The organism is Arthrobacter paludis, from assembly GCF_056782315.1.
The window spans coordinates 113,132-224,517 of the sequence record NZ_JBXAEW010000004.1; the positions used below are offsets into that span (position 1 = coordinate 113,132).

The window sequence follows — 111,386 nt, forward strand, 5'->3', positions numbered from 1 at the left end:
GGGCGCGGGCGTTGTGGCGCTCCCACTGCGGGATGCGCCGCTCGTCCGGCAGGCCGTCGGTGCTGAACCGGGTGAAGCCCACCGGGAGCGTGCCGCTGCGGTGTGACATGGGTCTCCAGTGTACCGGCGGGCGGCTCACCCGACGTTGATGACCATCAGGTCCCGGCCGACGACGGACGGCCCGGCGAAGTGGTCCCTGATATGCGCGAACTTCCGGTCCGGGTAGGCGGAGGGCACCATGTGGTGCAGGACGAGGCGTCCGACCTCCGCGTCGGTGGCGACCTGTCCGCACTGCTCGACCGTCGTGTGGGCGGCCAGCAGGTGGCGGTAGAGGCCCTCCTGCGCCGCGTTTCGGGGCTCGGGGAGGAAGTCGTCGACCCACTCCTGGGCGATGACCTCGTGCAGCAGCACGTCGGCGCGGGCGGCGAGCCGGACCAGGTTCCGCGACGGACCGGTGTCCCCGGACACGACGACCGAGCCGTACTCGGACTCGAACCGGAACCCGAAGGCCGGGAAGACAGGCGCGTGCTGCACCAGCGTCGCCGTGACCCGCACGCGGTCGTCCTCGTACACCGGGACCGGGTCCATGGCCGGTTCCGGGGTCCCGTTCGGGTCGGCCGTCAGGTGCGCAGGCAGCGGGATGTCGTGGGCCGCGACGGCGGACATGGGCGTGGGCTTCCGGTTGTCCCGCGCCCGGTCGTTGAAGTCCGTCGCGAAGGCCTGGACGAGGCGATCCCACATCTCCCTCGTGCCCGGGGTCGGGGACTCCGGCGCGACCACCTCCGGCGCGGGGGCCGTGCCGAACAGGGGCGGCAGGGCGCCGCGCGGGCCCGGCCCGTAGAGGTGGATCGGCAGCTCCGCCGCGGGGACCCCGTTGAACATGCCGAGACTGAACAGGTTGGACAGGTCGGAGACGTGGTCGGAGTGGAGATGGGTCAGGAACACGGCGCGCAGTGCGTCCAGGGGGCCACGGGCGATGTCGGTCCAGTTCCCCAGCCGGGCGCGCCGAAGCTGCGGGCCGACCCCCTCGCCGGCGTCGACCAGGTAGTAGCGGTCGCCGACGGAGACCGCCGTCGCGATCCCGTGGCGCTCGGCCCCGGGCTGCCAGGCGGGACCGCCCCCGGTGCCCAGGAGCACGACCTGCATATGGCCCGGGACTTCGGGGTTGAGTACGCGCGGCCCGCCCGTGTCCCGGGCGGCATGCGACGGGGACGCGCCTCCGAAGAGGCCGGCGGCGCCGACGCCCGCCGCGGCGGCCGCGCCGCCGAGCAGCGTGCGCCGCGGCAGCGCCGCCGTCGTCCGCTCACGCATCCCCGGCTCCGCGCCGTGGCCCGAGGCCGAAGGCCATGAGGTCCTCGCCGACGACGAGGGTGCCGGAGTAGCCGACCTGGGCCTTCTCCCACTTTTCGACCGGCGTGTTCCCGGGCACCAGATGGGTGAGGACGAGCGTGTCGACGCCGGCCTTTTGGGCTTGGGGGCCGACTTCCTCGATGGCGGTGTGGGCGGCGAGCATGTGCTGCATGAGGTTCGGGTCGGGCTTGGGGGAGTCGGGGCCGAGGAGGCCGTCGACCCAGTCCATGTCGATGCATTCGTGCAGGAGAATGTCTGCGCCCTGGGCGATGGTGACGAGGTTGTCGCAGACCCCGGTGTCGCCGGAGACGACGATGTCGCCGTCTGGGGTCTCGAAGCGGAACGCGAAGGCGGGGAAGATGGGGCGGTGGTCCACGAGGATCGCGGTGACGCGGATGTTCTCGTCCCGGTAGACCTCGAAGGGCTCCATGGCCGGGGTGGGGTCCCCGTTGGGGTCGTCCCCGGTGCCCGCGGGCAGTTCGATGTCGTGGAACTCGAAGATCTCGCGCAGGTCCTGCTTGGCGTTGTCGCGCATGCGGTCGTTGATGTCCAGCGCGTAGGCCTGCAGGAGGCGCTGGGTGGACTCGACGAGGCCGGGGGTGGGGGATTCGGGGTTGAAGACCTCGGGCAGGTGGTCGCGGTTCTCCTCGGCGAAGATCGGGGGCAGGGTGCCGCGGTCTCCGGGGCCGATGACCTGGATGGGTTGGCGGAGCCCGTCGGAGCCGTTGTGCCAGGCGAGCAGGAGCAGGTTGGGGTAGTCGACCATGTGGTCGGAGTGGTGGTGGGTGATGAAGACGCCGCGCAGGTTGTCCAGGCCCTTTTGGAACCCGGCGGGCCCGAGGCCGGACTTGCGGAACTGGGGTCCCCAGCCCTCCCCGCAGTCGATGAGGTAGTGGGCGTCGCCGACGGAGACGACGGTGGAGATGCCGTTGCGGTCGGAGCCGTCCCACCAGGGTGGGCCGCCGGCGGTGCCGAGCAGGGTGACGCGGGTGCGGTACTGGGCGGCCTGGGCGGCCGTCATCGGGTGGTGTGCCACGTGGGTTTCCTTCTGCTGGGGGCCTAGGCGATGGAGGCGTGGGACTGGGCGGACTGGATGAGCTCGAAGACCTCGGCGCGCAGGCGCGCGTACTCGGGCAGCAGCTTGGTGTCGCGCTGGTGGCGCGGGCGCGGGAGGCCGACGGCGATGTTGCGGTTGACCGTGGTGGGCGCGCCGGAGAGCACGATGACGCGGTCCCCGAGGTAGACGGCCTCGTCGATGTCGTGGGTGACGAAGACGACCGTGGTGTCGAAGTCGCGGCGCACGCGCAGGACCAGGTCCTCGAGCTCGATGCGGGTCTGGGCGTCGACGGCGGCGAAGGGCTCGTCCATGAGCAGCACGTCGGGCTGGTAGGCCAGGCCGCGGGCGATCGCGGCGCGCTGCTGCATGCCCCCGGACATCTGCCAGGGGTAGAGGTCGCCCTTGCCGGCCAGGCCGACGGCGGCGAGCACGGAGGCGATGCGGGCGGGGCGTTCGGCCTTGGGCAGCTTGTTCTTCAGCGGCAGTTCGATGTTGGCGGCCACGCTCATCCACGGGAGCAGGGACCGGGAGTAGTCCTGGAAGACGACGGCGAGCTTGGCCGGGGGCTCGGTGACGGTCTCGCCCTCGAAGACGGTGCGCCCGTCCGTGGGGTCCAGGAGGCCGGCCATGCACTTGAGCAGCGTGGTCTTGCCGGACCCGGAGGGCCCGACGATGCACACGAACTCGCCCTTGCGGATGGACAGGTCCACGCCGTCGAGGATCCGGGCGGGCCCGTAGCTCTTGCGCAGCTGTTCGAGCTCGAGCAGGACCTCGCCGAACCCGGCGTCCGCGCCGGCGGCCCCGGTGGCGGTTCCGCCGGCCGCGGCCGGGGTTGAGGCGGTGGTGGGGTGGGTGGTCATGTCAGGCGCCCTTTCCGGAGACGGACCGCATCCCGGAGTGCCAGCGCAGGACGCGGGACTCGATGCGGAGGAAGACGAGGTTGGCGAGGTAGCCCAGGATGCCCAGCAGCAGGGTGCCGGCCCAGGTGGCCGCGACCGCGAAGGTCTGCTGGGAGTTCAGGAGGTAGTAGCCGATCCCGTTGACGGAGGCGACCATCTCCGAGACGACGATGAGGATGATGGAGATCTGCAGGGTGGTGCGCAGACCGGCGAAGATCTGGGGTCCGGCGTTGGGCAGGATGACGTAGCGCACCCGCTGGGGCAGGGTCAGCCGGTACGAGCGGGAGACCTCGCGGACCTGCCCGTCCAGGGAGCGGACCCCGTCGATGGTGTTCAGCAGGGTCGGCCAGACGGCGCCGAAGGCGATGATGGCGATGTTCATGCCCGCGCCGATGCCGAAGACGAGGATGCCCACCGGCAGCAGCACGGGCGGTGGCAGCGAGCGCAGGAACTGCACGATCGGCTCGACGGCCGCGGCCAGCGTGGCGGAGAGTCCGATCAGCAGGCCGAAGACGACGCCGGCGACGGCGGCAATGAGGAACCCGGCCAGGAACTTGCCCAGGCTCGGCAGCAGGTGCCCGGTCAGTCCGGCCCCCAGCCAGTCGCGGAACAGGGTGTCCAGGATCGTGGACAGGGACGGGAAGTACAGGGACTCGCTGCCGGCCGAGGCGAACCACCACAGGGCCAGGAGCGCGGCGGGCAGCCAGGCCCGCAGGGCGAAGAGCCGCAGGGCCCTGCCGCGGGGGCGGGTGCCGGTGCCGGTGGTCGTCGCGGTGCTCATCGGGTCTCCTCACGGACGGACGGGTGCCAGAACAGCAGGGGCTTCTCGGCGGCGCGGAAGGCGGCGTTCAACGCCAGCCCGAGCAGGCCCGCGGTGAGGATCAGCGCGTACATCTCCGCCAGCGCCCCGGCGGACTGGGCGACCACGATGTCCTGGCCGAGGCCGGCCGCGCCGCCGATCATCTCCGTGACGACGGCGATGATGATCGCGATCGCGGCCGAGATCCGCAGCCCCGTCAGCGCAAACGGCAGGATCGAGGGGGCCACGAGCCGCGACGTGGTCAGCCACCAGCCGAGCCGGTAGCTGCGGGCCATGTCCGTGGCCACCCCGTTGACCTCCCTGACCCCGTACACGAGCTGGGTCAGCAGCGGCCAGATGGCCCCGAGGACGATCAGGAACAGCTTCATCCCCGGAGAGGGGCCCCACAGCAGCAGGCCCAGCGGGATCAGCGCCACCGGCGGGATCGGCTTGAGGAACTCCACGAGGAACCAGGTCGACTCCGCGAACGGGCGCACGAGTCCGATCAGCAGGGCCAGCGGAACCGCGGTGCCCACGATGAGCAGCAGGCCCAGCAAGGCGACCGAGAGCGTGTCCCACAGGGCGGCCCAGAAACCCGGCTGCCCCAGCTGCGCGGCGAACTCGGCCAGGACCGCGGAGGCGGGCGGGATCGCCGCGGCAGGCAGCGCCCCAGTGCGGGAGAGGACCTCCCAGGCGGCGAAAACCAGGACGACGGCCCCGGCGCCAAGGACGAAGCGGCCCCTGGGCGTCGCCGCCGGGCGCGGCCGCCGGGGGGAAGCCGGCACCTGCCGGGCGGGAACCGGCGCGGGCGGCGCGGTTGTGGTGGTGGTGGTCATGGCCAGACGGCTCCTTCGACGTCGACGGGGCCGGGCAGGAAGCCCAGGCGCCGCATGAGTCCTGCGGTGTGCTCCATGGCGGGGACGTTGAGTTCGTCCGAATACATGGGCACCCTGATCTTGGCGAAGGTCTCCGGCGGGAGCTTCCCGTACTTCTCCAGGACGTGGCCGACCTTCTCAGGATGCTCCGCCGCGACCAGACTGGCGCGGTTGACGGCCCGGGTGAACTTCGCGACGGTTTCGGGGTTCTTCTCGGCGAACGGGCCGGCCGTAAAGATCACCGTGAACGTCCCGTTCGGCTTGAGGGTCGCCGAGTAGGGGTGGGCCAGCACGCGGGCGCCGTTCCCGACGGCCTTGGCCTGGAAGGGCTCGACCACGGAGGCCGCGTCCACCGCCCCGCGCTCGAGCGCCGAGACCATGTCGGGGAACGGCATGGCCACGAACGTCACCTTGGAGGGATCGCCCCCGTCCTTCTCGATCGCCGCAGCCGCAACGACGTGCACGATCGACGTCAGGGCGTTGACGGCCACGGTCCTCCCCTCGAGGTCCCGGGGCCGTTCGATGCCGCTGTCCTCCGCGGCGACGAGGGCGGAGGGATCCGAGGCCGCGTCGGGGGCAATGGAGGTCCCGTTGGCGACCGCCTTGAGCGGCAGTCCCTTCTGGGCCGCGGCCAGGAACGGCGGCACGGCCGCGGTGCCGAACTGCAGCTGGCCGTTGATCACCGACGGGGCGATGGCCGCGGCGTTCTGCATGACCTGCGTTTCGACGTTGAGCCCCTCGTCCGCGAAGAACCCCTCCTCCTGCGCGATGTAGAGGGGCGCGAAGTCCGCGACGGGGATGACCCCCACCTTGATGGGGTCGCCGGCTTCAAGGACGCGGGCGCTGCCCATGCCGACGCCGCAGCCGGCGAGCAGGAGGGCCGCGCCGCACAGACTGAGGGCGCTGAGGAGGCGGCGCCGGAATCGACCGGGGCCGCCCGGTGTGGGCGAGGGGGCACGGCTCATGGGTCCTCCCAGGGAAACGGGGGCGTTGTGGTGGGTGTCACATTGAGCTTCGCCCCCGAGGGTCCATATGACAAATATCGTTTTTCCGAGAACCCCATATATGTTCTGACTATGAACCTGCGCCGGCTCGAATATTTCCTGGTCGTGGTGGAGGAGGGGTCGATCTCGCTGGCGGCCCGCCGGCTCCACATGACGCAGCCTCCGTTGAGCCAGGCGATCCAGGCCCTCGAACGGGAGGTGGGGGCGGAACTCCTGCGGCGCCTGCCCCGCGGGGTGGAGCCCACCCCGGCGGGCCTCCTCCTCGCGGACCGGGGTCGGGACCTCCTCCGCTGGTCCGGCCGGGTCGAGGACCTCGTCCGCCGCGTCGGCCAGGGGGTTGAAGGGCGGCTCCAGATCGCCTGCGTCCCGTCCTTCTCCTGGTCCCACCTTCCGCCGCTGCTCAAGCGGTTCGCCGCTGCGGCGCCGGGGGTGGAGGTGCTCCTTTCGGACCCGATGCCCGCCCGGGTGCTCGGGCTCGTGGCCGACGGCGGCGCCGACGTTGGCTTCATCGCGCCGGCCGACACCCGTGCCGTCGCCGCGGCCTACCCCGGTCTCGCCGTCGAGGCCCTGACCGACATGCCGCTCGGCATCGCCATCCCCGGCGACGAGGAGCACTCGGGAGGGCCGGTGGAGCCGGCCGCCTACGCCGACGCCCAGTGGGTCATCCCCGAGGCCGTGCAGGGCTTTCCGGGCATGTACGAACTCGCGGACGAGCTGTGGCGGCGGGAGGGCTTCCGTCCCCGGCGGGTGCAGTACGTCTCGACGCTGCAGACGGCCCTGCCACTGATCTCGGCCGGCCTCGGCGTAGGGATCCTGCCCTTCGCGCTGCGGCGGCTCGTCGCCCCGCACGTGCGCGTCGCGGAGGCCGTCGGCGGGCTCGCGCCGCTCCGCCCCGCCGTGATCCACTCCGCCGAGGTGCGCCCCTCCCCGGCGCTCGAGCGGTTCCTCGCCGTCGTGCGGGCCGCGTTCCCCGCGGCCGGGCCGCCCGGCGGGGGAGCGCCGGACGCGCCATGATGGTGGGCATGGACATCCTCTCCAGCCGCGTGCTGCTGCGCCCCGTGAACCTCGCCGAGACCCAGGCGTTCTACCGCGACACCCTCGGCCTCGGCGTCGCCCGCGAATTCGGCTCCGGCGACCACGCCGGGATCGCGTTCTTCCTCGGCAACGGCCTGCTCGAGGTCTCCGGCGCCCGCGAGGCCGGCACGCCGTCGACGCTCGTGCTGTGGCTGCAGGTGCGCGACGTCGACGCGGAGCTCCGGCGCCTCGCCGAACGCGGCGTCGAGCCGCTGCGCGGCGCCCGGACCGAACCGTGGGGCCTCATCGAGGCGTGGATCGAGGACCCGGACGGGACGCGGATCGTGCTCGTCCAGGTCCCGGAGGACCACCCGATCCGCCGCGACCAGCGCGGGCTGTAGCGCCGGCGTCTTCTACGCTTGCTGCGTGACGGTCCTCGACGCCCTCCTCGCCTTCGCCCTCGTCGCCGGGCTGCTGACCCTGGTGCCCGGGCTCGACACCGCCCTGGTCCTGCGCTCCTCGCTCACGCGCACGCGCCCCTACGCGTGGGCGACGGCCCTCGGCGTCGCCACCGGCGCGATGATCTGGGGGATCGCCGCGGCCGTCGGCATCTCGGCCCTGCTTGCCGCTTCGGCGACCGCCTACCGGGTGCTGACCGTCGCGGGTGCCGCCTACATGCTGTGGCTCGGGGCGTCCATGGTCTGGAAGGCCGTCCGAGGGGGCGCCGGCGCCGCGGAGTCCCGGGCGGCGGCGCCGCCGTCGTCGTCCCCGTGGCGCGGCTGGCTGGTGGGCGCCGGCACCAACCTGCTCAACCCGAAGGTGGGCGTCTTCTACGTCGCGACGATCCCGCAGTTCCTGCCCGACGGCGCCTCCCCGCTCGCGATGGGTGCCGCGCTGGCCGGCGTGCACGGGCTGCTGACGATGGCGTGGTTCGCCGCGCTGATCCTCGGCGGCGCCTACGCCCGGCGGTGGCTCGGCAACCCGCGCGCCATGTCCGTGGTCGACGGGGTGACCGGGCTGGTGCTGCTCGGGTTCGGCGGCAAGCTGCTGGCCGAGCCGCTCGGCGCGGCTCCGCGGACCGCCTGAACGACGGCGGCGCCGCGCCCGGCCCCACCGGCCGGACACGGCGCCGCGCGCTGCGGGCCCGCTACCGCGATGCGGCGTTCGGGTCATCCGGGTCGCCGATGTGCCCCGGGGCGCCGACGGCGAGCACGCGCTGGACGAACGCGCAGTACTCGTCCATGTAGTGGCGCAGGAACTGCTCCGTATCCGCGTTCTTGATCTCCCCGTTGTCGCCGAAGACCTCCGGGCTGAACTGGATGTACGCCTCGGGGGAGTTCAGCTGCGGGGCGTCCAGGAAGCTCAGCACCGAGCGCATCGAGGACTGCATCACCGCGGTGCCGATGGCGCCCGGCGTCGCCCCGATGATGCCGGTGGGCTTGCGGGCGAACGAGTTCTTGCCCCAGGGGCGGGACCCCCAGTCGATGGCGTTCTTCAGGCCGCCGGGGATCGAGCGGTTGTACTCGGGGGAGACGATGAGGAGCCCGTCCGAGCCCTCGATCGCGGCCTTGAACTCGCGGGCGACCTGGGGGAAGTCCTCGTCGTAGTCCCAGCTGTACAGGGGCAGGTCCCGGATCGGGATCTCCGTGAACTCCAGGGTCGGCGGGGCGACGCCGAGCAGCGCCTTGGCGAGCGTGCGGTTGATGGACTGGCTGGCGAGGCTCCCGACGAGGTAGCCGATCTTGTGCGTGGCCATGTCGTTCCTTCCGGGGCTGGGGGTGTGGACGCTCCCCGGTCTAACACGGGCCCCGGCGGGAAGATAGGCCTGTGGCTACCGGTGGGCGGCCACGAACGCCAGCACCGCGGCGGCCAGCGAGGCGCCGGTCTCCTCCTGGGAGCGCTCGTCGCGGGGGATCTTGAAGGAGTGGTCGCCTCCGTCGACCCACTGCAGCACCGCGTTCGGCCCGATCCGCCCGGCGACCGGCTCGAGCTCGCCGGGCAGCGCGAACGTGTCTCGGGTGCCCTGCAGGAACAGCATCGGCAGCGCCAGCCCGTAGAGGTGGGCATCGCGGGGCTTCTCCGGCTTGCCGGGGGCGTGCAGCGGGTAGCCCAGGTACACGAGGCCGGCGGCCTCCATGCCCTCGGCGACCGCCATCGACGCCATGCGCGCCCCGAAGGACTTCCCGGCCGCCCAGACCGGCTCGCCCTGCGCGCGTTCCCGGGCCGCGCCCATCGCCGCCCGCCACGTGTCGATGGCCTTCGGCGCCCGGTCCGGGAACTTCCTGCCGGCCTCCATGTAGGGGAAGTTGAAGCGCAGGGTGGCGGCGCCGCCGTCGTTCATCGCCGCCGTGAACCCCGTGAGGAACGGGTGGTCCATGCCGGCGCCGGCGCCGTGCGCCACCACCACGGTGGCCGTGGCGGCGTCGGGCCGCGCGTACGCGCCGGCGACTGCGCCGTCGGGGCTGGGGATGGTCAGGGTCTCGTGCGCGGTGGCCATGCGCACCAATCTAGCGGCGCGCGGCCTACCCGGCCGCGGTGACGACGGCGACGAGCGCGCCGACGGCGTGGCCCGCGAGCACCTGGGCGGGCGTGTGCGCGCCGAGCGCGACCCGGGACCAGCCGACGGCGGAGGCCAGGAGCAGGGCGACGGCGGGGCCTGCAGGCGGCCACGGGGCGAGCGCGGCCAGGCCGACGTACGCGGCGACGGCGGAGTGGACGGAGAGCTTGAAGGCCAGGTTGGCGACGAGGCACAGGACCAGGCCCAGGAGAATCGCCCCGAGCTGGGCGAACACCGCGGACGGGGCGCCGAACGCGAGCAGGACGCCGCCGCCTGCGGTCATCGAGGCGGCCGCCGCGAGGAACACCGGCGCCCGGTGCCGACGGACACCCACCCAGTGGTCGGTGACCCGGCCCCGGCGCTTGAGCCAGAGGATCCAGGCGAACGGCAGGCCGACGGTGAAGAGGGCGGCGACGGCGCCGTGGAGCACGGTGGCGCCCGGCGCGGTCAGCGGCAGGCAGAGCAGCAGGGCACCGACGAGCACCGTGGGCGCCAGCAGCTCGGTGACGAGCCGGGCCGCGCGCTGGCGCGGCGGCCCCGCCGCCCCGCGGAGGTCCTGGGCGGTGCCGATGGCTAGGCGGCGGCCTGCAGGTCGCCCTGGTGCAGGCGGCGGAAGGTCAGGCGCACGGTGCCGGCGGGGCCGCGGGACGTGGACACCACGTGGCCGGTGCGCAGCAGGCCCTTGCCGCCGAGGCGTTCGGAGTCGCAGACGGCGCGGCCGAGTTCGGTGAGCCCGACGCCGATCGAGGTCGCGACGCCGTGGAGGCCGTCGGGGCGGGCGCGCCACTGGTTGACGAGGGTCGCCGCGGCGGGGACGGCGGCGCTGATCGCCAGGCCGCAGGCCGCCATGACCATGTACTGGGTCAGCGAGGCCATCGAGGCGACGGCCGCGACGGCGCCGGTCGCGGCGAGCAGGCCGAGCGCGAAGATCACCAGGACCCGGGATCGCAGGCGCGCCATCGTCGGGGCGTCGCCGTAGACCAGGTGCAGGTAGGCGGCGTGGCTGATGTCGTGGATACGAACCTTGTCCATGGGGGATCCTTTCGCCGGCGAGGGACGGCGTGAACGGCGGTACGGCGGGCGTGCGGGGCGGTGTGAGGGGCCGCCGGCCCGGAGGGTTGTTCCATTAAGGATACGGGGAGGGTGTGGTCCCTGTCTCGAATGTGGATCACAGTGACGGGCGGACGGGCGCACAACAGGGCATTGACAAAAACGAATGTCATTCATTTACTTAATGGGAGACAGCTCACACCTGCTGGAGACCCGGCTCACGCTCCGGGTTCCACAGGATCCCTGGCCCCGCCCGACCCCGAGGACCCGCCATGACCTCTTCGCTCCGCCGTTCCCCCGCCCTGGACACGCCGGCACGCCCGCGGCTGAGCCGCGTGCTCGGCGTCGGGGGCCTGATGATCTTCGGCATCGCCTACATGGTCCCGCTGACCGTGTTCTCGACCCTCGGCCCGGTCGCCGAGATCACCGGCAACGGCGTCCCCGGCGCCTACGTCATCACGCTGGTCTGCATGCTCTTCACGGCCCTCAGCTACGGGAAGATGGCCCGCCGGTACCCCGTGGCGGGCAGCGCCTACACCTACAGCCAGCGCTCGTTCGGCGGCCACGCCGGCTTCCTCACCGGCTGGGCCCTGATGCTGGACTACCTGCTCCTGCCGATGATCAACTACCTGCTGCTCGGCCTGTACATGAACGAGTACGTCCCCGCGGTGCCCGCCCCGGTCTGGATCCTCGGCGCCATCGCGGTCGTCACGGTCCTGAACATCCTCGGCATCAAGTCCATCAGCAGCTTCAACGGCATCGTGGTCGTGGTCCAGGTCGTCTTCGCCGTCGTCTTCGTGGCGCTGAGCCTCGGCTCCGCCGCCGGGGCCGGCGCCCCCGACCTCGCCGAGGCGTTCACCGGCTCCAACGGCTTCGGCGCCCTGATGACCGGCGCCGCGATCCTCTGCCTCTCGTTCCTGGGCTTCGACGCCGTCACCACGCTCAGCGAGGAGGCCCGCAACCCGCGCCGCGACGTCCCCCGCGCCATCCTCGGCGTGACGTTCACCGGCGGCGCCGTCTTCATCGTCATCGCGCTCTCGGCCTACCTCGTCGCCCCGGACTGGACGGCGTTCGAGAACGTCGACACGGCCTCCGCGGAGATCATCCAGACCGCCGGCGGGACGCTCCTGTCCAACTTCTTCGTCGCCGGGTTCATTGCCGGGGCGGCCGGGTCCGCGCTCGCGTCCCAGGCCTCCGTCTCCCGGATCCTCTACACGATGGGCCGCGACGGCGTGCTGCCGCGCCGCATCTTCGGCACCCTGAACCCGCGGTTCAACTCGCCGGTGCGGGCGACGCTCTTCGTCTCCCTCGTGTCCCTGACCGCGTTGTTCGTGCCGCTGGAGCTCGTCGTCTCCATCATCTCGTTCGGGGCCCTTGCGGCGTTCACGATGGTCAACCTCGCCGTCGTGAAGACCCACGCCATCGACGAGGGCCGGCGCGGCGGGCGGGACCTGGTCGGCTACGTCCTGCTCCCGCTCGTGGGCCTGGCGCTGACGCTCTGGCTCTGGACGTCGCTGCCCGGCAACGCGCTCGCCGTCGGCTTCGCCTGGCTCGCCCTCGGCGGTGCCTACCTCGCCGTCCTCACCGGCGGCTTCCGCCGCCAGCCGCCCGCCCTCCAGGAGGAGAACCTGTGACCGACCGCCCCGACTTCGACCTGCTCGTCCTCGCCGACACCGTCCACACGCTCGACGGGGAGCGGCCACCGGCCGGCGCCGTCGGCGTCCGCGACGGCGTGGTCGCCTGGGTGGGCGGGCGCGGCGAGGCCGCCGCGTTCCGCGCCGCGGAGGTGCTCGACGCCGGCGCCGGCTGCGTGACGCCCGGGCTCGTGGACGCGCACATCCACCCGATCCTGGGCCTGGACCTGTCCCGGGGCGCCGACCTGGGTGGCGTGGACTCCCTGGACGGGCTGCGCGCGGCCCTCGCGGCGGAGGCCGCGGCGACGCCTGACGCGCGGGACGGCTGGGTCCTCGGCTGGGGCCTGGACCCGACGATGGCCGAGGGCCGGAACCTCTCCGCCGCCGACCTCGACGCGGCCGTGGCCGACCGGCCCGTGTTCGTGCGGCTCTTCGACGGGCACTCCGCCGTCGCCAACACCGCGGCCCTGCGGCTGGCCGGCGTGACCGGCCGCGAGCGCTTCGCCTCCTCCTCCCACGTCGAGACCGGCCCCGGCGGCGCGCCCACGGGCTTCCTCAAGGAGTGGGAGGCCATGGCGCTCGTGGGGTCCCGCGTCCCCGCCCCGGGGTTCGGGGAGCGGCTGGCCGCCATGCTGGAGGTGCTGTCGATGATGGCCGACGGCGGCCTCACCGGCGGGCAGGTCCTGGACTGGTCCGAGGGCATGCTGGAGCTTGCCGCGGCCGCGGAGGAGCGCGGCGAGCTGCCGATCCGGCTGCACTTCGCGCCCTGGCTCATGCCCTCCGACGGGCCCGGCCGCGTCGGGCAGGCGCTCGGGCTGCAGGGGGCCGGCGGACGGCGCTGGGACGTCGACGGCATCAAGCTCATGGTCGACGGCACCATCGACAACGGCACCGCGTGGCTGGAGCGCCCGGACGTGAACGGCGAGTCGACGGGTCCGCTGTGGACCGACGCGGACGCCTTCACGCGGATCCTGCACCGCTGCGCGGCCGCCGGGGTCCGGACGACGACGCACGCGATCGGCGACGCCGGTGTCCGGCACGTGCTGGAGGCCATCGCGACGGCGCCGGCCCCCGGGGAGGCGGGCGGGCTGCCGCGGCACCGGATCGAGCACATCGAGACGATCCCGGACGAGCTGGTCCGCCGGTTCGCGGAGCTGAACGTCGCGGCCAGCATGCAGCCCACGCACTGCACCATGTACTGCTCCGGCGACGGCAGCGACAACTGGTCCCGGCGCCTCGGGGACGAGCGGAAGGACCGGGCCTGGCGGTTCGGGAGCCTGCGCGCGGCGGGCGTCACCGTGGCCATGGGGTCCGACTGGCCGATCGCCCCGGCCGAGCCGCTGCGGATCATCGCCGACGGGCAGTTGCGGCGCGAGGCGGGCCACCCCGGGCAGCCGCCCGTCGTCGCGGCCGAGGCCGTCACCGCGCGGCAGGTCCTCGAGGGGTACACGACCCACCGGGCCCGCTCCTGGGGCGACGCCGACGGCGGGCGGATCGCCGTCGGCCAGCCCGCGGACCTGTCCGTGTTCGGCGCCGACATCCTCGCGACCGCCCCGGACGAGCTGCCCGGTGTCGAGGTCGTCGCGACCGTCGTCGGCGGGGCGGTCCGCCGGCCGGCGCGGCGGGCGGCGGCCGTGGGGACCGCCGCGGGAGGCTAACGCCTCCGGAAGAGGTCGCCGAAGGGGCGGCGGGACGCGCTGGACTACCTGAGCATGGCGGCGAGCCGGCGCCACTGGTCCTGCGACTCCCGCTCCGCCCGCCGGCGGTCCTCCTCCTGGAGGCGCCGGTGCTCAGCGATGAGCCTCTCCTTGTACTCGATGTCCCTGCCGAGGGACCGCAGCCGCGGCGCGTGGAAGCCCGCCCTGAGGACGTGCGCATGCCAACCGGCGAGCGTCACGGCGCGCCTGAGGGAGGGGCTCTGCGGGTACCTCCACAGCGCGAACGGCCACACGTAGGCGGTATGGAGAACGGAGGCCGTCGCGTAGAGCGCGACGTAGTCCGGCGCCGACGCCGCGAGCATCGCGTACGGCACGATCGGGACGGCGAGCCCCGCCAGCTGGATCACGGCGGCCGGCCGCCGGATCCATCGGGGGCGCGCCGCAGCCGCCGCAAAGCCGACCAAGGCGACGAAGTAGGCCACCATGAGGCTCCACAGGGCGTAGACCGCGAGTGCTTCCGTGGCGAGGGTGTCCAGAGGCGCCGGGAGCGCCAGGTGCAGGTACACCCGCGAGCCGAGCGCGGGCAGGACGACGTAGGCGACGCCCACGGCCGTGGCGATGAGCCTGGCCCGCCGTCCCGGCCGCGCGAGGGGGCCGGTCCACCGGGCGCGCCAGACGGCCTTGAGACGCGCGAGCTTCCGCCGGGCATTCGGCAGGTCCTGCTCCGCCAGCATGGCCCGCTCGCCCAGGCGCCAGGTCGTCGAGGCGCCGGCCGCGGTCACGGCCTGCCCCGCGGCGGCGATCGCGAGGGCCGTCCACACCGCGGACGGGGCGTCGCCGGAGCCCCAGGTCCCGAGGATCGAGCGCAGCAGGAACGCGCCGGTCAAGGCCGTCGCCACCCACCCGACCAGATTGCCGGTCAAAGCGAGGACCTCCTTGCGCCGGACCTCCTGCAGGACGGTCTCACCGGACGGGGCGGGCTCGGGCCGGTGGAAGGACACGGCGACGACCACGGTGGCCAGGACCCCGAGGATGCCGAGCAGCAGGCCCGGCTCCAGGAGCGGCGGACGCAGCAGGGCCTTCCCCAGGCGGTCCCACGGCAGGGGGCCGTCAACCGGCGGGGTGGCCACGACCGCGGGCAGGGCCGCCATGGCCACGGCGCCCAGGGCTCCGGCCAGGACGAGCCCGCGCCACGCCTCCCCGAACGACGGCGGCTCGATGCCGGGTGACCCGGAAGCGCCGCCGGGCGGGGGCACCTCCGGGCCAGGGGACGGGGGGAGGGGCAGGTGTTTCAGGTCCACGCCACGATCGTGCCAGCCCGGGGCGACACGATGGGGCAGTTATTCACACCCGGTCGGATGCGCCCCGGCGGGTCCGGATGCGGGTGCCGTGGGTGGCGAGCGCGTCGGCGGCGACCGCCAGCGACCGTTCCGCCTCCGGCCCCGCCGCGATGAGGACGACGGCGGCGTCGGCCGGGGCCGGCCAGCCCGCGTCGCGGGGCCGCACGTCCACGCGGCCACTGGCGAGCTGGACCTCGTGCCAGCGCCCGTCCAGGCCCGCGACGACGCCCTTCGCCCGCACCAGTCGGCCCGCCTGCGCGGCCAGGGCCCGGGCGAGGCTGTCCACGTCCACCGGGCCCGAGCACTCGAGGGTCGCCGAGGCGTGCGCCCCGGCGTGGCCGTGCGCGCCGGGGCGGTCGACAACGTCGGGACCGGTACCGGGGCCGGCGTCCCCGGCGGGGGCTTCCCACGCCGGGGCGACCCCGGCAGCGCGGGCGTCCGCCTCCGGCACGCCGCCGTCGTCCGCCGCCGCGAACGCGGCCGCCGCCGTCGCACCCGGGTCCGCCGCGTCCTGCACGAGCAGCCGCGCCCCCGGCGCGGCGGCCCGGCAGGCGTCCAAGGCGTCCTCGGTCTCCGCGGCCAGGGCCAGGTCGGTCTTCGTCACGAGCACCACCTCGGCCGCGGCGAACTGCCGCGCGACCGTGTCGCCGACGTACTCGTCGCGCAGCAGCCGGCGCACGGCCGTCGCGTCCGCGCAGACCAAGACCGGGCCGGGGGAGAAGCCGGGGAAGTCGCGCCACCGGGCGAGCTGGCCGGGGTCGCCGACGCCGCTGACCTCGCACAGCACGTGGTCCAGGTCCCCGCGCGCCGCCAGCGCCGCCATGGTGCGGGACGCGTCGTCGCTGATCTGGCAGCAGATGCAGCCGTTCGTCAGCTCGATCGTGTCCCCGGACGCCGACGCGATGAGGTCCGCGTCGATGTTGACGGACCCGAAGTCGTTGACGACTACGGCGGTGCGCCCCGGCAGCGCGCCCGCCAGCAGGCGGTTCACGAGCGTGGACTTGCCGGAGCCGAGGTAGCCGCCGATGATCCCCAGCCGCGCGGTCACGGTGCGGGCACCGCCGAGGGGGCCGGCACCTTGGTGGCGTGGTGGCGGCCGCCGACGACGGTCCCGAGGACGTGGATCCCGCCGACCTCCTCGGGCGCGACGGCCAGCGGGTCCTCCGCCAGGACGGCCAGGTCCGCGAACTTCCCGGCCTCGAGCGAGCCGACCTCGTGGTCCATCTTCAGCAGGTACGCCCCGCCGATGGTCACGGCCTCGAGGGCCTGCTGGACGGAGATCCGCTCGTGCTCGCCCATGACCCGCCCGGAGACGGTCAGCCGGGTGGCCGCGTGCTTCGCGGTCTGCAGCGGGCCCAGCGGCGTGACCGGGGTGTCCGAGTGCAGGGAGATCGGCACGCCGTGGCGCAGGGCCGTGGCCGCCGCGTTCATGCGGGCGGCCCGGTCCGGGCCCACGGTGACGTCGATGTGCTGGTCGCCCCAGGCCCAGATGTGGTTCGCGAACACGTTCGCGCAGGCCCCCAGGGCCGCCATCCGCCGGTACTGGGCCGCCGTGCTCAGCTGCGAGTGGGTGCAGGTGTGCCGGTGGTCCGGGCGCGGGTGCGCGGTGAGGATCGCCTCGAGCGTGTCCAGGAACAGCTGGGTGGTCTGGTCGCCGTTGCAGTGCACGTGCACCAGCAGCCCGGCCCGGTGGAACGTCTCGAACGCCTCGCGGAACTCCTCGGGGCTGACGCCCCAGATCCCGTTCGGCTGGCCGCCGTAGTAGCCGGGCTCGAGCAGGCGCGCGGTGAAGCCCTGGATGGAGCCGTCCAGCATCAGCTTGACGTTGCCGAAGCGCAGGTTCTCCGTGTTCAGCCCGCGCAGGCGCACCAGGCGCTCCGCGGCCTCGGGCAGCGAGCGGGAGACGGGTCCGACGCCGGCGCCGAAGTGGAACACGTTCAGGCGGGCGGGGAAGTCCGCGTCGACGGTCGAGCGGTAGAGGGCGACGCCGTCGTCGTCCATCAGCAGGCTCGAGCCCAGGTCCGTCAGCGTGGTGGTGCCCGTGTTGACGCCGTCCTGCGCGAACCGGCGCAGCGCCTCGGGGTTGATGTTCAGCAGCCCCGAGCCCTCGGTGAGCTCGCCGACCAGGCCCATCGCCGCGAACTCCTGCAGCTCGCCGGTGGGCTCGCCGGCGGCGTCCTTGACCACGCCCTCGACGCGCGTCGACGCGTCGATCCCGAACCGGCGCAGCACCGCGGTGTTGACCGCGCACACGTGCCCGCTGGTGTGCGAGACGTGGATGGGGCGCGTCGCGGAGACGCGGTCCAGCTCGGCCGCGGCCAGCGGCTGGCCCGGGAAGTAGATCGGGTCCAGGCCCCACGCCATCAGCGGCTCGTCCGGGTCCTCCAGCTCGGCCTCGGCCGCGCGGAGCCGGTCCAGGACCTCGTCGATGGTCCGGCAGCCGGGCCACCGCCGCCCGTCCGGGTCGGTCCGGTCCACGAGGCCCACGTACGTGTTGGCCCAGACGTTGCCGGACCCGGCGTGGCTGTGGGCCTCGACGAAGCCGGGCAGCAGGACGGCGTCGGCGTACCGGTCGTCGCGGACCGCACCCGGATAGGCCATGAGCTCGGCGACGGCGCCGACGGCCCGGATGCGGTCGCCGCGGACTGCGACGGCCTCGGCCGTGGGGCGGGCGGGGTCCATGGTCCGCACGATGCGGGCCGGGTAGACGGTGGTGGGCTCCATGGTGGTCCTTTCGGTGGTGGGCGGGGCGGCGGGGGTGCGCCTCAGTCTGGCGAGTTGCGGCAGGCCGCCGCAAGGAGGGGCCGCTCCTAGCGGTCCCGGGACTCCGAGGACAGGGCCGGGCCGTGCGAATCGGCGGCGTCCGGGGCCGCGTCGGCCTCCACCAGGAGGGCCGCGGCGGCCGAGGACACCGGGCCCTCCGCCGGAACGTCGCCGGTCAGGCGCCCGCGCCGGAAGGCGTGGTAGTACGCGGTGACGGTCTCGTCGCCGGAGTGCTTCGTCGCGAGGCTGACGGCGACGAGGAGCACGGCCGACGCCGTGAGCCCCGCCGCGATCTCGTGGATCCCGAAGGGCGTCCCCGCGAAGCGCCAGCCGAGCGAGGCCACCAGGGCGCCGATGGTGCTGGCCAGGACGCCGGCCTTCGTGGCCCGCTCCCAGAACATCGCGGCCAGGACCGGGGCCACCAGGGCGGACGCGGTGAAGGACAGGGCGATCTGGTAGATGCCGATGATGTCCTTGACCCAGAGGGCGATCACGAGGCCGAGGACGGCCATGAAGCCGACCGAGAGGCGGGAGACCCTGAGGATCTGGGCGTCCCCGGCGTTCGGGTTGACCCAGCCCTCGTAGATGTCCTTTGAGATGTTGATGGCGCCGCTGAGCAGGAACGACGTCGCGCCGGTGAGGAGGGCCGCGAGGAGGGAGACCATCAGGAGGCCGCCGATGGACCCGGGGAAGAGCTCGGTGATGAACGCGGTGTAGATGGTGTCCGGGTCCGTGCCCTCGGGGAACGCCTGGAAGGCGGCGATGCCGATGAAGATCGCCATGAGGCCGATGAGCCCGGAGACGACGAACCCGATGGTGACGGCGGAGACGCCCACCTTGGTGGACTTGGCGGCGGTGAGGCGCTGCCAGGTGGTCTGCCAGACGAGGTAGAACGGGCCGAAGATCAGGAACCAGTTCAGCAGCTCCGTGAAGCCGATGCTGCCGAAGTCCAGCAGGCGCTCGGGCGTGGCCTCGAGGACGACGCCGGGGCCGCCGACGGAGGCCACGCCGACGACGAGGGTGAGGACGACGCCGGCCAGGATCACGATGGTCTGGATCGCGTCGGTCCAGGCCACGGACGGCATGCCGCCGATCAGCGTGAACACGAGGGTGACGGCGAAGCCGAGGACGATCCCCCAGAAGAACGGCAGGTCCGTGATGGAGGAGAGGATCGAGCTCATGCCCACCAGCTGCATGCCGAACGTGGGGGTCATGTAGAGGAACCCGATGATCAGCGCCGGAACCAGGGCCGAGAGCTTGCCGAACCGCCGGGCGAACAGCTCCGGCACGGTGTACAGGCGCAGCTTCCGGATGGCGGGGCCGAGGACGAGCATGCCGACGACGGTGAACATGACGAAGCTGATCACCGTGATGAAGTAGGAGATCCCCATCTCGAAGCCCTTGCCGGCGCCGCCGATGAGGGCCGCCGAGCCGGTGACGGTGGCGATGACGGAGCCGCAGATGGGGAAGAACCCGAGCTTGAAGTCCGCCATGGCGTAGTCGTCGGCCGTCTTGACGGTCTTGGACGACTTCACGCTCACCGCGAACAGCAGGATCAGGAACCCCACGATCCACACCAGATACCAGTTCATGCGTCATGCTCCCATCGGAGTTCGCCAGGATGTGTCGTGGGTCACTCTTCCGTTCTTGCTGGACACATGACAGATCCAGTTTGGTGGCGGTTCGGGGGTGCCAGCGGGGCTCGTCCCCGCGCCCCGGGGGAGGCGCGGCCGGCCCGGCTCCCCGGGGAAGGGCGGCCGGCCCCGGCCCGCCGCCCCTCCCCGGGGAGCGCGCCCGCCTCAGACGGCGGCGAGGGCTCCGGGCTCCAGCGCGACCCGCTCGGGGTGGTGGCAGGCGGCGCGGCGCCCGCCGCCCGGCTGGCCGCCGGCGGGGGACGGGACGACGGCGGCGCCGTTGCCGGCGAACGGATCCGCGAGCTCCGGGCGCTCCGTGCGGCAGAGGTCCGTGGCGAGCCAGCAGCGGCCGGCGAACGCGCACCCGGCGTAGCGCTTGCGCGGGCTGGGCAGGTCGCCCTCGAGGACGATCCGCCGGGCCGCCCGGTCGTCGGGATCCGGCACGGCGGAGAGCAGCGCCTTCGTGTAGGGGTGCTTCGGGTCGTTGAAGACCTCCTCCGTGGGCCCCGTCTCCACGACGCGGCCCAGGTACATCACCGCGACCCGGTCCGCCAGGTGGCGCACGACCCCGAGGTTGTGGGAGATGAACAGGTACGTCAGGTCGCGCTCCCGCTGGACGCGGGAGAGCAGGTTCAGGATCTGCGCCTGGATGGACACGTCCAGCGCGGAGGTCGGCTCGTCCAGGACCATGAAGTCCGGGCGGGTCGCCAGCGCCCGCGCGATCGCGATGCGCTGGCGCTGGCCGCCGGAGAACTCGTGGGGCCGCCGGGCGAGGACTTCCTCGGTCATGCCGACGTCCAGCAGCGCGGAGCGGGCCTCCCGCAGCGCCTCCGCGCGGCCGCGCCCGGCGGCCAGCAGCGGCTCTATGATGGAGCGGGCGATCGTGTACCGGGGGTCCAGGGAGTCGTTCGGGTCCTGGAACACCATCTGCATCCGCTGGCGCTGGCGCTTCAGCTCGCGCCCGCGCACCCCGTCCATGCGCCGCCCGTCGAAGACGACGTGCCCGGACGAGGGCCGGCGCAGGAGCATGATGGCGCGGGCCAGCGTGGACTTGCCGCACCCGGACTCGCCCACGATGCCCAGCGTCTCCCCGCGGTGGACCCGCAGGTCCACCGAATCCAGGGCGCGCACGGGGTTCCCGCCGCGGGCGTCGAACTCCTGCCCGACCCCGACGCATTCGACCAGGGGCTCGCCCCGCAGATTCGCCGCCATGGCTACTCCTCTCCTTCGGTGTCGGTCCCCGTGGCCCGGAAGCACCGGGCCGTGTGGGCGCCGCCGTCGGCCGGCAGCAGGTGCTGCGGCTCGGCGCAGGCCTCGGCCGCCAGGGGGCAACGGGGCTGGAACCGGCAGCCGGGCAGCGCCCGGTCCTCCGGGCGGATGCCGCCCGTGATCGCCGGGAGATCGGCCCCGGGCGCGTGCGTGCGCCGGGGGATGGAGGCCAGCAGGCCCCGCGTGTACGGGTGGGACGGGTTGCGCAGCACCTGGTCCGGCGTCCCCTCCTCGACGATCTGGCCGGCGTACATGACGGCGACGCGGTCGCACGTGTTGGCGATGACGCCGAGGTCGTGCGAGATCAGGACGACGCCCATGCCCGTGCGGTCGCGCAGGTCCGTGAGCAGCCCCAGGATCTGGGCCTGGACCGTCACGTCGAGGGCCGTGGTCGGCTCGTCGGCCACCAGCAGGCGCGGGTTGGCCGCCATGGCGATCGCGATCATGACGCGCTGGCGCATGCCCCCGGACATCTGGTGCGGGTACTGGCGCACCCGCAGCTCGGGCTCGGGCACCTGGACCAGGGTCAGCAGCTCCAGGGCGCGGGCCGCGGCGGCCTTCTTGTCGCGCTCGCCGTGCAGGAGCAGGACCTCGGCGATCTGGTCGCCGATCCGCATCACGGGATTCAGCGCCGACATGGGCTCCTGGAAGATCATCGACACGTCGTTGCCCCGGATGCGGGCCAGCTCGCGCTCGCCGAGGCCGACCAGGTCCTGGCCGGCGACCTCGAGGCGGTGGGCCTCCGTCCGCGCCGCCTGCGGGAGCAGGCCCAGCAGGGCGAGGCCGACGCTCGACTTCCCGCACCCGGACTCGCCGATGATGCCGAGGATCTCGCCCTCCTTCACGTGGAGGGTGACGTCGGAGACGACGTCGGGTCCGGTCCCGTAGCCGATGTTCAGGCCCCAGACGTCGAGGCAGTGCGTGGCTTCGCCGGTGCCCGTGGCGGCGGCGCGGGTCGTGGTCGCGGTGGTGGTCATGGGACGAGCCATCCCTTCCTGAGGTTTTCGCGGAACGAGTAGGGATCGGGCGTATAGCCCTGCAGGCGCGGGGACCAGAGCTCCTGGCGCTGGGCCACGACGTACGGGAACAGGATCAGCACCTGCTCGGCGACCTCGCGCTCGAGGGCGATCTGGGCCTTCTTGCGCGCCTCCGGGTTGGGGGCGGAGTTGAGGGCCTCCAGCAGGCGCGCCGCCTCCTTCCCGTGCTTGCCTGTGGTGTTGGTGGGCAGGCCGGGGGTCAGGTACGGGGCGAAGTAGCCGGAGACGTCCGGCTGGGCCGTGCCCGGCACCGCGATGAGCCCGTCGAACTTGCCCTCGAGGTAGCGGTTGAGCACGTCGGCCCAGGGCAGCGGCTGCAGGACCAGGTTGATGCCCACCGCCTTGAGCTGCTCCTTCATCACCTCGTAGAGGGCGACGTCGCGGGCGAAGGTCGGGTCGGAGGCGTAGGTGAGGACGACGTCGACGCCGTCGCCGTGGCCCGCCTCCTCCAGCAGCCCGCGGGCGCCGTCGGGGTCGTAGGCGTAGTTCGGCGTGTCCCCCGTGGGCGGGATGCCCTCCGGGTCCCCGACCGGGACGGCGGTGGTGAGCTTGCCGTACCCGTAGCTGGCCAGCAGGGCGATCTTCTCCCGGTCGATGCCCTTCGAGATGGCCTGGCGGACCGCGAGGTCGGCGGTGGGCCCGGTGGTGGAATCGATGTAGATGTTCAGCGTGCGGGTCTCGGCGTTCTGGCCGATCTCGAACCCCTCGCCCTCGACCTGTTCGGCCAGCTGCGCGTCGCCGAGCCAGATGGCGTCCACGCTGCCCTGGCGGAGCGCGGCGAGGCGCGCCTGCTCGTCGGGCAGGATCCGGAAGTCGATGCCGTCCAGGTGCGGCAGCCCCGGGTCCCAGTAGTGCTTGTTGCGCCGCATCTCCAGCACGACGTTGTTTTCCCAGGTGACCAGTTTGAACGGGCCGGTGCCGAGCATGGTCCGCTCCCGCTCGGCCTGCGGGGTGGTGCTGTACCACTCCTTGTTGACGATGGAGCCGATGGCCCGGCTCGAGACGACGTTGATGAATGATCCGCCGGGCGAGGACAGCGTGGCCCTGACGGTGTCCCCGTCCACGGCGGTGACGGATTCGAGGTGGCCCATGAGCGGCTTCTGCGTCCGTCCCTCGGCGGCCATCGTCTCCAGCGAGTAGACGACGTCCTCCACCGTCAGCGGCTCCCCGTTGCTGAACCGCACGCCATCGCGGAGGTGGAACAGGTACGTCGTCGGGGTGGGCTGCTCCCAGGACTCGGCCAGCCCGGGTTCGATGTTCCCCTCCGCGTCCTTCGTCAGCAGCGGCTCGTACGTGTGGACCCAGAAGTTCTGGGCCGCGAAGCCCTGGGAGACGTAGGGGTCGAGTCCGCCGGCCAACGGCTGGATGTCGGTCCCGTACTGCAGGATCCCGCCGTCGACGGGTTCGTCCGGGATCTCCGCCGTGCTGATGGCGGTCGTGCCGCATCCGGTGACGGCCAGCAGGCCGGCGGCGGTCAGCGCGAGCGCTCGGAGCAGGTGCTTCTTCACGGGGCGTCCTTCCTTTCGGGGGACCGGCGGGCCGTTGGCGCCTGCGGACCCGCGGCCGGGGCCGGCCGGCGGCCGATGACGGCGCGCAGCGGGTTGACCGCGATGTTGAGGGCGCCGTCGCGGGGCGAGAGCAGCTTCTGCAGCCCGTCCGCGACGAGGTTCCAGGCGATGGTCATGAGGATGATGGCCGCCGCCGGGAGCAGGATCAGCATCGGTTCGCGGGCCATGAAGCGGGTGGAGTCGGCGATCATCCGTCCGGCCGAGGGGTCCGGGGGCAGCACGCCCTGGCCGAGGAAGCTGAGGATCGACTCCATCAGCACGACCATGGAGGCCGTGGCGGCGAACTGGACGAACAGCGGCGTGAGCGAGTTCGGCAGCAGGTGGGAGGCGGCGATCTTCAGCCGCCCGACCCCGGAGATCTCCGCGGAGGTGACGAAGTCCCGCTCACGGAGGCTGATGGCGGGGGCGCGCATCACGCGGGCGAACCCGGGGGCGGAGATGATCGCCAGGGACAGGATCAGCGTCAGGGTGCCGGGGCCGAAGATCACCCGGGTGACCAGGGCCAGCAGGATGGCGGGGATGGACAGCAGCACGTCCACGGACCGCATGACGATCCCGTCCAGCAGCCCCCCGAAGTAGCCTGCCAGGATGCCGGCCGCCGAACCGGCGACTGCCGCGAGCAGGGTGGAGGAGAAGGAGATCAGCAAGCCGATGTACAGCGCGTCGGCGAGGCGGGTGAGGTTGTCGCGGGCCAGGTTGTCCGTCCCGAGCAGGTGCTCCGCGGAGGGGCCCTCGAACGGCAGGTCGTTGATCTGCGTGACGGTGTAGGGGCTGAGCAGCGGCGTCAGGAGCGAGACGGCGAGCATGCCGCCCAGCAGGGCGAGGCCGACGGCAAGCGACGGGTTGGAGCGCAGGTGGCGCGCGGTGCGGCCGAACGCAGCGGGAAACGCCGTGCCGGAGGCGGCGCGGCCGGGGAAGGCGATGGCCATGGTCAGTTCACCGTCCTGATGCGGGGGTCGATGAGCGGGTAGAGGAGGTCGACCGCCAGGTTGATCCCGATGTAGAGGGCGCCGAGGACCAGCACGCAGCCCTGGATGGTCGGGTAGTCGCTGGAGTTCAGCGCCTCGATGAGCAGGCTGCCCATGCCCGGGATGGCGAAGATCGATTCGACGATGATCGTGCCGCCGATCATGGTCCCGAGTTGGATGCCGACGACGGTGCTGACGGGGACCAGGGCGTTGCGCAGGGCGTGGCGCATGACGAGCCGGCCGGTTCGCGCGCCCTTGGCCCGGGCCGTGCGGATGTAGTCCTGCGACAGGGCGTCCAGCAGCGTGTTGCGGGTGTACCGGCACAGGATGGCGCCCATGGGCAGCGCCAGCACCAGGGACGGCACGAGCATCTGCACCACGGATCGGAACGGGTCCTCCGTGAACGGCGTGTACCCGATGAGCGAGAACCTCAGGGTGTGGGAGTTCGCCAGGATGAGGATGGTGCCGATGACGAACGCCGGCACGGAGAGGAAGAAGAACGACGCCGCGCGGACGGCGGCGTCGGCCGCCTTGCCGCTGCGGACGGCGGCCCAGGCCCCCAGCGGGATGCCCAGCAGCAGGGACAGGATCGTGGCGATGACCGCCAACTCCATGCTGGCCGGCAGGCGGACCGCGATCTGCTCCGTGATGTCGAACGGGCGGGTGAGGGACATGCCGAAGTCCCCGGTCACGACGCCACCGAGCCAGACGGCGAACTGCTCGTACCAGGGGCGGGTGAGCCCGAGTTGCTCCCGGATCGCCTGCAGGGCGGCGGGGTCGGGGTTGGCCGCATCCACGTACTGTGCTGCGGGGTCTCCGGGGATCAGCCGGACCATGCTGAAGACGAGGAGCGAGAGCGCGAACAGCACGAAGAGTGCGGAGCTGATGCGCCTACTGAGATACCGGATCATCCGTTCTCCTGTTGGGTGCGTGGTGGTAGGCACGGAGGGATCGCGGACGCGGGCGTCGGGGATCACCAACCGGCGGTGGCTGGGGAACGGGCGCGTCGAATGGCGTGGCGCCGGTGGGCGGTGGAGCCGGTGTAGTGGCCCGTCCGCTGGATGCGGAGTGGTGGGCCATCCCCCGGGTATTCGTCGTCCCCCTTGTCGGTGGCTCAAGTGTTGTGGCTCACATCTGGACGGCGCAAGTGCCAGTTGGGATGTGACTCGACGGTGCCAGATGCGCGGGCGGCGGCTGCTACGGCAGGAGCTCGTCCACGATGGGCATGGATTCCTGGCGGCTCTGCTCCACGTGGGCCAGGGCCAGGGCCCCCGCCAGCTCGGCGTTCCCGGCGACGATGGCGGCGCAGAGGGCCTCGTGCTCACCGTGCAACCGGGGCTGGTTCCGCTCCGTGACGATGTGGAAGAGCCGCCGCACCCGCGCGCTGATGGGGGCCATGAGGTGCTGGAGCAGCGCGTTGCCCGAGAGGTCGAGGATCTCCACGTGGAGGCGGGCGTTGGCCTCGGCGATCCCCGGCTGCTCGCCGGCCTCGACCGCGCCGGCGGCGTCGGCCAGGGCGGCCAGGAGCCGCTCGGGGGAGGCGCCGGCGGCGCACTCGCGGGCGGCCAGGCGCGCGCCGAGGACCTCGAGGCTGGAGCGGACGTCGAAGAGCTCGGCGACGTCCTGCCGCGTCATTTCGGTGACGACGGCGCCGCGGCGCGGCAGGGTCCGGATGAAGCCCTCGCTCTCCAGGTGGGGCAGCGCCTCCCGGATCGGGATGCGGGAGACCCCGAGCTGCTCGGCGATCTCCCGCTCGCGGATCCGGGCGCCGGGCTTCAGGGACCCGTCGATGATCCGCTCGCGGATCCAGCTGTAGACCGCCCCGGCGCGGGACACGGCCGCTCCGGCCCCGGTCAGGTCCTCGATGCTCACGTCGTCACCCATCCCTCACTTGGTATACGAAAATTGGTACTGCAGCCGTCCAGACTTCGAATACGGTTGACTTTGGCATACCGAATTCACCTACGATGGGCGTGCGAGACGCACCTCACACTTCCATGATCCCCGAGGCAGGCAGACCATGACCCTTATCCTCAACGCTTCCGTCCTCGAACGGGTGGCCGACATGCCCGCCACCATCGAAGCAGTGGAGTCCGCGTTCCGCGAGGCGGGCCGCGGCGAGGCGGCGATCCCGGCACCGGGCTCCATGCAGGTCGCGGACTCGGACTCCTGCTTCGTCCTCATGGGCGGCCTGTCGGCCGGCGCGGGGCTCGCGGCGTCGAAGCTGCTCTCCGACATCCCCGGCAACGCCGAACGCGGGCTGGCCACCCAGCGCTCGTCGATCACCCTGGTCGACCGCACCACGGGCGAGGTCCTGGCGCTCCTCGATGGACGGGTTCCGACCAGGGTCCGCACCGCAGCGGCCACCGCCGTGGCGACGCGGCACCTGGCCCGGCCCGGCAGTTCGACACTCGGTCTGGTCGGCGCAGGCGCGCTCGCCGTCGCCCACACTCAGGCGATCGGCCAGGTGCTGCCGATCGACACCGTCGTCGTCTGGTCCCGCACGCCCTCGCGCGTCGAGGAGTACCGCCGCGCCGTCGAGCCCCTGGGCCTGAAGGTGCGCGCCGCGGCCGACCCGCGCGAGGCCGTCGAGGCCGCCGACGTCGTGTGCACCCTGACGCCGTCCGCGGACCCCGTCGTCTCGGGGGAGTGGCTGCTGCCTGGCCACCACCTCAACGCCGTCGGTGCGCGTCCCCGGCCGACGCACCGCGAGGTGGACGCGGCCGCGATGACCCGCTCCCGGGTCGTCGTCGACAGCATGCCGACGGCCCTCGCCAAGTCCGGCGACCTCCTGGTGGCCATGGAAGAGGGGGCCCTGGCCGCGGGGGACGTCGTGGGCGAGCTCGGCGCCGTCGTCGCGGGCACCCTGCCCGGCCGCACCGCCGAATCCGACATCACGCTCTTCAATTCCGTGGGCGTCGGCCTGCAGGACCTGGCCATCGGCCGGCTGATGTACGACGCCGCCCGCTCCCTGGGCCTCGGCGTGGAGATCGACCTGGGCGCCTGACGGACCGGTCCCCGGCCGGGGCGGCCGGCCGCGGCTCCCTTCCCGCGGCCGGCCGCCCGGTCTGGTGCTACGGCGCCGGCGTGGCCGCCAACGATTCCGCGAGCGGGTAGACCGGGGGGAACAGCTCGTCGGCCGGGCGGCGCCGCACATCGCGCTCCGGGTAGCCCCCGCGGAGCAGCCCGAACAGCCGCTGGGCCTCGGCGCGCAGGGCCCGCAGGTCCACGCTGGGCAAGGCGCCGTCGACCACGACGGGGCGGCCGGCCACGAACGTATCGGTCACCTGGCGCCCCGTGCCGTTCAGCACCAGCGTGCGCAGCGGATCCTCGAGCACCCCGTCGCGGAAGTCGTCCAGGGACAGGACCGTGAGGTCGGCCTGGGCCCCCGGGGCCAGCCTGCCCAGGTCGGTGCGCCCGAGCGCCCGCGCCCCGCCGAGCGTGGCGGCGTCGAAGTAGTCCGCGAGCGCGCCGGCGTCCGGGCGCCCCTCGACGAGGCGGGCCAGGTGCATCCCGACGTCGATCCCCCGGAACAGGTCCGGCGGGAAGGAGTCCGTCCCCAGGCACAGGTTCACGCCCGCCTCGCGGAAGCGGTCGAAGGAGGAGAGCGCCTTCCCGTAGCGGAATGACGTCAGGGGGCAGTGGATGACGCTGACCCCGTGCCGGGCCAGGGCCTCGAGCGGCCCCCCGGGGGCTGCGGCCGCGGGGTCCTTGGCGTCGATCTGCACGCCGTGGGGGATCAGGAGCCGGGAGCCGAACAGGCCGGTCCCCTCGAGGAGGTCCAGGACGCCGCGGCCGGCGGACCGGTGGAGCAGCTCGTCCTCCAGCGGGGACTGCAGGCAGTGGAGCCGCACGAGCGCGTCGCGCCCGCGGGCCAGCCGCGCGGTGGCCCGCATGAGCTCCTCCGACAACGTCTCGATGCGGCACGGCAGGAGGACGCCGGTGACCAGCGGGTCGCCGAGCGAGGCCGCGTGGTCCAGGAACCGCTCCGCGTCGCGCAGGCCGGCGCGCCCCTGCTCCTCGTCGAAGTGGACCTCGCGCGCGCCCTCCTCCGTCGTGACGTTGACGCCGGAGCGGTAGGCCGGTCCGAGGTAGCCGCGCAGTCCGATGGCGCGGCTGGTCTCGGCCATGTCCGCCAGTTCGTCGAAGTCCTCGGCCCACGCGCTGTGGATCTCGGAGGCGATCGGCATGTAGCTCGTGATGCCGTGCAGGGCCAATTGGGCCAGCCCGAACTCGCGCAGCGTCGCGCGCTCGGCCCGCGTCAGGACGTCGCGGCGGCGGTGGGCGAAGTAGTCGGCCGACCACTGGTGGCCCGGCGCCACCTCGGGCGAGGGGGACGAGTCGAGGATCAGGTGGTCGATGTCGACGAGCGCGTCCAGGTCGATCAGGCCGGGCAGGATCAGGCTGTCCCCGTAGTCGCGGACCTCGTCCACGGGACCGTCGTAGCCCCGCCCGACGAAGACGACCGTGTCCCCGGAGAAGACGACCTCACCGTCCTCGATCAGGGCGTGTCCCGTGCCGTCAAAGCCCAGGACGTGGCGGGCGGTGATCTTCGTGCGCAAAGTTCCTCCTATGGATTGGTCCTCATTCTGGTATTCCAGATGCTTTCCGGTCGCGTGGCCTTCCCCCAGGGGTCGGGTGCCGGCTTCCCGATATACCAGCCGTTTCCTTCGAATAAGTGACTTGTATCTCACCCCCACCTAAGCCTACAGTCCTTTTTGGCATACAAAACAGGGGTTTCGAGATGTGGAAACTCCCGACGTCGTCCCCACCCGACACCACCGAAAGGCCACGCGCCATGCGCAACGAAGCGAAGACCACGTCACCGGCGGCCGTCGCCCCGGCCGACTCCCCGCCCCAGTCAGGTCCGTTCAACGCCCGCCCGGCGCAGTGGATGGCGATGATCGCGGTCTCGACGGCGGTGTGCGCCGCCGCCATCCTCATCGGAACGCACAAGTTCCAGCTCGGCCCCGCGGCGATCGTGCTCATGCCCATCCTGTGGGCCGTGCTCATCGGCGGGATCCTGGGCGTGCAGAAGGTCCGCCCGATCGGCGGCCGCGGGCGCGCGGTGTCCTCCCACCTGCTCGAGGTGGGCATCGTGGTCTTCCTGGCCGGGCTCGGCACCCAGATCGGCCCCGCGCTCACGGAGTTCGCCGACATCGGGCCGGCCATCATGCTCCAGGAGGTCGGGCACGTCGTCGGCACCGTGATCCTGGCCCTGCCGGTCGCCGTCGCCCTGGGCATGGGCCGCGCCGCCATCGGGGCCACGTGGTCGATCGACCGCGAGTCATTCCTCGCCTACGCGATCCAGAAGTTCGGCGTGCAGTCCGCCGAGTACCGCGGGGTGTTCTCCGTCTGGCTGCTCGGCAGCGTCTTCGGCGCCGTGTTCATCTCGATCCTCGCCGGGCTGCTCGGCGGCCTCGACATCTTCGACCCCCGGGCGCTCGCGCTCGGGCTCGGCCTCGGCTCCGCGTCGATGATGCTCGGCGGCGTCGGCGCCCTGTCGATCCTCTACCCGGAGATGGCCGGGGAGATCATGGCCCTGGCCGCCCTGTCGAACCTGGTCACCAACATCGTCGGCTTCTACGCCGGGGTGTTCATCGCGCTGCCGATGTGCCAGAAGCTGTACCGCCTGTGGTCCCGGGTGTTCGGGCGCGACGACCTCGGCCGGCGCGTCCGCCGCGGCGAGCCCGCCGTGCGCGCGGTGGTCGCCACCGGCGTGGCGCCGGCGGGGGACGACGACGGCGGCGCCGATTCCGGACCGGACCGCGGGAAGGCGGGCGCCGGCTCGGTCGACGTCGACGGCGTCGCCCAGGACCCCCGCCTGCGGCGCACGCCCGCCGCCTGGGCGATCGCCTTCGGCGCCGCGGCGGCCAGCGGGCTCCTGCTCAACGTCGTCGGCACCGGATCGCTCGTCCCGTCCGACTTCGCCGGGATCGCGGTCCTGATGGCGCTGACGGCGGCGGCCTTCCTGCTGGCGAGGCTCGTGCCGGCCGTGCCCTCCAGCGTGTGGGTCCTGTCCCTCGCCACCATCGTCTCCGCGACGTTCCTGCCGACCGGGGCACCCGTCGCGGCCGCGACCGAGCACCTGGACATCCTGTTCGTCGGCCTGCCCAGCATCGCGCTGATCGGGATGACCCTGGGCCGGGACGTGAAGGCGCTGAAGTCGCTGAGCTGGAAGATCGTCGTCGTCGCGCTCATGACCTTCACCGCGAGCTTCGTCGCCGCGGCCGCGATCGCCGAGGCGGCATTGCGCCTCTAGCCCGTCCGACCTGTACTACAGGGAGGGTGCCGCGCGGGCGGCGCCCTCCCGCCGCCACGCCACGACCGAAGGGAACAAACCCATGCTCATCACCAACGTCCGTCCGTGGGGCGGCGACGCCGTCGACCTCGAGCTGCGGGACGGGCGCATCGCGGCCATCGGCCCCGCCTCGACCGGCCCCGCCTCGACCGGCCCCGCTGCTGCGGAGGCAGCCGCCTCCGGCGCCGACACCGTGGACGGGCGGGGCCGGATCGCGCTGCCCGCGTTCACGGACGTGCACGTGCACCTGGACTCGACCCGGATCGGCCTGCCGTTCCGCGAACACACCGGGGCGCCGGGCGTGTGGAACATGATGCTCAACGACCGGCTGAACTGGCGGGACACCCCGGTCCCGCACGCCGACGTCGTCGCCGGGACGCTGGAGCGGATGATCGCCCGCGGCACCACCCGCGTCCGCTCCTACGCCCAGATCGACGTGGACTGCGGCCTCGAGCGCTTCGCGTCGGTGATGGCCGCCAAGGAGCGCTTCGCCCACGCCGCCGACGTCGAGGTCATGGCCTTCCCGCAGGCCGGCCTGCTGCGCGAGGAGGGCACGGCCGACCTCATCGAGGAGGCGCTGCGCCAGGGCGCGACCACCGTCGGGGGCATCGACCCCTGCCAGCTGGACCGGGATCCAGTGCGCCACCTGGACATCGTCTTCGGGCTGGCCGAGAAGCACGGCGCCGCCGTCGACATCCACCTGCACGAGCCCGGACAGCTCGGCGTCTTCAGCGCGGAGCTCGTCTTCGAGCGCACCCGCGCCCTCGGGATGCAGGGGCGCGTCACGCTCTCGCACGCCTACGACCTGGCCAACGTCCACCCGGACACCACGGCCCGCGTCGTCGAGCAGATGGCGGAGCTCGACGTCGCGTGGGCCACGGTCGCCCCGGCCACCGGGGGCACGCAGTTCGACCTTGCCGGGCTCACCGCCGCCGGCGTGCGGATCGGCCTCGGCGAGGACGGGCAGCGCGACTACTGGAGCCCCTACGGCAACTGCGACATGCTCGACCGGACGTGGCAGCTCGCCTTCACGCACCGCCTGCGCCGGGACGACCTGATCGGGCACTGCGCCGCCATCGCCACCGTCGGCGGCGCGTCCGTCATGGACCCCGCCGCGACCCGGCTCACCGGCCCGGGCGACCGGCCCGGCCTCGCCGTCGGCGACCGCGCGGACCTCGTCCTCGTCGACGGGGAGACCCTCGCCTCGACGGTGATGGACCGCGGTACGGACCGCACGGTCATCCACGACGGTGCCCTCGTGGCCGACGGGCTGCGGGTCCTGGGCGCGCCGGCGCGTTCGGCGTAGGCGGCCCACGGCGGGCCGCGGCCGCCGTCGCCCCGCGCGCACGTGCAGCGGGAGGGTGCACCCCCCTGGGCACCCTCCCGCCAGTTCGTGGCGTCCGGCTACTGCCAGACCATGCGGCTCCAGGCCGTCGTCTGGATCGCGGTCTGGTTGGCGACGACGCGGTACTTGTCGAGGTTCGGCGCGTAGATCCGGAGCGAGCCGCGGCCGCCGCTGAAGTCCCTCATCTGGATGGTCTGCCAGCCGGCGCTGGTCCGCTTCTGGAACTTCACGTTCTGCGGGTTGTAGCTGCGGTAGGCGCCGTAGGCGGGGCTGTAGTACCGGGCCGCGGCGGAGAGCGTGACGTAGTTGCCGCTGCGGTTCGCGGTGAACGCCATCAGGGCCTGGGCCCGCGCGTCGAAGGTCACCGTGGTCGTGTCGCGGTACTCGTGCCACACGCCCGCGGTGTCGTAGGCGGCGACGTTGATCGGGCCGAGCCCGTAGCTGCCGACGCCCTCCGAGTCGCAGATCACGCCGCGGTCGAGGTAGTTCTCCGGGCTGTAGGCGAGCCAGTCGCTCAGGTGCCCGTAGCGGCGGAGGTCGGCGTCCAGGACGTAGTCCTCGACCTCCGGGTCGATGCTGCGCTTGACGTAGACGTTGACGATCTGGCAGCCGGGCTCGCTGAAGACCACGTCCCTGACGGTGAAGTCCGTGACGTCGATCCTTTCGGCGGCCGCGGCGGAGTGTGGAGCGAGTGACATGGCCAGCGCGGCGGCCGCGGCGCCCGCCACCGCCGGCCAGCGGGTGCGTCGTTTCATCGCATGGTCCCCCCAGTGCTGTTCCGCCCCCGTTCCTCGGCGGCGGGCGGCCCCCCGGCCGTGGGGCAAGCGTAGGCAGGGGGTGCTTGGGGAAAGGTTGGGGTACCCCGCGGATGCGGCCCCCCAGAAGGGGGCGGGGAGGGCCCCCGCACCCGAGGCGCCCGCTGCCGGCGCCGTGTCCCAGCGCCGCGAGACGACCCGCTCCGACCGCGGCGACCCGCCCCGACCGAGACGACCCGCCCCGACCGAGACGACCCGCCGCGTGCGAGAAGCCCCCGTATGCCGGGGTGCCTCGTGCGCGGCGGGTCGTCTCGACCTGGGAAGGTTGGTCGCGCCGTCCCCGCGCCGGCCTCGACCCCCGCCAACCCCGGGTCTACGGTGGAACCGGAGCCACCATGGACGATCTCACCACGCTGCTGGCCACGGCGCGGGCGGCCTACGCCCGCCGGGACTGGGGCGCGGCCCACGCCGGCCTGGAGAGGGCCCGGGACGCCTCCGGCCTGGACACCCCGGACCTGGACCGCCTCGCGGCCGCCGCCTGGTGGCTGGGGCGCGCTGGGGAATCGCTGGCGATCTCCGAGGAGGTCTTCCACCGGCTCGTCGAGACGGAGCCGGAGCACGCCGCGATGAAGGCCCTGGACCTGGCCCTGCTCTGGTACATCCGCGGCGACCCCACGATCGCGCTCGGCTGGCTCGGCCGCGCGCGGCGCCTGGTCGGGGACCACCCCGAGGGCCCCGAGACCGGGCACCTGCTCTACCTCGAGGCCATGGCGGACATGGGGAGCTACCGGCTCGAGCAGGCGGTGGCGGCGGCCGGGCGGCTCCAGGAGCTCGGCCGGCGCCTAGACGACCCGCAACTGACGGCCCTGGGCCTGGTCCTGGCCGGGCTCGCCGATGTTCGCGCCGGCAACGTGCCCGCCGGTTTCGCGTGCCTGGACGAGGCCATGCTGCCCGTGCTCGCCGGAAACCTGCGCACCGAATGGGCCGGCGACGTCTACTGCACGGTGATCCACGCCTGCCACGAGCTGGCCGACCTGCCGCGGATGCGCGCCTGGACCCGCTCGGCCGAGCAGTGGTCCGAGCGGCTGGGCGGCGAGGCCGTCTACTCCGGCATCTGCCGCGTCCACCGGCTGCAGCTCCTGTTCCACGAGGGCCAGTGGGACGCCGCCGAGGGGGCCATCGAGGAGACTGGTGCGCAACTGGTCGGGCTGAACAACTGGGTCGCGGCCGAGGCCTTCCACCTGCTGGGGGAGATCCGGCGGCTGCGGGGGGACGACGGCGGGGCCGCCCGCGCCTACGGCCGCGCCCGGGAGCTGGGGGTCGAACCACAGCCGGGCGAGGCGCTGCTCGCGTGCGGCCGCGGCGAGCCCGCCGCCGCGTGGGCGGGGCTGGACGCCGCGCTGGCGGGCCGCGACCGGCTCGCCGCGGCGCGCCTGCTGGCGCCCGCGGTAGAGGTCGCATTGGCGTTGGGGCGGGACCACGACGCCGAGCGCCTGTGCGCCAGGCTCGAGGAGACGGCCGAGGCGTTCGGCACGGCGGGATTCCGCGCGTGGGCCGCGACCGCCCGCGGTGCCGTGCTCATCTGCCGGGGCCGGTGCGCCGACGCGGTCGACGTCCTGGAGCAGGCGGCCGTGGCCTACCGGGCCCTGCACGCGCGCTACGAAACCGCGCGGACGTACGAGCAGCTCGCCCGGGCCCGGCGGGGCCTCGGACAGGTCCGCGAGGCGGAGGCCGACCGCGCGACGGCCCTGGCCATCTACCGCTCGCTCGGTGCGGAACCGGACGTCCGGCGGCTTGACGGAAGCCGCGCTCCCGGTGGCCTCACCCCGCGGGAGTCGGACGTGCTGGCGCTCATCGCCGGCGGCGCGAGCACCCGGGAGACGGCCGACGCCCTGGTCATCAGCCAGAAGACCGTCGCCAGGCACCTGGACCACATCTTCGCCAAGCTCGGCGTCTCCTCCCGCACGGCCGCCGCGGCCTGGGCCCACGAGCACGGACTCGCTGCCCGCGTCCCCGGGCCGGCCGCGCAGGCCTCCGGTCCGGCCGGACGCCCCCCGCGCCGGTGACCCCGCCTGTAGGCCGGCGCCCCGGGCCCGGGCCACCGCCCACCGGTCCGCCCGCCGGCATGGGTCGGATACCCCATGGCGGAGGGCGGAAGATGGGCGACCGTGCCGATTCGCGCCGCGCCGCGGCTCCCTAGCGTGGAAGGTGTCCCCACGGAACGGGGGACAGGCAAGGGAACGGGAGTGATGGGCCTGGACGTGGCCATGGTGGCCGGCAGCATCTCGAGCGTGATCTTCGTCGTCAGCGTCCTGCCGATGGTCCTCAAGGCCGCGCGCACCCGGGACGTCGACTCGTACAGCTTCGGGAACCTGGCGCTCGCCAACACGGGCAACCTGGTCCACTCCGTCTACATCTACAGCCTCCCCGCGGGCCCCATCTGGGGCCTGCACGCCTTCTACCTGATCACCACCGGACTGATGCTGGCCATGTACCTCCGGCACCGGGGTCCGGTCCCCCGAAAGGACCACGACCATGACAACGAACCCTCGCCCGGCGGATACCGCCCGGGCCCCGGAAGGACGGACGGCCCCGCCGGCCGGGCGGACCGGGCAACCCGGCCCCGCCGTCGTCCCCCCTCCGCCCGAGGGCTTCGAGGAGGCGGCGGGGGCATTCGCCGGCCGCTGCCTCGGCTTCCTCAACAGCGCGGCGATCGCCCTGCTGATCGGCGTCGGACACCAGACCGGGTTGTTTGAGGTCCTGTCCGGCCTGCCGCCGGCCACGAGCCGGCAGATCGCGGACGCCGCCGACCTCGACGAACGCTACGTGCGCGAATGGCTCGCCGGGCTGGCCGTCGCCCGCGTCGTCGACTACGATCCCGCGGCGCGGACGTACCGGTTGCCGCCCGAGCACGCGGCCGTGCTGACGCGCGCCGCCGGGCCGGACAACCTGGCGCCACTGCTGCAGGACATCGCCCTCATGGGGGAGGTCGAGGACAGGATCGTCGAACGCTTCCGCCACGGCGGCGGGCTGTCCTACGCCGACTACCCACGCTTCCACGCGGCCATGGCGGAGATCAGCGCCGTCACCTTCGACGCGGCACTGATCGACGCGGTCCTGCCCCTCGATCCGGAACTGCCCCGCCGGCTCGAGGCGGGGATCGACGTGTGCGACGTCGGGTGCGGTTCCGGCCACGCCATCAACCTCATGGCCCGCGCGTACCCCGCCAGCCGGTTCACGGGCTACGACTTCTCCGCGCCCGCCATCTCCGCGGCTCGCGCCGAGGCCGAGGCCTGGGGGCTGGGCAACGCCCGGTTCGAGCTCGCCGACGTCGCCCAACTGGACGCGGCGGGAGCCTACGACGCCGCCACCGCGTTCGACGCGATCCACGACCAGGCGCACCCTGCGACCGTGCTGGCCAACATCCACCGTGCCCTGCGTCCCGGCGGGTCGTTCCTCATGGTGGACATCAGGTCCTCGAGCAACCTCGAGGAGAACACGGCCCTGCCGTGGGGCAGCTTCGTCTATGCGATCTCCCTGTTCCACTGCATGAGCGTGTCCCTCGGGGCCGGCGGCGAGGGGCTCGGTACCGGCTGGGGCGTCCAGCGCGCCGCCCGGATGCTCGGCGAGGCGGGCTTCGGCGACGTGCAACTGCGCGACGTCGAGGCGGACCCGTTCAACGCGTACTTTGTGGCCAGGAAGTAGGCCGCCCGAGACGACCCGCCGCGGCCGAGATGACCCGCCCCTACCGAGATGACCCGCCGCGTGCGAGGCGACCCTGTATACCGGGGTGCCTCGTGCGCGGCGGGTCGTCTCGCGCGGGGACTGCCGCCGTCGCCGGCCTACCGCGCCAGCGGCACGCCGTCGCCGGCCTACCGCGCCAGCGGCACGCCGTCGTCGTCCACCGCCAGCCGCACGACGTCGTCGTACGCGCGCCGCTCCGTGCGCTCCAGCGCGTACTCGGAGTCCAGCACCGGGAAGACGTGGACCGGGGTCAGCGTGACCTCGGCTCCCTTCGCGGTGTTCTCCACGTCGATCTGCAGGTGCCCGTAGTGCAGGCCGCCGGAGACGAGCTGCGGCACGCCGTTCTCGTCCCCGGCCCAGGTCTCCGGCTGGTCGGCCGGGGCGGACCACTCGGAGTGGGTGTTGAAGCGCAGCGGCTCGTACTCGCCGTCGGCGTTGCGCACGAGCTTCTCGCCGCGCAGTCCGTCGGCCGCGACGCCGACGTCGTAGGAGTGGAAGCCGCGGCCGTCGCGGTCCCCGTCCACCCACGAGCGCTCGAACATCTCGTCGTGCCCGGAGAGCACCGCGGTGACCTCGTACTCCTCGAACATCGGCGAGTACGCGCGCATCGCCGTGCCCGACTGGTTGTCCGGGTGCTCGTGGTTCGGCGGCGTGCCGTGGACGCCGTTCGAGTAGGCGGAGTGGTGGAACTGGACCAGCACGATCTGGCCCCGCTCCCGCGCGTCCGCCAACTGCTCCTCGGCCCAGGCCCACTGCGCGGACGCCGGGTCCATGTTCGGCAGGTCCACGTCCCCGCGAGTCGCGCCGTCGAACAGGGACAGGAACCCCTCGACGTAGGACTCGAACGTGAACTGGCCCTGCGTGTCGGTGGAGAGGTTCCCGTCGGTGAGGTTGGTGTCGTCGCCGGAGAAGGACTCCCCGGAGAGAGTCCCCGTGGACGTGTTCTCGTCCGGCCGCCCGTTGGTCGAATCCAGCGTCAGGACGGTGACGGGGCCGTGGTCCACGCGGTAGTAGGACCCCTTGTACTCGGGGTGCTCGGGGTCGCGCGGCAGGGAAAAGTAGTCGAGGAACTTGTTCCGGGAGACCACGGCCGGGCTCCGGTCTGCCTCCGAGCCGTACCCGCCGTTCAGGGCCGCATACGTCTCCCAGTTGCCCAGGGCCGGCAGCAGCGGCACGCGCGAGGCCAGGTCGGAGTGCCCGCCGGCGACGTGCCCGAAGAACTCGTCCCACGCCGGCTGGTAGCCCGAGCCCTGGGTCAGGTCGCCGGGCATGAGCAGCAGGTCCGGGTCCGCGGCGTCGATGTGCTTGAGGTTCTCGTTGAACGCCGTCGACTGGTCCAGCGGGTAGCGCAGGGTCGGCTCGCCGTAGCGGGTGGTGGTGCCGAACTTCTCCGCGTACGCCGAGCCGGCGCCCGGGCGGGGGAGGGAGTCCGCCGTGTAGCCGTTGACGGGGGAGAGCTCCCACTCGCGGTGCTCGGTGCGGCCGCGCGGCTCGGTCTCGGCGTCCGAGAGGGCGACGATCCGCACGTGCTTCCAGTCCTCCCCAGCGGGGGCCGTGCGGAAGGCGGCGGTGTGCTCCTGCCCGCCCTGCTCCACGGTGTACGTGTACTCCTTGCCCGGCTTGAGTCCCTCGAGCGTCACGGAATGCCTGTAGTTGGAGTCCGACTTCAGCCACGACCCCTGCTCCAGCCCGGGGATCCGCTGTTCGAGCTCCGCCTGCGTGTACTCCATCAGCTCCAGGTACTCGGGCTCGCTGGCGAGGCGTGCGGTGTTGCCGGCGCCAGCGCCCTGCGGGTTGCCCAGGCCGGGGCCCTTCGCGGTGACAGTGCCGGGCTCGCCGGTCTCGCTGACCCAGTTGATGGTCATCGACGTCGACGTCGGCGCCTGCAGGTAGGGCAGGACGCGGAAGCCGGGGGCCGGCGCCTTGGCGGCGGCGGGAAGGACGACGGCGGCGCCCGCCGTGGTCACGCCGGCCGGGGAGGCGTGGGCGGCCGGGGCGGTGGCGAGCGGGATCAGGACGGCGGCGGCCAGGACGGCCGCGGTGGGCTTGTTCATGGTGTTCTCTCCGGTGCGGTGGGGCCGCGCGGAACGGGGCGCGGGCCTCCGATCCTTGCCGCGCCGGGTGGCCCGAAGGTGGCCGGACGGGGGCTGCCGGGTGAACCGCGACCGTGGTGTGCGGCACGCTGCCGTGCCCGCGCCCGAGGGGTCGGGAAAGGCCAACCGGTAGAGTGGCCTCTTGTGGCGCCGCCCGGCGCCCCCGGGAACCCCGCCCGTCGAGGCGCGCCACCGCGCGCTCCGGGCCGGTCCCCGGCGCACGAAGCGGCGCGTCGAACCAGGCCCCCATCGGCCACCTCCGCGCCGCGTGACACGAGGCCGCAAGGCCGGAAAGGCGCATGTGACTGCACGCGTTGCGATTATCGGAGCGGGCCCCAGCGGCATGGCCCAGCTCAGGGCGTTCGAGTCGGCGGCCCGCAAGGGCCAGGAGATCCCGGAGGTCGTCTGCTTCGAGAAGCAGGACGACTGGGGCGGCCAGTGGAACTACGACTGGCGCACCGGCATCGACCGGCACGGCGAGCCCGTCCACTCCAGCATGTACCGCAACCTCTGGTCCAACGGCCCCAAGGAGGCCCTCGAGTTCGCCGACTACACGTTCGACGAGCACTTCGGCCGCCCCATCTCCTCCTACCCGCCGCGCCCGGTCCTGTGGGACTACATCAACGGGCGCGCCAGCAAGTCCGACGTGAAGAAGTGGGTGCGCTTCGCGCACGCCGTGCGCTGGGTGCAGGAGGCCGACGGCGGCTTCGAGGTCACCGTCGAGGACCTGCGGGCCAAGACCACGACGACCGAGCGCTTCGACCGCGTCGTCGTCGCCACCGGGCACTTCTCCTACCCGAACGTCCCCGATTTCGCCGGCATCGAGACGTTCCCCGGGTCCCTGCGCCACGCCCACGATTTCCGCGGGGCGGAGGCGCTCGCCGGCAAGGATGTGCTGCTGGTCGGCGCGAGCTACTCCGCCGAGGACATCGGGGTGCAGGCGTTCAAGATGGGCGCCAAGTCCGTGACCATGAGCTACCGCACGGCGCCCATGGGCTTCGACTGGCCCGAGGGCATGGAGGAGCTGCCGCTGCTCGAGCGGTTCGAGGGCGAGACCGTCCACTTCTCCAACGGGGAGACGCGCCGTTTCGACGCGGTGATCCTCTGCACCGGGTACCTCCACAAGTACCCGTTCCTGCCCGCCAAGCTCGCCCTGGATTCCCCGAACAACGTCTACCCGGAGCACCTGTACCGGGGCGTCGTGTCCGAGGCGAACCCGCACCTGTACTACCTCGGCGCGCAGGACCAGTGGTTCACGTTCAACATGTTCGACGCGCAGGCCTGGTACGTGCGCGACCTGATCCTCGGCGCGGCCGAGCTGCCCGCCGCACAGGAGCGGCTCGCGCACCAGGCCGAGTGGCTGGAGCGCTTCCACGCGATCGGGGACGCGGCCGACGAGGTCCGCTTCCAGGCGGACTACATCAAGGACCTGATCGGCGCGACGGACTACCCGGAGTTCGACCTGGACCGGGTCGTCGAGGTGTTCCTGGCCTGGAAGCGGGACAAGAAGGAGAACATCCTCACGTACCGCGACGGAGTGCACGCCTCCGTCATGACCGGCACCGAGTCCGTCGTCCACCACACCCCCTGGCTGAGCGAACTCGACGACTCGCTGGAGCGCTACCTGTCCGAGCCCGAGGAGGACGAGACCTCGCGGATCGTCCGCGGCGAGGGCGCCGCGCAGGCCGCCGGGCGCTGACCCCCCGGCCGACGCGGGACCACGGGCGTCCGCTGCCTACGGGTGCCGGACCCCGTGGCCGGCCAGCACGGCCCGGTAGCCCTCCCGGTACGTGGGGTAGGCGAACCGGAAGCCCGTGGCGCGCAGGCGCTCGCCGCTGAGGCGGCGGTCGCCTCCGCGGGTCCTCGGGGACGACGGCGGCGCCACGGGCGACGCCGGACGCGGGACGCCGAGCTCGCCCGCGAGGAAGGCCAGCACGTCGGCCAGCTCCGCCGGCTCGTGGTCCGTCCCGAGGTACAGCGGCGCGGGGTCCGGCACGGCCGTGGCCAGGTGCACGATCGCGGCCGCCGCGTCGTCCCGGTGGATGCGGTTCGTGATCCGGCCCCGCTGCGGCGCCGCCGCCCCCGCGCAGGCCTGATCGATGAGCCGGGTCCGTCCCGGCCCGTAGATCCCGGACAGGCGCAGGACGACCGCGTCCGGCCGCCGCTCGTGGAGCCGCCGCTCGGCCTCGAGCAGGACGGCGCCCGTCGCCGTGGCCGGGGCCGGCGGGGTGTCCTCGTCGACCCAGCCGCCGGCCGCGTCCCCGTAGACGGCCGTCGAGGAGACGAACACGATGCGCGGGGCGCCGCCGTCGCGCTCCACCGCGTCCAGGAGGTTGGCGACGCCGTCGACGTACGTCGACCGGTACGCCTCCTCCGTCCGGGCGGGGGCCGCCGGCGCGATCACCACGGTCCCCGTCCCCGCGGGCAGGGGCGGGAGCGGGCCGGTGAGGTCGGCCCGGTCGCCGCGGAGGGGCGCGGGCAGCAGCTCGGGGCGGCGGCGCCAGCCGGTCACGGGGCGGCCGGCCAGGGCGAACCGCAGGCCGGCCTCGGTGCCGAGGTCGCCGCAACCGGCGATGAGCACGGGGGAGAGGGACATGCGTCCAGCCTAAGGGCGCGGACCCCGCCTGGTGCCAGCGCCGCGTCCGGGAGTCCGCATGACCCTACGGGCCGCGCATGACGTCGCCACCTCATGCACGGCCCGCAGCCTCATGCGCGCCGCCACCACCTGCAGCGCCGCCCCCTACAGGTCCGGCACGCACTGCCCGGACCCGACCTTCGCGAGCCCGGCCCGGTCCCCGGCGGCGAGCCCGAGCGTCTCGTTGACCCCGCCATACATCAGCTGCGTCGGGTCGTCGACGTGGCCGAGGCCGACCACGTGCGCGAGCTCGTGCACGATCACCGACCGCACCTCGTCCCGCCCGCCGGGCCACGTCAGCATCGTCGCCAACTGGTGCCGGTCCAGGACCGCCTGCCCGCCGACCAGCACCGCCGTCCCGCCCGGCGCGGTGACCGACGGGCTGCCCCCGATCCCCGCGACGTCGCCGTCGAGGTCCGGGGTCTCCCCGGGGTCCGACCACGCGATGAGCACGGGCGCCCACCGGTCGCCGTACCGGTCCGGCTGGTGCAGGTCGCGCTCCTGGTCGGGCGCCTCGTCGGTCGGGCCGCGGTACTCGAACCGCAGTCCCGTGGCCCCGGAGATGATCGCCGCGGCCTCCTCGACGAGCCCGTCGGCGCCGGCGGGCGCGCCGTCCGGCCGCACCACGTAGTCGACGGGCCGGCACGGGTCGTAGGCGACGACGTCCTGTCCCGCCGGGGCGGGGTAGAGCGAGTAGGAGGACGACGACGGCGCCGCCGGGGGCCTGCCCAGCGGTGCGGCGGACGCCCCCACCCCGGCGGACGGGGAGTCGGACCACGGCAGCGCCGCCGCGACCCGGGGCACGACCTCGCGCTCGAGGAACGGGGCGGACAGGAACAGCGCGGCCAGCACGAGGACGCCGACGACCGGGCTGAACCTGCCGGCCGGGCGCGGGGGACGGCGGCGGCGCCGGAATCCGGGCCGGCGGTTCGGGTAGTGCGAGGGCGGCCCCGCGAGGGAGCGCCAGGGGTCGGGGCCGGGGGCTGAACGCCAGCCGTCGGGTGTCCAGGGGGTCGAGGGCGTCAACAGCCAGGGGTCCGGGTCCGGATCGCGCCGCCGCGGCCTCGGAGCATCCACCATCGCGACCCCCAGATCCGATGCGTCCCGGCCCATCCAGGACCCACCGATCATAACGGGGCGGATGCCGAACGGGCCCGCCCCGTCGCCGCCCGTCCCCTGGTGAGGCTCTCCTCCGGGCGCCGTCCCATCCTCGCGCCTCCGCCGCGCATGGGGCTACGGGCTCCGCATGACGTCGCAACCTCATGCGCGGTCCGTAGGGTCATGCGCACCCCGCCCGGCAGCGCCATTCCAGGTGCCGCAGGGCCTTGCGGACGTTGCGGGCAGTGCCGCCTGCCTCCACGAATCCGGTGCGGATGCGGCGGCGTCTCGCAGTGCGGCCAGTGCGTGGTCCCAGTCGATGCGTTCCTGCTCCAGGCGGAGGTTGCCGCGCTCGGCCAGGACGCGTGCGGTCCCGAGCTCCTCGCTCGTGAGGTACTCGAGCCGCGCGGTGGAGGGGTTCGGCTCCGGGACGCAGAGGTCGGCGAACGAGTCCAGGGTGGCGGCGTCCATGAGCACCGAGCGGGCGTCGACCCCGTGCGAGCGCAACCGGTTGAGGATCGCGAAGCCGTGGCTGTCCAGGTCGCCCCAGTAGATGACGCTCGCGCCGCGGACCCAGGGCAGGGACCCGAGCCGGTCCACGGCGTAGCCGGAACCGTGGACGGCAACGGCGCCGTCGAATCCGGGCATGGCCACGACCGTCTCCAGGTTCTCGAAGACGAACACCGCGCGGGGCGCGATCGCCAGGCCGGCCAGGTCCTTCGTCGGCGCGGAGACGTCCCGCAGGCCGCCGGGGGCCAGGTCCGGGTCGAGGAACCGGACCCGGATCAGGTCGGGCGGGGTAGCCAGGCCGAGGTCGGCGTTCCCGCTGGCGGCCGCGTGGAGCCGGCGGACGAGGGTCCGGTGCGTGCCCACCCACTTCGAATCCACGCCCCGGATCGGCAGCTGGCGGATGTACATCCCGGAGTCCGGGTGCTCGGCGAGCCATTCCAGCACGCCGGCGAGGCGCCCAAAGTCGCCGTCATCCAGGGCGGCGACGGCGGATGCGGCCCGGGGGAGGGCGTCAACGAGGGCCGCGGTGTTCCCCGGGACCGCGTGGAGCAGGGCGGCGAACCGGCGGGACACCAGCTCCCAGTGGTCGTGCCGTCCGGCCGCGCGCGCCACCGCCGCCGGCGTCGCGAGCACCAGCCGCTCCGGGACGCGTTGGGTCCCGAGGTTCGCCCAGCGGCGCGTGCCCCATTCGACGGTGCCGACGTCCGCGTTGGCCCAAGAGCGGACCCAGTCGATCGCGCCGGACTGGTCGGCCAGGGCCGCCCGCTCGGTGGGCGGATGCAGGGGGATGGACACCAACAGCGCATCGGAGGTCGGGGGACCGGCAGCAGCCTCGGTGGCCGCCCAGGTCCCGGCGTGCCGCTCGTACTTCTTGCGGGCGAGGGCCCGGGCCTCGCCGGGGGTGACCGGGGCGGGACTCACCAGAGTGTCCCGGCCCCGTCATGCACGTCGGCCTCCTGTTCCCCGGGCCCGGCATGGTCATCGCGTTCCCCGTCCGGTACCGTCGCCGCGCCACCGGTCTCCGGGTCCGCGGCGGGGACGCTTCGGCGCCCGGGCGCGCCGCCGTCGTCCCCCGCCTCCGCGGCGACGGCGTCGTCGAAGTCGAGCGTCGCTACGCGCGAGTCCCGGAAGTCCTCGCAGCGGATGACGGCCGTGCCGCCGATGTAGTCGGACAGGGTCTGCAGGAGCTTCAGCGGCGTTGCCAGGACCATGTGGAAGCCGAACTCGTGGAACACGTCCATGGCCATCCGGGTGAAGCGGGCGTCGGCCTTGTCGAAGGCCTCGTCCATCATGACCGTCCCGTACTTCGGGAGCAGCTCGTCGTCGCGGGTGAGCTGGTAGCGCAGGGCGGCGGCGAGGCAGAACGTGACGAGCTTCTGCTGCTGCCCGCCGGAGAGGCCCGAGCTGGAGTCGTGGATGTTGACGACGTCGCCGCCGCGGTCCACCTCCACGGCCGTGAAGCGCACGTGCAGCCGGGTGTCCAGGCAGTGCCGCCGCCACGACGCGTCGCCGGGGTCGCTGGACGCGAGCCGGCGCATCAGGGCGCGCATGGTCTCGAACCGCCGCTCCGCCTCCGAGCGGTCCTGCGCGGTCCAGGACCCGGTCGCGATGTCCTGCAGGTCGGCCAGGAACCGGCGGCCCAGTTCCCCGCGGTTCTCCTTGACCTGGATGCGCAGGAAGCGGTCGCGGTCGAACGCCGAGCGGGCCAGGGACCGGTTCACGGGGTCGATCCGCTCCCGGACCTCGCCGGGCGCGCGCCGGATCTCGGCGGCCAGCTGCGCGACGTTCTGCTGCGACTGGCTCTCCAGCAGGTCGAAGAACCGGGCCTCGTACTGCGGCAGGCCGTCCGCGACGAGCCGCTCGAGCAGCTCGCGGTAGCCGTCCCGGTCGGCGACGTCTGCGCCCAGGTCCGCGGCCGCGGCCGGCCATTCGGCGCGGAAGTCGTGGGCGGCGGCGGCGAAGGCCCGGGCCGCGCGCTCGGCCGTCTCCGTGTGGCCGCGTTCCTCGCCGGAGAGCGCGCCGCTGACCTTCAGGGCGACGTCGGAGATGATCGAGTGCGTCATCCGCCGCCGCTGCGCCTGGGCCGTGAACAGCCGCTCGAGCCGCTCCGCCAGGGCCGGGTCCACGGGCTCGGCGGGGACGGCGCGGCGGAGCCCGGCGATGGTCTCGTCCAGGGCGTTGACCGTGGCCGCGGCCTTCGAGGCCTCGTCGCGGCGTTCCTTCTCCCGCCGCCGGGCCGCGTCGTGCCGCTCGGCGGCCTCCCGCTCCTCGGCCTGGGCCCGGCGCAGGTCCTCGCTCGCCGCGAGCAGGGCGTCGAGCCGGGACCGCTGCTCCGCGAGGGCGCCCTCCGCGGCCGCGGTGTCCACCTCCGTCCACTCGAGCCCGTCCAGATGCTCGAGCGCGTCGAGCCGGCGCCGGGCCGCCTCGCGCTGGGCGGTGAACGCGTCGACGCGGCCCTCGGCCTCCTGGGCCCGGGTGCGCGCTGTCTGCAGCAGCCCGATCAGGTGCTCGAGCTTCGCCTCCGTGCTGAAGCCCAGCACCCAGCGCGAGCGGTCGTCGACCCGGAACCGGTCGTCCTTCTCGTAGCGGGTGCGGGAGCGCTTGACCTGCCCGGGGCGCGTCACGGCCTGCTCGTGCTCTGCCAGCTCGCCCGGCGACGCGACGCAGGCGTAGTCGTAGCGGCGGGACAGCTCGAGGTGCAGCCACTCGGCCATCGGGTGCTCCGCGACGCGGACCCGGTGCACGAGGGACAGGTCCGGGTCCGTCCGCCGCGGCGCCGCGGGGCGGGCGGGCACGGCCTCGTACACGAGCCGGGTCCCCAGGTGCAGCGCGTCGGCGGCCTCCCGCACGGCCGCCACGTGCGCCTGCGGCACCAGCATGACCGTGGCCAGTGGCCGAAGGACGCGCTCGATCGCGCCGGTCCACTCCGCGAACCCGGCAGCCACCTCCAGCAGCTCGCCCGCGAACGGCAGCGCCTTCTCCGGCAGTCCGGCGGCCTCGGCCACCCGCGTGCGGGCCTCCAGGAGGCGCCGGTCCAGGTTGGAGCGGCGCGTGCGCAGCGCGGTGATGTCCTTCTCGAGGGACTCCTGCTCGCGCCGGGCGGCGGCCCGCTCGTCGTGCAGGCCCAGGAGCCGGTCCTTCGCGGCCCCGGCCCCGGCCTCCCACTCCGCGCGCTCCCGGGCGGCGGCGGAGCGCAGCTCCTCGAACTCCGCGAACGACGCCGGCGCGCCCAGCCCCGCGCCCTCGAGCCGGGACGCCAGGCGGTCCCTGCGCGCGGTGGCGTCGGCCAGCTTCCGTTCGGCGATGCCGATCCATTCCCGCTGGGTCTCCAGCGCGGTGCCCCCGCGCTCGGCAACGGCGCGCCGGGCCACATCGAGCGCCTCGTACCGGTCCCGGACGTCCTCCTCCGCGCGGGCGGCGGCGTGCTCGGCGGCGAGCAGCGCCTCGCCGGCCTCCTCGCGGGCCTCCCCGGCCAGGCGGAGCTGCCACGCGTCCTTGAACGCCGGCACGGCCGCGTGCAGGGCCGCAGCCTCCCGCGCGGCGCCGTCCGCCGCCTCATACTCCGTGGCCGGGCCGGACATCAGCTGCAGGTGGTCGCGCTGCCTGCGGGCCTCGACGACGGCGGCGTGCGCCTGCGAGAGTTCCGCGAACTGCGCGACGGCGTTGTCCGCCATCGCGAACGTCCGCGGCTCGTCGAGCATGAACGTGCGGAACAGGTCGTCCAGGCTGCCGAGCGACTTCGCGGCCTGCGTCTTGTGCAGCAGCAGGACGGCGTTCTCCCCGGAGATGCCGAGCAGGCGGCTGAACCGGGCGGCGAACCGGGAGTGCTTGTCGGTGACGTCCACGGCGTCCGGCCACGCGGCCTTGATCCGCCGCACGTCGATGCCGGCGCCCAGGTGCTCCACGAAGTCCGGCAGCGTCGCCTCCTCCTGCAGGATCAGGGAGAGCTCCTGCACGTCCGAGGGCGTGTTGGAGCCCCGGCGCAGGTGGTAGAGCTTGGCCAGGACCACGGGCCTGCCGCCGGTGCCGTCCGCGTAGCGCAGCAGCACGCCGCTGTAGGTGGCGCCGGGGCGCAGGTAGTCGCTGGCGACCTCGCCGGTCTCCTCGTCGGCGCTGCGCCGCCACGCCCCGCGGATGTAGCTGACCAGGCTCCGGTCCTCGCCGCGGGCGGAGCCGTCGTTGGCGGCCGCGTTGAAGCGCAGCTTGCCCCGCGGGGTCAGGACGGCGGCGACGGCGTCCAGCAGCGAGGACTTGCCGGAGCCGGAGGGCCCCGTGACCAGGAACCCCTGCCGGGCGACGGGCACGGACCAGTGGCCCTGGAACGTGCCCCAGTTCAGGACCTCGACCCCCTCGAGCCGCCACTGCCCGGGGTGCACCACGCTCATTCGTCCCCCTCCCCGGGCGCGTCTTGCCCGGCGCCGCCGTCGTCCGCTGGGCCGCCCTGCCCGACGCCGCCGTCGTCGTCCGCGCCCTCGGCGAGCCGCCGGTACTCGGCGCGCACCGCCGCGATCTCCTCGGGCCCGAACACCAGCCGCAGCACCGGCGAGACCTCGAACCGGCCCTCGGTGCTGGTGGGCGCGAGCAGGCCGAACTTGACCATCTTCGACCAGGAGGAGTTGATGCGCTTGGCGAACCCGGCCGGGTCCGCGTTGTCCTTGCCGCGGTAGACCTGCAGCTGGTCGGCCACCTCGTCCTGGCCGACGATGGTCCGCGTCCCGTGGGCGTCGTGGAGCAGCTGCTGGCGCAGGTGCAGCAGCAGCGCGGTGTCCAGGAACGTCAGCGGCGCCGTGCGCATGACCTTCGGCGCATCCTGGGCGGCCTCCGCGTTGCGCACGAACGCGACCTGGGACTCGTGGTCGGTGACGAGCTCGAGGAACAGGTCGGCCAGGCGGGAGCGGACCTGCTCCTCGTCGGCCAGCAGGGCGGACCACAGGTTCCCGTGCCGCGCCGCGGACAGGTACGGGCCGCGCAGCAGCTGCACCAGCGCGCGGCGGGAGGGCTCGCGGAGGGTGCCGCCGTCGCCCTCCCACAGCGGCTGCGGGGGCAGCGCCCCGGCCGCGTCCGCGGTGCGCGGGGTCTCGGTCATGAGGGGATCCTTCCGGTGAAGAGGTGGCGGTCGACGGTGCCGCGGCGGCCGTCCCACTCGACGTCCTCGCGCCCGCCGACCGGCGTGCCGTGCTCCTGGGCGAGCACGAGCAGGCCGACGACGCTGGCCACGCCCTGCGTCGCCGGGTGGCGGGCGAGGACCTCGGCGATGCTCGCGGCGCCGTGGCGGTCGACGACGTCGTTGACGTTGCCCTCCAGCTCGGCCATGTCGATGTCCGACGCGCGGGCCAGCTCGAGCAGCTGGCCGACGTCGACGGGGTCCGGGGCGTGGGAGACGACGCCGGTGTCCGCGGCGAAGTCGCCCGGGTTGTGGGGCTTCAGGGCCGCGACGGAGGACAGCGGGACGCTCGTCAGGTCCAGCGTCAGGCGCGTGCGGGCGTAGGGCTTGACGGTGTCGGAGGCGTCCAGGGCCTCGCGCAGGCCGGCGCGCAGCTCGCGGCTCATCGTCCGCTCGCGCTGCAGCTCCTGGCTCTGGACGAACCGGCGCAGGCTGCGGCTGAATGTGGTCAGGACGGTGTGGATCTCCGCGCCGCGGTCCTGCAGCGTGGGCATGAGCCGGCGCAGCGTGCGGGCCTGGGCCGGGGAGAGCGACGCGGCGAAGTCCCGGTCCATCACGGCGGCGAGGCTCTCCTCGAACTCAAGGCCCCGCTCCGGGTCCAGCAGCAGGGCGTAGAAACCGGAGAAGCTGCGGCCGGCGTCCGACTCGGCGAGCAGGTCCACGCCGCGGAAGATGTCCTCCAGCACGGATCCGCGCGAGCCCTCCTGCTCGATGAGCCGCTCCCGGAGCGTGCGGTTGATCTGCTCGAGCTCGCCGCGCACCCGGGCGAAGTCCGCGGGGACCTCCTCGACGAGGGAGAGGATGTCGCGGACGCGCTCCAGCGCCGTCTCGGCGGGGACGACGTCGATCTCGCCGCCCTCCACGCGGGCGATCCGGGCCTCGATCCGGTCCCGCTCCGCGTACAGGGCGGCCAGGCGGGACGTCGCGTCGGGGTCGGTGTCGCGGGCCAGGGCCCGGAGGCGGTCCTGGATCGTGGCCAGGCGGGACTCCGTGACCGACTGCCGCGGCTCGGCCAGCTGGGTGACGAAGCGGATGGCGGTCAGGGCGCCGGGGGAGAGCTCGAACGTCTCCTCGCGGGTGTCCTCCGCCGAGCGCCGTACGAGGATGCCCTGCGTGCGCCACTCCGCGCAGTACGCCTGGGCGGTGCGGGGCAGGTCGAACCCGTCGGCGCGCAGCTCCTCGAGGTCGACGTCCACCTTCTCGAACAGGACCGGCGCGGGCAGGCGGCGCTCCTCGCCGGCGAGGTGCCGGCCCAGGATGGCGACTGCGGCGTCAGCGTTCGTAGCGCGCAGCATCGACCAGGCCGGGTCGTGGGACTGCAGCCTGGAGGCAGTGCGTGCGGTGCGGGTGACGCTCACGGGGAGTAACGGTACCGGGACGCGCGGTCCGCGCCGCGCGGTCGTTGCGAAACCCCCTGGAATCGGAAGCGCGTGGAGCGCATCGGAGCCCTGGGGCGTCCGGGGCGAGTCCGCATGAGGTTGCGGGCCGCGCATGACGTCGCGACCTTATGCGCGGCCCGCAGCGTCATGCGCACTCACGCGCCGGGAGCGGACTGCCGCCCGGGGAAGGAGCCGGCGAGGCGGGGCACGGGAACCCCGCGTCGGGCATACTTGAATCCGACGGTTCCGCATCCGGGGGAATGAATGGACCACTACGAAGTACTCGGCGTTGCCCGTACGGCGACGATCGACCAGATCAACGCCGCCGCCAGGACCGCCCTGGTGCGCGACGACGGCGACCTGCCGCCCGGGTTGCTGCTCCACGCCTGGTGGACCCTCGGCGACCAGGAACGCCGGGCCGCGTACGACGCCACCCTGACCGTGGCGTTTCGGGGTCCCCGCCCGGCCGCATCGGACCCCGCCGCGTCGCCAGCCGCAACGGATCCCGTCACGTCGCCGCCGGCGCCATCTGACGCCATCGCACCGCCGCCCGCGTCATCGGTCCGAGCGGTGACCCCGCCGGCGGAAACGCCGCCGTGCCCGGGCGGCCGGATCCCCGGCTTCGACCCCGCCCTCCTGTCCTGGTGGGACGAGCCGTTGCCGTTCGCCGAGCGCATCGGGCACGACCGGGCCTGGCTCCGCATCGCCGCCGTCCTCGCCGTCGGGCTGGCCACGTGCGCGGCGCTGTTCGGCGTGCTCGTCTCGGCTCCGGCCGTCCTGACCGGCCAGCCGACGGCGGGGATGCCCCTGGCCGTGGGCGCCGCCGTCGTCTGCCTCGCCCTCACGCTGGCCGCCGTGCGGAACGTGCCGCGCGCCGCCCCGCGGCGGGCCGCGGAACGCCGGGTCTTCGGAGTCGGCGGCCTGGCGCTGGGCGCGTCGCGCACGCCGTTCGCCGCGGGGGCCGTCGCGAAGGGCGTCGCGGGGGAGCAGCGCACGGCCGCGGTCCTCGAGGCGCTCCTGCGCATCCCGGGAACCCGCGTGTTCCACGGGCTCAGGGCTCCGGGGCGCGGCTCGGGCGACATCGACCACGCGGTCGTCAACGGGGACCGCGTCGTCTACATCGACACGAAGTTCTACCGCCGGGGCCAGTACCGCTGGCTTCCGTCCGGGCAGCTCGCGCGCGGCCGCAGCGCCTCCCCGTACGGCTCCGTGAACATGGAGCGCGTCCTGCGCGACCCCCGCACCGGCCGGGTCGCCGCGGAGGTCGCCGGGCATGTGGTCATCCACCCGAACGCCCCGGGGGCCATCACGTTCGTGCCCGGAGCGCAGGTCTCGGCGATCGGAGTCCCGGCGACCGGCGCGCAGCAGGGCGTCGAGATGATCGGGCGTTGGCTCATCGAGGGGCGCAGGGCGGGGCTCGTGGACCGGTACCTGCTGCGGCGGCTCCTGGAGATGATGAGGTAGGCGGGCCTGTCGCGGCGGGGCCGGGCGGGGTTTAGCGTGGGCGGGAGGATCCGGACCGAAGGAGACCCGATGACCATGAAAGACCCGACGGCGAACGGCACTGGCGCCAGCGGCGCGGCGGGGGGCGGTGCGCCCGCGGACGACGTGCTGGCGGACGACGGCGGCGGCGCCGCGGTGTCCGGCCGCCCCGCGGCCGTCCCGACCGTGCAGCTCGACACCGACCGGGCACGGGTCACCGAGTGGCGGTTCGCCGCCGGCGCGGAGACGGGCTGGCACGTGCACCCGCTGGAGTACGTCGTGGTGCCGATGACCACCGGGGAGCTGCTGCTGCAGACGCGCGTCGGCGAGAGCTCCAACCGGCTGACGGCCGGCGTCTCCTACACGCGGCCCGCCGGCAGCGAGCACAACGTCGTCAACGCGTCCGGCGCGGAGTTCGTGTTCGTGGAGATCGAGCTGAAGTAGCGGCGGCCCCGGCGGCGATCCGGGCCGTCGCCCGCCGGCCCTCAGCGCGCGGCCGGCTCCTCCACGGGCTCGCCGCCGTCGCGCGCCGGCGCCAGCTCCCCGCGCCGGAACGCGTGGAAGTACGCGACCACGGTCTCCTCGCGGGCGTGGCCCGTGGCGAGGCTGACCGCGACCAAGAGGACCGCCGAGGCGAGGAGGCCCGGGGCGATCTCGTGGATCCCGAACGGCTGCCCGGCCAGGCGCCACCCGATCGTGGCCGCGAGTGCCCCGGCGGTGCTGGCCAGGACGCCGGCCTTCGTGGCCCGCTCCCAGAACATCGCGGCGAGCACGGGCGCGACCAGCGCGGCGGCCGTGAAGGACAGGGCGACCTGGTAGATGCCGATGATGTCCTTGACCCACAGGGCCACGAGCAGGCCGAGCACGGCCATGAACGCCACCGACCAGCGGGAGACCCTGAGGATCTGGGCGTCGCCGGCGTCCGGGTTGACCCAGCCCTGGTAGATGTCCTTGGAGACGTTGATGGCGCCGCTGAGCAGGAACGACGTGGCGCCGGTCAGCAGGGCGGCCAGCAGGGAGACCATGAACAGGCCGCCGACCGGCCCGGGGAAGATCTCCGCGATGAAGGACGTGTAGATGGCGTCCGGGTCGGTGCCCGCGGGGAAGCGCTGGACGGCGGCGATGCCGATCGCGATCGCCATGAGGCCGATCAGGCCGGAGACGATGAATCCGACGGTGACGGCCGAGACCCCCGTCCTTGCGGACTTGGCGGCGGTGATGCGCTGCCACGTGGTCTGCCAGACGATGTAGAACGGGCCGAAGACCAGGAACCAGTTCAGCAGCTCGGTGCCGCCGATGCTGCCGAAGTTGAGCAGGTCGGGGGGTGTGGATTCGAGGACGACGCCGGGGCCGCCCACCGACGCGACGCCCAGGATCAGCGTGAGCACCACGCCGGCCAGGATGACGACGGTCTGGGCCGTGTCCGTCCACGCGACGGAGGGCATGCCGCCGACCAGCGTGAACGCGACCGTGACGACGAAGCCCAGCAGGATCCCCCAGAACGGCGTGACGTCCGTGATGGAGGACAGGATCGAGCTCATCCCGACCAGCTGCATGCCGAACGTGGGGGTCATGTAGAGGAACCCGATGATCAACGCCGGGACCAGGGCGGAGAGCTTGCCGAAGCGGCGGGCGAAGAGCTCCGGCACGGTGTAGAGGCGCAACCGCCGGATCGTCGGGCCGAGGACCAGCATGGCCACGACCGTGAACAGCACGAAGCTGACCACCGTCACCACGTAGGACAGGCCCATCTCGAAGCCCTTGCCGGCCCCGCCGATCAGGGCGGCGGCGCCGGTCACCGTGGCGATGACGGAGCCGCAGATCGGCAGGAAGCCGAGCTTGAAGTCGGCCATCGCGTAGTCATCGGCCGTCTTGACCGTCTTCGAGGACCTCACGCTGACGGCGACGAGCGCCAGCAGGAAGCCGACGATCCACATCAGATACCAGTTCACGGGTTGAAACCACCGCTCGCGTTCGACTGCACGGAAGGTCCGAGGATACGCGCCGGACCCGGCCGCGCCGTGGAATGTGACAGAACGGTAACGGCCGCCCGCGGGGTGGGGCCCCTAGAACACCTGCCGCAGGTTGGTCCGGGCGAGGTCCAGCAGCTCGTCGCCCCGCCCGGACAGGACCGTCCGGATCGTGTACAGGGCGAAGCCCTTGGCCTGCTCGAACCTGATGGCCGGCGGGATGGTCAGCTCCTGCGGGTCGGTCACGACGTCGACCAGGACCGGGCCGTCGTGGGCGAACGCCTCGGCCAGGGCCGCGTCCACGCCGGCGGAGTCCTCGACCCGGATCCCCTTGATCCCGATGGCCTGCGCGACGGCGGCGAAGTCCGGGTTCTCCAGCGACGTCGCGAATGGCACCTGGCCGGCCGCCTTCATCTCGAGCTCCACGAAGTTCAGCGACGAGTTGTTGAAGACCACGATCTTCGCGGGCAGGTCCATCTGCACGAGCGTCATGAGGTCCCCCAGCAGCATCGCCAGGCCGCCGTCGCCGGAGAGCGCCACCGTCTGCCGGGTCCGGTCCTGGGCCAGCACCCCGATCGCCTGCGGCAGGGCGTTCGCCATGGACCCGTGGGAGAAGGATCCGAGCAGCCGCCGTCGCCCGTTCATCGCTAGGAACCGGGACGCGTAGACGACGGGGGAGCCGACGTCGGGCAGGAAGACGGCGTCGTCCGCGGCCAGGTCGCTGATCCGCTTCGCCAGGTACTGGGGGTGCACGGGCGCGCCGCGGCGTGCCGGCGTCGCCAGCCCGTCGAGCCGCTCGCGGGTCTTCGCGTAGTGCTTGCGCGCGCCCTTGAGGTGCTTGTCCCGCTTCTGTTCGAGCAGCGGCAGTAGGGCGGCGGCGGTTTCCGCGACCCCGCCCACGAGGCCGACGTCGACGGGGTGCCGCCGCCCGATCTGCTCGCCGCGGAGGTCCACCTGGATGGTGGGGGTGTCCTCCGGGTAGAACTGCGGGTACGGGAAGTCGGTGCCGAGCATGAGGACCGCCCCGGCGTCGCACATGGCCTTGTACCCGCTGGCGAAGCCGAGGAGCCCGGTCATCCCGACGTCGTAGGGGTTGTCGTGCTCGAGGTGCTCCTTGCCGCGCATGGCGTGCACGATCGGCGACTGCAGCCGCTCCGCCAGGGCCATGACCTCCGCGTGCGCGCCCGCCGTCCCCGCCCCGCCCAGGATGGTGACGCATTCGGCGGCGTTGAGCGCGTCGGCGGCCTCCCGCAACTGGTCCTCCGCGGGGACCACGGAGGACCGGGTCCTCCGGATGATGGTCCGCCGCTCGCTGCGGGCGTCCGCGGAGGCCACGTCCCCCGGGATGACGAGGACGGCGACGCCGCGGCGTTCGATCGCGGCGCGCATGGCGATCTCCAGGAGCCTCGGCATCTGCCGGGGGTCGGCCACGTACTCCGCGTAGACGGAGCACTCGCGGAACAGCTCCTGCGGGTGGGTCTCCTGGAAGTAGTTCGTCCCGATCTCCGGGGTGGGGATGTGCGCCGCGATGGCCAGCACCGGCACGCGGCTGCGCTGGGCGTCGAAGAGGCCGTTGACCAGGTGCAGGTTGCCGGGGCCGCAGCTGCCGGCGCAGACCGCCAGCTCGCCGGTCATCTCGGCCTCGGCGCCCGCGGCGAAGGCGGCCGTCTCCTCGTGGCGGACGTGGACCCACTCCATGTCCTCGTGGGTGCGGAGGGATTTCGGTGAGCGCGTTGAGCGAGTCCCCGGGCAGGCCGTAGATGCGCTGGACGCCGTTGGCGGAGAGGGTCCGGACGAGGTTTTCGGCGACGGTGACCATGGGCCCACCGTAGGTGTGGGGCCGGTGGCAGGCCAGACCCGCGGAGGCGGTCGGAACCCGGGACCGGGGCCGCGTCCGGGCGGTGGCGCCGGGGGCGGTCCCCGGGTCGCCCTACTCCTTCTTGCTGAGGTTCCCTAGGGTTGGGGGCATGCCCGAGATGCCCGAAGTGCAGGGACTCGTCGACTTCCTGCGGCTGAAGCTCCTCCCGCCCGACGCGCCGGCGGCCACGGTGGCGCAGGTCGAGGTGCTCTCGTTCTCGGTCCTGAAGACGGCGGGGGTGTCCCCGGAGGCACTGGGCCGTGGACCCGTGTCCGGCGTGCAACGGCGCGGCAAGTTCATCGTCCTGACGGCGGGTGGCGCGCACCTGGTGATGCATCTGGCCAAGGCCGGCTGGTTGCGCTGGTCCGACGCACTGAAGCCCGGGCCCCTGCGGCCGGGGAAGGGCCCCATCGCGCTGCGTGTCCGCTTCGGGGCCGGCGGCGCGGGGCAGCCGGGGTTCGACCTCACGGAGGCGGGAACCAAGAAATCGTTGGCCGTCTACCTGGTCGACGACGTGCTGGACGTGCCGGGGATCGCCCGGCTGGGACCGGACGCGTTCGACGTCGATGCCGCGGCCTTCGAGGGCATCGTGTCCTCGCACTCCGGCCAGATCAAGGGGCTGCTGCGGGACCAGTCGGCGATCGCCGGCATCGGCAACGCGTACAGCGACGAGATCCTGCACGCGGCCCGACTGTCCCCGTTCGCCATCGCGTCGAAGCTGGGCCCCGACGAGACGGAGCGCCTGTTCGCGGCCATGCGGGGCGTCCTGGAGTCGGCGGTCGCGGCCGCGTCCGGCCGCCCGGCGGCCGAGCTGAAGGACTCCAAGCGGCAGGGCATGCGCGTCCACGGCTGCACCGGCGAGGAGTGCCCGGTGTGCGGGGACACGGTCAGCGAAGTCTCCTTCGCGGACTCCTCGCTGCAGTACTGCCCCACGTGCCAAACCGGCGGGAAGCGGTTGGCGGACCGGAGGACCTCCAGGTTCCTCAAGTGAGCGGCGCGCCGGGGCCCGGCAACGTGCCGGTGGGACGCGCGGGACCAGGCGCGGGGCCTGGCCGGGAATTGGCGGGACGGCGACGGCGGGGCCTCCAGCGGGTCCCGCCGTCGAAACCGTTGCCGTGGATCAGGCGACCGCGAAGCCGTCCGTCCAGGCGATCTTCTCGCCGGCCGCGAGGGTGATCTGCAGGAAGCCCATGGCCTCGAGCTCGCGGGCCCGGGACAGGGAGCCGGCGTCGATCGCGCGCAGGCCGCCGGAGGCCACGAGGTCGGCGAACTGGGCCTTGGCATCGGCGTCGTCGCCGGCGACGAGCACCGTCGTGGTGTTGTCGCCGACCTTGCCGGAGGCCAGGGTCGCCGCGAAGTTCGTGTTGAAGGCCTTGAGGACGCGGGACTCCGGCAGGGCCGCGGCGAGCTCGGCGGCCGCGGAGCTCGCCGCGGGAACGGTGAGCGAGTCGAAGGTCTCGAAGTTCACCGGGTTGGTGATGTCGACGACGACCTTGCCGGCCAGCTGCCCGCCGCGCTGGGAGGCGATGTCCGCGAGCGCGGGGTAGGGGACGGCGAGGACGACAAGGTCGCCCGCCACGGGCTTGTCCCCGTCCCGGCTGCCTAGGAGCTCGACGTCGTGGCCGCCCCGCCCCAGCGCTGCCGCGATGGCCTGTCCCATGTTGCCGGTCCCGATGATTGTCACGTTCGCCACGGTGGTCCCCTTCGCTAATTACTTGAATATACAAGTATTACCCTACGCCCCGTGTGTTGACGCGCCAAGGGGTCGGGGCGGAATCCGTGGGGTCCGTGCGCGAGGACGCTTGCGACCCCCCCGGCGGAGTGTCGGCGCCGGGGCAAGCATCGTCCAAGGCTTTGCGCAAGACCGGGGTGTGACGGGGCTCACTGGTGACACGATGTCCGCGGACGCTGCCCCACACGGCGGCGGTTCAACCCACACCGATGAAGGGAACACCCATGAAGAGCATCCTCGTTAAGGTCGCCGCCGCCATTGCCCTCGCCGCCGCCGTCGTCGCCGGTTCCGTCGGCACCTCCATGGCGCAGGAGGACCCGAACGCCGTCGGCAACTGGCCGCACATGCGCAGCGCGACCTACTAAAGACCGCACCAGACACTGCCCACTTCCCGGCAACGGAAACGCTGGCGGCGGGGGGCGCCCGGCGGCGCGCGAGATACGCGGCGCGCCGGAGCGACCGGCCGGGAAGTGGGCAGCGGGGTGTCCGGGGTGGAGCCGGCCCGGGCCGCCGCCGCGCTACGCCTCCGTGAGCCGGAGCGTCGTGAGGCAGGTGGCCGCGTCGCCGCCGGTGGAAATCGCCTGCCGGCCCGTGAGGCCGCCGCGGGTGACCTCGATGGTCCCCTCGAGGCCGCGGGGGAGCCACAGGCCGATGAAGCCGTTGTCGAACGCGGTCAGGCGCCGGTCCACGACGGCCTCGCCCGTGCTGCCGTCGATGACGCGCACCTTCAGCTCCTCGTTGCCGAGCTCGCCCAGGCACGTGGTGAGCGAGTGGTAGTGGCAGTCGTGGGTCTGTTCCACGTACGGGGCGACGGAGAGGTAGAAGCGGTCCTCGGGCAGGGGCACGGTGACCTGCCGTTCGGCATCGGCCAGCAACAGGTGGTCGGGGCGGACGGAGGCCAGCAGGTCGGTCGGGCGCTCGGCGACCGGGACCCGGTCCAGGCGGTCCACGATCTCGCGGCCGTTCAGGCCCTTCAGGCCGTGGTCGGCGAGGAACGCGGCTGTGTCGGAGGGGGCCGCGGCGGGGGCCGTCCCGGCGGCCGTCCCCGGCGGGGCCAGACCGGGCTGGGCGGCCGGGGAGGAGCAAGCGGTCAGGGCCATGAGCAGCGCCGCGGCGGCAATCAGTTGTCGCTTCACTCAATCGATCCTAGGCTCTCGCCCGCCGGCCGCCGCCCGCCGGCCGCCGCCCGCCGCCCGCTGGCCGCCGGCCGCCGCCCGGCGCGGCCGCGCGCCTTGCACGCAGCGCCGCCCCGCCGCGCGCTCACCCGTATCGGGGGGGGCGCCCGGCGGGGTGGGCCTGCTATGGCGCCATCGACCCGTGTGCCGGGGACGGGGGCGCCGGCGCCTGGGACTGCTCGATGCCGGCCGGCTCGTGCGCCGGCGGCTCCTCGAGTTGGGCCGCGACCGAGACGACGAGTCCCCCGATGAGGAACCCGGCGACCCCTGCGGCCAGGACGTTCGTGTTCATCGCGTACTCCTGGGGTCGTGGGAATGGTGCCCGCCGTGGTCGTGGCCGGCGTGCTGGCCGTGGTCGTGCGCGCCGCCGCCGTGGTCTCCGTGTTCCGCGTGGCCGCCGTGCTCCGCGCCGCCCCCGCCGTGCCCGGCGTGGAACTGCTGCGTCAGCGCGTGGCCCTTGCCGCGGTCGATCAGGTACCGGTTCACGGGAAACGCCGCCGCGAAGGCGACGGTGAGCGCGATCATCATGCCGATCCAGAACACCGGATTCACCAGGCCGGCCTCCATGGCGCCGGGGATCAGCGCCATCACCGCGTTGTCCACGAGCTCCATGACGGCAATCGAGAGCGTGTCGGCCAGCAGCACCACGCGGGCCGCCCGGCCAAACGCCACCCCGGCCTGCAGCAGGGGCAGCAGCGAGAGCGCGTAGCCGAACAGGAACGCCAGGCCGACGGCCAGGGCGATCGTCGGGATGGTGGCCAGCCCGATCGCGGTGCCGATCATCAGGCCCAGCACCTCGCCGATGGCGCAGCCGGTGAGGCAGTGCAGCGTCGCGGCGGCGGCCAGGCTGTTGCGGGGGTTCATGGTGGGCCTCCCTTGCTTCCGGGGTGGGAATGGCACCAGTTATACCCCTATGGGGTATCCAAGGCAAGGGTTGGGCGAGGCCGCGGGTTAGCGGTGGCCGGCGGACAGGCGGAGGACGACGACGGCGGCGCCGGCGACCAGCCCCGCCGCGAGCGCGCTGATCCCCGGATAGTCGACGAGGCCCATGACCGGACCGGCCGCGGCGCTTCCGACGGCCCCCGCCAGGGACATCGTCGCGTCGGAGAAGCCCTGGGCGGGCACCCGCTGCTCCGGCGACAACGAGGAGACCAGGAGCGTGGACCCGGCGACCGTCGCGGCGGACCAGCCGAGCCCGAGCAGGACCAGGCCCGCGGTCACGGCCGGCATGCTCCCGGGCAGCAGCCCGGTCAGGGCCATGGCCGCCGCGAGCAGGCCCATGCCGAGCAGGACCGTGCGGGCCGGCCCGAACCGGTCGGTCAGCCACCCCATCACCGGGGACAGCGCGTACATGCCGGCGATGTGCAGGGAGATGGTGAAGCCGATCAGCGCGATCGTGTCCGGGCCGTCTGCTGCGGCCCCGGCATGGTGCTGCATGTGCAGGGGCGTCATCGACATCACCGCGACCATGACCGCGTGCGCGGCGACGACGGCGACCACCGCCCCGCGGGCCGTGCGGTGCGCGCGCACGATCCGCCACCCGGCCCGCCACGACCCGCCGCCGCCGGGGACCGGGCCGGTGTCCCCGTCCAGGGCCCGGCGCACCAGCAGCGGGTCCGGGCGCAGGCCCGCCGCGACGATGGTCGCGCCGACGACCATCCCGGCGGCGGAGATCAGGAACGGCCCGGCCTGCGCCGGGATCCCCAGCCAGCCGGCGAGGACCGCGCCGGGACCCACCATGTTCGGCCCCGCGACGGCCCCGACGGTGATCGCCCACACCACGAGGGACAGGTCGCGGCCGCGGCGGGAAGGCTCGGCCAGATCCGTGACGGCGAACCGGGCCTGCAGGTTCACGGCCGAGGCGAGCCCGACGAGGAAGGCCCCGGCCAGCAGGACCGCGAACAGCCCGGTCGCCACGGCGGCGACCATCAGCGCGGTGCCGGCGATGGCCGCGGCCAGCCCCGTCGCGAGGGAGACCCTGCGGCCCCGCCTCAGCGCCAGCTGGGACAGGGGGATGGCCGTGAAGGCCGTCCCCAGCGTCAGGGCCGTGTTCACGGAGCCGGCCCAGGCCTCGGACCCCGAGAGGTCCACCGCGAGGATCGAGCCGAGCGCCAGCGTGGACCCGTTGCCCAGCCCGGAGAAGACCTGCGCCACCGAGAGGGTCCGGACGGCGCGGGCCTGGACGGTCCGCGGGTTGGCCAGGGCGGCGCTCATCGGTCGGGGTCTCCTCGGGGGTCGGCGCGGCGCGCGGCGGGCGGCCGGGTGCGGCCGCCCACCCCACTGTGCTGTCATGGGTCCATGCAGTTCAACCATGACAACCTCTCCGGGCTCTGGTTGGCCGAGGAGCTGGTCAACCGCCTCGACGGCGGCGACTGGGGCCCGGCCGCGCTCGAGGCCCTGCTCGACGGCTACCTCTACCGGGGGGCCCGGCTCGGCGCCGCGGGCCCTGCGGAGCTGCGGGACTGGGCGGAGCGCCTGCGTGCGGTCTTCGACGCGCGCGACGACGGCGCCCGGTGCGAGGCCGCCAACGGCCTGCTGGAGCGCGGGGTGCGCAGGGTCTTCCTGGCCGCCCACGACGGCATGCGCCCGCACATGCACTTCTCCGACCCGGACGCCGCCGTCGTCGACCGCGTCCGCGGCCGCACCGCGGGCGGGATCGCCGTCTTCATCGCCGAGGCCGGCGGGGAGCGCCTCGGGGCCTGCGCCCGCGAGGGGTGCCCGCGCGTGTTCGCGGACACGAGCCGCGGCGGCCGGCGCGCCTACTGCTCGGCCCGCTGTGGGAACCGGGACGCGGTGCAGCGCTACCGCGAGCGGCGGCGGGAGCCCGACGGCGGCGTTCGGTAGCCACCTGAGCCGGAAGCATTGCCCTAACGGCAACGGAGGTGTCCGAAATCGAGACTGGTCCTGATCTGAGCCCGCGGACTACCGTCGATGCATGACGATTTCCACGAACCGCCGGACCCCGGTACCGGCGCATGATCTTGCCGAAAGGACCGACTGGTACCTGGACTCGGGTGGGTTCTTCGCCGAGCTCTCGGGGCTGGTGGCCCACCGGACCGAAAGTGCCGCCGGGAGCGCAGCCATTGCTTCCAAGTCATACCTCGTGAATGGGCTCACCCCGCTTCTGGAGCAGATCGGGTGCGGCGTGGAGATCCACGAGAACGAGGCCCACCCTTCCGCGCCGTTCCTCGTGGCCCGGCGCGAGGAGGGCGGGCAGCTGCCGACCGTGCTGATGTACGGGCACGCGGACGTCGTCGAGGCGCAGGCCGAGCGGTGGGGCGCCGGCCGTGACCCCTGGACCCTGACGGCCGAGGGCGACCGCTGGTACGGCCGCGGCACCGCCGACAACAAGGGCCAGCACCTCATCAACCTCGCGGCCCTGCGGATGCTCGTCCAGGAGCGCGGACGGCTCGGGTTCAATTTGACCGTGCTGATCGAGTCGGGGGAGGAGGTGGGCTCGCCCGGGCTGGCGGAGTTCGCCCGCGCCCACCGCGAGAAGCTGCGGGCCGACGTGTTCATCGGCTCGGACGGGCCGCGCCTGGAGGCAGGCGTCCCAACCCTGTTCCTCGGTGCCCGCGGCGGCGTCAACCTGACCCTGGAGGCGCGGCTGCGCGCCGGCCAGCACCACTCGGGCAACTGGGGCGGGCTGCTGCGGAACGCCGCCACCACCGTCGCCGCCGCCGTCGGCACCCTCGTCGACGGCCACGGCCGCATCGCCTGCGACGCCCTCCTCCCGCCGGAGCTGCCCGGCGCGGTGCGTTCCGCCCTGGCGGGCGTGGACCTCGCGGCCCGCGCCGGCGGCCCGGCGGTCGACGAGCACTGGGGGGCCCCGGGGCTGACCCCCGCCGAGCGCGTGTTCGGATGGAACACCGTGGAGGTCCTGGCCCTCGAGGCGGGCCAGGCGCACGCGCCCGTCAACGCCATCCCCGGCACGGCACGGGCCGTGCTCCAGCTGCGCTTCGTCGCCGGCACCGAGCTCGAGGGGCTGGAGGCACGCGTCCAGCGGCACCTCGACGAGAGCGGGTTTCCGATGGTCCGGGTCAGCGTGGGCCACCCCTTCCCCGCCAGCCGGACCGATCCCGCCGACCCGTGGGCGCGCTGGGCCGCGGCTTGCCTCCGGCGCGTCGTCGGCGACCGGCTGGCCGTCCTGCCCAACATCGGCGGGTCCCTGCCCAACCACGTCTTCACGGACATCCTCGGGATGCCCACCCTGTGGGTCCCGCACTCCTACCCCGGCTGCAACCAGCACGCCCCGGACGAGCACCTCCTCGCGTCCGTGGCCCGCGAAGGCCTGGCCATGGCGCTCGCCCTGTTCGGCGACCTCGGCGACCCCGAGAGCCGTCCGGCGACCGTGCCGCCCGCAGACCAGGCGGCACCACCAGCGCCCCGCCCCTGATTCCGCTACGCTCCAACCCGCCAGCGGCGCCGCAAGGCGTCGCGGCCCAACGATCCCGGAGACCGCCATGACCACCCCCGCCTCCACCAGCCCACCGCCCGTGCTGTCCCCGCGCCGACGCGTGCGCGCCATCGCGGCCGCCACCATCGGCAATGCCCTGGAATGGTTCGACATCGCCATCTATGCGCTGTTCGCCGTCTATATCGGGCAGAACTTCTTCCCATCCGAGGACCCCGGTGTCCAACTCATCCAGACCTTCGCCATCTTCGGCGTCTCCTACCTCATCCGTCCCCTGGGCGGCCTCGTCTTGGGCGCGTACGCGGACCGGCGTGGGCGCAAGGCCGCCCTGGTGTGGACGATCCGGCTCATGGTGATCGGCACGGCGCTGCTGGCCTTCATGCCGAACTACGACGCCATCGGCATCCTGGCCCCCATTGGCGTGATCGTGGCCCGGCTCATCCAGGGCTTCGCCGCCGGCGGCGAGTTCGGCGCGGCCACGTCATTCCTGGTGGAGCAGGACGGAGAGCAGGGCGTTCGGCGTGGATTCCTCGGCAGCTTCCAGTTCGCCAGCCAGGGCCTGGCGACGCTGCTGTCGGCGTCCTTCGCCGCCGGCCTGACCGCCTTGCTGTCCGAGGCCGACATGGTCTCCTGGGGCTGGCGCATCCCGTTCGTCTTCGGGCTGCTCGTCGGCCCGGTCGGCTACGTCATCCGCCGCTATGTCGACGAGTCCCCCGCGATGATGGAGGGCCCGGCGGACGCGAAGCCCGACGTCGCCCCGGTCCGCACGCTGTTCCGCAAGCACTGGGCCGGGATCCTCATCGCGGCCGGCGTGCTCGTGGTCTCGACCTCCCTGAACTTCATCCTCCAGTACCTGCCCACCTTCGGCATCCAGCAGCTGGGACTGGACCCGTCGCTGTCCTTCGTGGCGCTCGTGGTCACGGGCGCGATCCTCACGTTCCTGACCCCTGTCGTCGGCGCCCTGTCGGACCGGACGGGCCGGATCCGCATCATGCTCCCGGCGGCCCTCCTGATCGGCCTGTCCGTGGTACCGATGTTCGCCTGGCTGGTCGCGAGCCCCGCGTTCTGGACCCTGATGGCGGTCATGGTCATCCTCGGCACCCTGAAGGCCGTCTACTTCGCGGCCCTCCCCTCGGTGATGGCCGACGTCTTCCCGGTCCGCGCCCGGGCCACGGGCCTGGCGTTCAGCTACAACTCGGCGACGGCGTTGTTCGGCGGTTTCACCCCCACCATCGCGGCCGCGCTCATCGCGCTCACCGGCCAGCAGGTCGCCCCCGGCTACTACCTGCTCGCCGTCTCGCTGCTCAGCGTCACGGCACTGCTGGCCGCGGTCCGCGTCCAGGGCGTCCGGTGACCCCGGCCGGGCCGGCCGCCGGGGCCGGAGGGGTCCGCGAGCTCGAGGACTCGGTCCGCACGGACTTCAGCGACTCGATGTCCTACGGGCGCTACCTGGACCTGGGGCGCATCCTGGGCGCCCAACACCCGCGCAGCGACCCCGCCCACCACGACGAGCTGCTGTTCATCATCCAGCACCAGACCAGCGAGCTGTGGCTCAAGCTGGTCCTGCACGAGCTGCGGGAGGCCCGGCGCCTGCTGGACGCGGACGACCTCGGCAAGGCCCTGAAGTGCCTGGCGCGGGTCAAGGCCATCCAGCGCACGCTCACGGAGCAGTGGTCCGTGCTCGGGACCCTCACCCCCCGCGAGTACGCCGAGTTCCGCGGGTCCCTGGGCAGCTCCTCGGGCTTCCAGTCCCACCAGTACCGCGCGGTGGAGTTCATCCTCGGCAACAAGCACCGCCGCATGCTGGATGTGTTCGCCAGCGAGCCGGACGCCCGGCGCCTCCTGGCGGAGCTGCTCGGGGAGCCCACCGTGTACGACGCGTTCCTGCGCGTGCTGGCGAGGGCGGGCTACGCCATCCCGCGGGACGTCCTGGACCGCGACGTCTCCCAGCCCTGGGTCTTCCGGGAGGACCTCGTGCCCGTGTTCCGGCGGATCTACGAGTCGGACGACACCCCCTGGGGCCTCTACGAGGCTTGCGAGGACCTCGTCGATCTCGAGGACAACTTCCAGGCCTGGCGCTTCCGCCACCTCCGCACCGTGCAACGGACCATCGGGTTCAAGGCCGGGACCGGGGGCTCCTCGGGCGTGGACTTCCTCAAGCGCGCACTGGACCTGACGTTCTTCCCCGAGCTCTACGCCGTCCGCACGGAGATCGGGAGCTGACCGCCGCCCCGCCATCCCCATTGGGGGTGGCGGGGTCAGCCTACGATGGACGCTCGGAAGGGGGTGGTGGCCGTCGTCGACTTGTTGCCCACGAACCTGGAGTACTTCGCGGAGGTGGCGCGGACCGGCTCCGTCACGGAGGCCGCGTCGGGCCTCCATGTCGCACCCTCCGCGATCAGCCGGCAGATCGCCCGGCTCGAGGCGTCGCTCGGAGCCGCCCTGTTCAACCGCCACGCCCGGGGCATGACGCTCACGGAGGCGGGCGAGCGGCTGCTGGCCTACACGCGGCGCGCCGAGCTCGAGGCGAGGGCGCTCGTGGCGTCCATCGGACAGGGCGCCGGCACCCAGGAGCAGCAGATCACCGTCGCGGCCACGGAGGGCTTCGCCCACCGGCTCGTGCCCGCCACCATGGCGCGGCTGCGCCGCGCCCACCCGAGGGTCTCCTTCAGGCTGCACGTGGTCGCGGGCCACGAGGCGACGCGGATGGTGCGCGAGGGCCAGGTCGACGTCGCGGCGACCTATTCGCTGGGGCGCCAGGAGGGGGTGCGCATCGAGCACCTGTCCTCGTGGCCGCTGCATGCGGTCGTCTCCACCGGGCACGCCCTGGCGGCGCGCGAGTCGGTGACGCTGGCCGAGCTGGCCCGCCACCCGCTCGCCCTGCCCATGCGGGACACCAGCCAGCGGGAATTGCTGGACTCCGCGGCCCGCAGCGAAGGACTCACGCTGGCCGTCGCCTTCGAGTGCAGCCGCGTGGGGCCCATCTACGAGTTCGCCCGCTCCGGCGAGGGCGTCGGTTTCATCAGCGACCTCGGCGCGCACCGGCCCGACGATGGCCTGGTTCACGTCCCGGTGGACCACCACGTCTTCGGCCAGCGGAGCGCCCAGGTGCAGACCCCCGTCGGCCAATTGCAGCCGCCCGTGGTGCTCGAGTTCCTGCGCCTGCTCATTGGGGAGCTCGAGCGCCGCTGACACCGGCGCCGCCCGGCACAGGGGGGTCGCGGCGACGGGAGGCCCGCCCGTTCGTCGCCCCGAAGCCACCGCTCGGCGCATGTGACTGGCCTCACGCAGGGTTTCCGTGGAGAGTCAAACCAAGCGATCCACTTGTCACAAACCCGAGGAGGAACCCATGGAAGAGCCACGCCCCGAGTCCGGCCCGATCCGCAAGCCGCTGCGCCGTCGCACGTTCCTCGGGGCCGGTGCCGCCGCCCTCGGAGCCACGGCGCTGGGCGGCGCGGCCCTCGCCGGTCCCGCCACCGCCACCCGCGCGGCCGCCGCGACCGCCATCCCCGAGGCGGACAAGGACCCGCTGGACCTGCTGCAGCGGATGCTGTCCTTCGATACCCAGAACTACGGCCAGGGCGGGAAGACCCGCCCGCACGCCGAGATGCTCCAGGCCGTGTGGGAGAACGCCGGCGTGCCCGCGGAGATCATCGAGACGCCGCAGCCGGACAACGTCCACCTCATCGCGCGCATCCCGGGCACGGGCGCGGCGAAGCCGCTGCTGATCCTCGGGCATTCCGACGTGGTGCCGGTCGAGCGGGAGAACTGGACCGTGGACCCGTTCTCCGGGGAGGTGCGCGACGGCGAGGTCTACGGGCGCGGCGCCCTGGACATGAAGGGCGCCAACTCCGCGATGATCAGCGCGCTGCTGCGCCACGTCGGCGAGGGCACGCGCTTCGACCGGGACATCATCGTGCTCACCGACTGCGACGAGGAGGCGGGCTCCTTCGGGTCGCGCTGGCTCGCGGCGAACCATTGGGACAAGCTCGACGCCGGAGCCGTGCTCACCGAGGGCGGCTGGTTCCTGGCCCAGAACGACAAGACCACTCCGATGCTCATCACCGCCACGCGCCAGGACAAGGTCTACTTCAACCTCGACGTCACCGCGTCCGGCACGGCGACCCACTCGTCGAAGCCCATGCCGGACTCCGCCGTCGTCGCCCTCTCCCGCGCGCTCGCCGACCTCGGCTCTTGGGAGGCGCCCGTGCGCCTGACCGACGTGACCCGCGAGTACTTCGGCGCGCTGGCCGACGCGACGTCGGACGCCGGGTTCGCGAAGGCGATCCGCCTGATGCTCTCGGCCAGGAGCGACCAGGCGCGGGAGCGCGCCGCGCGGGTCATGGTCTCCCGCTCCGCCTACCCGTACCTGCACCGGGCGCTGCTGCGGACCACCCACGCGTTCGTGATCCAGGAGGCCGGGTACAAGGAGAACGTCATCCCGTCCTCGGCCACCGCGCGGATCAACTGCCGCGGCATCCCCGGAGGGCAGAAGCCGCGCGAGTTCCTCGCCCAGGTCCGCGAGCTGCTCGCCGAGCGCGACGTCGAGGTCACGCTCGCCGCCCCCGAGGGGACCAGCGAGGAGGAGGAGCTGGCGCGGCTCGACGAGACGTGGGCGACGCCGGCGGCGGACATCGACACGGACCTGTTCGCGGCGCTCTCCGGCGCGGCGGGGGAGACGTACCCGGATGCGGCGTTCTCGCCGGCGCTGTTCGAGGCCGGGACGTCCCTGGCGCCGTGGCGGGCGAGGGGGATCCCGGGGTACGGCGTCTACCCGTACGTGTTGAGCAACGAGCAGCTGATCGGCATGCACGGCAACGACGAGCGGATCTTCGTCGAGGCGCTGCGCCGGGGCACCGAGTTCATGTACCGGGTGTTCGGCCGGTTCGCGGCGTAGGGGGTCGGGCGGGGCGGGGCGCCGGATCCAGCGGCCCCGCCCCGTCGCGTAGCATCGAAACAATGACGACACCCGCCCGCAGCGTTCCCGAACGACCGACGACCGCCGCCTCGTGGGAGGACCTTCCGCCCGGCCCGCACGATATCCGCCTGGTCGTCGCCGACATGGACGGCACGCTCCTCGACGGCGCGGGCGCCGTGCCGTCGTCGTTCTGGCCGGTCCTGGACGCGATGCGCGCCCGCGGCATCGCGTTCGCCCCCGCGAGCGGCCGGCAGTACGCGACGCTCCGCCTCATGTTCCACGGCCTCGACGACGACGTGTCCTACATCGCCGAGAACGGGAACCTCGCCGTCCACGGCGGCCGGACGGTCGCCACCCGGGGTCTCGAGCTCGACACCGCGCGCGGGATCATCGACGCGGTCCGCGGCGCCGCCCGGCCGGGGCCGGACGGGCCCGGGCGGGACCTGGGCCTCGTGTACTGCGGGCTGGACAGCGCCTACGTCGAGCGGGACGACGAGGCGTTCCTTGGCGAGGCCCGCAAGTACTACGCCCGCCTCGACGTCGTCCCCGACCTGCGGGCGGTCACCGACCACGTGCTGAAGCTCGCCGTCTTCGACTTCGGCGGCTCCGAGGCCCTCGCGGCCGGGCCGCTGGCTTCGCTGGCCGACACGCACCAGGTTGTCGTGTCCGGGCAGCACTGGGTGGACGTCATGGCCCAGGGCGTCGACAAGGGCGGGGCCGTGCGGCAGCTCCAGGCGGCCATCGGCGCCACCCCGGCCCAGACCGTGGCGTTCGGGGACTACCTCAACGACCTCGAGCTGTTGGACGCCGCCGAGTGGTCGTTCGCCATGGCGAACGCGCACCCCGACATCGCGGCCCGCGCGAAGTGGCTGGCCCCGGCGAACACGGACGACGGCGTCGTCGCCGTGCTGCGCCGCATGCTCGGGATCTGACGGCCGGCCGCCGGGAGCGGAGCGCAGTACGACGCAGGCCGCCCCGACGCCGGCTGCTGCCCCCAGGCGCGGAACTTCCGCGCTCAGGCGCCCCGGGCGGCCGCCGCCTCCAGCCGGACGATGATGCCCTTGGCGGTGGGCTGGCCGCTGGTCTCGGCGACGCTGTCCAGCGGAAGCAGGACGTTGGTCTCCGGGTAGTACGCGGCCGCGCAGCCCCTCGCGGTGGGGTAGGGGACCACCTGGAAGTCCTCCGCCCGGCGCTCAACGCCGTCGCCCCACACGCTGACCAGGTCCACGCGCTGGCCCTCCGCCAGCCCGAGCCCGGCGGCGTCCTCCGGATTGACCATGACCACGCGCCGGCTGCCGTGGATGCCCCGGTAGCGGTCGTTGTCCGTGTACGGGATGGTGTTCCACTGGTCGTGGGAGCGCAGCGTCTGCAGCACCAGGTGCCCCTCGGGCGCCTCCGGCATCTGCCAGTCGTTGCACGTGAACAGCGCCTTCCCGACCGGGTTGGGGAACACCCCCTCGTTGACCGGGTTCGGCAGCTGGATGCCGCCGGGGCGGACGACCCGGCGGTTGAAGTCGTGGAACCCGGAGACGACGTTGGCGATCTTGTCGCGGATGAGCCCGTAGTCGGACTCGAACCGCTCCCAGGGGATGTCCGTGCGCCCGTCGAGGGTGCGGCGGGCGAGCCGGCACAGGATCGCCACCTCGCTCAGGAGCGTGCGCGAGGCCGGCTCGAGCCGGCCGCGGGAGGTGTGCACCTCACTCATGGAGTTCTCGACCGTGACGAACTGCTCCCCGCTGGCCTGGAAGTCGCGCTCGGTGCGCCCGAGTGTCGGCAGGATGAGCGCCGTCCTGCCACACACCGCGTGGGAGCGGTTGAGCTTGGTGGAGACCTGGACCGTGAGGCTGCAGTTCCGCAGGGCCTCCTCCGTGGCGGCGCTGTCGGGGGCGGCCCGGACGAAGTTGCCGGCCACCCCCATGAAGACCTTGACCCGGCCCTCCCGCATGGCCCGGATCGTGTTTACGGAGTCGAGCCCGTGGGCGCGCGGCGGGTCGAACCCGAACTCCTCCCGCAGGGCGTCGAGGAACGTGTCGGGCATCCGCTCCCAGATGCCCATCGTGCGGTCGCCCTGCACGTTGCTGTGCCCGCGCACCGGGCAGGCCCCGCTGCCGGTCCGGCCCAGGTTCCCGCGCAGCATCAGGAAGTTGACGAACTCCCGGACCGTGGGGACGGCGTGCCGGTGCTGGGTAATGCCCATGGCCCAGCAGACGATGATGCGCCCGCTGCGCAGGACCTCGTCCCGGACCTCCTCGAGTTCCCGGCGCTCCAGACCGGTCGCCCGGAGGATGTCCTCCCACGCGACGGTGCGGGCGTGCCGGTTGAACTCCTCGAAGCCGCTCGTGTTGGCGCGGATGAAGTCGTGGTCGAGCACGGTCCCGGGGTTGGCGTCCTCGGCCTCCAGCAGGAGCCGGTTGAGCCCCTGGAACAGGGCGAGGTCGCCGCCGCCGCGGATCTGCAGGAAGCGGTCGGCGATCTGCACCCCGCGGCCGACGATACCCCGCGGCTTCTGCGGGTTCTTGAAGCGCTGCAGCCCGGCCTCCGGCAGGGGGTTCACGGCGATGATCCGCGCCCCGTTGGACTTGGCCTCCTCCAGCGCGGAGAGCTGCCGGGGGTGGTTGGACCCGGGGTTCTGCCCGACGAGGAAGATCAGGTCGGCGTGGTGGAGGTCGGCGAGGCTCACCGTGCCCTTGCCCGTGCCCAGCGTCTCGGAGAGCGCGAAACCGCTGGACTCGTGGCACAGGTTGCTGCAGTCGGGGAGGTTGTTGGTGCCGAACGCGCGGGCGAAGAGCTGCAGGACGAACGCGGCCTCGTTGCTGACCCGCCCCGACGTGTAGAAGGCGGCCTCGTCCGGCGAGTCCAGCCCGTTCAGCTCGCCGGCCAGCAGCCCGAACGCGTCGTGCCAGCTGATCGGCTCGTAGTGGTCCGAGTCCGGCCGCTTGACCATCGGCTCGGTGAGCCGGCCCTGCTGGTTGAGCCACAGGTCGGACCGGCCGGCCAGGTCGGGGACGGCGTGCTCGCGGAAGAAGTCGGCCGTGACGCGCTTCGTCGTCGCCTCGTCGTTGATGTGCTTGGCGCCGTTCTCGCAGTACTCGTTGAGGTGCCGATGCCCGGGGGCAGGGTCCGCCCAGGCGCAACCGGGGCAGTCGATGCCGTCGACTTGGTTGATGGCCAGCAGTGTGCGCCTGGCGCGCTGCGGGGACGTCTCCGCGAGGGAGTACTGCAGGGCGTGGGTCACGCCCGGCACCCCCGCCGCCCAGTCCTTGGGGGCCGTGACGGTGAGCCGCCCGTCCGATTCCTCGTGCGGCGTCTGCTTCATGGCGCGTGCCTCGCTCTCGGTCAGCCGACGGGCCAGCGGGGGACCTGGCTTCGCGGCGGTTCGGGCTCCGTGGGCCGGACGTGCCCGTTCCGGATGACCCCGCGCCACGCCCCGCCCTCCTGTCCCAGGGTCTCGATGAAGTCCTTGAAGTGGGCGAGCTCGCTGCGGACCACGCGCTCCGCCAGCGCCGGGCGCAGCCCGAGGAGGCGCCCGACGCCCTGCGGCGCGAGGTCCAGCCGCACGTCGACGGCGGTGCGGTCAGGTGCCAGCGCGCGGAAGGACACCCGCCCCCGGTGGGTGGACGGGCCGCCCAGGGTCTGCCCCTCGATGTGGGAGTCGGGCACCTGATCGACGATCTCGACGTCGAATTCGGGCGCCAGGGGCCCGAAACCGACCGTCCACCGCGTGAGGTTCGGACGGAGCTGGACGATGCGCCTGACGGAGGTCATGAACCGCGGGAAGCTCGCGAACTGGGTCCACTGGTTGTAGGCGGTGCCGAGCGGGACGGCGACGTCGGCCGTCGCCTCGACCACCCTGTCGGCCTTCGCGGCACGCGGGGAGCCCTCCCCGGCCGCGGTGGTGTGCGCCCGTCCGATCGGTGCCATGCGCCCCAGTATCCGCGGGCCGGGAGGCAAGTCAACGTCCGCGGTTGCCGCGGGTCGGGAAGGGGCGGCCCGTTCTAGAATCCTTGGGTGGAAGAGGGGGAGTTCCGTCCCGGACGGGACGAGCGCCGGCGGCGACTGGGGTCCCGGCATGGCCGGCGCGCCGACAGGTCCGGGCTGTGGATGTCCCTTCGCGCCCGCCGGATCACCGCGATGGCCATAGCGGCGCTGCTCCTGGCCCTGGCCGTAGGCGTGCATGCGGCGTTCGTGCAGATCTATCTGGACGATGCCCGTCTGGCTGCCTCGGCCCCGCGCGTCACGGGAATCATCAGCGATGAACGGGACTACGGCCGAGCTGGGTCGGAGTACGACGTCGAGGTCGGCGGCAGGATCCTCTTCCTCGACTATGCCGAGAACACCCCCGGCGTCCCGGAGGTTGGGCGGCCCGTCGAGGTTGTCGTTGACCCCGTGGATCCGGGCCGGGCGATCGCCGTGGGGACTCCCGAGGACTGGGTGCGGATCCCCGCCCTCGAATGGATGTGGTTGGGCCTCGCGGTCGCTGCTGCGATGGCACTGGCCGTGTGGGCGGGGGCGAAGCTCCTCCCCGAGGACGTGGAGACCGCCCGCGCGCGCCTGAACCCGCCGCAGCCACGGCGCACGGCCCCGTCCCTGCCCTATCCGCCCCAACGGGAACAGCGGGTGGTGTGGCGGCGTGTGGTGGTGGCTGCCTCGGCCCTGGTCTTGGGATTGGGCGCGTTCCTGATCGTCGTCGACTCGCGCCATCTGGAAGCGGAGGACATCCGGCTCGCTGGGAGTGGCCAGCGCACCACCGCCACCGTCACCCACGTGCATGCCTTCCGGCACGACATCACGGAGTACACGGTCAGGGCCAACGGAAGGATCGCCCTGCTGGACACGGGTTGGATCCAGGAGGAACTGGAAGTCGGGGATCGGGTCCGGGTGGTTCTGGACCCGCACGACCCGGGCCGCGTGCTGGCCGCGTGGGACCCGGACCGGTGGGTGGCCGAGCCCGGTGACCGGCTCCTCGACCTGCTGGTCTTCCCCGGCCTGGCGGCGGGCACCACGATCTGGATTGCCACACACACTCTCGCCGAGGCCGACCGCAAGCGCATTGCCGCGCTTTTCGCACCCCAACGCGGCCACGGCCACGGTCGGCACTAGCTCGCCGCCAGCGGCCCGGTTCCGGCAGGTCGATTCGCTATTGAGAATCATTCTTGGTTAGGGTGGTGGCCATGCGCCTCACCGTCGTCAGTTCTCTGGACGCCCTGTGCCGCCAGCAGGCCAGCGACCAGCTCATCGCCGCCTATCCCGAGGCCGTGTTGATGCTCCACGACCTGCTGGAGGACGGCGTGCTGGTGAGCCGGACCTTTACACCCGGTGCCCCCGGGCGGCGGGACCAGACCGTGCTGGAGCACCCCTGCCCGAGCTGCGCGGTCCGGCTCGCCATCGTGCCGGCCCTGCTGGCCGCCCGGGAGGAGGGCGTGGAGCATCTGGTCCTGGCCCTGCCTCCCGCGCTGCCGGCGGCCGCCGTCGTGCAGGCCTTGGCCGGCCGCGCGCGGCGGTCCCTGGTCCTGAACGCCGTGGCGCTGGCCTGCGCCCCCGCGGCGGTGGAGGACCAAATCTGGGACCGGCACACCTTGTTCGAGTCCGGTTACCTGGCCCTGCCGCAGGACGAGCGGACCCCGGGGGAGTTCCTCATGGAGGAACTGGCGGCCACGTCCACGGTGCTGCTGGCCGAGCCCGAGCTCGTTCCGACCGACCCGCGGTCCCGGACCCGCGGGATGCAGCTGCTGCGGGAGCTGGCCCCGCACGCCAACATCACCCACCGGGCCACCGACATCGGCCTCGCCCCCGGCATCCCGGCAGGACGGGACGGACACCCCGCGACGGGCGACCCCAGGGGCGGCTCCCGTCCGGGGTCACCGTTCACCACGCTCGTGCACCGCCTGCACCGCCCGCTGCACCCGGAGCGTTTCCACCAGGCACTGCACACGCTGGCCGCAGGGTGCTGCCGGCTGCGCGGCCAGCTCTGGATGGCCCCCGCCCCCGAGTGCCGGATCCTGCTCAAGGGAGCCGGTCCCCGGGTGTGGCTGGAGAACGCCGGCCCGTGGCCGGCCCTCCAGGCGGGCCGTCCGGGCCGGAACGGCGCGGCCGCTGCCGAGACGACGCCGGGAACCGCGCACCCGGGCACGGTCATCGAGGCCACCGGGGAGGACCTCGACGCCGCCGAGATCACCCGCCTGCTCACCCGGGCCCAGCTCACCGAGGCCGAGATGCGGTCCGGGATCAAGGCCCTGGCCGACCCGTTCGGCCTGGACACCACCCATGACATCGACCATTGGAGCACCCCATGAAAGTCCGGAACTCGCTGCGCGCCCTGAAGAAGATCCCCGGGGCCCAGGTCGTCCGCCGCCGCGGACGCACCTTCGTCATCAACAAGAAGAACCCGCGGATGAAAGCCCGCCAGGGCTGACCCCAGCCCCGCTGCCACGGCGACCACCCGTCCGCGTGCCGTGCCGCTACACGCCCGTCAGCCAGAGCGTGGCCGGCAGCGTCGCCATGGACACGACGGTCTGGAGCCCGGTCAGCGACGCCATGAGCCGCACGTCCCCGCCGAGCCGCGAGGACAGGATGACGGACGACGGCGCCACGGGCAGCGAGCAGATCAGCACGACGGCGAACAGGGCGACCGGCGGCAACCCGAGCCACGTCCCCGCCCAGAACGCGGCGGCGGGCATCACCGCGAACTTGAGCACGCCCACCAGCGGCAGCGCCGCGAGGTCCCCACGCGTGACGCGCAGGGTGACGGCGGCGCCGGCGGCGAGCGTCCCGCACGCGAGGGCAGGCGCCGCCAGCATCCCCAGGGCGGCGTTGAGCGGCTCCGGCCGCCACGGGGACAGGTTCAGCAGGAGGCCGCCGATGCACCCCAGGATCAGCGGGTTGGTGGCCAGCTCCCGCCCCAGCCCGCGCCGGGGCGTGCCGGGGGAGCTGCCCCACGCGGAGTGCGCGGAGACGCTGAGCAGGTTGACCAGCGGCACCATGACGGCGCACGCCAGCGCGAACACGGCCACGCCCTGCACCTGGTGCAGGGCCTGCGCGAACACCAGCCCGATGTAGGTGTTCAGCCGGATGCTTCCCTGCATCACGGCAGCCACGGTCGGTCCGGGGAAGCGCGCGGCGCGGGCGAGGGCGACGGCGAGGCCGGCCACGAGGAGCACCGGCACCGCCAGGGCGCCGGCCAGCGGTCCGGGCGGGACGGCGGAGAGGTCCGCGTTGCCGATCGAGACGACGAACAGCGCGGGCGTGAACACGTAGTAGGTGGTGAACTCGAGCCCCACCCACGGCTGGGGCGACGTCAGCACCCTGGCGCGCAGGAACATCCCGAGCGCCAGGACGAGGGCGACGGGGACGATCACCGCGAGGACGGGCTGCACGCGACCACTCTGCTAGCCGGACGCGCCGCGGGCAAAGCGCGGAGCTCCGGGCCGTGCCGTCCGGCGCGGTGGCGGGTGCTCAGGTCCCGGGCCGCCACGCGGGGTCGCGCCCAGCGAGGCCCAGCACCCGCTCGAGCTGGCCGGCGTCCCCGCCGACGGGCACGCGCGGGCCGAACAGCCCGTTGCGCGCCTCCGGCTCGTCGGGGACCGTGGCGCAGAATCGCTCGACCAGCTCCAGGGCCGCCGGCTCCACGTCGTAGGGCTGGCCCGTGGCGACGGCCAGGTCCCAACCGTGCAGGACCACCTCGTCGAGGGCGACGAGCCCGGCCTCCTCGCCGGTCAGGGGAACGCCGCCGGCCTTGGTGGCGCCGGTCCACGCGTCGGGGTCCCTCCACGCGGCGGCGAGCTCCTCGAGCCGCGCCGGGATGTCCTCGCGCCAGGTGTCGTGGAGGACGAGCGCGCCGGGGTCGGGCGGAGTGTTGGTGGTGGGGCCGTCGACCTTGCGGGCCGCGTCGCGGAACGCGATGGCCAAACCGTGCAGGTGGGCCAGCAGCAGTCGCACGGGCATGTCCGGGCACGGCGTGGGCGCGTCGAGCAGGCCCTCGGCGGTGCCGCGGACGACGGCGGCCCTCCGGCGGGCGGACTCCGTGAGATCGGTGGCGGGCATGGGCGGCCTCCATTCGGCGGTTTACGCACAGGCTAGGGGAGACGCCGTCCGGGCGGCACCCCTGGGGCGCCCAGTTGGCGTTCAGGAGCCGCGGCTAGCGTCGCTCGAATGATTACTCCACGGCGTCATCGCGTGAAGACGAACAAGGTGCTGGCGGCCCTCGCCGTCGTCGGGTCCCTGTCCCTGGCCACCGCCTGCGGCGCGGGGGCCGGCCCGACCGCGGGGCAGCCCGCGGCGGAGCCGCCGGCCGCGGGACCGTCCGGCGCGGCCGCCCCCCAGGAGGGAGGCCAGGGGCAGGCGCAGGAAGGCCAGGGCCAGGCGGCGCCGTCGCCGGAGCTGTCCGGGGTCCCCGACGTGGTCGCCACCGTCAACGGCGAGGACATCGGCAAGGACGAGTTCACGCAGGTCTACGAGAGCCAGTTCCAGCAGATGGCCATGCAGGCGCAGATGTCCGGGCAGGAACTGGACCAGAACCAGCTGAAGAAGAGCACGGCCGAGTCGCTGGTCGGCACCGAGCTGCTGATGCAGCAGGCGGAGAAGAAGAACATCACGGCCTCCGAGGCCCAGGTCTCCAAGGCGCTGGACGAGGCGGCGAAGTCCAACCAGATGAGCGGCAAGGAGTTCCTGGCCGCCATGGAGCAGCGGGGGATGGACCGCGAGCAGGTCGACCGGCAGCTGAACCAGCAGGTCGTCCTCGAGTCGCTGCTCCAGAAGGAACTCGGGACGTTCACCGCCACCGAGAAGGAGCTCAAGCAGGCCTACGAGCAGGCGAAGGCGCAGCAGGGGCAGGCGCCGTCGCAGTCCGGCGGCGCCCCGAAGCTGCCCCCGTTCGACAAGGTGAAGCCGCAGTTGAAGGAGCAGGTGGTGCAGCAGAAGGAGGGCGAGGCCGCGCAGAAGCTCGTGGAGAAGCTCCGCGCGGACGCCGACGTGAAGATCCACCTCTGAGCGGCCGCGGGCAGCACGGGCCAGGCCGCCCGGGCCCGTGCTGCCCGGGGCCGGCGCCGGCCGCTAGGCGCCGGCCGAGGTCAGCGCCAGCCGAGCTCCGGCGCGACGTGCTTCAGGATCGCCTCGATGACGTGGGCGTTGTACTCGACGCCGAGCTGGTTCGGGACGGTCAGCAGCAGGGTGTCCGCCGCGGCGATCGCCTCGTCCGCGGCCAGCTGCTCCACCAGCTCGTCGGGGGCGCCGGCGTAGGAGCGGCCGAAGATGGCGCGGGTCTTCTCGTCGATGTTGCCGATCTGGTCGGAGCTGAAGCGGTCGCGGCCGAAGTACTGCCAGTCGCGCTCGTCGACCAGGGCGAAGATGCTGCGGCTGACGGAGACGCGCGGCTCCCGCTCGTGCCCGGCCTCCCGCCAGGCCTGCCGGTAGAGCTCGATCTGCTCGGCCTGCTGGACGTGGAAGGGCTTGCCGGTCTCGTCGTCCTTGAGCGTGGAGCTCTGCAGGTTCATGCCCAGCTTCGCCGCCCACACCGCCGTCGCGTTGGACCCCGAGCCCCACCAGATCCGCTCGCGCAGCCCCGGCGAGTGCGGCTCGACGCGCAGCAGGCCGGGCGGGTTCGGGAACATGGGGCGGGGGTTCGGCTGCGCGAAGCCCTCGCCGGTGAGCACCTCGAGCAGGCGCTCGGTGTGCCGGCGGCCCATGTCCGCGTCGGACTCGCCCTCGGCGGGGGAGAAGCCGAAGTGGCGCCACCCGTCGATGACCTGCTCGGGCGAGCCGCGGCTGACGCCCAGCTGAAGGCGTCCGCCGGAGATCAGGTCCGCCGCCCCGGCGTCCTCCGCCATGTACAGCGGGTTCTCGTAGCGCATGTCGATCACGCCGGTGCCGATCTCGATCCGGCGGGTCCTGGCCCCGATTGCGGCGAGCAGCGGGAACGGGGACGCGTACTGCTGCGCGAAGTGGTGGACCCGGAAGTAGGCGCCGTCCGCGCCCAGCTCCTCGGCGGCGACCGCGAGGTCGATCGCCTGCAGCAGCGCGTCCGAGGCGCTGCGCGTGCCGGACTGCGGGTGGTCGGTCCAGTGGCCGAAGGACAGGAATCCGATCTTCTTCACACCCGGCCCAACCCTCCGGGGCCGGTCCCTATTCCTCAGGGCCCCTATCCCTCGGGGAGGAGGCGGTTGACGGCGGCGGCGACCTGCTCCGGGTGGTCCTCCGGCGTGAAGTGGCGCCGCCCGCGCTTCAGCGGCGGGGGGCGGTGCCCAGGGCGCCGGCGAGTTCGCGCAGGTCGCCGACCTCGAGGTCGGCCCGCGTGAAGTGGCCGGGGTAGCGGGCAGCGTCCCGGCGGACCCAGGCGGTGCGCAGCCCGGCCCGGGCGGCGCCGTCGACGTCCCACGGGTGGACTGCCACGAGCAGGGCCTCCTCCGGGCGCACGCCGCACGCGCGCGTGCCGTAGTCGTAGGCGGCGCGCGCCGGCTTCCACGCGGGGGCCTGCTCGACGGACAGGACGGACTCGAACAGCCCGCGCAGCCCGGCCCGCTGCAGCAGGCCCTCGGCGGCGGAGCCGTTGCTGAGCGTCGCGAGCCGGTGCCCGTCCGCGTGCAGGGCGGCCAGGCCGTCGGGCGCGTCCGGGTGGACGCCGAGGGAGCCGAAGGCCCCCATGATGCGCTCGACGGCCGGCTCGGCCTCCGCGGCGGGGACGGCGCCCGCCAGCAGGGTCCGCAGCGAGTCGGCGGCCAGGTCCGTGAAGCGCGGGTTCGTTCCGGCGGCCGTGAGCGCGAAGCCGTCCCGGAGGATCCCGGCGAACCACAGCGGGGCCGCGTGCTCGGGCAGGCCGGCGGCCGCGAAGGCCGGACCGAGCGGGGACAGGTCGGAGAGGGTCTCGTTGACGTCGAAGACGACGACCCGGGGTGTCTGGTCCAGGGGCACGGGGGACTCCAAGCGTTGGGGCATGGCTGGTGCGTGAACGGTAGCGGGCGGCGGGCGAGGGCCACGGCGGGGGTCCGGGCCGGGCGGCGGTCCGCCCGCCGTGGCCTCAGGGGCCCTGTGGGGGCTCCCCGGCCAGGTGCCCGAGCATGGCGGCGGCGACGTCGTGCGGGGAGTCCTCGGTGGGGATGTGCTTGCCGCCGACCTCGGTCAGGCCGCTGTTCGGGATCTCGCGGACGTATCGCCGCGCGAACTCGATCCTCTGGAACTCGTCGTCGACGCCCCACACGAGCCGGGTGGGGACCGCCGCGTCCCGGAGGGCCGGCACCAGGTCGAGGGTGTAGCGGGGGTCGGCCGCCGCGGCCATGGCCATCCACGACCTGGCCTTGGCCGGGTCCCACCAGGGCGAGGCGTAGTCCTCGGTCTCGCCCTCCGTCAGCTCCCGGGCCACGGCGCGTTGCATCGACGCGGTGCGGGCGCGCCAGAGGTCCTCCGGGCTGGTTGCGGACCGGACTTCGGGGTCGCGGAACCTCTCGACGGCCGGGACCGGCCAGGAGTCGAACATGACCGAGTTGACCAGGACCATCCGCTCCACGCGGCCGCTGTGGGCGGCCACGTGCTGGGCGACGCCCCCGCCGATGTCGTGGCCGGCCAGGGCGAAGCGGTCCAGGCCCAGCGCGTCGGCGGCGGTCAGCACCGTGGCGGCGAGCGCGGGCACGGAGGCGTCCCCTACCCCCAGCTCTCCGCCGCTGCGCCCGAAGCCGGGGAAGTCGAGGGCCAGGCAGCGGAAGCGCCGGCCCAGCGCCGGCAGGACGGGCTGCCAGACGCGGCTCCAGAAGGTGCCGTGGAGCAGGACGAGGGGCGGGGCGCCGGGGCTTCCCGCGGCGAGGTAGGACAGCGGGGTGCCGCCCACCTCGACCGCGTGCCGCTGCACGGACGGGGCGGTGGGGTTCATGCTTCTCCTTGAACGGAAGGGACGCGGGGCTTGCGGTTCAGGGCCACGAGCGCTCCAACGTCGGGGACGCGGCCGGTCCCTGCACGGTAGCCGAGGGTGCGGGGGACCTCCAGAGCGCCCGGTCGGCCGGGCCCGCCGCCCCTTCGCCCGCAGGGGCCGCGCCCCTAGAGTGGGGCCGGTGGACATTCCCCGCCTGGTCGTCGAGAACATCCCGACCTGGCTGGCGCTCGTCCTCCTGGGCGTGAACACGGCGATCGGGCTCGTCGCGCTCGGGACCGTCCCCCACGGCCGGCGGCCCGCGGCCGGCTGGGCCTGGCTCGTCGTGATCGTCGCCTTCCCCGTGCTGGGGGTCCTCGCCTACCTGCTGCTCGGGCGGGCGGAGCTGCCCGCCGAGCGGACGCGGCGGCAGCGCGCCGCGCCGTCGCTCGTGGCCGACGACGGCGCGCCGGGCCGGGGCTGCAGGGCGGACGACGGCGGCGCACCCGCCGCCGGCGGCCCAGACGTGGACGGAACCCCGGACGAGGAGGGCGCCCCGGACCCGGACGGCACCCCGGAAGCGCGCGAGGGCGGCCGCGCCGGGCAGGCGCCGCGCTGGGTGGGCGACGCCGTCGACCTCAACGACTCGAACGGCGCCTTCCCGCTCGTGGGCGGGAACGGCATCGGGATCCTGGACGACTACGCCGGCTCCCTCGCGGCGATGGCCCGGGAGATCGACGCGGCGCGGGAGACGGTCCACGCGGAGTTCTACATCGCCGCCGCGGACGCGACGACCGAGCCGGTCGTCGCCGCCCTGGAGCGGGCGCACCGCCGCGGCGTCGCGGTGCGCGTGCTCGTCGACCACCTGGGGTCCCGCGGCTTCCCCGGGCACCGGCGGTTCCTGCGCCGGCTGGACGCGGAGGGCATCCCGTGGCGGCTGATGCTGCCCGTGCGCCCGTGGCGGGGCCAGTACCAGCGGCCGGACCTGCGCAACCACCGCAAGATCCTCGCCATCGACGGCCGCGTCGCCTTCGCCGGGTCGCAGAACCTCATCGACCGCAGCTACAACAAGGCCCGCAACCGGCGGCGCGGCCTGCAGTGGAAGGGGCTGATGCTGCGGATCGAGGGCCCGGCCGCCGCCCACCTGGACGCGCTGTTTTCCGCGGACTGGTGGTGCGAGGCCGGCGACCCGCCGGCCAGCGCGCCGGTCCGGCCGGCGGCGCCGCGGGCGGGCGGGGTGCCCTGCCAGCTGCTGCCCAGCGGCCCGGCCGGCGAGCAGGAGTCCAGCCTGCAGCTGTTCACGCACCTCTTCGCCAGCGCCGCGCGCCGGATCACCGTCTGCACCCCGTACTACGTCCCCGACGACTCCATGGAGACCGCCCTGCGCACCGCAGTGCGGCGCGGCGTCGAGGTGGTCATGCTGCTCGGCGAGACGTCCAGCCACCGGGTGACGCACCACGCCCAGCGCTCCTACTACGAGGAGCTGCTGCGCTCGGGCGTCAGGGTCTTCCTGTACCCGGCGCCGTGGGTGCTGCACGCGAAGTTCGTGGTGGCCGACGGCGAGGCCGCCGTCGTCGGGTCCTCCAACATGGACCTGCGCTCCTTCGCGCTGAACCACGAGCTCAACCTGCTGATCCCGGACCGCGGCGTCGCCCGGCGGCTCGAGCGGGTCGCCGACGGCTACCGGGAGGCGAGCGCCGAGCTGGGGCTGGGGGAGTGGCTGGCCCGGCCGCGCCGCGAGCGGTACCTCGACAACGCCGGCCGCCTCACCTCGGCCCTGCAATAGCCGGGCGCCGGCCCGGCCGGCGCCCCGAGACACCATGCCCGCAACGACAGGAGGACCAACATGCGACTGTTCGACCCCCGCGACCGGAAGGACACGGCGCACGAGGCGCGCGTGTACGCGACGTTCGAGGTGCTGCACACGATCGCCGATTTCCTGGCCGCCGGCCTGTTCGTCGTCGGCAGCGTCCTGTTCTTCAGCGAGTCCACGCAGACCCTGGGCACGTGGTGCTTCCTCGCCGGGTCCATCTGCTTCGCGCTCAAGCCGAGCCTGCGGCTGGCCCGGGAGGTGCGCCTGGCCGCCCTGCGCGACGTGGACCGGCTCGCCGCCAAGGCGCCCGAGGCGCCGGAGTCCCTGGCCGCCCCGGGCGGCGAGGGGCCGGAGGCCGGTCAGGTGCCGAGCACCAGGTCCACGAAGTAGACGACGGCGAAGAGCGTGTAGAACAGGCCGGCGAGGCCCAGCAGCCCTGTCTGCACCGCGCCCGGGCGCAGGTCCCGGGGGAGCTGGCGGTTGACGGCCAAGATGCCCCAGGCGATCAGCGGCGTGTGGATGGCCGCGATCGTGCCCGACGCGGACATGATCACCACCGGGTCGCGGACGGTAACGATGGCGGCCGCGGGGACCAGGCCCGTCACCGTGGCGGCGAACAGCAGCTTCAGGGCGCGCCGTTCGCCCATGCCGTCCGGCCGCTTCCCCAGCAGCCGCCACAGCCACGCCGGCTGGCGCCGCCGGCCCTGCCGGGCCGCGCCGCGGCTCAGGAGCAGCGTCAGGTCGGCAAAGGACCGGGACCATCCGTCCTGGTTGGCCAGGACGCTGCCACCGAGGGCGACGAGGATCGCAGCGAGCATCACCCAGCGCCCGAAGCTGCCCCAGACCTCGGAGAGCAGGCGCGTGAGCTGGGAGGCGACGTCGGTGCCGGAGGGGACGATCCCGGCCGGCGCCAGCAGCTCCGCGCCCAGCACCAGGAAACCGGTGATCGTTGCCCCTCCGGTCACCACCCCGAGGGCCGCCGTGATGGCCAGGTTTCGTTGCCAGGCGGCGATCCGGACGTGGGCGCCGCCGTCGTCGCCGGGCCGGTCGCCGTCGTCGCCGGCCCGGTCGCCGTCGTCGCCGTGAGGGCCGCCGTCGTCCCCGTCCGCGGGCGTGCCGCCGGCGTCGGCGAGCCCGCCACCGAAGCCGCGCCGCGCCGTCCAGTAGGAGAACCAGATGATGCCCATGGACCCGGCGAGGATCGTCCCGATCCACGGCAGGACGAAGGCCACGTCAACATTGGCCGGCACGGACGGGACGAGCCCGGCGGCGGCACCGGCGTCGGGCGTGAAGACGGTCGCGGCCGCGGTCAGCACGACCGCGACCAGGAGCAGCGCCAGCACCAGGGCCGTGCGCGAGACCGCGACATAGCCGCCCAGGATGACGACGGCGGCGGCGGCGCCGAGCACGACCAGGCCCCAGAGGACCGTGCCGCCCGGCAGTGCACTGGCGACGGCGCTGCCAACGAGCGCGGACAGCCCGCCCACGCCGGCCACAGCCGCGACGAGCTGCGGGACGAAGATCGCCCAAAGTGCCCAGTTCCGCGGCCCGGGCAGCCGCGCGAAGCCGTCGAGCAGCGTCCGGCCGGTGGCCACCGTGTACCGGCCGGCCTCGCTGATCATCGCCCACATCAGCAGGGCCACGCACCACAGGAGCCACAGGAAGGAGTACCCGTACTCGGAGGCGATGCGGGGGGTGAACAGGACGGAGCCCGAGCCGACGGCGGACATGGCCCACAGCAGGCTTGGTCCCCACCAACGCAGCCGTGCCCATCCAGTGGGTGGCGCGGGCACGCTGTCCCGGATGGTCTTCGCCAGGGTTCGGGGCTCGGTGTCGCGGGGATCGAGTGGTGGCATCGCCGCCCACCGTAGTGGCGCCGGGCGGGGCTGTGAATGGGGCACTGAGGACAAGCGCCCGCAGCCCTGCGACAAAGCCGGGCCGTGAAGCCCGGCTACACGACGACGGCCTGGGTCACCAGCACGCAACGGACGGTGGGCTAGCCGAGCGGGGCGGCCACGAAGCACCATTCCCCGGCACACCGCCCGGCCTGCCGCCCAGAAGCAGTAGGGAACGCCGTTCACCCTGTGCCGGCGCCTCGTCGTCGTGGGCGGCCGGGACCGGCCAACGACTCCCCGGCCGCGCGGTTCCGGCGTACCGTCGAAGCATGACCAGCCGCCGGCGCCTTTCGGCCCCCGCCGCCGCGTTGTTCGCGGCACTGTTGCTCTCGTCCTGCGCGGGCGGGCAGGACGGGCCGGCGCCGCCGTCGTCGTCCGCGCCGACCGCCACGGACGCGACCGCCAGCGCCACGAGCGCAACCGCCAGCGCCCCCGCCACAACCGCCCGCCCGGCCGAGCCGGCGGTCGTCGCCACCGGGCTCGACGCGCCGTGGTCGATCGCGTTCCTCGGCGACACGCCCCTGGTCAGCGAGCGCGACAGCGCCGACATCCTCGAGCTGGGGGACGACGGCGGCGCCCGCGTCGTCGGGACCGTCCCCGGCGTCGAGGGCTCCGGCGAGGGCGGACTGCTGGGGCTGGCCGTGGGCGGGGGCGGCGACCTCTACGCCTACTCCACCGGCGCGGACGGCAACCGGATCCAGCGGTTCGAGCTGCTCGGGCAGCCCGGTTCCCTGCGGCTCGGGGAGGCGGAGACGATCCTGGACGGGATCCCCGCGGCCGGCGTCCACAATGGCGGGCGCCTCGCGTTCGGGCCGGACGGGATGCTGTACGCGACGGCCGGGGACGCCGGGAACCCGGAAACCGCCCAGGACACCGCCTCGCTGGCCGGCAAGATCCTCCGCCTGGCCCCGGACGGCTCGGTGCCCGGGGACAACCCGTTCCCCGGCTCGCCCGTCTACAGCTACGGGCACCGCAACCCGCAGGGCATCGCCTGGACGGAGGACGGGACGATGTACGCCAGCGAGTTCGGGCAGAACACGTGGGACGAGCTGAACGTGATCGAGGCCGGCGCGAACTACGGCTGGCCGGAGGTCGAGGGCATCGGCGGGGGCGGGGACTTCACCGACCCCGTGCAGCAGTGGCGGCCGGCGGAGGCGAGCCCGAGCGGCATCACGGTCCTCGGGGACGCCCTGTACATCGCGAACCTGCGCGGCCAGGTCCTGCGGCGCGTGCCGCTCGCCGACCACGGGACCTCCACCGAGCTGTTCGAGGGCGAGTACGGGCGCCTGCGCGACGCCGTCGCCGCCCCCGACGGCACGCTGTGGGTGCTGACCAACAACACGGACGGGCGCGGGGACCCCGGGCCGGACGACGACCGGATCCTCAGCGTCGACGCGCGCTGACGCGGCGCGGCGCGGGGTCGTGCCCGGCGGCGGGGCGACGGCGGCGCCTGGCGTCTCAGCCGCGCACCGCCTCCAGCGCCGCCCTCAGGCGCGCGTCGGCGTCCTCGGCTAGGTCGCGGACGGCCGGCGCGCCGCTGAGCTGGACCATCGTCCGCGGGTCGATAGTCTCGACGGTCGTCTCCTGCGCGTCCGTGGCCCTACGGACGACGACGTTGCACGGCAGGAGCGCGCCGAGCTCGGGCTCGGCACCCAGGCCGCGCTGGGCCAGCTGCGGGTTGCAGGCGCCGAGGATGATGTAGTCCCCGACGGCGTCACCCGCGTCCTGGCCGAGCTTCTGCGTGAACGTCGCCCGGACGTCGATCTCGGTGAGCACCCCGAAACCCTGGTCGGCCAGGGCGCTCCGGGTGCGCTCGACGGCCTCGGCCCAGGACAGCGGCGTCGTGGTGCTGTGGGTGTAGGACATCGGGCTCTCCTCCTGGTCGTGGGTGCGGCCAAGGTACCGCCTCGCGAGGGGGTGCGGAAGGCCCGGACGGCGCCGTCGGACTCCGTGCGAGACCGGGGGAGCCGGGCTACCCGCCCCGGAACGGGCCGGCGATCGTACGACTCGTCGAGCAGCTCCGTGAGCTCCCCGGGCCCGATGCGCTCCAGACGTACCAGGACCAGCCTGGGCGAGCGCTCGTGGTGCGGCGTCCAGTAGTAGGTGTCGGGTTCGGTGGCGGCCAGGGCCTCGCGCTCGTCGGTCTTGACCGTGAGGACCCCGTCCTCCCAGATCCGGGCCATGAGCGTCTTGGCGAACCACGCGGGCCGGCCCCAGCTGGGGCGCTCGACGACGCCCGGGAACGCGAGGCACGCCTCGCGGACCTGCTGTTCGGTGACCATGCCCCCAGCGTGGCACCGGGGGAGCGGCGAGCCAAGGGGACGGCGGCCGACGGGCCCCTGGTCCCGACAAGGCGGAAGCCCCGGCCATCACCCTGTGGCCGGGGCTTCCTATTCACTCGCACCTTGAGGAAGGTGTCTACGACATTACGGAGCCCACCTTGGCGGCGGCTGGGTATCAGGTGGACGTTCGCCTAACCACCGCCTGGGTGGAGATCGGGCTCTGGCCAAGCCGCAGCCCGTTCCCTCGCAACGCTCGCTCCGCTTTCCCAGACCGGCGGTCTGGCTCGGCCTCTTGGGGTAACCGCGGCCCGGCGCGGTGTTCGCCGTCCGTCCGGCCCATGCAAGTTTTTCTTCGTGCTGGGTCCCGTGCTCCAATCTGTCGGACCCGGTTTGTAGCGTGGGTCACATGGACGGGATCTGTGCGGGCGGCGACGCCACGGAGGACGTGGCCGCGGAGGAGCGGCGCGAGCTGCTGGCCGGTGTCCTGCGGCAGTCGCAGGAGCGGGCCGCGCAAGGCCGCGCGGTCGCGGATGCCCGGGCCGGGCTGGTGGGCGGTTTCCCGGGCCCGGCCGCCCCGTCGGGGCGGCGCATGGACTCCGTAGGGTTGTCCGTGGTGGCGGCGGACGTGGCCGCGATGGGTGGCCGGCCGGTCGTGCCCGAGGGCGTGGAGCCGGTCGGGTCCGCGACCGGGGAGGAGGTCGAGCTCGTGCGGGAACTGCGGGAACTGGACAAGGTGGCGTGCGCGGTGGCCGCCGCCAAGGCCAAGTCTGCCGCCCGGCTCGAGGCCGTGGTCCGCGACCGCCACGCCCGCGAGGGCCTCCCTTCCGGGAAGCAGGGGGCCGGGGTGGCCCGGCAGGCCGCACTGGCCCTGCAGTGCTCCCCGGACGCGGCCAAGCGGCAGCTCGGCGTGGGCCGGGTCCTGGTGGTCGAGATGCCCCACACCCTGGCCGCCCTGGAGGCCGGGCGGATCAGCCCGCGGGCCGCCGAGGCCCTGGTCCGGGAGACCATGTGCCTCACCGTCGGGGACCGGGCCCGGGTGGACGAGGAGTTGTGCGCGGACCCGTCCGTGCTGGAGGGGCTCGGGGAGCGGCAGGTCGCCGGCAGGGCCAAGGCCGCCGCCCTCGAGTTGGACCCCTCCGCGGCGGTGCGCCGGGCCTCGAAGGCGGAGCAGGACCGGCACGTGGGGTGCCGTCCGGCCCCGGACACCATGGCCTGGTTCTCGGCCCTGCTGCCGGCGACGGCCGGGATCGCCGTCCTCAGGTCCCTCGCCGAGGCCGCCGACGCGGCCCGGGCCGCCCGCGACGGACGCTCGCGGGGCCAGGTCATGGCCGACACCCTCGTCGAACGCGTCACCGGCGGCACCACCAAGGTCCCGGCCCGGATCGAGCTCCAGCTCGTGATGACCGACCGGGCCCTCATCCAGGGCGACACCGAACCGGCCCGCCTGCCCGGCTACGGGACCGTGCCCGCCCAAACCGCACGCGACCTCATCCGCAACGCCCTCGCCCAACAAGGCGCGGGCGGCGGATCCCGGGGCGCCGGGCCTGGAATGAGACCCGAGCCCGGGTTCGAGGGGACCAGTGCGCCCACCGCCGGTTCCGGACCGGGATCCGGCCCGCCCGGCCCCGGAACAGGCGACGGGGCCTGCCCAACGGACGCCGGCGGCGGACCAAGCAGCGTCGGCGGCGGTGCCGGCAGCACCGGCACGAGACGCACGCCAGGGCCCGAGGGGACCAGTGCGCCCTCATCCGGCGCCGATCAGGACTTGGAGCCGGGGTTCGCGGCCGGGCTCGTGGCCCTGCGCCGGCTCTACACGGCGCCGGGTACGGGCCAGCTCGTGGGGCTCGAATCGCGGTCCCGGGCGTTCCCGGCCGGGTTGGCGAGGTTCATCGCCCTGCGCGACGGGACCTGCGCGACCCCCTGGTGCGACGCCCCGATCCGGCACACCGACCACATCCTGCCCTGGGCCGCCGGCGGGACCACCAGCGCCGGGAACGGGCAGGGCCTGTGCGAGGCGTGCAACTACGCCAAGGAGGCCCCCGGCCACGGCGCCGCCGTCGTCGAGGACGCCTCTCGGCACACCACCGTCGCCACCACCCCCACCGGCGACAGCCACACCAAACGGGCCCCGGCCCTGCCCGGCACCCCCATCGGCGGACTGGAACTCGTCCGCCCGGGCGACCGCGGCTGGGACCCGGCCGACCCCGCCATCGCCGCGGCCCTCGGCCTGGCCGGGCCGGCTGGCAGCGCAAGTGGCGGCCCCGGCCGGTCCGGCCCGTCGCCGGCAGGCAACGCCGGCACAGGCGGGGACGCCGCGGCCACGGGCACCGGCGACGAATGGGTCACCCTCCGCATCCCGATCCGCCGCCACGCCGACAAACCCGCCGCGTGAGTTGATGCCAGCCGAGGGCCCGACACAGGTAATGGGCCGTGGCCGGCCGTCCGCCGGCCGCGGAATTCAGTTCTGATCGACGGGCCCCTGGACGTCGTAGCGCAGCCAGACGCTGCCGTCCTCGAGCGGCCGGACGCCTTTCAGGGAGAAGGCGATCGGCACGGGCGTGGAGTACTTCCCGTGGGCCTCGAACAGCAAGTTGGTGTGGTTCTCTCCGTCCGCGGTCGGCATCAGGACCAGACTGATCTCGTCGCACAGGCCGTCCCGGACCATCGACCAGTTCAGGGTCCCGCCGCCGCCGAGGATCAGCTCGTCCACGTCGAAGGTCTCCCCGATCCGGCGGACCGCCGCCATGTCCAGCTCGTCCTGACCAGCGATGAGGTAGGAGACGCCGACGGACCTCAAATGTGCCTTGAAGGCGTCGCTGGCCGTGGCCGGGATCAGCTCGACGATGTGGGCATCGACATCGAAGTAGCTGAAGGAGCTCCGGTCCCAGGCGAGGTTCGCGGAGCCGTCGACGGCGAAGTAGTACATCCCCGCGTCGGCATCGGCGATGAAGTCGCCGGCGGGGACGGGGTCGGACGGTTCGGGAAGATCGCGCTCGGGCGCGCCGCCCATGAGCGCCCGGCTCGTCCCGGTGCCGCTGATCCACCCGCGGTGTCCGGTGTAGAAGCGGTCCTGGCCGAGGAACAGGTCGAAGTACAGCCTCTGGGAGCGCATCCCCACCGGGGTGGGTTGGCGATCCCGTCGATCTTCCCATTGAGCAGGGTGTGCATGTGGCAGATGATCTTGGGGCGGGGCATGGTTCTCCTTCTCTCGCGGCTGTCGTCGGCTGCGGTGGCCTCGCCTACAGCGTGAGCAGCACCTTCGTGGCCCGGCGCTCGTCCATGGCCCGGTACGCCTCGGCCGCGTCCTCGAGCGGGAGCGTGAGGTCGAAGACCTTGCCCGGGTCGATCGTGCGGTCCCAGATCAGCCGGATCAACTCCGGCAGGTAGCGGCGCACGGGGGCGGGGCCGCCGTGGAGGTGGACCTGGGCGAAGAACACCTCGTCCATCGGCAGCGTGACGCCCTCGTGGGCGACGCCGACGAACCCGATATGGCCGCCCGGGCGGGTGGAGCGCACCGCCTGGAGGAAGGACTCCTCCGTGCCGACCGCCTCGATCACGCTGTGGGCGCCGAGCCCGCCGGTGAGCTCCTTGACCTTCGCCGCGCCCGCGTCGCCGCGCTCCTCGACGATGTCCGTGGCCCCGAACTCCCGGGCCAGCGCCTGCCGGTCGGCGTGGCGGGACATGGCGATGATCCGCTCCGCGCCGAGCTGCTTCGCGGCGAGCACCCCCATCAGGCCGACGGCGCCGTCGCCCACCACCGCGACCGTCTTGCCCGCCCCAACCTCGGCGGCCTCCGCCGCGAACCACCCGGTGCCGAGCACGTCGGAGGCGGCCAGCAGGGAGGGGATCAGGTCCGGGTCGGGCTGGCCGGGCGTTGCCACGAGCGTCCCGTCGGCGTGCGGGATGCGGGCCTTCTGCGCCTGGGTGCCGATCGTGACGGAGACGAACTCGCCGTTGACGCAGCGCGACGGGTAGCCGGCCCGGCAGATCTCGCAGGTGCCGTCGGAGATGACGAAGGAGCCGACGACGAAGTCGCCGGGCTTGACGGTCTTGACGTCGCTGCCGACCTCCTCGACGACGCCGACATACTCGTGGCCCATCGGCGTCGCGTCGACCGGCTCGACGCCGCGGTACGGCCACAGGTCCGAGCCGCAGACGCAGGTCGCGGCGAAGCGCACCACTGCGTCCGTGGGTTCGATGATCCTGGGGTCCTCGCGCTCTCCGACGCGGACCTCTCCGGGGGCGTCCATGATCACACCACGCATGGCATCTCTCCTTCATCCAGTCACGACTTGCCGACCCCATCAGACCACCCGGGGACCCCGCGGTGGGATACCCCGTCTATAGGGGTACCGGCAGGGACTCCTCCGCCGGCGGCGGCGGGCCTACCGTGGAGGCATGGACAACCGAGCCGAGGTCCGCGACTTCCTCATGACGCGCCGGGAGAAGGTGACCCCGGACGACGTCGGCCTGTCCGGCGGGACGAACCGGCGCGTCAAGGGGCTGCGGCGCAGCGAGGTCGCCATGCTCGCGGGTGTCAGCGTCGAGTACTACACCAGGCTGGAGCGCGGCACGATCAGCGGGGCGTCGCCGGAGGTGCTCGACGCCCTGGCCAGGGCGCTGCGGCTGGACGAGGCCGAACGGGCCCACCTGTTCAACCTGGCGCACGCGGCATCCCCGGTGGCACGGCCCCCGCGGGCGCGCAACGCCAAGAGCTGGGCACCGCACGCCAGCCTGCAGTGGGCCCTGGACGCGGTGACCGCCGGCCCGGCGTTCGTGCGCAACGGGCGGATGGACCTGCTCGCGGCCAGCCCGCTGGCGCGGGCGTTCTACGCCGAGCTCTACGAAGGGCCCGTCCGACCGCCGAACATCGCCCGGCACGCGTTCCTCGACGACCGGGCCCGGGACTTCTACCCCGACTGGGGTGAAACCGCGGACATCGCCGTCGCGATCCTGCGCACGGAGGCCGCCCGCGACCCGCACAACAAGGACCTGCACGACCTCATCGGGGAGCTGTCCATCCGCAGCCAGGAGTTCCGGAGCCGCTGGGGCGCCCACAACGTCCGGCACCACGGCACCGGCTCCAAGCGGTTCAACCACCCCGTCGTCGGGCCCATGACCCTGGCCTACGAGGGGATGTCCATGGAGGCCGAGCCCGGCCTGACCCTGACCATCTACACCGCCGAGCCCGGCTCGCCCACCGCCGAGCGGATGCAGCTGCTCGCGTCGTGGGCCGCGAGCGAGGGGACGACGGCGGGGCCCGCCGCGCCCCGCACCGAGAGCGCGGGACCCGCCGCGCCCCGGCCCGAGCACACCGAGTCCTGACCCCGGCCGCGGCACCGCCCGCCCGCGCCGCAACGCCTTCCCCTGCACGAGGAGTGCCCCCATGCCCGAAACCGCGGGCCCATCGCGTCTGCCCCTGGTCGTCTACGTCCTGGCGCTGGGCACGTTCCTGATGCTGACCACCGAGTTCGTGGTCGCCGGCATCCTGGCCCGGGTGGCCGCCGACCTCGGCGTGAGCGTCGCACGGGCGGGCCTGCTGATCACCGTGTTCGCGATCGGGCTGGTCGTGGGCGCGCCACTGATGGCGATGGCCACGCTGCGCCTGCCACGGCGGCTAACCCTGGTCCTCGCGCTGGTCGTCTTCGCGGCGGGCCACGTCGTCGTCGCGCTCGGGACCAGCTTTGCGGTGCTGCTCGCGGCCCGCTTCGTCACGGCCCTGGCCATCGGCGCGTTCTGGGCAGTCTCCGGGGTGGTCGCCACGCGGGCGGCCGGGCCGGGACGCTCCTCGCGAGCCCTCGGGGTCGTGGGTGCCGGCGGAATGCTGGCCGCCGTACTGGGCGTCCCGCTGGGCGCTTTCGCCAGCCAGCTGGCCGGGTGGCGCGGGACGTTCTGGGGCCTCGCCGTCCTCGGCGCGGGCGCGACGGTGCTCGTCGCACGCCACGTCCCGCACGACGGCGGCGGCCACGGGGCCGTGTCCATCCGGTCGGAGTTGAGCGCGCTGCGGTCCGGCCGGCTGTGGCTGGTCCTGGCCGCGTGCGCCACGACGACCGGCGGCGTCCTGGCCGCCTACTCCTACATCACGCCGCTGCTGGCGGGGGCCGGGGTCCCGGCCGGCGCCGTCCCGCTGGTCCTGGCCGGGTTCGGCGTCGGCTCGCTGGTGGGCACGCTCGCGGGCGGCCGGTTCGGCGACTCCCGCCCGCACCTGCTCACCCTCGTCGTGCCCGCCGCCAGCACGCTGCTGCTGGGCGGCGTCTGGCTCGCGGCCGCAGCGCCGGTCCCGCTGGCCGTCCTGATCGCGGTCCTCGGCGTCTTCGGGCTGAGCGCCAACTCCGTGCTGATCGCGCTGGCGCTGCGCTACGCCGGCCACGCCCCCACGCTGGGATCGTCGCTCACCGTCGCCGCGTTCAACGCCGGCACCGCCGCGGCCACGTGGATCGGCGGCGCGGCCCTCGGGACGGGTCTCGGGCCCGTGGGGCCTGTCGCCGTCGGCGCCGCCGTCGCCGTCCTGACGCTCGTGCCCACGGCCGTCCTGGCCGTCATGGCGCGCCGCGCCGCCGTGCCCGGGGCGGGGCAGCGCGCGGACGCGGCGGCGGCCGCGGCGTAGGAGCGGCAGGCCGACAAGGCGGAAGCCCCGGCCGTCACCCTGTGGCCGGGGCTTCCTATCCACTCGCACCTTGAGGAAGGTGTCTACGACGGTACGGGCAGGTTCTGGGCGCGACCTGTGCGCGGGGTGGAGGCCCGCTGGGTTCCGGCGTCGATCGCGGGTGCGGCCCTGCAGCCACCCCTGGGGTGGTGGGGCCCCGGCCGCTCCCGGCGACCGGGGCCCACTGTTCACTCCCACCTTTGAGGAAGGTACGAGGACGGTACGAAGCGGACCTTGGAAGGAACCTGTGGCCGGCGGTCCGCCGCCGGGGCAGGGGTCGCATCCGGCGGGAGCCGCAGGCCCGACCCGCCGCGAGCATGGCGCCGGGCGCGCCGTCGGGCGCATACTGGGTCCAATCGGGCAGGAGGCCGGCATGAGTTCCAGCGGGGGCGCGACGACGCCGATTCGGTTCGTGACGGTGGGCGGGGCCGGCGCGGACCGCCCTGCCCGGGTCTCGCTCGAGGGGCTCGCCGTGGACGCTCCCGACGGCGCAGCCGTCGATTCCGGCTCCCTTCCGGCCGGCGAGCCCGTGGCCCGGGCCTTCGACGAGGACCTAGACCGGTCGCGCTCCGGGGCCATCGGCCTGGCGCTCATGGGACCGGCCTCCTTCGAGTGCTACGTCAGCGTCGCCGAGGACATCGACGGCGACTAGCTGGTCCGCGACGGGCGCCGGCAGTGCCTCGACCGGTCCTCCAGCTGCCGCCCCGCGTCGGGCCCGCCGCCGCCCGCGCCCCGGCCCGTTACAGCGCGTGGGCGGGCCAGTGCCGCGTTGGCCACCCTGAGAAACCCAAGCGACCATGCTCCTCAGCCAACGCGGAGATCTCCGCTGAGACGAAAGCATCTTCAGGCCCGTCGAAAACCAGCCCACCGGGTCCGCTGCGCGAGGCCGCCACCGCGACAGCGCCTGCGCAGACGGTCGACCACGGCACTTCCAACCGTTCCGGTCCCTCCTACGAGCACCGCCGTTAGTAGTCCATGGGCACGACCTCGCCGAACCGCCCGTCCTCGGTCACCCTGGCTCCGTTGTACTTGAACGTCCGCATCACGATCCGCCGGTCCCGGATCGCCAGGCCCGGGAAGGCGTCCAGCAGCTGCTGTTCGACCCGCGGCAGGTCTCCCGAGTCGTTCAGCCACACGACCATGTGGATGTTGGATTCGCCGGTCACGGTGGCCATCAGGCGCAGGTCGGGGAGGCGGCCCGGCGCCTCCTCGGGGATCGCCGCCACGCGGTCCGGCTCCATGGCGCCCCACAGGATCGCCGACGTGCTGCGCCCGGACCCCAGGCGCGCGACGTCGCAGCGCACGGACACCATCCGGCCCCCGACCAGCCGCCCCACGCGGCGCGCTGCGGCGGCCGGCGAGACCCCCGCGGCGGCCGCCAGGTCCCGGAAGCTGGTCCGCCCATCGACGCTCAGCGCGCGCAGCAGGGCCCGGTTGGCGGCGTCCAGCGCGACGCCCCCGGCGGGATCCCGGGGCGCGGCCTGCCGTGCCAGCTGCGCGAGGCGCTGCCGCTGCCGTGGCTCGAGCGCACGAAAATGCCACTGGGCGGCCTCGACGATCTGACTGGTGACGGACCGGACGGCGTAGTGCATGACCCCGTCCATAGCCCCGATCGTCTCGAGCAGGAACGCCGCGAGGCCCCGGCCCCCGGCGGCCACCGTGAGGAGCAGGTGGGCGGAACCGGCGATGAATTGGATCGTCATGAGGCGCTCGTCCGGGATGAGCCGCTCCGCGACCTCGCAGACCTTCGTGTTCTCGCAAGTCAGCTCCACGAATGCGATATCGACGACGCGCCCCAGGGCGGGTGCCGGCGCGATCCCCACGCGGGCGAGTCCGGTGCCGGTCAGGCGCGACCACCGGCGGGACAGGGCCGTCGGATGCGCGCCCAACACCGCGCCGAGGTCGGCCCAGCTGGCCCGCGGCGCGATCTGCAGCGCGTTGACGAGCTCGAGGTCGCGCTCCGACAGGTCGACGCTTTCCTGCGCATGAGAATCCATAGGGGTATTTTCCTGCAAAAACAGCCGGGTGATTGTCAGGACTCTTACGGTTTTCCGTGAACATGACGCGGGCCACGACCGGATGGGCGGCCCATCACACCGGAGGATCCATGACACTTCACCCACCCCTGACCACCATCAGGAACGCCGTCCTGGTCGACGGCACCGGCGCGGCGGCCCGCCCCGGCACCGCCGTCGTCGTCTCCGGCCGCACCATCGCGTGGGTCGGCCCGGACGCCGAGCTGCCCGACTGGGCGGCCGGATCCGAGACGCTCGACGCCACCGGACTGCACCTGCTGCCGGGCTTCATCGACGCCCACGTGCACCTGACGATGCCCGCCGGGGCCCTGGGCCCGGCCGCCCTCGACAATCCTCCCGGCTTCCCCTACTACCAGGCCATCCCGCTGCTGCGGGACACGCTCCACGCCGGCGTCACCACCGCGCGCGACCTCGGGGGCCTCGACATGGCCATCGACCGGGCCGTGCGCGAGGGGATCGTCGAGGGGCCGGAGCTCGTGTACGCGCACCGTGCCCTGGGCCCGACCGGCGGGCACGGCGACTTCCGGACCTGCTGCGGATTCAACATGGGGGCCGCGCTGGCCCCCAGCGGCGACATCGGGATGCTCACCGACGGCGTCGACGCGGCGGTCCGCAACGCGCGCGAGGTCATCCGCCTGGGCGCCGGAGTCATCAAGGTCATGGCCTCCGGCGGCGTCTGGTCCCCGCGGGACACCCCGTGGCACGACGGACTCAACGTCGCGGAAATGCGGGCCATCGTCGAGGAGGCCGGAGTCCGCGGGGTCCCGGTCGCCGCGCACGCCCAGAGCGCGCGCAGCATCCGCAACGCGCTCGCGGCCGGGGTCCGCTCGATCGAGCACGCCTACGAGATCGACGCCGCCGGCATCGAGCTGATGCTCGAGACCGGCGCCTACCTGGTCCCCACCCTGTCCACCGGGCTCACCCCGCCGAATCCGGAGAAGGCCGCGGCCTACGCCGTCGAGAAGAAGCTGCGCCTCCAGGAGCGGATCCACGAGTGCGTCGGCGCGGCCATCGGCGCCGGCGTCAACGTTGCCCTGGGCACGGACGCCGGCGTCTGCCCGCACGGGACCAACCTGACCGAGCTCGGGCACCTGGTCGACTTCGGCATGGACCCCGCCGGCGCCATCCGGGCGGGCACGCTCAACGCGGCCCGGCTGCTCGGCCTGGAGGACCGCATCGGGTCCGTGGAGTCCGGCAAGGACGCGGACCTGGTGCTCACCGCCGTCGACCCCCTGGCGGACATCCACCGCCTGGCCGACCCCGCCAGCATCGCCGTCGTCATCGCCAAGGGCCGCACCGCCAAGGACACCCGCCGGGCCGCGCTCGTGGGGGCGGAGGCGTGAGCGCGCGGAACCCGCTCAAGCAGCGCGACGCCGCCCCCGACGGGCAGGTCCCCGTGGCGCACGCGGTGCCGCCGCGGAAGCCGACGCTCGGTTCGCGGCTGCTCGACGGCGTGGAGCGCGTCGGCAACCGGCTGCCCGAGCCGTTCGCGCTCTTCCTGGCCCTGTTCGGGGTCGTGGCCGCCGCGTCCACGGTCGTGTCCTGGTTCGGCGTCACCGTCTCCGTCCCCGGCAGCGACGAGACCACGCCCGTGCGCGGGCTGTTCACCGGCGAGGGCATCGCCTGGCTGATGACCACCGCCGTCGACAACTTCATCGGCTTCCCGCCCCTGGGCGTGGTGGTCACCCTGCTGCTCGCCGTCGGCGTCGCCGAGCGGACCGGCCTCCTGATGACGCTGGTCAAGAGCACCCTCGGCCGCGCCCCCGGCTGGGCCCTGCCCTACGTCATCGCCCTGGTGGCGCTGGCGGCGCACATCATGTCGGACGCGTCCCTGCTGGTCATCCCGCCGCTGGCCGCACTGGTCTTCAAGGCGGCGGGCCGGAATCCCGTGGCCGGCCTGCTCGGCTCCTACGCGATCGGCCTCGCGGCCTTCAGCTGCACGCCCTTCATCACCTCGACGGACGCCCTGCTGGCCGGCATCTCCAACGCGGCGGCGGGGCCGGTGGAGCACCTGGTGCTTCCCGTGACCCCGGTGTCCAACCTGACGCTGAACCTGGTGCTGTCCGTGGTGCTGACCATCGCCGGTGGCCTGGTCATCTCCCGGGTGCTCGAGCCGCGGCTGAACCGGATGGGCGTGGGAACGGCCCCCGTCGAGGCGGAGGCGGGGGAGGAGACGACCGAGGTGACCGCCGCGGAGCGCTCCGCGCTGCGCTGGGCCGGCCTGGCCCTGCTGGCCGTCGCCGCGGGGGTGCTCGCGCTGTCCCTGCCGGCCGGGGCCCCGCTGCGCAACGGGGACGGAGGCTTCCTTCCCGAGTCGCCGCTGCTCTCCTCCGTCGTCTTCCTCGTCTTCACCGTGCTGATCGTCCCGTCGATCGCCTACGGGGTGCGCCTGAAGAAGATCACCGGCACGCAGTCGGTGGTCGAGATGATGGGCCAGTCCGTCAGGGACGCCGCATCGTTCATCGTCGTCGCGTTCATCCTGGCGCAGTTCCTGGCCCTGTTCTCCTGGAGCGGGCTGGCGTCGTGGGTCGCCGTCAACGGGGCGCGCCTGCTGGAGGACGCCGACTTCACGGGCTACGGGGCCATCGTGGCGTTCGTCGTCGTCGTCTCAATCCTGAACCTGGTCATCGCGTCCGGATCCTCGCTGTGGACGCTCATGGCCGCGGTGTTCATCCCGATGTTCGGGCTGATCGGGTACGAGGCCGGCTTCGTCCAGGCCGTGTTCCGGGTGGGCGACTCCGCCACGCAGGCCCTGACCCCGCTCAACCCGTACCTGGTGATCATCCTCGCGTACCTGCGCCGGTACGAGCCGGACGCGGGCCTGGGCTCGCTGATCGGGCGGATGCTGCCGTTCACCGCCGTGTTCTGGGTGCTCTGGCTCGGCGTCCTCACGGTCTTCTTCCTCACCGGGACCGGCACCGGGCCCGGGATGGACATCTACACCGGCTAGAACACCACCACGGGCTTCAGTGTCGCCCCGCTGGCGCTGTCCTCGAACGCCCTGTTGATCTCGGCGACGGGATACTGCTTCACGAGCCGGTCGAACGGGAAGAGGCCGGCCCGGTGCAGGCCGATCAGCCGGGGGATGAACAGCGGCGGGTTGGAGTCGCCCTCGATGACCATGCTGATCGTCTGCCCGGAGAGCAGCTGGGTGCCGACGTCGATGGTCGCCTCGGTGCCGAGCGCGCTCGCGCCGACCAGGGCGGCGTGCCCGAGCGTGCCCATCGAGTCGGTCATGGTGCGGAAGACGGCGGCGACGCCGGTGGTGTCCACGGCGTACTGCGCCCCGCCGCCGGTGGCCTCCCGGATCTGGTCGATCTGGTCGTCGGCGCGCCCGTCGACGGTGTGGGTGGCGCCGAGCTCCTTGGCCAGTTCCAGCCGGGAGGGGACGACGTCGACGGCGACGATGGTGGTCGCGTTGGCGACGCGGGCGGCCATGACCGCGGCGAGCCCGACGGCGCCGGCGCCGAAGACGACGACGTTGGACCCGGCCTCCGGCCGGAGCACGTTCAGGACCGCGCCGGCGCCGGTCTGGATGCCGCAGCCCAGCGGGCCGAGCAGCTCGAGCGGGGCGTCGTCGTCGACCTTCACCACGCTGCGGCGGGCGACGTTCGCGGCCGAGGCGAACGCGGACTGGCCGAAGAAGTGCGAGGAGACGGGGGCGCCGCCGTCGCGCGAGAACGCAGCCGTCCCGTCGGCGCGGCGGCCGGCGAAGTTGTGGTCGTAGAACGCGGCGCAGTAGGCGGGGTGCCCGTCGCGGCAGAACCGGCAGGCGCCGCAGCTGTTGAAGCTGAGCACCACCTTGTCCCCGGGGGCGAGGTCCGCGACCCCGTCGCCGACCGCCTCGACGGTGCCCGCGCCCTCGTGGCCCAGGACGGCGGGCAGGGGAGTGGGGTACCACTGGTCGCGGACGATCGCGTCCGTGTGGCAGACCCCGCAGGCGGCGAGGCGCACCCGCACCTCGCCGGGTCGGGGGTCGTCGAGTTCGAGTTCGGCGAGCTCGAACGGGGCCTTCGGGGCGGTGGCGAGGGCGGCGGTGACCTGCATGGTGGGCTCCTTGCGCTTCGGGATGTGGTGCGGCCCACCCTAGGCGGCTGCGCCGCGGAGGCGAAGGGTGTGTCGCCGCCTGGCCGGGCCAAGCGCGGCGCTGGCCGCCCATGACCGTTCATGACGTCCCCGGGTGCGGCCCGGGCGCGTGCCCGGATACGCTTTGGGAGGAATCACGAGCGCCAACGCTGCAGAACCCTGGTTCGTTGGCCGGCAACCCTCCGACCCGTGTGGGGTGCCCCAGGTGATGATTCGGCCCGCGCCACCCGGTGGCGGGCAAGACCGGTAGCGCCCGCCCTCCCGGGGCCCGGGCGCGCCCCGAGCCGAACGAGGTCCGCATGTCCGCACCCCCGTCCGCCCCGCCCGTCCGCGTCCGCGACAAGCGCCGCGTGCTCCTCAGCGCGTTCGTCGGCACCACCATCGAGTGGTACGACTTCTATCTCTACGGCACGGCCGCCGCGCTGATCTTCAACGTCCAGTTCTTCCCGCAGGCCAGCGAAGTCGCCGGAATCATCGCGTCCTTCGCGACCCTCGCCGTCGGCTTCCTGGCCCGCCCGCTCGGCGGGATCGTCGCCGGCCGGCTCGGCGACCGGATCGGCCGCAAGGCCCTCCTCGTGGCGTCGCTGCTGCTCATGGGCCTGTCCTCGACGCTGATCGGGCTGCTGCCCACGTTCGCGTCCATCGGCTGGTACGCCGTCGTCGGCCTCGTGCTGCTGCGCCTGCTGCAGGGCCTGTCCACGGGCGCCGAGTGGGGCGGCTCCGCCCTGCTCTCCGTGGAGCACGCGCCCCGCACCCTGCGCGGCTTCTTCGGCTCGTTCACGCAGGTCGGCTCCTCGGCCGGGATGCTCCTGGCGACCGGCGCGTTCTTCGTCACGCAGAACGCCCTGACCGCGGAGCAGTTCGAGTCCTTCGGCTGGCGCATCCCGTTCCTGGCCTCCGCGGTGCTCGTCGCCGTCGGCCTGTGGATCCGCCTCGGGGTGGAGGACGCCCCCGAGTTCCAGGCCCTCAAGGCCAGCGGCGAGACCGCGCGCACGCCGGTCCGCGACGTCGTGCTCCACCACCGCCGCGCCCTGCTGGTGACCATCGGCCTGCGCCTGGCCCAGCCGGCGCTGTTCTCCACGATCACCGTCTACATGCTCACCTACCTCAAGGACGTGCGGGAGAACTCGACGGCCGGCGTCGTCGCCGTGATGGTCGCCAGCGCCATCGGCCTGGCCTCGGGCCCGCTGTGGGGCCTGGCCTCCGACCGGTTCGGCCGGCGCCGCATCGCCGTCGCCGCCGCGGTGGGCATCGGCGTGTTCGTGTGGCCGTTCTTCGCCTTCCTCGGGGCCGGCCCGCTGGCCCTGTTGCCGCTGGTCGTCATCCTCGGCCTGAACGTCCTTCACGACGCGATCTACGGGCCGCAGGCCGCCTGGTTCGCCGAGCAGTTCCCGCTGCGCGTGCGCTACACCGGGGTGTCCATGGGCTACCAGCTCGGCACGGTGGTGTCCGGCGGGCTGACCCCCGTGATCGCCGCGTCCCTGTTCGCCGCCGGCGGCCGGACCCCGTGGCTGGTCTGCGGATACCTCACGCTGCTGGCCGGGCTGTCCCTGGCCGCCGCGCTGGCCGCGAAGGACCCGGCCCAGGCGGCCCGCAGCCGCGAGCGCGCCGGCCTGGGCGCCCACGACGAGTTCGCCGACGGGCCGATCACGGGCGACGGCGGCGTCGCCGTCGCCGTCCCGGCCGGCGCCCCCGAGCCCACCCCCGCGAAGTAGGAGGAACCCGCCCATGCCCCGGCCGCTGCTGCTGAACGCGTTCGAGATGATGGTGCCCGTCCACCAGTCCCCGGGGCTGTGGCGGCACCCGGACTCCGGCGCGGCCGGGTTCGAGCGGCTGGACTACTGGGTGGACCTGGCCCGGGCCCTGGAGGACGGCGGGTTCGACGGGCTGTTCCTCGCGGACGTGCCCGGCCTGTACGACGTGTACGGCGGCGGGCCGGACGCTGCCATCCGCTCCGGAGTCCAGTACCCGCTGCTGGACCCCGTCGTCCCGGTGTCGGCGATGGCGGCCGCGACGCGCCGGCTCGGCTTCGGCATCACCGCGTCCGTCACCTACGAGGCCCCGTACCTGCTGGCCCGGCGGTTCGCGACCTTGGACCACATGACCGGCGGGCGGGTCGCGTGGAACATCGTCACGAGCTACCAGGACTCGGCCGCCCGCAACCTGGGCCTGGCCGGGCAGATCCCGCACGACGAGCGCTACGACCGGGCCGACGAGTTCATGGACGTCGTGTACAAGCTGTGGGAGGGGTCCTTCGAGCCCGGCGCCGTCCGCGCCGACGCGGAGGCCGGCGTGTTCACGGACCCGGGGAAGGTGCACGCGATCGGCCACGAGGGCCGGTACTTCTCCGTCCCCGGCCACGCCCTGGCCCAGCCCGGGCCGCAGGGCACGCCCCTGCTCTTCCAGGCCGGGGCGTCCGCGCGCGGGCAGCGGTTCGCCGTGGACCACGCCGAGGCGATCTTCTTCTCCGGCTCCTCCCCGGCCCTGGTCCGGCGCTGGGTGGACGGGGTCCGAAGCGAGCTCGAGGCGCGCGGCCGGTCAGGGGACGCCATCAGGGTCTTCGCCATGGCCACGGTCGTCGTCGCGGAGACCGACGCGGCCGCGGCCGCCAGGCTCGAGGACTACCGCCGGTACGTGGACCTCGAGGGCGCGCTGGCGCTCTTCGCCGGCTGGACCGGCGTCGACCTCTCCGGTGCCGACCCGGACGCCCCGCTCGAGTACGCCCAGACCGAGGGCAACCAGTCCGCGCTCGCCGCGTTCACCAAGCTCGACCCGGGCCGCCGGTGGACCGTGCGCGAGCTCGCCGAGTTCATCGCGATCGGGGGGCGGGGACCCGTCATCGCCGGGTCCCCGGCTACCGTCGCCGACGAGCTCGAGCGCTGGCGGGACGAGTCCGGGATCGACGGGTTCAACCTCTCGTCCGCGGTCCGCCCGGCGGACCTGATCGAGTTCGCGCGCCTGGCCTCCCCGGAACTGCGCCGCCGCGGCCTCCTGCCGGAGACGGACGCCGGGGCCGCGGGCGCGACGCTGCGGGAGCGGTTCTTCGGCGCCGGCCCGAAGCTGGCCGCGGACCACCGCGGGGCCGGGCACCGACGGGGGGCGGCGGTTCCGGGGCGCTGAGGGGCACGGGTCCCCGGCTGGACGGGGGGACGACGGGGGCGCGGCGTACCCCGCGGGACGAAGTGCCCCGTGGACGTCCGGCGGGGGTATCTAATCCCAGGTGGCCGTGGGCGTCCCTGCAGGGAGGGACTAGACCAACAACGCCCGGATTTCCTCCTTCGCCGCCCGGACCAGCACCCCCAATTCGGCCCTGAGATCATCGGTCATGCGGTGGGCCGGCACGGACACGTTAATGCCGTAGGTCTTGCCGCTCGGGCTGGTGATGGCGCCAGCCACTGACATGACCCCGTCCTCACTCTCCTCTCGGCTCGTCGAGTAGCCGACGTCGCGGATCTCCTCCAGGGCGGCGACCAGGGCAGTCCGAGAGGTGATGGAGCCCTTGGTGAGTCCCGGAAGTTCCTCCTGCGGATACAACGTCTGGAGCTGTTCGTCCGAGAGCAGGCTGAGCATCGCCTTGCCCGTCGCGGTGCAGTTGGCGGCGATTCTCGCACCCTGGCGGGATGCGACACGGACCGCACGCCGGCTTTCGATGGCCTCGAGGAAGTGGGTCTCCGTGCCGTCGAGTTCGGCAAAGTGCACGGTTTCCCGGGTCGCCTCGAAGAGGCGTTCCATGACCGGTCGAATGAGCGTTCCGATGTCGACGTGGCGTCGGATCGCAACGGCGATCGAACTGAGGGCCTGGCCGGGTTCGTATGCCTTGGTCTCCGGGTTTTGCCGCACGAAGCCGCGGTAGAGGAGCATCCCCATCAGTCGGTGCGCCGTCGACGAAGCCACGCCGAGGTACTTGCTGGCATCGGTGAGCCGAATGCTGGGACGGCTCTCGAACAGCAAGAGCAGGCGCAGGGCGTTGTCGACGGACTCGATGGGGTACTGCGGCGGGGAGGTGCCGAACCGCGAGGCGTCCTTCGTCTCTGAAGAGGGCATGGCATTCATGGTACTGAGCCGCCATTCCGTCGTCGCGCCAGCTGACACATCCGTGGTCAAGACCGTTCACCCAGGCGCGCCAATTCGTGCTTCCACGCGGTTCCGGTGTTGAACGCGCCGCCGAGATCGGGCAACTCGGCCATGTCGGCGTCAGGCAGGTCGACAAGGCTTCCGCCGGCAGAGGCAACCTGTAGGGCCAGTCCCGCGAGGCCGTCCACGCTGATGGCCTGCAAGACCGCTTGCTCGACTGTGGGAGCCGCGCTTGTGAGACCATGGCCGCGCAGGACGACAACCGGCCTCGACCCCATGGCATCGGCCATCTCCGCGGCGAGTCGCCGTTCTCGGATAAGCACTCCGCGTGGGTAGACGGGCACCCCGCCGGCTGCGAGCCGCGTTCCGGGGATATCATAGGCACCCACGATAGGCCGCACCCTCAGTCCGGCCAGGTCGGCTGCGACGACCTTAGGCGGATGGGCGTGGACGACGGCCTGGGCGTCCGGACGGCGCCGGAGGACCTCGGTGTGCAACGGAAGTTCGTTGGGCACCGCATACCCTCCGTCCAGCTCCCCGGGGGCAGCGGGGGCGCCCTCGAAATCGACCAGGCGGATATCCTCGGCTTGCGTGTAGGCCAGGCCGCGCTCATGCGGACCGCGGCAACGCACGAGCAGCGCGTCGTCGGAGACGCGCAGGCTAATGTGCCCCAGGATGCCGTCGGCGAGTCCCCGGCCGGCGAGGACACGGCAGGCGAGGGCGATGCCTGCCCTTTCGACGGAGTGGGTCCCGGGGAGAGTGCTGTCGCTCGTCACGGCGTTCCCGTCGGTTGCGGCTGGAGTTGCGGCTCGAGCTTGTCTCGCAGTTCCTTGACCGTGGCGCCCCTGGCCATACCTAGCCGGCAGGCGATGAGGGCCTTGGGCCAGTTCACGATTGCCGCGCCGATCAGCTTGACGCCATCGGTTGTGTACAGTGCGACGAACTGCCCGTGGACCTGGGGGTGCCCAATGATCACGTGGTCGACATTGCCCCCGACGCGTCCCACGACCTGGATCTTCCAATCGTGCTGGTCGCTCCAGACGTACTCAATGGGCGCGTAGGCCCGGGGCGCCTCAGGGTGGGTGATGTTGTGGGCCACGCATGCAGCCTGCTCGACCGCGTTGGTCCAGTGTTCGATCCTGACGTCCTCGCCGTGTTGGGGGTGGCGCCATCGTGCCACGTCGCCGACCGCATAGACGTTGGGTGCGTCCAGGGCCTGGCAGTACTCGTTGAGGACCACACCGTTTTCGACCAGCAGGCCGGAGGCCTGGAGCCACGCATCGTTGGGGAGGACTCCGATTCCGACCAGCACGGTGGCCGCCTCTAGGCGTTGGCCGTCGGTCAGGTGCAGGGTGAAACCGCCCTGCTCGCCTTCGATGCTCTCGACGCCGGTGCCGAACATCGTGCGGACACCGTTGTCGCGATGCAGGTCGCCGAACCATTGCCCGATCTCGGAATTGAAGATCCGGCTCATCGGCACGGGGACGGGGTCGATGATTGTGACATCCAGCCCGAGGCCCCGTGCCGTTGCCGCTGCTTCCGCCCCGATGAATCCGGCCCCGATGACGGCGAGGTCGCCTCCACCGAGAAGGTCCGCGCGCAGTGAGCGTGCGTCATCCAGGGTCCGCAGGACGTGGATTCCGGGTCGGCGTCCCCAGGGGGAGGGGCGGGGGCTGGCTCCGGTGGCGATCACGAGGTGGTCGTACTGGAGGGGGGCTTGGCCGTCAAGGTCCAGCCGGTTCTCGGCGACGTCGATGCCGAGCGCGCGGTGTCCTAGGACCAGCTGGATTCCCTCGTTCTCCGCCTGTTCCCGGGTGAGGAGACGGATGGATTCCTCCGTGGCGGTGCCGGCGAGGACGGCTTTCGACAGGGGGGGCTTGTCGTACGGGAGTGCACTCTCCTCGCCGACGAGGACGATTTCTCCCTCGTATCCCTCCGAGCGAAGCGCCTGTGCTGTCCGCACTCCTGCGATGGAGGAGCCTACGACGATGGTCCGCTCGCTCATTCGTCCTCCACCGTCAGGGCAGAGACGGGACAACTGCGGGCGGCTTCGACCACGCGGGCCCGGTCCTCTTCTGCCACCTGGGCCTTGAGAACGACGACGAGGCCGTCATCGTCGAGATCGAAGTAATCGGTTGCTCCGACCACGCAGTTGGCGTACCCCTGACAGGCTTCCAGGTCGGCTTTGACAACAGCCACGATATTGCTCCTTTAAATTGAGTGGACTACTGCTATTCGTCTTCGGTGACGAGCGGGCCGAAGGGATGCCCGATCATCGCGGAGAACGTGGCAGGTCCCTGCCAGGTCAGCGATTCGAGCTCCAGGGGACACAGGGTGACCCACTGCCCGGAGCGCGGGGATTTGATCATCAGGCGCGATCCGTTGCGCGTCTCGACCCTGACGACCTCGACCTCGGCAAACTCGTTCGCGATCGTGATGGGGGGGCCGTTGGTGTGCTCCTCGAGTCGGTCGCGTTCCTCCGCCGCCCGGATGGCTGCGAGGTGGTCCTCTTCCTCTCCTTCCCATGCGAGTTTCATAGGAAGATCGCCAGGTTCTGCATGCGGATGACCGATTCATCGACAAGGATCGTGCGCCGCGCCAGTTCCCACCCCGTCCCCGTGCGGCGGAGGAGGTCCTCGCGTCCTGCGGAGACGGTCGCCGCTTCCCCCACGTCGCCGCGGCTGCGGAAGAGCAGGACCGCGGAGTCGACGATGATCTCGTTGGCGTTGTCCGTGCGGAAGGTGCGCACGTTGGTGATGTAGTGCCTCAGCCGGGAGGGGGGGTCCTCGGTCCAGGCGTGTTCGGTGGCAAAACGGGCGACCCGGCGACTGAGGGAGTACTTGTTCTCGTCCCAGTGCGACATGCCGGGGGAGGTGCTGTAACCGGCGCCCAGCGCCGTCGTGACCCGGACGGGCATGATGTAGTGGACGTCCTCGGCTATCCGGGACAGCCACGTGTCGTACTCCTGCGCGTCCAAGAGGTAGGCCTCGTCGACCAGCCAGCGGTGCGCTTCAAGGTGCAGTTCGTCGTTGAAGGGCAGGGAGTCCCCGGTCCTTTGGGTGCGGGGAGCGTGCGCGGCCAGTGGCGACTGCTCCGACAGCGTGCGTGCTTCGCGCGGTGTTTCAACGCTCATGGCTTAGCCCTCCTGGTAGGCGTGGTCTGCGGATACTGCTGCTCCGGCAGGACGACCGGGCTCGTGTTCGGCAGCCGGCGGGGCTTGGATCGCGTCGCTGCCAACGTGCACCTGCCCTGCTGCCTTGACCGGCTGCTCGAGGTGGTTGGCCCAGCGGATCAACATCTCGCGCTGGTTGTATTCGCTGTAGCCGACGCGGGTCGAACCGGGGCCCGAGTACTCTTCCGGCGTCAGCGGCTCGACCACGTTCCGGCCGTCCTCGAGGACGCCCATCCGGCTGTTGAGCAGGAGGCGCCGCGCCATGGAGCCGGCCGCTGTGTTCGTCAGGGAAACCCAGTTCTCGACATCGTCCTGCTCGAACATCCCGCCGCTGCCGAAGCACATGAGATAGGCCTTGTAGGAAAGAGCCTTGTACTCCTCCGAGGCGTTCTTGTCGACGGCGAACCAGGAGAGGATCTCCGTTTCGTTTTCGCTGACCGGTTGCCACAAGCGGAGGGAGATGAAGGGCAGGACCTCGTCGGATCCCTCTTCAACACGGGGCCAGTTGTGCACGAAGCTCATGTTGGGGAAAAGGGACGCGGCGGAGATCATGAACCCGTCCTTGCCCACCACGTCGAGCTGCTGCTGGCTCCACTGCTCCTTCATTCGGGCGATCATTTCGTCCGGGTAGCCCACGTAGCGCAGCCGGTCCTCGAGGCTCCCCTCCGGAAGCTTGTACGTCGTTCCGCCGCCGTTGCCCGCCCAGTAGGTGGTTCCGTCCTTACGCTTCTCCGCCTTGGGCTCGCGGAACAACCCGATCTCCACGACCGATGTGTGGGTCTGGGGCGTGTGGTACATGTCGCCGGCGAAATTCTCGGAGCCGATCTTCCAATTGGCCTTGACTCGCCAGCGCTGGGGGCCGCGCAACTCGATTCCGTCTGCGCTCTGCCGCGTGTAGTAGTCGAGGTAGAACTTGAAGTCCCCGAGGAAGTCCTCCAGCGGTTCGACGTCCGGGTCCATGCTGATGAAGATCAGGCCGTTGTAGGTGCCCAGGGCAGGCGCGGGCAGTAGCGTCTGGCCCTTTTTCTTGAACCCCTCCTCCCCGCCGTAGGCCTCCTTATGGAACGGAAGGCCGACGATGCGCCCGTCGTTGCGGTAGGACCAGCCGTGATACGGGCACCGGAAATGCGAGGCGTTTCCCATTTCCGCCCGACAGACCTGCATGCCGCGGTGCAGGCACATGTTGAACAAGGCCCGGATCTGCCCCTTCTCGTCGCGGGAAATGATGAAGGAGTCCTCGAGCACCCTGCGCACGACGTAGTCGCCGGCCTCCGGGATCTCGGACTCGTGGGCGACGAAGAGCCAGGTGCGGCTGAAGAGCCGCTCCTTCTCCAGCTCGAAGATCTCCTTGTCGTTGTAGATGTGGGCGGGGATCATGCCGCGCCGAACGTCCTCGAGGACGCCGCTGTGGTCTGCCATGGGGAGGAACTCCTTGTTCAATGAACTTCGTCTGCAGAGCAGAGGACTTCTCTTATGTGAAGAGAATCCCCTATTTTGTGATCCACGTCAATCCCCTTGGGTCTTCTGGGGATCCCGATAGGAGGCGTCAGTGTCCGTTCTCGGGATCGTCGGAGTCGCGGGCTGCAGCTTCGCCACGGTCCAGGGTGGCCAGCGCGGCCATTGCTTCGGCGCTGAGGCTGAAATCGAAGACGGAGAGGTTTTCCTCGAGCCACTCGCTCTTGGCGGCCTGTGGAATGGGCACCACTCCCTGCTGGATGTGCCACCGCAGCAGGACCTGGGCCGGAGTCCGGTCCGACTCCTGCGCGATTCTGGTCACCACGGGGTGGTCGCGCAGGCCCGACGCGCGGCCAATTGGGCTCCAGGCCTCCGTGAGGATGCCCAACCGGGCATGCGTGTCCCGGGCTTGGTGGCGTGCCAGGTCGGCGCTGAGTTGGATCTGGTTGACGTCTGGGACGACTCCCGTCGCGTCGATGATCCTGTCCAGGTGGCTGGGTTTGAAATTCGAGACGCCGATGGCCTTGACGCGTCCCTCGTCGAGTAGCTTGACGAGGCCCTTCCATGCCTCCGTGTAGCGGTCCAGCGCGGGGACGGGCCAGTGGCACATGAACATGTCGAGGTAGTCGAGGCCGAGTTCGCGCAGGCTCCGGTCGTAGGCCCGTTGGACACCGTCAACGCTGTGGGATTCCTTGTTGAACTTGCTGGAAACGAAGAGCTCCTCGCGTGGGACTCCTGCTGTTCGTATTCCGCGGCCCACGGCGGCCTCGTTGCTGTACTGGAAGGCGGTGTCGATCAACCGGTAGCCGCCGCGCACGGCGAGCCGTACGACGGCTTCGCATTCGTCTTCAAGGAGGGGCCATGTGCCCAACCCCAAGTGCGGAATGGTGTGTCCGTGGAGCAGCTCCAATCTCGGAGCCGTGGCGGGGTGGTCGCCGAGATGTGTTTCGGTCATGGTCGGCCTTTCTTCAGTGGTTTTTGCCTGCGTCGAGGACGGTTCGGCTATCGCATGTCCCGGGTGCGGCGTTGTCTTTCCCTCCAAGGGCTGGCTGCAGGCGTCGAGAGGAGTAGGCCCGCGACCAGTAGCGCGACGGGCACGGGCACGAGGGCGACTAGGCCCGCCATTCCGACGGGTGTCAGGAACAAGGCGGCCGAGCGGAGAACCCCGGTCAGGGCCAGGGCGTCGCCACGCTCCTCCGGATGCACTCTTTCCGCTGCGATCGCCGGACCGATGGTTTGCAGCACGCCGGCGCCGATCCCGGAGAGGGCCAGGGCGGTGAGTGAGATGTGTGTGAGGCCCGCAAAGGGGCCCACGGCGGCCAAGCCGACTCCGAGTGGCAGCATTCCGGCGGCCATGGCCGCCCTGGTGCCGCGGCCGTGGATCCATCCGCTGGCGGCGCTGCCCGCCAGAACGGTCGCATTGGCAACGGAGAGCAGGAGACCGATGACCGCCGCGGGTTGTCCGGCCAACGACAGGGCGACCGGGACGTAGGAGTCCAACAGGCTCTTCCAGGCGCCCGCTCCCGTGTTCATCCAGCAGGCGGCGAGCATTCCCGGACGGCGCCAAAGTCGCACGTGTGCGTCTCCAGCCCCTGAGGGCGTCGGTTTGCCGGAGAACGGGGGATGTCGCTCCAGCAGCACGGTTGGAACGACGGCGAGCGTGCCCGCCGCAGCGGCCACCAGAAGCGGCAACTGGATGGAGGTCCCCCAGAGCCAGCCGGCGACGGCCGGACCCAGGAGCGCCCCCAGCCCACCCGAGAGATTGACGTCCCGGAGTCCGCTGACGGCCGAGTCCGAGGAGCGGACAGCGTGCGTCTGGCTGCTTGTCCAAAAGAACGCGCGAGCCGCTCCCTGGACCACTTGGGCGGTGATGAAGACCCACAATGCCGCGGATAGGGACAGGAGGATGCATGATGCCGCGATCAGAGCTCCCGAGACGGCAAGCAACGACCTGTCGGGGAACCTCCGCAGCAGGGCTCCCATACCGAGACGTGTTCCAAGTTGGGCAACAGCGGCGGCCGCCACGAGCAGTCCGATGTCGCTGGGACTGAAGCCGGCGTCCACTCCCCGCAGCGGGACGACCACGGATAGCGTGCCCAGTGCGAATCCGAAGAGAACGACGGACAGGGCGAGCAGCCGCCGTTGCCTGCGTTGAGAAGGCCTAGTCGTGGACATGCTGGAGGTAGGCGCTTGCGTCCTCCAGGCTCACGACGTCGCCGTACTTGCTGTCAATATCGAAGAGGCTGGCAAGGTGCGGCAGTTCGGCGCGGTCCCCGACGCCTTCCTCGACGACAATGGTGTGGAACCCGTAGGAACATGCATCGACGGCGGTGGCACGGATGCACCCGCTGGTCGTGCAACCGACCAGGACGACCGTATCGATGCCTCGGGAAAGCAGGCGGCTGGCGAGATCGGTGCCGAAGAAGCAGGACGCGTACTTCTTGACCAGCAGCATCTCATCCGTGCGACGCCCGAGCCGCTCGTCTAGTTCCACCCACTCGCTGCCCTCCACGAGCCAGTTGTTGGAGGGGATCTTCCGGATCCACTTGCCGGCTTCCTGGAGATCGGCGTCGTAGGCGACCGTGGAGAAGATCACCGGCGCGCCGGCCTCGCGCGCGAGAGAGAGCAACCTTTGCGTGGCCTGCATTTGAGTGTCGAGTTCTCCGGCCAGGGGAGACCTCTCGTCGGTGAATCCGCGGATCAGGTCAACGACCACTAGGGCCGGCCGTTGTCCAAACCCCATTCGTCCGCCCAATCCCTTGGCGCGGAATTCCGCTCGAAGCCGTTCGTATTCCTGAATTGCGGCCGTGCTGGACATGTTGGCACTCCTGCTGTCTGGGTCTGATGGTTCGGTCCACGATTGGGCATCGGGGCCCCTGAGTTCACACGTTCCTGGCGAGCTTGCGTTCGGCGGCCCAGAGGATCAGGTTGCCAATGAGCGCAATGGCCGCGAGCAGGACGATGATCCCGTACATGGACGGCAGGTCCAGCCGTCCGTAGGCCCGTAGGGCCAGGAGCCCCAGCCCCGCGCGGGCGGCGAAGAACTCGGCAATGATGACGTTGATGAAGGCGATGCTGAAGCCGATCCGGATACCCACCATGAGCGAGGGGGCCATCGCGGGAATGTAGATCTTCGTGGCGACTTGCAGCGGCGTCAGTGTCAGTGAGCGGGCGAGTTTGGGGAGGAGGGGATTGATGGCGCGTACCCCGGCGGTTGTCGCAACCATGATGGGGAACACCGCGGCCAGGGCCGCCATGGCGGCCTGGGCACCCACCCCCACGCCGAAGATCTGCAGCAGGACCGGGAAGAAGACGATCCGGGGGACGGCGAAGGCCCCTGCGACAAGGGGGTCGAACACCGCGCCCAGGAACTTGCTCCGACCGATGGCATAGCCCAGCGGAAAGCCGATACCCGCCGCGACGAGGAACCCGATCGCGACCGCTTCCAGCGTGCTGTTCAGGTGCCTGTAGATCGATCCGTCAGCGAAGAGCTCGGCCAACGCCGCCATGGAAGCGGTCGGAGACGCGACCAGGTCTGACGCGGCCGAGAGCACGGCCCACAGGGCCAGGAGCGCAACGACCACCACTGCCCGCCACAGGGTGTCCTTGACGGTCGTGGTCGCCTTGGTTGGCGACGGCGCCGCCGGCCCCGTCGGGACGGACGTCTCGACGTTGGTGCTCATAGCATGTCCTTTCTGATCCGCTTCTCCGCCCATGTGAGGACACCGTTGACAATGACGCTGAGCACGATCACGACAGTGATGTAGGCCCACATGTCCACGGTGTTCAGCTCCCGGTAGTAGAAGCCGGCACGGAATCCGATGCCCTCGGCAGCGAGGATGAACTCCATCGCGATCGTGCCGATCACGGCGTAGATGAAACCGAGCTTCACGCCGGGGAAGACGAGCGGCGTGGAGGCCGGCAGCAGTACCTTCAGGTAGTACTGCGGTGATGAGGCGTTCACCGACTTGGCGAGTTTGTGCAGGATCGGCTTGATCGATCCCAGAGCCACCATGGTCGTGAGGGCGATGGGAACGAGTGACATGCTCGCTGCGATAACGACGATCGGCCCTGCGTTCAGTCCCATGAGCGCCAGGAGTACGGGATAGAACAGGAGGGTGGGCATGGCGTATCCCGTCACCAGGAAAGGCTCCAGGGCGCGGCCCACCGCGGGCAGGCGCCACAAGATGGCTCCCAGGGGGAGGCCCCCGACAAGGCCGATCGCGAAGGCGGACAGGATCGTGGTCAGCGTGCGTGCCGCGTCCACCCCGAACTCCGGGGTGGGGACGATGGCGGCCAGGCGGGTGAAGATCTCCGACGGCGGGACCATCAGGCTGCGTTCGATGAGACCCAGCCGGGTCGTCGCCTCCAGGGTCACGACGAGGCCGAGGACGATCAGCCAGCGGACTATCCGGGCCCTCCGGCCCATCGAGGCCGCCGGCAGTTGCCGGGGCTGTTGCTGGGTGACCGTCATGCCGACTGTGCCCCGGGTCCGAGGGTCTTGGCCGCTTCGACCTTAACGAGGTCCCAGAGGTGGTTCTCGAGCTCTCGGAACCTCGGAAGGGCGTGGGTGCCTTCGGGGCGGGGGCGCGGGAGGTCGATCTTGACGACTTCCTTGACCACGGACGGCCGGGCGGACATGACCCACACCTCGTCGGAAAGGTAGACCGCCTCCTGGATATCGTGGGTGATGAAGAGAACGCGGTTGCGGGTCTTTTCCCAGATGTTCAGCAGCTCCCGTCCGACGAACTGGCGGGTCTGCTGGTCCAGCGCGCCGAATGGCTCATCCATGAGCAGGACCCGCGGCTCCAGGGCCAGGGCGCGAGCGATGGCGACCCTCTGCTTCATGCCACCGGAAAGCTGCCCCGGACGGTGGTTCTCGAACTGGCCAAGCCCCACGAGTTCGATCATCGCGCGGGCCTTTTCATAGCGCTCGGACTTCGACTTGCCCTTCACTTCGAGCCCGAATGCCACATTGTCCAGAACACTGCGCCAATGCAGGGTGGAATCCTCCTGGAAGACCATCGCGGTGTCGCGTCGGGGACCCG

At 72.8% G+C, this 111,386-nt stretch carries 99 protein-coding genes, 2 pseudogenes and 1 riboswitch (2 of these 102 running past the window's edge); of the genes and pseudogenes, 37 read left to right on the plus strand and 64 right to left on the minus strand.

Translation table 11 applies throughout. The annotated features are described in order from the left end of the window. The 7 genes in view from AC1Q5D_RS04675 to AC1Q5D_RS04705 are tightly spaced (at most 26 nt apart) and all read right to left on the minus strand, a layout consistent with a single transcriptional unit that may run on beyond the window. On the minus strand, positions 1 to 109 hold the 5' portion of the coding sequence (locus tag AC1Q5D_RS04675) for a helix-turn-helix transcriptional regulator (protein WP_481737405.1). 851 nt of this gene lie to the left of the window's left edge; 109 of the gene's 960 nt are visible here — the first part of the coding sequence; the start codon lies at positions 107 to 109; the stop codon falls past the left edge of the window. Between the two features lie 26 nt (positions 110 to 135). After that, a complete protein-coding gene (locus AC1Q5D_RS04680) occupies positions 136 to 1,311 on the minus strand; it encodes an MBL fold metallo-hydrolase (protein WP_481737406.1) in 1,176 nt (391 codons plus the stop codon). Continuing rightward, complete coding sequence (locus tag AC1Q5D_RS04685; RefSeq protein WP_481737407.1) at positions 1,304 to 2,386, minus strand: MBL fold metallo-hydrolase; 1,083 nt, start codon at positions 2,384 to 2,386, stop codon at positions 1,304 to 1,306. The genes AC1Q5D_RS04680 and AC1Q5D_RS04685 overlap by 8 nt, the downstream gene beginning before the upstream one ends. 23 nt (positions 2,387 to 2,409) lie before the next feature. Further along, a complete protein-coding gene (locus tag AC1Q5D_RS04690) occupies positions 2,410 to 3,267 on the minus strand; it encodes an ABC transporter ATP-binding protein (protein ID WP_481737408.1) in 858 nt (285 codons plus the stop codon). Between the two features lies 1 nt (position 3,268). Beyond that, positions 3,269 to 4,087 carry an ABC transporter permease gene (locus AC1Q5D_RS04695; RefSeq protein ID WP_481737409.1) on the minus strand — a complete coding sequence of 273 codons (819 nt, stop codon included), beginning with the start codon at positions 4,085 to 4,087 and terminating at the stop codon, positions 3,269 to 3,271. Continuing rightward, positions 4,084 to 4,941, minus strand: a complete 858-nt coding sequence (locus AC1Q5D_RS04700) for an ABC transporter permease (RefSeq protein WP_481737410.1) — start codon at positions 4,939 to 4,941, stop codon at positions 4,084 to 4,086. Before AC1Q5D_RS04700 ends, AC1Q5D_RS04695 begins: the two co-directional genes overlap by 4 nt. Continuing rightward, on the minus strand, positions 4,938 to 5,945 hold the full coding sequence (locus AC1Q5D_RS04705; protein ID WP_481737411.1) for an ABC transporter substrate-binding protein: 1,008 nt from the start codon (positions 5,943 to 5,945) through the stop codon (positions 4,938 to 4,940). Before AC1Q5D_RS04705 ends, AC1Q5D_RS04700 begins: the two co-directional genes overlap by 4 nt. Positions 5,946 to 6,056: 111 nt before the next feature. Between AC1Q5D_RS04705 and AC1Q5D_RS04710 the strand changes: the two genes are divergently transcribed. The 3 genes from AC1Q5D_RS04710 to AC1Q5D_RS04720 are packed head-to-tail and all read left to right on the plus strand — an operon-like array spanning position 6,057 to position 8,084. Beyond that, positions 6,057 to 6,998 carry a LysR family transcriptional regulator gene (locus AC1Q5D_RS04710; RefSeq protein ID WP_481737412.1) on the plus strand — a complete coding sequence of 314 codons (942 nt, stop codon included), beginning with the start codon at positions 6,057 to 6,059 and terminating at the stop codon, positions 6,996 to 6,998. Positions 6,999 to 7,006: 8 nt separating this feature from the next. Continuing rightward, on the plus strand, positions 7,007 to 7,399 hold the full coding sequence (locus AC1Q5D_RS04715; RefSeq protein ID WP_481737413.1) for a VOC family protein: 393 nt from the start codon (positions 7,007 to 7,009) through the stop codon (positions 7,397 to 7,399). A 25-nt stretch (positions 7,400 to 7,424) separates the two neighbouring features. Next, on the plus strand, positions 7,425 to 8,084 hold the full coding sequence (locus AC1Q5D_RS04720) for a LysE family translocator (protein ID WP_481737414.1): 660 nt from the start codon (positions 7,425 to 7,427) through the stop codon (positions 8,082 to 8,084). A 61-nt stretch (positions 8,085 to 8,145) separates the two neighbouring features. On the opposite strand, the gene AC1Q5D_RS04725 is transcribed toward AC1Q5D_RS04720, so the two are convergent. The 4 genes from AC1Q5D_RS04725 to AC1Q5D_RS04740 all read right to left on the minus strand — a co-directional run bounded on the left by AC1Q5D_RS04725 (position 8,146) and on the right by AC1Q5D_RS04740 (position 10,587). Next, positions 8,146 to 8,754: an NADPH-dependent FMN reductase gene (locus AC1Q5D_RS04725; RefSeq protein WP_481737415.1), complete on the minus strand. Its 609-nt coding sequence runs from the start codon at positions 8,752 to 8,754 to the stop codon at positions 8,146 to 8,148. Between the two features lie 75 nt (positions 8,755 to 8,829). After that, complete coding sequence (locus tag AC1Q5D_RS04730) at positions 8,830 to 9,495, minus strand: alpha/beta hydrolase family protein (protein WP_481737416.1); 666 nt, start codon at positions 9,493 to 9,495, stop codon at positions 8,830 to 8,832. Positions 9,496 to 9,520: 25 nt separating this feature from the next. Further along, on the minus strand, positions 9,521 to 10,039 hold the full coding sequence (locus AC1Q5D_RS04735; RefSeq protein WP_481737417.1) for a phosphatase PAP2 family protein: 519 nt from the start codon (positions 10,037 to 10,039) through the stop codon (positions 9,521 to 9,523). 89 nt (positions 10,040 to 10,128) lie between these two features. Next, complete coding sequence (locus tag AC1Q5D_RS04740) at positions 10,129 to 10,587, minus strand: hypothetical protein (RefSeq protein WP_481737418.1); 459 nt, start codon at positions 10,585 to 10,587, stop codon at positions 10,129 to 10,131. A gap of 290 nt (positions 10,588 to 10,877) precedes the next feature. On the opposite strand from AC1Q5D_RS04740, the gene AC1Q5D_RS04745 reads away from it, so the two are divergent. Beyond that, on the plus strand, positions 10,878 to 12,239 hold the full coding sequence (locus tag AC1Q5D_RS04745; RefSeq protein ID WP_481737419.1) for an APC family permease: 1,362 nt from the start codon (positions 10,878 to 10,880) through the stop codon (positions 12,237 to 12,239). Further along, a complete protein-coding gene (locus AC1Q5D_RS04750; RefSeq protein ID WP_481737420.1) occupies positions 12,236 to 13,897 on the plus strand; it encodes an amidohydrolase in 1,662 nt (553 codons plus the stop codon). Before AC1Q5D_RS04745 ends, AC1Q5D_RS04750 begins: the two co-directional genes overlap by 4 nt. A 44-nt stretch (positions 13,898 to 13,941) precedes the next feature. Here the strand turns inward: AC1Q5D_RS04750 and AC1Q5D_RS04755 are convergent, their stop codons facing one another. The 10 genes from AC1Q5D_RS04755 to AC1Q5D_RS04800 all read right to left on the minus strand — a co-directional run bounded on the left by AC1Q5D_RS04755 (position 13,942) and on the right by AC1Q5D_RS04800 (position 26,360). Continuing rightward, the gene (locus AC1Q5D_RS04755; RefSeq protein WP_481737421.1) at positions 13,942 to 15,198 is read right to left on the minus strand and encodes a hypothetical protein; all 1,257 of its coding nucleotides are present in this window, start codon (positions 15,196 to 15,198) and stop codon (positions 13,942 to 13,944) included. A gap of 43 nt (positions 15,199 to 15,241) precedes the next feature. Then, positions 15,242 to 16,285 carry a CobW family GTP-binding protein gene (locus AC1Q5D_RS04760; protein ID WP_481737422.1) on the minus strand — a complete coding sequence of 348 codons (1,044 nt, stop codon included), beginning with the start codon at positions 16,283 to 16,285 and terminating at the stop codon, positions 15,242 to 15,244. Further along, positions 16,282 to 17,961: an amidohydrolase gene (locus AC1Q5D_RS04765; protein WP_481737423.1), complete on the minus strand. Its 1,680-nt coding sequence runs from the start codon at positions 17,959 to 17,961 to the stop codon at positions 16,282 to 16,284. Before AC1Q5D_RS04765 ends, AC1Q5D_RS04760 begins: the two co-directional genes overlap by 4 nt. An 86-nt stretch (positions 17,962 to 18,047) precedes the next feature. After that, the gene (locus tag AC1Q5D_RS04770; protein WP_481737424.1) at positions 18,048 to 19,592 is read right to left on the minus strand and encodes a sodium:solute symporter family protein; all 1,545 of its coding nucleotides are present in this window, start codon (positions 19,590 to 19,592) and stop codon (positions 18,048 to 18,050) included. A 207-nt stretch (positions 19,593 to 19,799) separates the two neighbouring features. Further along, on the minus strand, positions 19,800 to 20,846 hold the full coding sequence (locus tag AC1Q5D_RS04775; protein ID WP_481737425.1) for an ABC transporter ATP-binding protein: 1,047 nt from the start codon (positions 20,844 to 20,846) through the stop codon (positions 19,800 to 19,802). 2 nt (positions 20,847 to 20,848) lie between these two features. Continuing rightward, the gene (locus AC1Q5D_RS04780) at positions 20,849 to 21,880 is read right to left on the minus strand and encodes an ABC transporter ATP-binding protein (protein WP_481737426.1); all 1,032 of its coding nucleotides are present in this window, start codon (positions 21,878 to 21,880) and stop codon (positions 20,849 to 20,851) included. After that, positions 21,877 to 23,448, minus strand: a complete 1,572-nt coding sequence (locus tag AC1Q5D_RS04785; RefSeq protein ID WP_481737427.1) for an ABC transporter substrate-binding protein — start codon at positions 23,446 to 23,448, stop codon at positions 21,877 to 21,879. Before AC1Q5D_RS04785 ends, AC1Q5D_RS04780 begins: the two co-directional genes overlap by 4 nt. Further along, entirely contained in the window at positions 23,445 to 24,437 is a 993-nt protein-coding gene (locus tag AC1Q5D_RS04790) for an ABC transporter permease (RefSeq protein WP_481737428.1), read from the minus strand. The genes AC1Q5D_RS04785 and AC1Q5D_RS04790 overlap by 4 nt, the downstream gene beginning before the upstream one ends. Positions 24,438 to 24,439: 2 nt before the next feature. After that, the gene (locus tag AC1Q5D_RS04795) at positions 24,440 to 25,387 is read right to left on the minus strand and encodes an ABC transporter permease (protein WP_481737429.1); all 948 of its coding nucleotides are present in this window, start codon (positions 25,385 to 25,387) and stop codon (positions 24,440 to 24,442) included. Between the two features lie 286 nt (positions 25,388 to 25,673). Next, the gene (locus tag AC1Q5D_RS04800) at positions 25,674 to 26,360 is read right to left on the minus strand and encodes a GntR family transcriptional regulator (RefSeq protein ID WP_481737430.1); all 687 of its coding nucleotides are present in this window, start codon (positions 26,358 to 26,360) and stop codon (positions 25,674 to 25,676) included. 136 nt (positions 26,361 to 26,496) lie between these two features. On the opposite strand from AC1Q5D_RS04800, the gene AC1Q5D_RS04805 reads away from it, so the two are divergent. After that, positions 26,497 to 27,483 (plus strand): ornithine cyclodeaminase family protein, encoded by a 987-nt coding sequence (locus AC1Q5D_RS04805; protein ID WP_481737431.1) that lies wholly within the window; start codon positions 26,497 to 26,499, stop codon positions 27,481 to 27,483. A gap of 67 nt (positions 27,484 to 27,550) precedes the next feature. On the opposite strand, the gene AC1Q5D_RS04810 is transcribed toward AC1Q5D_RS04805, so the two are convergent. Further along, positions 27,551 to 29,038, minus strand: a complete 1,488-nt coding sequence (locus tag AC1Q5D_RS04810; RefSeq protein ID WP_481737432.1) for a chlorohydrolase family protein — start codon at positions 29,036 to 29,038, stop codon at positions 27,551 to 27,553. A gap of 236 nt (positions 29,039 to 29,274) precedes the next feature. Here AC1Q5D_RS04810 and AC1Q5D_RS04815 point away from each other — a divergent pair, with 236 nt between their 5' ends. After that, positions 29,275 to 30,738: a DUF3100 domain-containing protein gene (locus AC1Q5D_RS04815; protein WP_481737433.1), complete on the plus strand. Its 1,464-nt coding sequence runs from the start codon at positions 29,275 to 29,277 to the stop codon at positions 30,736 to 30,738. A gap of 82 nt (positions 30,739 to 30,820) precedes the next feature. Further along, positions 30,821 to 32,083 carry an amidohydrolase family protein gene (locus AC1Q5D_RS04820; protein WP_481737434.1) on the plus strand — a complete coding sequence of 421 codons (1,263 nt, stop codon included), beginning with the start codon at positions 30,821 to 30,823 and terminating at the stop codon, positions 32,081 to 32,083. A 98-nt stretch (positions 32,084 to 32,181) separates the two neighbouring features. Here the strand turns inward: AC1Q5D_RS04820 and AC1Q5D_RS04825 are convergent, their stop codons facing one another. Then, a complete protein-coding gene (locus AC1Q5D_RS04825; protein ID WP_481737435.1) occupies positions 32,182 to 32,877 on the minus strand; it encodes a hypothetical protein in 696 nt (231 codons plus the stop codon). A gap of 395 nt (positions 32,878 to 33,272) precedes the next feature. Between AC1Q5D_RS04825 and AC1Q5D_RS04830 the strand changes: the two genes are divergently transcribed. After that, positions 33,273 to 34,943: a LuxR C-terminal-related transcriptional regulator gene (locus AC1Q5D_RS04830; protein WP_481737436.1), complete on the plus strand. Its 1,671-nt coding sequence runs from the start codon at positions 33,273 to 33,275 to the stop codon at positions 34,941 to 34,943. 469 nt (positions 34,944 to 35,412) lie between these two features. After that, complete coding sequence (locus AC1Q5D_RS04835) at positions 35,413 to 36,582, plus strand: class I SAM-dependent methyltransferase (RefSeq protein ID WP_481737437.1); 1,170 nt, start codon at positions 35,413 to 35,415, stop codon at positions 36,580 to 36,582. A gap of 167 nt (positions 36,583 to 36,749) precedes the next feature. Here the strand turns inward: AC1Q5D_RS04835 and AC1Q5D_RS04840 are convergent, their stop codons facing one another. Further along, on the minus strand, positions 36,750 to 38,675 hold the full coding sequence (locus tag AC1Q5D_RS04840) for a metallophosphoesterase family protein (RefSeq protein WP_481737438.1): 1,926 nt from the start codon (positions 38,673 to 38,675) through the stop codon (positions 36,750 to 36,752). A gap of 340 nt (positions 38,676 to 39,015) precedes the next feature. Between AC1Q5D_RS04840 and AC1Q5D_RS04845 the strand changes: the two genes are divergently transcribed. After that, a complete protein-coding gene (locus AC1Q5D_RS04845) occupies positions 39,016 to 40,413 on the plus strand; it encodes an NAD(P)-binding domain-containing protein (RefSeq protein WP_481737439.1) in 1,398 nt (465 codons plus the stop codon). Between the two features lie 36 nt (positions 40,414 to 40,449). Here AC1Q5D_RS04845 and AC1Q5D_RS04850 read toward each other — a convergent pair whose 3' ends face one another. The 6 genes from AC1Q5D_RS04850 to AC1Q5D_RS04875 form a co-directional block, all read right to left on the minus strand. Further along, positions 40,450 to 41,310 carry an NAD-dependent epimerase/dehydratase family protein gene (locus AC1Q5D_RS04850; protein ID WP_481737440.1) on the minus strand — a complete coding sequence of 287 codons (861 nt, stop codon included), beginning with the start codon at positions 41,308 to 41,310 and terminating at the stop codon, positions 40,450 to 40,452. Between the two features lie 144 nt (positions 41,311 to 41,454). Continuing rightward, positions 41,455 to 42,375: a matrixin family metalloprotease gene (locus AC1Q5D_RS04855; protein WP_481737441.1), complete on the minus strand. Its 921-nt coding sequence runs from the start codon at positions 42,373 to 42,375 to the stop codon at positions 41,455 to 41,457. A 234-nt stretch (positions 42,376 to 42,609) separates the two neighbouring features. Then, entirely contained in the window at positions 42,610 to 43,878 is a 1,269-nt protein-coding gene (locus AC1Q5D_RS04860; protein ID WP_481737442.1) for a Wadjet anti-phage system protein JetD domain-containing protein, read from the minus strand. After that, complete coding sequence (locus AC1Q5D_RS04865) at positions 43,875 to 47,342, minus strand: ATP-binding protein (protein ID WP_481737443.1); 3,468 nt, start codon at positions 47,340 to 47,342, stop codon at positions 43,875 to 43,877. Before AC1Q5D_RS04865 ends, AC1Q5D_RS04860 begins: the two co-directional genes overlap by 4 nt. Then, complete coding sequence (locus tag AC1Q5D_RS04870; RefSeq protein ID WP_481737444.1) at positions 47,339 to 48,043, minus strand: DUF4194 domain-containing protein; 705 nt, start codon at positions 48,041 to 48,043, stop codon at positions 47,339 to 47,341. The genes AC1Q5D_RS04865 and AC1Q5D_RS04870 overlap by 4 nt, the downstream gene beginning before the upstream one ends. Continuing rightward, complete coding sequence (locus AC1Q5D_RS04875; RefSeq protein ID WP_481737445.1) at positions 48,040 to 49,479, minus strand: DUF3375 domain-containing protein; 1,440 nt, start codon at positions 49,477 to 49,479, stop codon at positions 48,040 to 48,042. The genes AC1Q5D_RS04870 and AC1Q5D_RS04875 overlap by 4 nt, the downstream gene beginning before the upstream one ends. A 285-nt stretch (positions 49,480 to 49,764) precedes the next feature. Here AC1Q5D_RS04875 and AC1Q5D_RS04880 point away from each other — a divergent pair, with 285 nt between their 5' ends. Both AC1Q5D_RS04880 and AC1Q5D_RS04885 read left to right on the plus strand, forming a co-directional pair. Further along, a complete protein-coding gene (locus tag AC1Q5D_RS04880; RefSeq protein ID WP_481737446.1) occupies positions 49,765 to 50,964 on the plus strand; it encodes a J domain-containing protein in 1,200 nt (399 codons plus the stop codon). A 69-nt stretch (positions 50,965 to 51,033) separates the two neighbouring features. Beyond that, positions 51,034 to 51,426, plus strand: coding sequence for a cupin domain-containing protein (locus AC1Q5D_RS04885; RefSeq protein ID WP_481737447.1), 393 nt, complete (start codon positions 51,034 to 51,036; stop codon positions 51,424 to 51,426). Positions 51,427 to 51,467: 41 nt separating this feature from the next. Here AC1Q5D_RS04885 and AC1Q5D_RS04890 read toward each other — a convergent pair whose 3' ends face one another. Then, entirely contained in the window at positions 51,468 to 52,934 is a 1,467-nt protein-coding gene (locus AC1Q5D_RS04890; RefSeq protein WP_481737448.1) for a sodium:solute symporter family protein, read from the minus strand. Between the two features lie 114 nt (positions 52,935 to 53,048). Continuing rightward, positions 53,049 to 54,771 (minus strand): annotated as a pseudogene (poxB, locus tag AC1Q5D_RS04895) (ubiquinone-dependent pyruvate dehydrogenase). 148 nt (positions 54,772 to 54,919) lie between these two features. Here poxB and AC1Q5D_RS04900 point away from each other — a divergent pair. Next, on the plus strand, positions 54,920 to 55,801 hold the full coding sequence (locus tag AC1Q5D_RS04900) for a DNA-formamidopyrimidine glycosylase family protein (RefSeq protein ID WP_481737449.1): 882 nt from the start codon (positions 54,920 to 54,922) through the stop codon (positions 55,799 to 55,801). Between the two features lie 129 nt (positions 55,802 to 55,930). Here AC1Q5D_RS04900 and AC1Q5D_RS04905 read toward each other — a convergent pair whose 3' ends face one another. Next, positions 55,931 to 56,503: an NADPH-dependent F420 reductase gene (locus tag AC1Q5D_RS04905; protein ID WP_481737450.1), complete on the minus strand. Its 573-nt coding sequence runs from the start codon at positions 56,501 to 56,503 to the stop codon at positions 55,931 to 55,933. Positions 56,504 to 56,766: 263 nt separating this feature from the next. Between AC1Q5D_RS04905 and AC1Q5D_RS04910 the strand changes: the two genes are divergently transcribed. After that, on the plus strand, positions 56,767 to 56,907 hold the full coding sequence (locus AC1Q5D_RS04910) for a hypothetical protein (RefSeq protein ID WP_481737451.1): 141 nt from the start codon (positions 56,767 to 56,769) through the stop codon (positions 56,905 to 56,907). 153 nt (positions 56,908 to 57,060) lie between these two features. Here AC1Q5D_RS04910 and AC1Q5D_RS04915 read toward each other — a convergent pair whose 3' ends face one another. From AC1Q5D_RS04915 to AC1Q5D_RS04930, 4 genes are all read right to left on the minus strand, one after another. Continuing rightward, positions 57,061 to 57,678, minus strand: a complete 618-nt coding sequence (locus AC1Q5D_RS04915) for a CueP family metal-binding protein (RefSeq protein WP_481737452.1) — start codon at positions 57,676 to 57,678, stop codon at positions 57,061 to 57,063. A 163-nt stretch (positions 57,679 to 57,841) separates the two neighbouring features. After that, on the minus strand, positions 57,842 to 58,009 hold the full coding sequence (locus tag AC1Q5D_RS04920) for a hypothetical protein (RefSeq protein ID WP_481737453.1): 168 nt from the start codon (positions 58,007 to 58,009) through the stop codon (positions 57,842 to 57,844). Beyond that, positions 58,006 to 58,581 (minus strand): DUF4396 domain-containing protein, encoded by a 576-nt coding sequence (locus AC1Q5D_RS04925; RefSeq protein ID WP_481737454.1) that lies wholly within the window; start codon positions 58,579 to 58,581, stop codon positions 58,006 to 58,008. The genes AC1Q5D_RS04920 and AC1Q5D_RS04925 overlap by 4 nt, the downstream gene beginning before the upstream one ends. An 87-nt stretch (positions 58,582 to 58,668) precedes the next feature. After that, positions 58,669 to 59,931, minus strand: coding sequence for an MFS transporter (locus AC1Q5D_RS04930; RefSeq protein ID WP_481737455.1), 1,263 nt, complete (start codon positions 59,929 to 59,931; stop codon positions 58,669 to 58,671). 84 nt (positions 59,932 to 60,015) lie between these two features. On the opposite strand from AC1Q5D_RS04930, the gene AC1Q5D_RS04935 reads away from it, so the two are divergent. The 7 genes from AC1Q5D_RS04935 (at position 60,016) to AC1Q5D_RS04965 (ending at position 67,981) form a co-directional block, all read left to right on the plus strand. Next, entirely contained in the window at positions 60,016 to 60,561 is a 546-nt protein-coding gene (locus AC1Q5D_RS04935) for a CGNR zinc finger domain-containing protein (protein WP_481737456.1), read from the plus strand. Between the two features lie 91 nt (positions 60,562 to 60,652). Continuing rightward, positions 60,653 to 62,113: a M20 family metallopeptidase gene (locus tag AC1Q5D_RS04940; protein ID WP_481737457.1), complete on the plus strand. Its 1,461-nt coding sequence runs from the start codon at positions 60,653 to 60,655 to the stop codon at positions 62,111 to 62,113. 67 nt (positions 62,114 to 62,180) lie between these two features. Beyond that, positions 62,181 to 63,485 carry an MFS transporter gene (locus AC1Q5D_RS04945; protein ID WP_481737458.1) on the plus strand — a complete coding sequence of 435 codons (1,305 nt, stop codon included), beginning with the start codon at positions 62,181 to 62,183 and terminating at the stop codon, positions 63,483 to 63,485. After that, positions 63,482 to 64,354 carry a tryptophan 2,3-dioxygenase gene (gene kynA, locus AC1Q5D_RS04950; protein WP_481737459.1) on the plus strand — a complete coding sequence of 291 codons (873 nt, stop codon included), beginning with the start codon at positions 63,482 to 63,484 and terminating at the stop codon, positions 64,352 to 64,354. The genes AC1Q5D_RS04945 and kynA overlap by 4 nt, the downstream gene beginning before the upstream one ends. A gap of 45 nt (positions 64,355 to 64,399) precedes the next feature. Next, the gene (locus AC1Q5D_RS04955) at positions 64,400 to 65,323 is read left to right on the plus strand and encodes a LysR family transcriptional regulator (RefSeq protein ID WP_481737460.1); all 924 of its coding nucleotides are present in this window, start codon (positions 64,400 to 64,402) and stop codon (positions 65,321 to 65,323) included. 157 nt (positions 65,324 to 65,480) lie between these two features. After that, entirely contained in the window at positions 65,481 to 67,028 is a 1,548-nt protein-coding gene (locus AC1Q5D_RS04960; protein ID WP_481737461.1) for a M20/M25/M40 family metallo-hydrolase, read from the plus strand. Between the two features lie 62 nt (positions 67,029 to 67,090). Further along, positions 67,091 to 67,981 (plus strand): Cof-type HAD-IIB family hydrolase, encoded by an 891-nt coding sequence (locus tag AC1Q5D_RS04965; RefSeq protein ID WP_481737462.1) that lies wholly within the window; start codon positions 67,091 to 67,093, stop codon positions 67,979 to 67,981. A gap of 83 nt (positions 67,982 to 68,064) precedes the next feature. Here AC1Q5D_RS04965 and AC1Q5D_RS04970 read toward each other — a convergent pair whose 3' ends face one another. Continuing rightward, positions 68,065 to 70,365 carry an FdhF/YdeP family oxidoreductase gene (locus AC1Q5D_RS04970; RefSeq protein ID WP_481737463.1) on the minus strand — a complete coding sequence of 767 codons (2,301 nt, stop codon included), beginning with the start codon at positions 70,363 to 70,365 and terminating at the stop codon, positions 68,065 to 68,067. A gap of 20 nt (positions 70,366 to 70,385) precedes the next feature. After that, complete coding sequence (locus tag AC1Q5D_RS04975) at positions 70,386 to 70,970, minus strand: SRPBCC family protein (RefSeq protein ID WP_481737464.1); 585 nt, start codon at positions 70,968 to 70,970, stop codon at positions 70,386 to 70,388. An 87-nt stretch (positions 70,971 to 71,057) separates the two neighbouring features. On the opposite strand from AC1Q5D_RS04975, the gene AC1Q5D_RS04980 reads away from it, so the two are divergent. From AC1Q5D_RS04980 to ykgO, 3 genes are all read left to right on the plus strand, one after another. Then, the gene (locus AC1Q5D_RS04980) at positions 71,058 to 72,149 is read left to right on the plus strand and encodes a DUF3592 domain-containing protein (RefSeq protein WP_481737465.1); all 1,092 of its coding nucleotides are present in this window, start codon (positions 71,058 to 71,060) and stop codon (positions 72,147 to 72,149) included. A gap of 71 nt (positions 72,150 to 72,220) precedes the next feature. Then, complete coding sequence (locus AC1Q5D_RS04985) at positions 72,221 to 73,342, plus strand: GTP-binding protein (RefSeq protein WP_481737466.1); 1,122 nt, start codon at positions 72,221 to 72,223, stop codon at positions 73,340 to 73,342. Then, on the plus strand, positions 73,339 to 73,461 hold the full coding sequence (ykgO, locus tag AC1Q5D_RS04990; protein ID WP_133409460.1) for a type B 50S ribosomal protein L36: 123 nt from the start codon (positions 73,339 to 73,341) through the stop codon (positions 73,459 to 73,461). Before AC1Q5D_RS04985 ends, ykgO begins: the two co-directional genes overlap by 4 nt. Before the next feature lie 46 nt (positions 73,462 to 73,507). On the opposite strand, the gene AC1Q5D_RS04995 is transcribed toward ykgO, so the two are convergent. Both AC1Q5D_RS04995 and AC1Q5D_RS05000 read right to left on the minus strand, forming a co-directional pair. Continuing rightward, positions 73,508 to 74,422, minus strand: coding sequence for an AEC family transporter (locus AC1Q5D_RS04995; protein WP_481737467.1), 915 nt, complete (start codon positions 74,420 to 74,422; stop codon positions 73,508 to 73,510). Positions 74,423 to 74,501: 79 nt separating this feature from the next. After that, on the minus strand, positions 74,502 to 75,089 hold the full coding sequence (locus AC1Q5D_RS05000) for a TIGR03086 family metal-binding protein (RefSeq protein ID WP_481737468.1): 588 nt from the start codon (positions 75,087 to 75,089) through the stop codon (positions 74,502 to 74,504). A gap of 132 nt (positions 75,090 to 75,221) precedes the next feature. Between AC1Q5D_RS05000 and AC1Q5D_RS05005 the strand changes: the two genes are divergently transcribed. Further along, complete coding sequence (locus AC1Q5D_RS05005; protein WP_481737469.1) at positions 75,222 to 76,034, plus strand: SurA N-terminal domain-containing protein; 813 nt, start codon at positions 75,222 to 75,224, stop codon at positions 76,032 to 76,034. 80 nt (positions 76,035 to 76,114) lie between these two features. On the opposite strand, the gene AC1Q5D_RS05010 is transcribed toward AC1Q5D_RS05005, so the two are convergent. The 3 genes from AC1Q5D_RS05010 to AC1Q5D_RS05020 all read right to left on the minus strand — a co-directional run bounded on the left by AC1Q5D_RS05010 (position 76,115) and on the right by AC1Q5D_RS05020 (position 78,903). Continuing rightward, positions 76,115 to 77,137: an LLM class flavin-dependent oxidoreductase gene (locus AC1Q5D_RS05010; RefSeq protein WP_481737470.1), complete on the minus strand. Its 1,023-nt coding sequence runs from the start codon at positions 77,135 to 77,137 to the stop codon at positions 76,115 to 76,117. Between the two features lie 127 nt (positions 77,138 to 77,264). Further along, positions 77,265 to 77,975 carry a haloacid dehalogenase type II gene (locus tag AC1Q5D_RS05015; RefSeq protein ID WP_481737471.1) on the minus strand — a complete coding sequence of 237 codons (711 nt, stop codon included), beginning with the start codon at positions 77,973 to 77,975 and terminating at the stop codon, positions 77,265 to 77,267. 82 nt (positions 77,976 to 78,057) lie between these two features. Next, positions 78,058 to 78,903 (minus strand): alpha/beta fold hydrolase, encoded by an 846-nt coding sequence (locus AC1Q5D_RS05020; protein WP_481737472.1) that lies wholly within the window; start codon positions 78,901 to 78,903, stop codon positions 78,058 to 78,060. Between the two features lie 178 nt (positions 78,904 to 79,081). On the opposite strand from AC1Q5D_RS05020, the gene AC1Q5D_RS05025 reads away from it, so the two are divergent. Both AC1Q5D_RS05025 and AC1Q5D_RS05030 read left to right on the plus strand, forming a co-directional pair. Beyond that, positions 79,082 to 80,665, plus strand: a complete 1,584-nt coding sequence (locus tag AC1Q5D_RS05025) for a phospholipase D-like domain-containing protein (RefSeq protein WP_481737473.1) — start codon at positions 79,082 to 79,084, stop codon at positions 80,663 to 80,665. A 60-nt stretch (positions 80,666 to 80,725) separates the two neighbouring features. Beyond that, on the plus strand, positions 80,726 to 81,082 hold the full coding sequence (locus tag AC1Q5D_RS05030; RefSeq protein WP_481737474.1) for a YrhK family protein: 357 nt from the start codon (positions 80,726 to 80,728) through the stop codon (positions 81,080 to 81,082). Here the strand turns inward: AC1Q5D_RS05030 and AC1Q5D_RS05035 are convergent. Further along, positions 81,052 to 82,719: an Nramp family divalent metal transporter gene (locus tag AC1Q5D_RS05035; RefSeq protein WP_481737475.1), complete on the minus strand. Its 1,668-nt coding sequence runs from the start codon at positions 82,717 to 82,719 to the stop codon at positions 81,052 to 81,054. The genes AC1Q5D_RS05030 and AC1Q5D_RS05035 overlap by 31 nt on opposite strands. A 137-nt stretch (positions 82,720 to 82,856) precedes the next feature. Between AC1Q5D_RS05035 and AC1Q5D_RS05040 the strand changes: the two genes are divergently transcribed. Then, positions 82,857 to 83,990: a PQQ-dependent sugar dehydrogenase gene (locus tag AC1Q5D_RS05040; protein ID WP_481737476.1), complete on the plus strand. Its 1,134-nt coding sequence runs from the start codon at positions 82,857 to 82,859 to the stop codon at positions 83,988 to 83,990. 55 nt (positions 83,991 to 84,045) lie between these two features. Here the strand turns inward: AC1Q5D_RS05040 and AC1Q5D_RS05045 are convergent, their stop codons facing one another. Both AC1Q5D_RS05045 and AC1Q5D_RS05050 read right to left on the minus strand, forming a co-directional pair. Then, positions 84,046 to 84,453 carry a DUF302 domain-containing protein gene (locus tag AC1Q5D_RS05045; RefSeq protein ID WP_481737477.1) on the minus strand — a complete coding sequence of 136 codons (408 nt, stop codon included), beginning with the start codon at positions 84,451 to 84,453 and terminating at the stop codon, positions 84,046 to 84,048. A gap of 143 nt (positions 84,454 to 84,596) precedes the next feature. Beyond that, positions 84,597 to 84,869 (minus strand): annotated as a pseudogene (locus AC1Q5D_RS05050) (MmcQ/YjbR family DNA-binding protein); the annotation flags it as partial. A gap of 406 nt (positions 84,870 to 85,275) precedes the next feature. On the opposite strand from AC1Q5D_RS05050, the gene AC1Q5D_RS05055 reads away from it, so the two are divergent. After that, positions 85,276 to 87,261 carry an HNH endonuclease gene (locus AC1Q5D_RS05055; protein ID WP_481737478.1) on the plus strand — a complete coding sequence of 662 codons (1,986 nt, stop codon included), beginning with the start codon at positions 85,276 to 85,278 and terminating at the stop codon, positions 87,259 to 87,261. A gap of 66 nt (positions 87,262 to 87,327) precedes the next feature. Here the strand turns inward: AC1Q5D_RS05055 and AC1Q5D_RS05060 are convergent, their stop codons facing one another. Both AC1Q5D_RS05060 and AC1Q5D_RS05065 read right to left on the minus strand, forming a co-directional pair. Then, positions 87,328 to 87,981 carry a dihydrofolate reductase family protein gene (locus tag AC1Q5D_RS05060; RefSeq protein ID WP_481737479.1) on the minus strand — a complete coding sequence of 218 codons (654 nt, stop codon included), beginning with the start codon at positions 87,979 to 87,981 and terminating at the stop codon, positions 87,328 to 87,330. Between the two features lie 127 nt (positions 87,982 to 88,108). Further along, positions 88,109 to 89,134, minus strand: coding sequence for a zinc-dependent alcohol dehydrogenase family protein (locus AC1Q5D_RS05065; protein WP_481737480.1), 1,026 nt, complete (start codon positions 89,132 to 89,134; stop codon positions 88,109 to 88,111). Between the two features lie 133 nt (positions 89,135 to 89,267). Between AC1Q5D_RS05065 and AC1Q5D_RS05070 the strand changes: the two genes are divergently transcribed. From AC1Q5D_RS05070 to AC1Q5D_RS05080, 3 genes are all read left to right on the plus strand, one after another. Then, positions 89,268 to 90,194 (plus strand): helix-turn-helix transcriptional regulator, encoded by a 927-nt coding sequence (locus tag AC1Q5D_RS05070; protein WP_481737481.1) that lies wholly within the window; start codon positions 89,268 to 89,270, stop codon positions 90,192 to 90,194. Between the two features lie 61 nt (positions 90,195 to 90,255). Further along, positions 90,256 to 91,476 carry an MFS transporter gene (locus AC1Q5D_RS05075; RefSeq protein ID WP_481737482.1) on the plus strand — a complete coding sequence of 407 codons (1,221 nt, stop codon included), beginning with the start codon at positions 90,256 to 90,258 and terminating at the stop codon, positions 91,474 to 91,476. Positions 91,477 to 91,888: 412 nt separating this feature from the next. Further along, entirely contained in the window at positions 91,889 to 92,167 is a 279-nt protein-coding gene (locus AC1Q5D_RS05080) for a hypothetical protein (protein ID WP_481737483.1), read from the plus strand. A 313-nt stretch (positions 92,168 to 92,480) separates the two neighbouring features. Here AC1Q5D_RS05080 and AC1Q5D_RS05085 read toward each other — a convergent pair whose 3' ends face one another. Then, positions 92,481 to 93,512 (minus strand): AsnC family transcriptional regulator, encoded by a 1,032-nt coding sequence (locus AC1Q5D_RS05085; protein WP_481737484.1) that lies wholly within the window; start codon positions 93,510 to 93,512, stop codon positions 92,481 to 92,483. Positions 93,513 to 93,622: 110 nt separating this feature from the next. Here AC1Q5D_RS05085 and AC1Q5D_RS05090 point away from each other — a divergent pair, with 110 nt between their 5' ends. Together AC1Q5D_RS05090 and AC1Q5D_RS05095 are read left to right on the plus strand one after the other, a co-directional pair. Then, entirely contained in the window at positions 93,623 to 94,894 is a 1,272-nt protein-coding gene (locus AC1Q5D_RS05090) for a metal-dependent hydrolase family protein (protein WP_481737485.1), read from the plus strand. Continuing rightward, complete coding sequence (locus AC1Q5D_RS05095; protein ID WP_481737486.1) at positions 94,891 to 96,501, plus strand: AbgT family transporter; 1,611 nt, start codon at positions 94,891 to 94,893, stop codon at positions 96,499 to 96,501. The genes AC1Q5D_RS05090 and AC1Q5D_RS05095 overlap by 4 nt, the downstream gene beginning before the upstream one ends. On the opposite strand, the gene AC1Q5D_RS05100 is transcribed toward AC1Q5D_RS05095, so the two are convergent. Next, positions 96,498 to 97,598 (minus strand): NAD(P)-dependent alcohol dehydrogenase, encoded by a 1,101-nt coding sequence (locus tag AC1Q5D_RS05100; protein ID WP_481737487.1) that lies wholly within the window; start codon positions 97,596 to 97,598, stop codon positions 96,498 to 96,500. The genes AC1Q5D_RS05095 and AC1Q5D_RS05100 overlap by 4 nt on opposite strands. A 171-nt stretch (positions 97,599 to 97,769) precedes the next feature. Beyond that, positions 97,770 to 97,887: riboswitch (SAM riboswitch) on the plus strand. A gap of 49 nt (positions 97,888 to 97,936) precedes the next feature. Here AC1Q5D_RS05100 and AC1Q5D_RS05105 point away from each other — a divergent pair. Next, entirely contained in the window at positions 97,937 to 99,352 is a 1,416-nt protein-coding gene (locus AC1Q5D_RS05105; RefSeq protein ID WP_481737488.1) for an MFS transporter, read from the plus strand. Between the two features lie 13 nt (positions 99,353 to 99,365). Further along, the gene (locus AC1Q5D_RS05110; RefSeq protein WP_481737489.1) at positions 99,366 to 100,757 is read left to right on the plus strand and encodes an LLM class flavin-dependent oxidoreductase; all 1,392 of its coding nucleotides are present in this window, start codon (positions 99,366 to 99,368) and stop codon (positions 100,755 to 100,757) included. A gap of 129 nt (positions 100,758 to 100,886) precedes the next feature. On the opposite strand, the gene AC1Q5D_RS05115 is transcribed toward AC1Q5D_RS05110, so the two are convergent. The 13 genes from AC1Q5D_RS05115 to AC1Q5D_RS05175 all read right to left on the minus strand — a co-directional run. Further along, positions 100,887 to 101,681 carry an IclR family transcriptional regulator gene (locus AC1Q5D_RS05115; protein WP_481737490.1) on the minus strand — a complete coding sequence of 265 codons (795 nt, stop codon included), beginning with the start codon at positions 101,679 to 101,681 and terminating at the stop codon, positions 100,887 to 100,889. A gap of 56 nt (positions 101,682 to 101,737) precedes the next feature. Beyond that, positions 101,738 to 102,487, minus strand: a complete 750-nt coding sequence (phtC, locus tag AC1Q5D_RS05120; RefSeq protein ID WP_481737491.1) for a 3,4-dihydroxyphthalate decarboxylase — start codon at positions 102,485 to 102,487, stop codon at positions 101,738 to 101,740. Continuing rightward, on the minus strand, positions 102,484 to 103,716 hold the full coding sequence (locus tag AC1Q5D_RS05125) for an NAD(P)/FAD-dependent oxidoreductase (protein WP_481737492.1): 1,233 nt from the start codon (positions 103,714 to 103,716) through the stop codon (positions 102,484 to 102,486). Before AC1Q5D_RS05125 ends, phtC begins: the two co-directional genes overlap by 4 nt. Beyond that, a complete protein-coding gene (locus tag AC1Q5D_RS05130) occupies positions 103,713 to 103,910 on the minus strand; it encodes a ferredoxin (RefSeq protein ID WP_481737493.1) in 198 nt (65 codons plus the stop codon). Before AC1Q5D_RS05130 ends, AC1Q5D_RS05125 begins: the two co-directional genes overlap by 4 nt. Before the next feature lie 32 nt (positions 103,911 to 103,942). Continuing rightward, complete coding sequence (locus AC1Q5D_RS05135; protein WP_481737494.1) at positions 103,943 to 104,248, minus strand: hypothetical protein; 306 nt, start codon at positions 104,246 to 104,248, stop codon at positions 103,943 to 103,945. Next, on the minus strand, positions 104,245 to 104,844 hold the full coding sequence (locus AC1Q5D_RS05140; protein WP_481737495.1) for a 3-phenylpropionate/cinnamic acid dioxygenase subunit beta: 600 nt from the start codon (positions 104,842 to 104,844) through the stop codon (positions 104,245 to 104,247). Before AC1Q5D_RS05140 ends, AC1Q5D_RS05135 begins: the two co-directional genes overlap by 4 nt. A gap of 3 nt (positions 104,845 to 104,847) precedes the next feature. Next, positions 104,848 to 106,302, minus strand: coding sequence for an aromatic ring-hydroxylating dioxygenase subunit alpha (locus AC1Q5D_RS05145; protein ID WP_481737496.1), 1,455 nt, complete (start codon positions 106,300 to 106,302; stop codon positions 104,848 to 104,850). A 127-nt stretch (positions 106,303 to 106,429) separates the two neighbouring features. Further along, on the minus strand, positions 106,430 to 107,293 hold the full coding sequence (locus AC1Q5D_RS05150) for an aldo/keto reductase (protein WP_481737497.1): 864 nt from the start codon (positions 107,291 to 107,293) through the stop codon (positions 106,430 to 106,432). Between the two features lie 47 nt (positions 107,294 to 107,340). Further along, the gene (locus AC1Q5D_RS05155) at positions 107,341 to 108,513 is read right to left on the minus strand and encodes an MFS transporter (RefSeq protein ID WP_481737498.1); all 1,173 of its coding nucleotides are present in this window, start codon (positions 108,511 to 108,513) and stop codon (positions 107,341 to 107,343) included. Then, the gene (locus AC1Q5D_RS05160; protein ID WP_481737499.1) at positions 108,500 to 109,156 is read right to left on the minus strand and encodes an N-carbamoylsarcosine amidohydrolase; all 657 of its coding nucleotides are present in this window, start codon (positions 109,154 to 109,156) and stop codon (positions 108,500 to 108,502) included. The genes AC1Q5D_RS05155 and AC1Q5D_RS05160 overlap by 14 nt, the downstream gene beginning before the upstream one ends. A gap of 64 nt (positions 109,157 to 109,220) precedes the next feature. Next, positions 109,221 to 110,021, minus strand: coding sequence for an ABC transporter permease (locus tag AC1Q5D_RS05165; protein WP_481737500.1), 801 nt, complete (start codon positions 110,019 to 110,021; stop codon positions 109,221 to 109,223). Then, positions 110,018 to 110,812, minus strand: coding sequence for an ABC transporter permease (locus tag AC1Q5D_RS05170; RefSeq protein WP_481737501.1), 795 nt, complete (start codon positions 110,810 to 110,812; stop codon positions 110,018 to 110,020). Before AC1Q5D_RS05170 ends, AC1Q5D_RS05165 begins: the two co-directional genes overlap by 4 nt. Then, positions 110,809 to 111,386: the 3' portion of an ABC transporter ATP-binding protein gene (locus tag AC1Q5D_RS05175; protein ID WP_481737502.1), read on the minus strand. Its footprint extends 247 nt past the window's final position; the window shows 578 of its 825 coding nt (coding positions 248–825); its start codon lies beyond the right edge, outside the window — the gene reads right to left on this strand; its stop codon occupies positions 110,809 to 110,811. The genes AC1Q5D_RS05170 and AC1Q5D_RS05175 overlap by 4 nt, the downstream gene beginning before the upstream one ends.

What these genes read in the sequence shown, in the direction of transcription:
- AC1Q5D_RS04690 (WP_481737408.1), bottom strand. Translation starts at nt 3,267, where the DNA reads ATGACCACCCACCCCACCACCGCCTCAACCCCGGCCGCGGCCGGCGGA.
- AC1Q5D_RS04795 (WP_481737429.1), bottom strand. Translation starts at nt 25,387, where the DNA reads ATGATCCGGTATCTCAGTAGGCGCATCAGCTCCGCACTCTTCGTGCTG.
- AC1Q5D_RS05090 (WP_481737485.1), top strand. Translation starts at nt 93,623, where the DNA reads ATGACACTTCACCCACCCCTGACCACCATCAGGAACGCCGTCCTGGTC.
- AC1Q5D_RS05020 (WP_481737472.1), bottom strand. Translation starts at nt 78,903, where the DNA reads ATGAACCCCACCGCCCCGTCCGTGCAGCGGCACGCGGTCGAGGTGGGC.
- AC1Q5D_RS04815 (WP_481737433.1), top strand. Translation starts at nt 29,275, where the DNA reads ATGCGCAACGAAGCGAAGACCACGTCACCGGCGGCCGTCGCCCCGGCC.
- AC1Q5D_RS04910 (WP_481737451.1), top strand. Translation starts at nt 56,767, where the DNA reads ATGAAGAGCATCCTCGTTAAGGTCGCCGCCGCCATTGCCCTCGCCGCC.
- AC1Q5D_RS05115 (WP_481737490.1), bottom strand. Translation starts at nt 101,681, where the DNA reads ATGCCCTCTTCAGAGACGAAGGACGCCTCGCGGTTCGGCACCTCCCCG.
- AC1Q5D_RS05085 (WP_481737484.1), bottom strand. Translation starts at nt 93,512, where the DNA reads ATGGATTCTCATGCGCAGGAAAGCGTCGACCTGTCGGAGCGCGACCTC.
- AC1Q5D_RS05140 (WP_481737495.1), bottom strand. Translation starts at nt 104,844, where the DNA reads ATGAGCGTTGAAACACCGCGCGAAGCACGCACGCTGTCGGAGCAGTCG.
- AC1Q5D_RS05105 (WP_481737488.1), top strand. Translation starts at nt 97,937, where the DNA reads ATGTCCGCACCCCCGTCCGCCCCGCCCGTCCGCGTCCGCGACAAGCGC.
- AC1Q5D_RS05000 (WP_481737468.1), bottom strand. Translation starts at nt 75,089, where the DNA reads ATGCCCGCCACCGATCTCACGGAGTCCGCCCGCCGGAGGGCCGCCGTC.
- AC1Q5D_RS04740 (WP_481737418.1), bottom strand. Translation starts at nt 10,587, where the DNA reads ATGGACAAGGTTCGTATCCACGACATCAGCCACGCCGCCTACCTGCAC.
- AC1Q5D_RS04800 (WP_481737430.1), bottom strand. Translation starts at nt 26,360, where the DNA reads ATGGGTGACGACGTGAGCATCGAGGACCTGACCGGGGCCGGAGCGGCC.
- AC1Q5D_RS04695 (WP_481737409.1), bottom strand. Translation starts at nt 4,087, where the DNA reads ATGAGCACCGCGACGACCACCGGCACCGGCACCCGCCCCCGCGGCAGG.
- AC1Q5D_RS04870 (WP_481737444.1), bottom strand. Translation starts at nt 48,043, where the DNA reads ATGACCGAGACCCCGCGCACCGCGGACGCGGCCGGGGCGCTGCCCCCG.
- AC1Q5D_RS05075 (WP_481737482.1), top strand. Translation starts at nt 90,256, where the DNA reads ATGCCCGAAACCGCGGGCCCATCGCGTCTGCCCCTGGTCGTCTACGTC.
- AC1Q5D_RS04955 (WP_481737460.1), top strand. Translation starts at nt 64,400, where the DNA reads ATGGACGCTCGGAAGGGGGTGGTGGCCGTCGTCGACTTGTTGCCCACG.
- AC1Q5D_RS04835 (WP_481737437.1), top strand. Translation starts at nt 35,413, where the DNA reads ATGACAACGAACCCTCGCCCGGCGGATACCGCCCGGGCCCCGGAAGGA.
- AC1Q5D_RS05110 (WP_481737489.1), top strand. Translation starts at nt 99,366, where the DNA reads ATGCCCCGGCCGCTGCTGCTGAACGCGTTCGAGATGATGGTGCCCGTC.
- AC1Q5D_RS04790 (WP_481737428.1), bottom strand. Translation starts at nt 24,437, where the DNA reads ATGGCCATCGCCTTCCCCGGCCGCGCCGCCTCCGGCACGGCGTTTCCC.
- AC1Q5D_RS05030 (WP_481737474.1), top strand. Translation starts at nt 80,726, where the DNA reads ATGCGACTGTTCGACCCCCGCGACCGGAAGGACACGGCGCACGAGGCG.
- AC1Q5D_RS05045 (WP_481737477.1), bottom strand. Translation starts at nt 84,453, where the DNA reads ATGTCCTACACCCACAGCACCACGACGCCGCTGTCCTGGGCCGAGGCC.
- AC1Q5D_RS04865 (WP_481737443.1), bottom strand. Translation starts at nt 47,342, where the DNA reads ATGAGCGTGGTGCACCCCGGGCAGTGGCGGCTCGAGGGGGTCGAGGTC.
- AC1Q5D_RS04825 (WP_481737435.1), bottom strand. Translation starts at nt 32,877, where the DNA reads ATGAAACGACGCACCCGCTGGCCGGCGGTGGCGGGCGCCGCGGCCGCC.
- AC1Q5D_RS04930 (WP_481737455.1), bottom strand. Translation starts at nt 59,931, where the DNA reads ATGAGCGCCGCCCTGGCCAACCCGCGGACCGTCCAGGCCCGCGCCGTC.
- AC1Q5D_RS05155 (WP_481737498.1), bottom strand. Translation starts at nt 108,513, where the DNA reads ATGTCCACGACTAGGCCTTCTCAACGCAGGCAACGGCGGCTGCTCGCC.
- AC1Q5D_RS05160 (WP_481737499.1), bottom strand. Translation starts at nt 109,156, where the DNA reads ATGTCCAGCACGGCCGCAATTCAGGAATACGAACGGCTTCGAGCGGAA.
- AC1Q5D_RS04700 (WP_481737410.1), bottom strand. Translation starts at nt 4,941, where the DNA reads ATGACCACCACCACCACAACCGCGCCGCCCGCGCCGGTTCCCGCCCGG.
- AC1Q5D_RS04775 (WP_481737425.1), bottom strand. Translation starts at nt 20,846, where the DNA reads ATGGCGGCGAATCTGCGGGGCGAGCCCCTGGTCGAATGCGTCGGGGTC.
- AC1Q5D_RS04885 (WP_481737447.1), top strand. Translation starts at nt 51,034, where the DNA reads ATGACCATGAAAGACCCGACGGCGAACGGCACTGGCGCCAGCGGCGCG.
- AC1Q5D_RS05135 (WP_481737494.1), bottom strand. Translation starts at nt 104,248, where the DNA reads ATGAAACTCGCATGGGAAGGAGAGGAAGAGGACCACCTCGCAGCCATC.
- AC1Q5D_RS05055 (WP_481737478.1), top strand. Translation starts at nt 85,276, where the DNA reads ATGGACGGGATCTGTGCGGGCGGCGACGCCACGGAGGACGTGGCCGCG.
- AC1Q5D_RS04830 (WP_481737436.1), top strand. Translation starts at nt 33,273, where the DNA reads ATGGACGATCTCACCACGCTGCTGGCCACGGCGCGGGCGGCCTACGCC.
- AC1Q5D_RS04805 (WP_481737431.1), top strand. Translation starts at nt 26,497, where the DNA reads ATGACCCTTATCCTCAACGCTTCCGTCCTCGAACGGGTGGCCGACATG.
- AC1Q5D_RS05165 (WP_481737500.1), bottom strand. Translation starts at nt 110,021, where the DNA reads ATGAGCACCAACGTCGAGACGTCCGTCCCGACGGGGCCGGCGGCGCCG.
- AC1Q5D_RS04705 (WP_481737411.1), bottom strand. Translation starts at nt 5,945, where the DNA reads ATGAGCCGTGCCCCCTCGCCCACACCGGGCGGCCCCGGTCGATTCCGG.
- AC1Q5D_RS04710 (WP_481737412.1), top strand. Translation starts at nt 6,057, where the DNA reads ATGAACCTGCGCCGGCTCGAATATTTCCTGGTCGTGGTGGAGGAGGGG.
- AC1Q5D_RS05015 (WP_481737471.1), bottom strand. Translation starts at nt 77,975, where the DNA reads ATGCCCCAACGCTTGGAGTCCCCCGTGCCCCTGGACCAGACACCCCGG.
- ykgO (WP_133409460.1), top strand. Translation starts at nt 73,339, where the DNA reads ATGAAAGTCCGGAACTCGCTGCGCGCCCTGAAGAAGATCCCCGGGGCC.
- AC1Q5D_RS04900 (WP_481737449.1), top strand. Translation starts at nt 54,920, where the DNA reads ATGCCCGAGATGCCCGAAGTGCAGGGACTCGTCGACTTCCTGCGGCTG.
- AC1Q5D_RS05145 (WP_481737496.1), bottom strand. Translation starts at nt 106,302, where the DNA reads ATGGCAGACCACAGCGGCGTCCTCGAGGACGTTCGGCGCGGCATGATC.
- AC1Q5D_RS04715 (WP_481737413.1), top strand. Translation starts at nt 7,007, where the DNA reads ATGGACATCCTCTCCAGCCGCGTGCTGCTGCGCCCCGTGAACCTCGCC.
- AC1Q5D_RS04820 (WP_481737434.1), top strand. Translation starts at nt 30,821, where the DNA reads ATGCTCATCACCAACGTCCGTCCGTGGGGCGGCGACGCCGTCGACCTC.
- AC1Q5D_RS04965 (WP_481737462.1), top strand. Translation starts at nt 67,091, where the DNA reads ATGACGACACCCGCCCGCAGCGTTCCCGAACGACCGACGACCGCCGCC.
- AC1Q5D_RS04850 (WP_481737440.1), bottom strand. Translation starts at nt 41,310, where the DNA reads ATGTCCCTCTCCCCCGTGCTCATCGCCGGTTGCGGCGACCTCGGCACC.
- AC1Q5D_RS04935 (WP_481737456.1), top strand. Translation starts at nt 60,016, where the DNA reads ATGCAGTTCAACCATGACAACCTCTCCGGGCTCTGGTTGGCCGAGGAG.
- AC1Q5D_RS04745 (WP_481737419.1), top strand. Translation starts at nt 10,878, where the DNA reads ATGACCTCTTCGCTCCGCCGTTCCCCCGCCCTGGACACGCCGGCACGC.
- AC1Q5D_RS05125 (WP_481737492.1), bottom strand. Translation starts at nt 103,716, where the DNA reads ATGAGCGAGCGGACCATCGTCGTAGGCTCCTCCATCGCAGGAGTGCGG.
- AC1Q5D_RS04975 (WP_481737464.1), bottom strand. Translation starts at nt 70,970, where the DNA reads ATGGCACCGATCGGACGGGCGCACACCACCGCGGCCGGGGAGGGCTCC.
- AC1Q5D_RS04945 (WP_481737458.1), top strand. Translation starts at nt 62,181, where the DNA reads ATGACCACCCCCGCCTCCACCAGCCCACCGCCCGTGCTGTCCCCGCGC.
- AC1Q5D_RS05170 (WP_481737501.1), bottom strand. Translation starts at nt 110,812, where the DNA reads ATGACGGTCACCCAGCAACAGCCCCGGCAACTGCCGGCGGCCTCGATG.
- AC1Q5D_RS04920 (WP_481737453.1), bottom strand. Translation starts at nt 58,009, where the DNA reads ATGAACACGAACGTCCTGGCCGCAGGGGTCGCCGGGTTCCTCATCGGG.
- AC1Q5D_RS05040 (WP_481737476.1), top strand. Translation starts at nt 82,857, where the DNA reads ATGACCAGCCGCCGGCGCCTTTCGGCCCCCGCCGCCGCGTTGTTCGCG.
- AC1Q5D_RS05035 (WP_481737475.1), bottom strand. Translation starts at nt 82,719, where the DNA reads ATGGTGCTTCGTGGCCGCCCCGCTCGGCTAGCCCACCGTCCGTTGCGT.
- AC1Q5D_RS04725 (WP_481737415.1), bottom strand. Translation starts at nt 8,754, where the DNA reads ATGGCCACGCACAAGATCGGCTACCTCGTCGGGAGCCTCGCCAGCCAG.
- AC1Q5D_RS05070 (WP_481737481.1), top strand. Translation starts at nt 89,268, where the DNA reads ATGGACAACCGAGCCGAGGTCCGCGACTTCCTCATGACGCGCCGGGAG.
- AC1Q5D_RS04985 (WP_481737466.1), top strand. Translation starts at nt 72,221, where the DNA reads ATGCGCCTCACCGTCGTCAGTTCTCTGGACGCCCTGTGCCGCCAGCAG.
- AC1Q5D_RS05065 (WP_481737480.1), bottom strand. Translation starts at nt 89,134, where the DNA reads ATGCGTGGTGTGATCATGGACGCCCCCGGAGAGGTCCGCGTCGGAGAG.
- AC1Q5D_RS04780 (WP_481737426.1), bottom strand. Translation starts at nt 21,880, where the DNA reads ATGACCACCACCGCGACCACGACCCGCGCCGCCGCCACGGGCACCGGC.
- AC1Q5D_RS04940 (WP_481737457.1), top strand. Translation starts at nt 60,653, where the DNA reads ATGACGATTTCCACGAACCGCCGGACCCCGGTACCGGCGCATGATCTT.
- AC1Q5D_RS04925 (WP_481737454.1), bottom strand. Translation starts at nt 58,581, where the DNA reads ATGAACCCCCGCAACAGCCTGGCCGCCGCCGCGACGCTGCACTGCCTC.
- AC1Q5D_RS04970 (WP_481737463.1), bottom strand. Translation starts at nt 70,365, where the DNA reads ATGAAGCAGACGCCGCACGAGGAATCGGACGGGCGGCTCACCGTCACG.
- AC1Q5D_RS04680 (WP_481737406.1), bottom strand. Translation starts at nt 1,311, where the DNA reads ATGCGTGAGCGGACGACGGCGGCGCTGCCGCGGCGCACGCTGCTCGGC.
- AC1Q5D_RS04880 (WP_481737446.1), top strand. Translation starts at nt 49,765, where the DNA reads ATGGACCACTACGAAGTACTCGGCGTTGCCCGTACGGCGACGATCGAC.
- AC1Q5D_RS04770 (WP_481737424.1), bottom strand. Translation starts at nt 19,592, where the DNA reads ATGAACTGGTATCTGGTGTGGATCGTGGGGTTCCTGATCCTGCTGTTC.
- AC1Q5D_RS05100 (WP_481737487.1), bottom strand. Translation starts at nt 97,598, where the DNA reads ATGCAGGTCACCGCCGCCCTCGCCACCGCCCCGAAGGCCCCGTTCGAG.
- AC1Q5D_RS04765 (WP_481737423.1), bottom strand. Translation starts at nt 17,961, where the DNA reads ATGGAGCCCACCACCGTCTACCCGGCCCGCATCGTGCGGACCATGGAC.
- AC1Q5D_RS04730 (WP_481737416.1), bottom strand. Translation starts at nt 9,495, where the DNA reads ATGGCCACCGCGCACGAGACCCTGACCATCCCCAGCCCCGACGGCGCA.
- AC1Q5D_RS04840 (WP_481737438.1), bottom strand. Translation starts at nt 38,675, where the DNA reads ATGAACAAGCCCACCGCGGCCGTCCTGGCCGCCGCCGTCCTGATCCCG.
- AC1Q5D_RS05060 (WP_481737479.1), bottom strand. Translation starts at nt 87,981, where the DNA reads ATGCGCTCCCAGAGGCTGTACTTCGACCTGTTCCTCGGCCAGGACCGC.
- AC1Q5D_RS05150 (WP_481737497.1), bottom strand. Translation starts at nt 107,293, where the DNA reads ATGACCGAAACACATCTCGGCGACCACCCCGCCACGGCTCCGAGATTG.
- AC1Q5D_RS04960 (WP_481737461.1), top strand. Translation starts at nt 65,481, where the DNA reads ATGGAAGAGCCACGCCCCGAGTCCGGCCCGATCCGCAAGCCGCTGCGC.
- AC1Q5D_RS05080 (WP_481737483.1), top strand. Translation starts at nt 91,889, where the DNA reads ATGAGTTCCAGCGGGGGCGCGACGACGCCGATTCGGTTCGTGACGGTG.